Source organism: Pyxidicoccus caerfyrddinensis, from assembly GCF_010894405.1.
GTDB classification, from domain to species: Bacteria; Myxococcota; Myxococcia; order Myxococcales; family Myxococcaceae; genus Myxococcus; species Myxococcus caerfyrddinensis.
The window spans coordinates 56,757-166,436 of record NZ_JAAIYA010000019.1 but is presented as its reverse complement, the minus strand read 5'-3'; the positions used below and the strand labels follow the sequence as shown (position 1 = coordinate 166,436).

The 109,680-nt window shown below is 69.2% G+C and carries 114 protein-coding genes and 1 pseudogene (2 of these 115 running past the window's edge); 25 read left to right on the top strand and 90 right to left on the bottom strand.

Annotated features, from left to right (window positions below; genetic code table 11):
- From G4D86_RS36325 to G4D86_RS36310, 4 genes are all read right to left on the bottom strand, one after another.
- A protein-coding gene (locus G4D86_RS36325; protein WP_163998717.1) for a hypothetical protein crosses the window boundary here: on the bottom strand, positions 1-108 show its start. 423 nt of this gene lie to the left of the window's left edge; 108 of the gene's 531 nt are visible here — the first part of the coding sequence; it begins with the start codon at positions 106-108; the stop codon falls past the left edge of the window.
- Between the two features lie 193 nt (positions 109-301).
- Positions 302-1,234, bottom strand: a complete 933-nt coding sequence (locus tag G4D86_RS36320) for a tetratricopeptide repeat protein (protein ID WP_163998716.1) — start codon at positions 1,232-1,234, stop codon at positions 302-304.
- 11 nt (positions 1,235-1,245) lie between these two features.
- Entirely contained in the window at positions 1,246-2,118 is an 873-nt protein-coding gene (locus G4D86_RS36315; RefSeq protein ID WP_163998715.1) for a C39 family peptidase, read from the bottom strand.
- 232 nt (positions 2,119-2,350) lie between these two features.
- The gene (locus G4D86_RS36310; RefSeq protein ID WP_163998714.1) at positions 2,351-2,962 is read right to left on the bottom strand and encodes a hypothetical protein; all 612 of its coding nucleotides are present in this window, start codon (positions 2,960-2,962) and stop codon (positions 2,351-2,353) included.
- A 786-nt stretch (positions 2,963-3,748) separates the two neighbouring features.
- On the opposite strand from G4D86_RS36310, the gene G4D86_RS36305 reads away from it, so the two are divergent.
- Both G4D86_RS36305 and G4D86_RS36300 read left to right on the top strand, forming a co-directional pair.
- On the top strand, positions 3,749-4,900 hold the full coding sequence (locus G4D86_RS36305) for a hypothetical protein (RefSeq protein ID WP_163998713.1): 1,152 nt from the start codon (positions 3,749-3,751) through the stop codon (positions 4,898-4,900).
- Positions 4,901-5,345: 445 nt separating this feature from the next.
- The gene (locus G4D86_RS36300; protein ID WP_163998712.1) at positions 5,346-5,900 is read left to right on the top strand and encodes a hypothetical protein; all 555 of its coding nucleotides are present in this window, start codon (positions 5,346-5,348) and stop codon (positions 5,898-5,900) included.
- Positions 5,901-5,933: 33 nt separating this feature from the next.
- Here G4D86_RS36300 and G4D86_RS36295 read toward each other — a convergent pair whose 3' ends face one another.
- Entirely contained in the window at positions 5,934-6,581 is a 648-nt protein-coding gene (locus G4D86_RS36295; RefSeq protein WP_163998711.1) for a nuclease-related domain-containing protein, read from the bottom strand.
- A gap of 290 nt (positions 6,582-6,871) precedes the next feature.
- The gene (locus G4D86_RS36290) at positions 6,872-7,093 is read right to left on the bottom strand and encodes a heme oxygenase-like domain-containing protein (RefSeq protein ID WP_163998710.1); all 222 of its coding nucleotides are present in this window, start codon (positions 7,091-7,093) and stop codon (positions 6,872-6,874) included.
- A 124-nt stretch (positions 7,094-7,217) separates the two neighbouring features.
- Here G4D86_RS36290 and G4D86_RS36285 point away from each other — a divergent pair, with 124 nt between their 5' ends.
- The 4 genes and pseudogenes from G4D86_RS36285 (at position 7,218) to G4D86_RS36275 (ending at position 9,565) form a co-directional block, all read left to right on the top strand.
- Complete coding sequence (locus tag G4D86_RS36285) at positions 7,218-7,706, top strand: hypothetical protein (protein ID WP_163998709.1); 489 nt, start codon at positions 7,218-7,220, stop codon at positions 7,704-7,706.
- Positions 7,707-7,897: 191 nt separating this feature from the next.
- A pseudogene (locus tag G4D86_RS54335) lies at positions 7,898-8,047 on the top strand (helix-turn-helix transcriptional regulator); the annotation flags it as partial.
- 63 nt (positions 8,048-8,110) lie between these two features.
- Positions 8,111-8,887, top strand: coding sequence for a hypothetical protein (locus G4D86_RS36280; protein WP_240360652.1), 777 nt, complete (start codon positions 8,111-8,113; stop codon positions 8,885-8,887).
- Between the two features lie 225 nt (positions 8,888-9,112).
- The gene (locus tag G4D86_RS36275) at positions 9,113-9,565 is read left to right on the top strand and encodes a hypothetical protein (protein WP_240360651.1); all 453 of its coding nucleotides are present in this window, start codon (positions 9,113-9,115) and stop codon (positions 9,563-9,565) included.
- 46 nt (positions 9,566-9,611) lie between these two features.
- On the opposite strand, the gene G4D86_RS36270 is transcribed toward G4D86_RS36275, so the two are convergent.
- The 3 genes from G4D86_RS36270 to G4D86_RS36260 all read right to left on the bottom strand — a co-directional run bounded on the left by G4D86_RS36270 (position 9,612) and on the right by G4D86_RS36260 (position 11,349).
- Positions 9,612-10,193 carry an imm11 family protein gene (locus G4D86_RS36270; protein WP_163998707.1) on the bottom strand — a complete coding sequence of 194 codons (582 nt, stop codon included), beginning with the start codon at positions 10,191-10,193 and terminating at the stop codon, positions 9,612-9,614.
- A 3-nt stretch (positions 10,194-10,196) separates the two neighbouring features.
- The gene (locus G4D86_RS36265; RefSeq protein WP_240360650.1) at positions 10,197-10,784 is read right to left on the bottom strand and encodes an AHH domain-containing protein; all 588 of its coding nucleotides are present in this window, start codon (positions 10,782-10,784) and stop codon (positions 10,197-10,199) included.
- A 310-nt stretch (positions 10,785-11,094) separates the two neighbouring features.
- Entirely contained in the window at positions 11,095-11,349 is a 255-nt protein-coding gene (locus tag G4D86_RS36260; RefSeq protein WP_240360649.1) for a DNA methyltransferase, read from the bottom strand.
- A 96-nt stretch (positions 11,350-11,445) separates the two neighbouring features.
- Here G4D86_RS36260 and G4D86_RS36255 point away from each other — a divergent pair, with 96 nt between their 5' ends.
- Complete coding sequence (locus G4D86_RS36255; RefSeq protein ID WP_163998704.1) at positions 11,446-13,338, top strand: UvrD-helicase domain-containing protein; 1,893 nt, start codon at positions 11,446-11,448, stop codon at positions 13,336-13,338.
- A 78-nt stretch (positions 13,339-13,416) separates the two neighbouring features.
- Here the strand turns inward: G4D86_RS36255 and G4D86_RS36250 are convergent, their stop codons facing one another.
- From G4D86_RS36250 to G4D86_RS36220, 7 genes are all read right to left on the bottom strand, one after another.
- Positions 13,417-13,776 carry a transposase gene (locus G4D86_RS36250; RefSeq protein ID WP_240360648.1) on the bottom strand — a complete coding sequence of 120 codons (360 nt, stop codon included), beginning with the start codon at positions 13,774-13,776 and terminating at the stop codon, positions 13,417-13,419.
- Complete coding sequence (locus G4D86_RS36245) at positions 13,773-13,976, bottom strand: hypothetical protein (RefSeq protein WP_163998703.1); 204 nt, start codon at positions 13,974-13,976, stop codon at positions 13,773-13,775. The genes G4D86_RS36250 and G4D86_RS36245 overlap by 4 nt, the downstream gene beginning before the upstream one ends.
- A 266-nt stretch (positions 13,977-14,242) precedes the next feature.
- A complete protein-coding gene (locus G4D86_RS36240) occupies positions 14,243-14,434 on the bottom strand; it encodes a hypothetical protein (protein WP_163998702.1) in 192 nt (63 codons plus the stop codon).
- 23 nt (positions 14,435-14,457) lie between these two features.
- Entirely contained in the window at positions 14,458-15,075 is a 618-nt protein-coding gene (locus tag G4D86_RS36235; protein WP_163998701.1) for a hypothetical protein, read from the bottom strand.
- Positions 15,076-15,106: 31 nt separating this feature from the next.
- Positions 15,107-15,562, bottom strand: coding sequence for an NlpC/P60 family protein (locus G4D86_RS36230; RefSeq protein WP_163998700.1), 456 nt, complete (start codon positions 15,560-15,562; stop codon positions 15,107-15,109).
- 40 nt (positions 15,563-15,602) lie between these two features.
- Positions 15,603-16,259, bottom strand: coding sequence for a hypothetical protein (locus tag G4D86_RS36225; protein WP_163998699.1), 657 nt, complete (start codon positions 16,257-16,259; stop codon positions 15,603-15,605).
- 56 nt (positions 16,260-16,315) lie between these two features.
- A complete protein-coding gene (locus G4D86_RS36220; protein WP_163998698.1) occupies positions 16,316-16,702 on the bottom strand; it encodes a hypothetical protein in 387 nt (128 codons plus the stop codon).
- 655 nt (positions 16,703-17,357) lie between these two features.
- Here G4D86_RS36220 and G4D86_RS36215 point away from each other — a divergent pair.
- Together G4D86_RS36215 and G4D86_RS36210 are read left to right on the top strand one after the other, a co-directional pair.
- A complete protein-coding gene (locus tag G4D86_RS36215; RefSeq protein WP_163998697.1) occupies positions 17,358-17,702 on the top strand; it encodes a hypothetical protein in 345 nt (114 codons plus the stop codon).
- Between the two features lie 88 nt (positions 17,703-17,790).
- A complete protein-coding gene (locus G4D86_RS36210) occupies positions 17,791-18,000 on the top strand; it encodes a hypothetical protein (RefSeq protein WP_163998696.1) in 210 nt (69 codons plus the stop codon).
- Positions 18,001-18,077: 77 nt separating this feature from the next.
- Here G4D86_RS36210 and G4D86_RS36205 read toward each other — a convergent pair whose 3' ends face one another.
- The 3 genes from G4D86_RS36205 to G4D86_RS36195 all read right to left on the bottom strand — a co-directional run bounded on the left by G4D86_RS36205 (position 18,078) and on the right by G4D86_RS36195 (position 19,088).
- Positions 18,078-18,482, bottom strand: a complete 405-nt coding sequence (locus G4D86_RS36205) for a hypothetical protein (protein WP_163998695.1) — start codon at positions 18,480-18,482, stop codon at positions 18,078-18,080.
- A 72-nt stretch (positions 18,483-18,554) separates the two neighbouring features.
- Positions 18,555-18,872 (bottom strand): PadR family transcriptional regulator, encoded by a 318-nt coding sequence (locus G4D86_RS36200; RefSeq protein ID WP_163998694.1) that lies wholly within the window; start codon positions 18,870-18,872, stop codon positions 18,555-18,557.
- Positions 18,873-18,950: 78 nt separating this feature from the next.
- Entirely contained in the window at positions 18,951-19,088 is a 138-nt protein-coding gene (locus G4D86_RS36195; RefSeq protein WP_163998693.1) for a hypothetical protein, read from the bottom strand.
- Positions 19,089-19,528: 440 nt separating this feature from the next.
- Between G4D86_RS36195 and G4D86_RS36190 the strand changes: the two genes are divergently transcribed.
- Positions 19,529-21,043: a hypothetical protein gene (locus G4D86_RS36190; protein ID WP_163998692.1), complete on the top strand. Its 1,515-nt coding sequence runs from the start codon at positions 19,529-19,531 to the stop codon at positions 21,041-21,043.
- Between the two features lie 295 nt (positions 21,044-21,338).
- On the opposite strand, the gene G4D86_RS36185 is transcribed toward G4D86_RS36190, so the two are convergent.
- Genes G4D86_RS36185 through G4D86_RS36165 form a run of 5 tightly spaced genes read right to left on the bottom strand, consistent with a single transcriptional unit; the run spans position 21,339 to position 28,313 of the window.
- Positions 21,339-21,872, bottom strand: coding sequence for a hypothetical protein (locus tag G4D86_RS36185; RefSeq protein ID WP_163998691.1), 534 nt, complete (start codon positions 21,870-21,872; stop codon positions 21,339-21,341).
- A 20-nt stretch (positions 21,873-21,892) separates the two neighbouring features.
- Entirely contained in the window at positions 21,893-24,007 is a 2,115-nt protein-coding gene (locus G4D86_RS36180) for a Hint domain-containing protein (RefSeq protein WP_163998690.1), read from the bottom strand.
- 13 nt (positions 24,008-24,020) lie between these two features.
- Positions 24,021-26,528 carry a TipJ family phage tail tip protein gene (locus G4D86_RS36175; RefSeq protein WP_163998689.1) on the bottom strand — a complete coding sequence of 836 codons (2,508 nt, stop codon included), beginning with the start codon at positions 26,526-26,528 and terminating at the stop codon, positions 24,021-24,023.
- Positions 26,521-27,588: a tail assembly protein gene (locus G4D86_RS36170; protein ID WP_163998688.1), complete on the bottom strand. Its 1,068-nt coding sequence runs from the start codon at positions 27,586-27,588 to the stop codon at positions 26,521-26,523. The genes G4D86_RS36175 and G4D86_RS36170 overlap by 8 nt, the downstream gene beginning before the upstream one ends.
- Entirely contained in the window at positions 27,582-28,313 is a 732-nt protein-coding gene (locus G4D86_RS36165; protein ID WP_163998687.1) for a C40 family peptidase, read from the bottom strand. Before G4D86_RS36165 ends, G4D86_RS36170 begins: the two co-directional genes overlap by 7 nt.
- Positions 28,314-28,625: 312 nt before the next feature.
- Here G4D86_RS36165 and G4D86_RS36160 point away from each other — a divergent pair, with 312 nt between their 5' ends.
- Positions 28,626-30,323 carry a P-loop NTPase fold protein gene (locus G4D86_RS36160; RefSeq protein WP_163998686.1) on the top strand — a complete coding sequence of 566 codons (1,698 nt, stop codon included), beginning with the start codon at positions 28,626-28,628 and terminating at the stop codon, positions 30,321-30,323.
- Between the two features lie 30 nt (positions 30,324-30,353).
- Here G4D86_RS36160 and G4D86_RS36155 read toward each other — a convergent pair whose 3' ends face one another.
- The 4 genes from G4D86_RS36155 to G4D86_RS36140 form a co-directional block, all read right to left on the bottom strand.
- Positions 30,354-31,049, bottom strand: a complete 696-nt coding sequence (locus tag G4D86_RS36155) for a phage minor tail protein L (protein ID WP_163998685.1) — start codon at positions 31,047-31,049, stop codon at positions 30,354-30,356.
- Positions 31,050-31,631, bottom strand: coding sequence for a phage tail protein (locus G4D86_RS36150; RefSeq protein ID WP_163998684.1), 582 nt, complete (start codon positions 31,629-31,631; stop codon positions 31,050-31,052). It lies immediately after the preceding gene.
- A 181-nt stretch (positions 31,632-31,812) separates the two neighbouring features.
- Positions 31,813-32,967 (bottom strand): hypothetical protein, encoded by a 1,155-nt coding sequence (locus tag G4D86_RS36145; protein WP_163998683.1) that lies wholly within the window; start codon positions 32,965-32,967, stop codon positions 31,813-31,815.
- A gap of 402 nt (positions 32,968-33,369) precedes the next feature.
- On the bottom strand, positions 33,370-37,089 hold the full coding sequence (locus G4D86_RS36140) for a phage tail tape measure protein (protein ID WP_163998682.1): 3,720 nt from the start codon (positions 37,087-37,089) through the stop codon (positions 33,370-33,372).
- A gap of 106 nt (positions 37,090-37,195) precedes the next feature.
- Here G4D86_RS36140 and G4D86_RS36135 point away from each other — a divergent pair, with 106 nt between their 5' ends.
- Positions 37,196-37,606: a hypothetical protein gene (locus tag G4D86_RS36135; protein WP_163998681.1), complete on the top strand. Its 411-nt coding sequence runs from the start codon at positions 37,196-37,198 to the stop codon at positions 37,604-37,606.
- 18 nt (positions 37,607-37,624) lie between these two features.
- Here the strand turns inward: G4D86_RS36135 and G4D86_RS54330 are convergent, their stop codons facing one another.
- The 19 genes from G4D86_RS54330 to G4D86_RS36040 form a co-directional block, all read right to left on the bottom strand.
- On the bottom strand, positions 37,625-38,029 hold the full coding sequence (locus tag G4D86_RS54330; RefSeq protein WP_420821878.1) for a phage tail assembly chaperone: 405 nt from the start codon (positions 38,027-38,029) through the stop codon (positions 37,625-37,627).
- Positions 37,927-38,367 (bottom strand): hypothetical protein, encoded by a 441-nt coding sequence (locus G4D86_RS36125; protein WP_163998679.1) that lies wholly within the window; start codon positions 38,365-38,367, stop codon positions 37,927-37,929. Before G4D86_RS36125 ends, G4D86_RS54330 begins: the two co-directional genes overlap by 103 nt.
- A gap of 51 nt (positions 38,368-38,418) precedes the next feature.
- Positions 38,419-39,567: a phage tail tube protein gene (locus tag G4D86_RS36120; protein WP_163998678.1), complete on the bottom strand. Its 1,149-nt coding sequence runs from the start codon at positions 39,565-39,567 to the stop codon at positions 38,419-38,421.
- 31 nt (positions 39,568-39,598) lie between these two features.
- Positions 39,599-40,021: a phage tail terminator-like protein gene (locus G4D86_RS36115; RefSeq protein WP_163998677.1), complete on the bottom strand. Its 423-nt coding sequence runs from the start codon at positions 40,019-40,021 to the stop codon at positions 39,599-39,601.
- Positions 40,018-40,467, bottom strand: a complete 450-nt coding sequence (locus G4D86_RS36110) for an HK97 gp10 family phage protein (protein ID WP_163998676.1) — start codon at positions 40,465-40,467, stop codon at positions 40,018-40,020. The genes G4D86_RS36115 and G4D86_RS36110 overlap by 4 nt, the downstream gene beginning before the upstream one ends.
- Complete coding sequence (locus G4D86_RS36105) at positions 40,464-40,844, bottom strand: hypothetical protein (protein ID WP_163998675.1); 381 nt, start codon at positions 40,842-40,844, stop codon at positions 40,464-40,466. The genes G4D86_RS36110 and G4D86_RS36105 overlap by 4 nt, the downstream gene beginning before the upstream one ends.
- Entirely contained in the window at positions 40,841-41,332 is a 492-nt protein-coding gene (locus tag G4D86_RS36100; RefSeq protein WP_163998674.1) for a DnaT-like ssDNA-binding protein, read from the bottom strand. Before G4D86_RS36100 ends, G4D86_RS36105 begins: the two co-directional genes overlap by 4 nt.
- 28 nt (positions 41,333-41,360) lie before the next feature.
- Positions 41,361-41,876: a hypothetical protein gene (locus G4D86_RS36095; RefSeq protein ID WP_163998673.1), complete on the bottom strand. Its 516-nt coding sequence runs from the start codon at positions 41,874-41,876 to the stop codon at positions 41,361-41,363.
- A 120-nt stretch (positions 41,877-41,996) separates the two neighbouring features.
- The gene (locus G4D86_RS36090; RefSeq protein ID WP_163998672.1) at positions 41,997-42,914 is read right to left on the bottom strand and encodes a major capsid protein; all 918 of its coding nucleotides are present in this window, start codon (positions 42,912-42,914) and stop codon (positions 41,997-41,999) included.
- Between the two features lie 164 nt (positions 42,915-43,078).
- Positions 43,079-43,831 (bottom strand): hypothetical protein, encoded by a 753-nt coding sequence (locus G4D86_RS36085; protein WP_163998671.1) that lies wholly within the window; start codon positions 43,829-43,831, stop codon positions 43,079-43,081.
- Positions 43,832-43,868: 37 nt separating this feature from the next.
- The gene (locus tag G4D86_RS36080) at positions 43,869-45,086 is read right to left on the bottom strand and encodes a minor capsid protein (protein WP_163998670.1); all 1,218 of its coding nucleotides are present in this window, start codon (positions 45,084-45,086) and stop codon (positions 43,869-43,871) included.
- A complete protein-coding gene (locus G4D86_RS36075) occupies positions 45,087-45,500 on the bottom strand; it encodes a hypothetical protein (RefSeq protein ID WP_163998669.1) in 414 nt (137 codons plus the stop codon).
- Positions 45,497-46,960 carry a DUF4055 domain-containing protein gene (locus tag G4D86_RS36070; RefSeq protein ID WP_163998668.1) on the bottom strand — a complete coding sequence of 488 codons (1,464 nt, stop codon included), beginning with the start codon at positions 46,958-46,960 and terminating at the stop codon, positions 45,497-45,499. Before G4D86_RS36070 ends, G4D86_RS36075 begins: the two co-directional genes overlap by 4 nt.
- Positions 46,957-48,450 (bottom strand): phage terminase large subunit family protein, encoded by a 1,494-nt coding sequence (locus tag G4D86_RS36065; protein ID WP_163998667.1) that lies wholly within the window; start codon positions 48,448-48,450, stop codon positions 46,957-46,959. The genes G4D86_RS36070 and G4D86_RS36065 overlap by 4 nt, the downstream gene beginning before the upstream one ends.
- An 80-nt stretch (positions 48,451-48,530) precedes the next feature.
- Entirely contained in the window at positions 48,531-49,112 is a 582-nt protein-coding gene (locus G4D86_RS36060; protein ID WP_163998666.1) for a terminase small subunit, read from the bottom strand.
- Positions 49,113-49,201: 89 nt separating this feature from the next.
- Positions 49,202-49,981: a hypothetical protein gene (locus tag G4D86_RS36055; RefSeq protein WP_163998665.1), complete on the bottom strand. Its 780-nt coding sequence runs from the start codon at positions 49,979-49,981 to the stop codon at positions 49,202-49,204.
- 572 nt (positions 49,982-50,553) lie between these two features.
- The gene (locus G4D86_RS36050; protein ID WP_163998664.1) at positions 50,554-51,084 is read right to left on the bottom strand and encodes a hypothetical protein; all 531 of its coding nucleotides are present in this window, start codon (positions 51,082-51,084) and stop codon (positions 50,554-50,556) included.
- The gene (locus G4D86_RS36045) at positions 51,081-51,638 is read right to left on the bottom strand and encodes a sce7726 family protein (protein ID WP_163998663.1); all 558 of its coding nucleotides are present in this window, start codon (positions 51,636-51,638) and stop codon (positions 51,081-51,083) included. Before G4D86_RS36045 ends, G4D86_RS36050 begins: the two co-directional genes overlap by 4 nt.
- A complete protein-coding gene (locus G4D86_RS36040; protein ID WP_163998662.1) occupies positions 51,635-51,982 on the bottom strand; it encodes a hypothetical protein in 348 nt (115 codons plus the stop codon). The genes G4D86_RS36045 and G4D86_RS36040 overlap by 4 nt, the downstream gene beginning before the upstream one ends.
- A 530-nt stretch (positions 51,983-52,512) precedes the next feature.
- Here G4D86_RS36040 and G4D86_RS36035 point away from each other — a divergent pair.
- Complete coding sequence (locus tag G4D86_RS36035; RefSeq protein ID WP_163998661.1) at positions 52,513-53,826, top strand: hypothetical protein; 1,314 nt, start codon at positions 52,513-52,515, stop codon at positions 53,824-53,826.
- Here G4D86_RS36035 and G4D86_RS36030 read toward each other — a convergent pair.
- The 18 genes from G4D86_RS36030 to G4D86_RS35945 form a co-directional block, all read right to left on the bottom strand.
- Positions 53,813-55,084: a hypothetical protein gene (locus G4D86_RS36030; protein WP_163998660.1), complete on the bottom strand. Its 1,272-nt coding sequence runs from the start codon at positions 55,082-55,084 to the stop codon at positions 53,813-53,815. The genes G4D86_RS36035 and G4D86_RS36030 overlap by 14 nt on opposite strands.
- Positions 55,081-55,317, bottom strand: coding sequence for a hypothetical protein (locus G4D86_RS36025; protein ID WP_163998659.1), 237 nt, complete (start codon positions 55,315-55,317; stop codon positions 55,081-55,083). The genes G4D86_RS36030 and G4D86_RS36025 overlap by 4 nt, the downstream gene beginning before the upstream one ends.
- Positions 55,314-55,979 (bottom strand): hypothetical protein, encoded by a 666-nt coding sequence (locus G4D86_RS36020; protein WP_163998658.1) that lies wholly within the window; start codon positions 55,977-55,979, stop codon positions 55,314-55,316. The genes G4D86_RS36025 and G4D86_RS36020 overlap by 4 nt, the downstream gene beginning before the upstream one ends.
- Positions 55,976-58,087 carry a DNA cytosine methyltransferase gene (locus tag G4D86_RS36015; RefSeq protein WP_163998657.1) on the bottom strand — a complete coding sequence of 704 codons (2,112 nt, stop codon included), beginning with the start codon at positions 58,085-58,087 and terminating at the stop codon, positions 55,976-55,978. Before G4D86_RS36015 ends, G4D86_RS36020 begins: the two co-directional genes overlap by 4 nt.
- Positions 58,084-58,269: a hypothetical protein gene (locus tag G4D86_RS36010; protein ID WP_163998656.1), complete on the bottom strand. Its 186-nt coding sequence runs from the start codon at positions 58,267-58,269 to the stop codon at positions 58,084-58,086. The genes G4D86_RS36015 and G4D86_RS36010 overlap by 4 nt, the downstream gene beginning before the upstream one ends.
- Positions 58,266-58,817, bottom strand: a complete 552-nt coding sequence (locus G4D86_RS36005; RefSeq protein WP_163998655.1) for a DUF1643 domain-containing protein — start codon at positions 58,815-58,817, stop codon at positions 58,266-58,268. The genes G4D86_RS36010 and G4D86_RS36005 overlap by 4 nt, the downstream gene beginning before the upstream one ends.
- Positions 58,814-59,500, bottom strand: a complete 687-nt coding sequence (locus G4D86_RS36000; protein ID WP_205520003.1) for an ASCH domain-containing protein — start codon at positions 59,498-59,500, stop codon at positions 58,814-58,816. The genes G4D86_RS36005 and G4D86_RS36000 overlap by 4 nt, the downstream gene beginning before the upstream one ends.
- A complete protein-coding gene (locus G4D86_RS35995; protein ID WP_163998654.1) occupies positions 59,493-60,482 on the bottom strand; it encodes a DUF5131 family protein in 990 nt (329 codons plus the stop codon). Before G4D86_RS35995 ends, G4D86_RS36000 begins: the two co-directional genes overlap by 8 nt.
- The gene (locus G4D86_RS35990; RefSeq protein WP_163998653.1) at positions 60,475-60,648 is read right to left on the bottom strand and encodes a hypothetical protein; all 174 of its coding nucleotides are present in this window, start codon (positions 60,646-60,648) and stop codon (positions 60,475-60,477) included. The genes G4D86_RS35995 and G4D86_RS35990 overlap by 8 nt, the downstream gene beginning before the upstream one ends.
- Positions 60,638-60,967 (bottom strand): hypothetical protein, encoded by a 330-nt coding sequence (locus G4D86_RS35985; protein ID WP_163998652.1) that lies wholly within the window; start codon positions 60,965-60,967, stop codon positions 60,638-60,640. The genes G4D86_RS35990 and G4D86_RS35985 overlap by 11 nt, the downstream gene beginning before the upstream one ends.
- The gene (locus tag G4D86_RS35980; protein WP_163998651.1) at positions 60,964-61,284 is read right to left on the bottom strand and encodes a LexA family protein; all 321 of its coding nucleotides are present in this window, start codon (positions 61,282-61,284) and stop codon (positions 60,964-60,966) included. Before G4D86_RS35980 ends, G4D86_RS35985 begins: the two co-directional genes overlap by 4 nt.
- Positions 61,281-61,895 (bottom strand): hypothetical protein, encoded by a 615-nt coding sequence (locus G4D86_RS35975; protein WP_163998650.1) that lies wholly within the window; start codon positions 61,893-61,895, stop codon positions 61,281-61,283. The genes G4D86_RS35980 and G4D86_RS35975 overlap by 4 nt, the downstream gene beginning before the upstream one ends.
- Positions 61,892-62,116 (bottom strand): hypothetical protein, encoded by a 225-nt coding sequence (locus tag G4D86_RS35970; RefSeq protein WP_240360647.1) that lies wholly within the window; start codon positions 62,114-62,116, stop codon positions 61,892-61,894. The genes G4D86_RS35975 and G4D86_RS35970 overlap by 4 nt, the downstream gene beginning before the upstream one ends.
- Entirely contained in the window at positions 62,113-62,712 is a 600-nt protein-coding gene (locus G4D86_RS35965) for a phiTE_072 family protein (protein WP_163998649.1), read from the bottom strand. Before G4D86_RS35965 ends, G4D86_RS35970 begins: the two co-directional genes overlap by 4 nt.
- On the bottom strand, positions 62,709-63,413 hold the full coding sequence (locus G4D86_RS35960) for a PP2C family protein-serine/threonine phosphatase (protein WP_163998648.1): 705 nt from the start codon (positions 63,411-63,413) through the stop codon (positions 62,709-62,711). Before G4D86_RS35960 ends, G4D86_RS35965 begins: the two co-directional genes overlap by 4 nt.
- Positions 63,410-63,787, bottom strand: coding sequence for a hypothetical protein (locus G4D86_RS35955; RefSeq protein WP_163998647.1), 378 nt, complete (start codon positions 63,785-63,787; stop codon positions 63,410-63,412). Before G4D86_RS35955 ends, G4D86_RS35960 begins: the two co-directional genes overlap by 4 nt.
- A gap of 415 nt (positions 63,788-64,202) precedes the next feature.
- Positions 64,203-64,511, bottom strand: a complete 309-nt coding sequence (locus tag G4D86_RS35950) for an AzlD domain-containing protein (protein WP_163998646.1) — start codon at positions 64,509-64,511, stop codon at positions 64,203-64,205.
- On the bottom strand, positions 64,508-65,191 hold the full coding sequence (locus G4D86_RS35945; protein ID WP_163998645.1) for an AzlC family ABC transporter permease: 684 nt from the start codon (positions 65,189-65,191) through the stop codon (positions 64,508-64,510). The genes G4D86_RS35950 and G4D86_RS35945 overlap by 4 nt, the downstream gene beginning before the upstream one ends.
- A 126-nt stretch (positions 65,192-65,317) precedes the next feature.
- Between G4D86_RS35945 and G4D86_RS35940 the strand changes: the two genes are divergently transcribed.
- The 3 genes from G4D86_RS35940 (at position 65,318) to G4D86_RS35930 (ending at position 68,673) form a co-directional block, all read left to right on the top strand.
- Positions 65,318-65,650, top strand: coding sequence for a hypothetical protein (locus tag G4D86_RS35940; RefSeq protein ID WP_163998644.1), 333 nt, complete (start codon positions 65,318-65,320; stop codon positions 65,648-65,650).
- 132 nt (positions 65,651-65,782) lie between these two features.
- Positions 65,783-67,300, top strand: a complete 1,518-nt coding sequence (locus G4D86_RS35935; RefSeq protein WP_163998643.1) for an Hsp70 family protein — start codon at positions 65,783-65,785, stop codon at positions 67,298-67,300.
- Positions 67,301-67,434: 134 nt separating this feature from the next.
- Entirely contained in the window at positions 67,435-68,673 is a 1,239-nt protein-coding gene (locus G4D86_RS35930; RefSeq protein ID WP_163998642.1) for an extracellular solute-binding protein, read from the top strand.
- Positions 68,674-68,690: 17 nt separating this feature from the next.
- Here G4D86_RS35930 and G4D86_RS35925 read toward each other — a convergent pair whose 3' ends face one another.
- Entirely contained in the window at positions 68,691-70,079 is a 1,389-nt protein-coding gene (locus tag G4D86_RS35925; RefSeq protein WP_163998641.1) for a cytochrome P450, read from the bottom strand.
- 133 nt (positions 70,080-70,212) lie between these two features.
- On the opposite strand from G4D86_RS35925, the gene G4D86_RS35920 reads away from it, so the two are divergent.
- Positions 70,213-71,247, top strand: a complete 1,035-nt coding sequence (locus G4D86_RS35920) for an AraC family transcriptional regulator (RefSeq protein WP_163998640.1) — start codon at positions 70,213-70,215, stop codon at positions 71,245-71,247.
- A gap of 10 nt (positions 71,248-71,257) precedes the next feature.
- Here G4D86_RS35920 and G4D86_RS35915 read toward each other — a convergent pair whose 3' ends face one another.
- The 4 genes from G4D86_RS35915 to G4D86_RS35900 all read right to left on the bottom strand — a co-directional run bounded on the left by G4D86_RS35915 (position 71,258) and on the right by G4D86_RS35900 (position 75,738).
- Entirely contained in the window at positions 71,258-72,133 is an 876-nt protein-coding gene (locus G4D86_RS35915) for a nucleoside hydrolase (protein WP_163998639.1), read from the bottom strand.
- Positions 72,134-72,361: 228 nt separating this feature from the next.
- On the bottom strand, positions 72,362-73,291 hold the full coding sequence (locus G4D86_RS35910; RefSeq protein WP_163998638.1) for a zinc metalloprotease: 930 nt from the start codon (positions 73,289-73,291) through the stop codon (positions 72,362-72,364).
- A 222-nt stretch (positions 73,292-73,513) separates the two neighbouring features.
- Entirely contained in the window at positions 73,514-74,926 is a 1,413-nt protein-coding gene (locus G4D86_RS35905; protein WP_163998637.1) for a neprosin family prolyl endopeptidase, read from the bottom strand.
- A 137-nt stretch (positions 74,927-75,063) separates the two neighbouring features.
- Positions 75,064-75,738 carry an SOS response-associated peptidase gene (locus G4D86_RS35900; protein WP_163998636.1) on the bottom strand — a complete coding sequence of 225 codons (675 nt, stop codon included), beginning with the start codon at positions 75,736-75,738 and terminating at the stop codon, positions 75,064-75,066.
- Positions 75,739-75,835: 97 nt separating this feature from the next.
- On the opposite strand from G4D86_RS35900, the gene G4D86_RS35895 reads away from it, so the two are divergent.
- The 4 genes from G4D86_RS35895 to G4D86_RS35880 all read left to right on the top strand — a co-directional run bounded on the left by G4D86_RS35895 (position 75,836) and on the right by G4D86_RS35880 (position 79,356).
- Positions 75,836-76,051: a hypothetical protein gene (locus G4D86_RS35895; RefSeq protein ID WP_163998635.1), complete on the top strand. Its 216-nt coding sequence runs from the start codon at positions 75,836-75,838 to the stop codon at positions 76,049-76,051.
- Positions 76,052-76,101: 50 nt separating this feature from the next.
- On the top strand, positions 76,102-76,776 hold the full coding sequence (locus G4D86_RS53235; protein WP_240360646.1) for a hypothetical protein: 675 nt from the start codon (positions 76,102-76,104) through the stop codon (positions 76,774-76,776).
- A gap of 202 nt (positions 76,777-76,978) precedes the next feature.
- Positions 76,979-77,830 (top strand): sulfotransferase domain-containing protein, encoded by an 852-nt coding sequence (locus tag G4D86_RS35885; protein WP_163998634.1) that lies wholly within the window; start codon positions 76,979-76,981, stop codon positions 77,828-77,830.
- Positions 77,831-77,952: 122 nt separating this feature from the next.
- Positions 77,953-79,356 (top strand): APC family permease, encoded by a 1,404-nt coding sequence (locus G4D86_RS35880; protein WP_163998633.1) that lies wholly within the window; start codon positions 77,953-77,955, stop codon positions 79,354-79,356.
- A 19-nt stretch (positions 79,357-79,375) separates the two neighbouring features.
- Here G4D86_RS35880 and G4D86_RS35875 read toward each other — a convergent pair whose 3' ends face one another.
- From G4D86_RS35875 to G4D86_RS35865, 3 genes are all read right to left on the bottom strand, one after another.
- Positions 79,376-80,587, bottom strand: a complete 1,212-nt coding sequence (locus G4D86_RS35875; protein ID WP_163998632.1) for an alpha/beta hydrolase family protein — start codon at positions 80,585-80,587, stop codon at positions 79,376-79,378.
- Between the two features lie 40 nt (positions 80,588-80,627).
- Positions 80,628-81,668, bottom strand: coding sequence for a hypothetical protein (locus tag G4D86_RS35870; RefSeq protein WP_163998631.1), 1,041 nt, complete (start codon positions 81,666-81,668; stop codon positions 80,628-80,630).
- A gap of 165 nt (positions 81,669-81,833) precedes the next feature.
- A complete protein-coding gene (locus G4D86_RS35865; RefSeq protein WP_163998630.1) occupies positions 81,834-82,394 on the bottom strand; it encodes a hypothetical protein in 561 nt (186 codons plus the stop codon).
- A 449-nt stretch (positions 82,395-82,843) separates the two neighbouring features.
- Here G4D86_RS35865 and G4D86_RS35860 point away from each other — a divergent pair, with 449 nt between their 5' ends.
- On the top strand, positions 82,844-84,379 hold the full coding sequence (locus G4D86_RS35860; RefSeq protein ID WP_163998629.1) for an MBL fold metallo-hydrolase: 1,536 nt from the start codon (positions 82,844-82,846) through the stop codon (positions 84,377-84,379).
- 9 nt (positions 84,380-84,388) lie between these two features.
- Here G4D86_RS35860 and G4D86_RS35855 read toward each other — a convergent pair whose 3' ends face one another.
- Genes G4D86_RS35855 through G4D86_RS35845 form a run of 3 tightly spaced genes read right to left on the bottom strand, consistent with a single transcriptional unit; the run spans position 84,389 to position 86,906 of the window.
- The gene (locus tag G4D86_RS35855) at positions 84,389-85,201 is read right to left on the bottom strand and encodes a LytR/AlgR family response regulator transcription factor (RefSeq protein WP_163998628.1); all 813 of its coding nucleotides are present in this window, start codon (positions 85,199-85,201) and stop codon (positions 84,389-84,391) included.
- Positions 85,194-86,324, bottom strand: coding sequence for a sensor histidine kinase (locus G4D86_RS35850; protein ID WP_163998627.1), 1,131 nt, complete (start codon positions 86,322-86,324; stop codon positions 85,194-85,196). Before G4D86_RS35850 ends, G4D86_RS35855 begins: the two co-directional genes overlap by 8 nt.
- Positions 86,325-86,351: 27 nt before the next feature.
- Positions 86,352-86,906 (bottom strand): YkgJ family cysteine cluster protein, encoded by a 555-nt coding sequence (locus G4D86_RS35845; RefSeq protein ID WP_163998626.1) that lies wholly within the window; start codon positions 86,904-86,906, stop codon positions 86,352-86,354.
- Positions 86,907-87,067: 161 nt separating this feature from the next.
- Between G4D86_RS35845 and G4D86_RS35840 the strand changes: the two genes are divergently transcribed.
- Complete coding sequence (locus G4D86_RS35840; RefSeq protein ID WP_163998625.1) at positions 87,068-88,003, top strand: bestrophin family protein; 936 nt, start codon at positions 87,068-87,070, stop codon at positions 88,001-88,003.
- Positions 88,004-88,020: 17 nt separating this feature from the next.
- On the opposite strand, the gene G4D86_RS35835 is transcribed toward G4D86_RS35840, so the two are convergent.
- From G4D86_RS35835 to dgt, 3 genes are all read right to left on the bottom strand, one after another.
- The gene (locus G4D86_RS35835) at positions 88,021-90,066 is read right to left on the bottom strand and encodes a spermidine synthase (RefSeq protein WP_240360664.1); all 2,046 of its coding nucleotides are present in this window, start codon (positions 90,064-90,066) and stop codon (positions 88,021-88,023) included.
- A gap of 166 nt (positions 90,067-90,232) precedes the next feature.
- Positions 90,233-91,057 (bottom strand): spermidine synthase, encoded by an 825-nt coding sequence (locus tag G4D86_RS35830; RefSeq protein ID WP_240360645.1) that lies wholly within the window; start codon positions 91,055-91,057, stop codon positions 90,233-90,235.
- A 161-nt stretch (positions 91,058-91,218) separates the two neighbouring features.
- A complete protein-coding gene (gene dgt, locus G4D86_RS35825) occupies positions 91,219-92,613 on the bottom strand; it encodes a dGTP triphosphohydrolase (RefSeq protein WP_163998623.1) in 1,395 nt (464 codons plus the stop codon).
- 287 nt (positions 92,614-92,900) lie between these two features.
- Between dgt and G4D86_RS35820 the strand changes: the two genes are divergently transcribed.
- On the top strand, positions 92,901-93,416 hold the full coding sequence (locus tag G4D86_RS35820; protein WP_163998622.1) for an OmpA family protein: 516 nt from the start codon (positions 92,901-92,903) through the stop codon (positions 93,414-93,416).
- A gap of 3 nt (positions 93,417-93,419) precedes the next feature.
- On the opposite strand, the gene G4D86_RS35815 is transcribed toward G4D86_RS35820, so the two are convergent.
- The 3 genes from G4D86_RS35815 to G4D86_RS35805 all read right to left on the bottom strand — a co-directional run bounded on the left by G4D86_RS35815 (position 93,420) and on the right by G4D86_RS35805 (position 98,796).
- Complete coding sequence (locus G4D86_RS35815) at positions 93,420-95,069, bottom strand: GMC family oxidoreductase (RefSeq protein WP_163998621.1); 1,650 nt, start codon at positions 95,067-95,069, stop codon at positions 93,420-93,422.
- 134 nt (positions 95,070-95,203) lie between these two features.
- Entirely contained in the window at positions 95,204-96,097 is an 894-nt protein-coding gene (locus G4D86_RS35810; protein ID WP_163998620.1) for a PilZ domain-containing protein, read from the bottom strand.
- Positions 96,098-96,240: 143 nt separating this feature from the next.
- A complete protein-coding gene (locus tag G4D86_RS35805) occupies positions 96,241-98,796 on the bottom strand; it encodes a PAS domain S-box protein (protein ID WP_163998619.1) in 2,556 nt (851 codons plus the stop codon).
- Positions 98,797-99,152: 356 nt separating this feature from the next.
- Here G4D86_RS35805 and G4D86_RS35800 point away from each other — a divergent pair, with 356 nt between their 5' ends.
- Positions 99,153-100,370, top strand: coding sequence for a M20/M25/M40 family metallo-hydrolase (locus G4D86_RS35800; RefSeq protein ID WP_163998618.1), 1,218 nt, complete (start codon positions 99,153-99,155; stop codon positions 100,368-100,370).
- Between the two features lie 54 nt (positions 100,371-100,424).
- On the opposite strand, the gene G4D86_RS35795 is transcribed toward G4D86_RS35800, so the two are convergent.
- From G4D86_RS35795 to G4D86_RS35760, 8 genes are all read right to left on the bottom strand, one after another.
- Entirely contained in the window at positions 100,425-102,134 is a 1,710-nt protein-coding gene (locus G4D86_RS35795) for a DUF3616 domain-containing protein (RefSeq protein WP_163998617.1), read from the bottom strand.
- Positions 102,135-102,253: 119 nt separating this feature from the next.
- The gene (locus tag G4D86_RS35790; RefSeq protein ID WP_163998616.1) at positions 102,254-102,721 is read right to left on the bottom strand and encodes a hypothetical protein; all 468 of its coding nucleotides are present in this window, start codon (positions 102,719-102,721) and stop codon (positions 102,254-102,256) included.
- A gap of 5 nt (positions 102,722-102,726) precedes the next feature.
- Positions 102,727-103,785 carry a hypothetical protein gene (locus tag G4D86_RS35785; RefSeq protein ID WP_205519994.1) on the bottom strand — a complete coding sequence of 353 codons (1,059 nt, stop codon included), beginning with the start codon at positions 103,783-103,785 and terminating at the stop codon, positions 102,727-102,729.
- A gap of 77 nt (positions 103,786-103,862) precedes the next feature.
- On the bottom strand, positions 103,863-104,414 hold the full coding sequence (locus G4D86_RS35780; protein WP_163998614.1) for a response regulator transcription factor: 552 nt from the start codon (positions 104,412-104,414) through the stop codon (positions 103,863-103,865).
- On the bottom strand, positions 104,401-105,774 hold the full coding sequence (locus tag G4D86_RS35775) for an ATP-binding protein (RefSeq protein ID WP_240360644.1): 1,374 nt from the start codon (positions 105,772-105,774) through the stop codon (positions 104,401-104,403). The genes G4D86_RS35780 and G4D86_RS35775 overlap by 14 nt, the downstream gene beginning before the upstream one ends.
- 66 nt (positions 105,775-105,840) lie before the next feature.
- Positions 105,841-107,382, bottom strand: coding sequence for a DUF1501 domain-containing protein (locus tag G4D86_RS35770; RefSeq protein ID WP_163998613.1), 1,542 nt, complete (start codon positions 107,380-107,382; stop codon positions 105,841-105,843).
- Between the two features lie 8 nt (positions 107,383-107,390).
- A complete protein-coding gene (locus G4D86_RS35765) occupies positions 107,391-109,061 on the bottom strand; it encodes a DUF1800 domain-containing protein (protein ID WP_163998612.1) in 1,671 nt (556 codons plus the stop codon).
- A gap of 144 nt (positions 109,062-109,205) precedes the next feature.
- Positions 109,206-109,680: the 3' end of an endo alpha-1,4 polygalactosaminidase gene (locus tag G4D86_RS35760; RefSeq protein ID WP_163998611.1), read on the bottom strand. 1,031 nt of this gene lie beyond the right edge of the window; 475 of the gene's 1,506 nt are visible here — the last part of the coding sequence; its start codon lies off the right edge, out of view; its stop codon occupies positions 109,206-109,208.

Sequence of the window (109,680 nt, the reverse complement as noted above, 5' to 3'; positions counted from 1 at the left end):
AAAGTCAGGTCGCCGAGGCTCATCCCCTCGCGAAATCCTCGGAAAGAAGAGCACCATCAGCGCGACAGCGATGTGCGTTCCGCAAATACCCTGCTTCGACACTGCCATAATTGACATCCCCCGCGTTATCCCAGAAGCGTACGCGGAGGTGCGTGGCGCCGCCAGAGGGCCCGGCGTTGATGGATGCTCGGCACGCCTCCTGCCCTGCGCCGGTCGCATGACCAACACGGAGCGGGTGGCGCTGGGTGGGCCCGGGCGTCACGCAACTGGTGGTGCCGAAGCGATAGCCGTAGTCGGGGCATCACGGCTCCGCATACGCGGGCAGTCCCAGCACGGGCGAGGTGCCCGGTGACTTGATGAGCGCTTTCAGTCGACGGGCGAGCGCCCCACCACCATCCTCGCTCCCCAGCTTCGTCACCCAGGCGCGTGCACCCTTCGCGTCCCCCTGCTTCACCCGGCACACGCCCTGGCTGTACCAGCCGAGGAGGTACTCGACGGCGGCCACCTTCTCGAAGGCCGCCTCGGCTTCCTTCCACCGGCCCAGCCGCGCGAGCAGCGCGCCCAAGGCGAGAGGCGCGGTGTCGATGCCCTCGTCGAGCGCGGTGGCGCGCGAGTACGCGGCAATCGCCTCCTCCGTCTGACCGAGGGCCTCCAGGCGAAGTCCGAGCCCGAGGTGCGCCTCCCAGTCGTTCGGCTGCGCGGCCACCCACTCGCGCGCGGCAGCGAGGGCCTCTTCCAACTTCCCGGCCTTCACCAGCAGCCGCACGCGCGCGCCGCGGGCGAAGGGGTGCTTCGGCCGCGCCCATGCCAGCGCGTTGTAGGTGCCCGCACCCTCCAGGTAGAGCCCGAGTTCCTCCTCGACCTCCGCCTTGAGCTCCCACGCGCGCACGTCGCCCGGGTCCTTCTCGATGGCCAGCTCGAGCTGGGTGAGCGCGAAGCGGAGGAGGCCTCGCTGGGCGCCTTCCGGCAGCCTTCCCACGTGCGCTCGCCACTTGAGCGCGAATCCCAGGAGTCGGTGGCATTCGGCGGACTCATCGTCACCCACAGCCTTGTCGAGCACGGCCAGGGCCTTGTCCAACTCGGCGGCGACGTCCTTCTGCGGCGCGCCATTAGCGCGTGCGAGAGCCTGGTCCACCTCGGCATTGCACCGCACCGGCTGCGCGCCGGCACGCGTGGCCGCAAGCAGGCACACCGCCGCCGCGAGCACCGCCCACCGTCGCGCCGGGAGCAGCATGGACGCGGGTCTCACGCCGCACCCACTGGCTGGAAGGTGGTGAACTCGCCCGAGGACTTGTAGCCCTGAATGGACTCCGTCGACTTCGGCACCTGCTTGAGGGCGCCGCCCTCCACCTTGAAGCGAACCTCGTCCCCCGTGGCCGGGTCGTTCGCGAAGAAGAGGTTGCCCTCCTTCCTCGTCAGGCAGACCCAGTGGTCCGTCCCGAGTGTGCCGCCGCTGCCGCCCTCCTTGTAGTCGACGCCCAGGACTACGGGCCGGCCCGACTCCAGCTCCTTCGTCACCTTGTCGAGGCTCCAGGTCGTCGTCTTCTCCACGGCGACGGGTTTCTCGGTGGCAGTCCCTGCGGTGCCCCACACGAGAGCGCTGCCCACGTACCCTGCGCTCGCATCCAGGTGCGCATCCAGCGCTCCCGGGGTGAGCGTCTCCCCGGACAGCTTCGACAGCGCCATGGCCATGGAGGTGACGGCACACCCGCGGCTGGCCAGGGTGGGCGCCGTGGCGGAGGCGCCCAGGCGGGACTCTCCCCACTCCGCGTCCGACTGCTTGTACATGGGCGTCCCGTCCATGGACGTCGGGAAGGGCGTGCCGTCCGCGCGGGCAAAGCTCCCGGCCGGAGCGGCCGCTGGCGGAGTGCCGCCCAGCAGGGCCAGCGTCGCTGCGGAGAAGCTCGGCCCGGAGGAAGCGGCCGGGGGCGGCGGGGCGTACGACACCGGGAAGCGGCAAACGTACTCCTCCACCTGGTTACCGCCGCCCGTCTCCGGACGGCTGGTGGTGGCGGAGCTGGCGGGCATCACCGACGACGTGGCCGTCGAGCCCTCCAGGGAGGTGGTGCCTTCAGGGAAACAGGCCGGCGTCTGCGTGGTGCTGCGAATGGGGTCCACGGGGTGCTCCCGGTTGAGGTTTCCGGGAGGCGCTGCAGGCGGACCGCCAACGCCTGGACGTTTCTGATCAGTAGGTTACACCAGCGCCATCGTCCGAAGATTGAACCCCCGTCTCGCCTGCCGGACGGCCCGGACGTCAGAGTCATTCCCAAGAAGGAGGTATCGGCCGTGACCGGTAACACCGGATTCACATGCCGCAAGAGCACGGGGTTCTGTATTATGCATCGCCGCGCTAGCCCTGCTGGAAAAACGTCTTGATGTCTGTGATCAGAGACTTAAAAACCGCACCTTGACGGCCCTCTTCCGCTCTAAGCACGAACACCGCATCCAACAATCCGTCTTGCCGCGCCTCCTCAGCCAAGTCGAGGATCTTCTGCTCATTCACGCTGTACATGTGATGAAAGAGGCCCACAAATCGGTATGGGCCACGCTGCCAACGGAGTCCCCTCTTTATGCACCACCCCTCAAATGCCACCTCCCCAAGGGAGTTGAAGTTAAGAATTGTCTTTTGCTCGATCAGATAGAGCCTGCCGTTGCTTTCGATCGCAATATCTATCTCCTTCTTTCCCAAGGAGAGCTGGGGAAGCTCAAGGGAATACGACTTTCTTACCACCCAGCTCCTTCCAATGGCCTTGAGTCCATCGACAACCGCCGTCGATATTGATTGCTCAATCACACGCCTGTCGCCTGGGGCAATCGCATTCTTCAGCCGCTCACCAAGGCTCGCATCAAGCGACATGCAGAATATTCGCTCAGACTCCGAAGATGCATTCTCGCCAGCCTTCTTTGCGCCGTCTCGTATCCACTTCAGGTAGTTGCGGCCCTTCAAATAGTCCTGAGGCATGGCGTCCCCTGCGGATCAATATTGTGGGTTGCTGCCCATTCCGAAAGCCCTTTGGGCTTTTGAGTGCAGTCAGACTAGGGAATGCACCCGTGCCCCTGCGGGCATTTCCCGCCAGAGGCGCATCTTGAACCACAGGTTTCGCAGAAGCGACGGGTCGGTCCTTCACGACCTGGGCAGTAGTGCGGACCGCAGCTACGGCGGCCGCAAAACGAGCACGGGTTGCCTTCACCACGGTCGCAATAGGCGATGGATTCATCCTTAAACTTCTCACCACAGCATCGGCAATATGCGCCTTTGTACGAAAGCGCCCCCGTCGGTTCAGCGCAACATATGACCATGTCGGAACGATACCCTCTCCGTGAAGGAGTTGTCCGCTAGGTCAAACGCAACCCGGAATTGCAGTGGGTGACGCTCTCCGCAGTCTCGCGCGCGGTACCACGATCGCGGCCGTGGCACCGCGCGCAACAGCGATGAGACCGCGTGGACTCTGGCGAGCGGCCTCAGCAAGCTCGTCACTGGCTGCGTCGGCGAGGGGCTAACACAGCTCGGCTACGGGTCGCCATAGGCACGAGTCATCGGCGTGCTTTGCTGCGCACCCGCCCCTCCTGCTTCCAGAGCGGCATCTCGGGCCAGGACGCCCGTCCCGGGTGGTGGACGGGCTCGGCCGCCATGGCAGGGCCGCCATCCTCTGGCGACATGTCCAGCGCCCACGGCCTCCTGCTTGCTACGGGCGGCGTCCGATATCTCCCCGCCCGGCCGCGCCTGCGGCCCTGAAAGGACACGCCCATGCCGCCCCGCCCTCGTAGCGCCCGCCTCCGCTTCTTCCTATTGACGCTGCTCGCCGCCTCGGCCGTGGTGGGGTGCGGCCCGACGGACGGCGAAGTCGACGAGGAGGAGCAGCGGCCCGCGGTGGCCCGGGACGGGGGCACCTCCACCGTGGACGGAGGCAGCCCTGGGGACGCCGGCACTCGCGCGGATGCCGGCACCGGGCCGGGCGACGCCAGCACCTGTACGCCCAACTGCGCGGGCCGGCAGTGCGGTGCGGACGGCTGCGGGGGCACCTGCGGCTCCTGCTCCGGTGGCAGCGTGTGCACGTCTACGGGGCAGTGCATGGCCACGTGCACGCCCTCCTGCACCGGCAAGACGTGCGGAGATGACGGGTGCGGCGGTTCGTGCGGCACCTGCGGCTCGGGGCAGGCCTGCCAGTCCGGGCGGTGCGTGTGCGTGCCTCGCTGCGACGGCCGCCAGTGCGGCTTGGACGGGTGCGGTGGCACCTGTGGCACGTGCCGCTCGGGCACCACTTGCAACGCCGCCGGCGCGTGCGTCTGTGTCCCTCAGTGCCAGGGCAAGGTGTGCGGCCCGGACAGCTGCGGTGGCACCTGTGGCACGTGCCCGTCCAACTCCACGTGCACCGCCAAGGCTGACACCTGCGGCTGCAACCCGGGCTACGTGCCGGACCAAGCCGGCGAGACGTGCATCAAAATCGGTGGCGCCTGCCAAGGGGTGAGCCAGTACGGCTACTGCGCCAGTGACACCTGGGTGAGGTGCGACGCGCAGCAGGGCATCGTCGCCATGGCCTGTGGCGCGGGGAAGTGCCGCACCATCGACTCCGCGGGCAACGGTGCCTGCACCTGCGGGAGCATCGACGCCAACGGCGTGTGTGCGTCCGCCGACGGCGCGAGCGTCCCCACGCCCAAAGTGCACTTCGCGTGCGCTGAAAGCCTGGGCATCCTGCTGGCCAACAACTGCGTCGCCAGCACCGGCTCGTCGGCGGGCCTCTGCTCTACCTTTGTCACCTCGTTCGGCCACCAGACGGGGTGCTTCTGCAACACCTGCTCCCTGCCTGCCGGCAGCAACAACCAGTGCTCGCCGCTCTGCGCGAGGCCGAGCGACTGCCGGTACTACGCGGCTTCCAACACGCACACCTGCGGGTTCTGAGGAGTTTGCGGCGGGGCTGCGCCTGCGCGGCGCCGTCCACTCCCGAGACTCGCATCCTTCATCCAGGGGCACGCAGGCCGCCGGTCTACCCACCCGCCTCTGGCCTCTCTCTGCCCCTCACGGGCATCTCTTGCACGGAGTCACCATGTCCCGCCCTGCCATCCTTCTCGCCCTTCTCCTCTCCTCCCTCCCAGCCTTCGCCAATCCACCCCAGTGCAGCAACAGCTCCGGGCCGTGCTCCACCAACGCAGACTGCTGCTCATCGGCGAATGCCTGTTCTCAGGGCGTGTGCCGCTCCGCACCTGGCACTGGCCTCTTCTGCAGCCGTGGAGGTGGACGTTGCGACACCTCCGCCACCTGCTGTCCGGGCTTCACCTGCGCGGGTGGAAACCCCAACTCCCCTTTCCCCACGGGGGTCTGCACTGCCTCCTCCTCGTGCGTCCCCATGGACTCGCCATGCGGTGCCGGCGCGTCCTGCTGCGAGGGACTCGTGTGCCGTGAAGGCGCGTGCGTCCATCCTTCCGCCGCCGGTGCTCGCACGTGCGGCTCTGCCGGCGCCGCGTGCGGAGGCTCGGAGGCATGCTGCCTCGGCCTCACCTGCACCGCGGGCCGGTGCGCGGCTCCCGTCACCCACTACCGCGACGTGGGCGAGGCGTGCGGCCCGCAGGCGCCCTGCTACATCGGCAACACCTGCGTGAGCGGCGTCTGCATCGACAACGTCACCCTCCACGAGGCGGCCTCGCGGCAGCGCGCAGCTTCCGCGGAGGACACCAGCGAGTCCCCCGCCTCGCCGCCCTCCCCGACGAAGGAGCGCGGCGAAGCTGCCATCTGGCGTGAAGTCAATTGGGGCAAGGAGGCACAGCGCCAGGAAGAGGCCCGTCGCCAGCAGCGCGAGGACGCGCGACGCGAGGAGGCTCGCCAGGAGGAGCGGCGCCGGCAGCAGCGCGAGGACGCCCGTCGCGACGAAGCCCGACGGGAGGCGATGCGCAATAGCTGGTAGTTTCCGCTGAGCCGGGGCGCCCCTTCCCCTGCGTCACTCGGCCCACGTCGCTTCGCGCCGCGTAGCCTCGACGAGCTCGGCCACCTCCTCCAGGCCGAGCTTCACCGGCTGCTGCAGAAGGCCGGGCACCACCTCGCAGTGGTGGAGGACGGCCACGTGGCGGGGTTGCTGCTTCACGACGGGCTGTCGGTGGGCGAGGACGAGCAGCCCCTGCACCCACAACGTCCGTCGACGCGTGGCCCCCAGGAGGCATTCGCGGACGCGCTGGGCCTCCGCCTCCAGCTTCTCCACGTAGTCTCTGCGGCGCCCGTCCACCATGACGTTGTCCCCGCCCACCCACACCTTCCCGGTCAACGCCTTCGTGTTGACGACGAAGACGCCGGGCGGGCCGATGACCAGGTGGTCCAAGTTCGCGCCACGGCGCCCAACTCGGACGTCATGCTCGACGTGCCAGCCGTGGGGCCGGAGCTGCTCAAGCAGCCCCCCCACGCGCTCCTCACCGTCCGCGCCGAGCCGCCACGCCCGCTCGTCGGTGTGGATGTCGAAGAGGCGCGTGAAGAACGTCTTGATGGGCGCAGCGTCCGCCAGCTCCTGCTGCTTCTCCCGTGCGCTCTGGCCCGGACGGCGCCCGGTACGCGTGGCCACAGGCTCAGGCTGCTGCTCACGCTTCCTGAAGAACATGGGACTCCCCCTCCACGTGCCGCTTCCGGCACGGCACCACCTGATGGTAGCGCGTGAGGCCACGTGTCGGGCAGCGGGTCCGGCCTGCCCCGCCGCTCATCACTCCGGTCCGCTGGACCTGATGGTCCTCCAGCCGGACTTCGCCGAGCCACTCAGCGCCGGCGGCTGCTACGTCTGCCGCTGCGCCACCTGTGGAGGCCGGGCTGGGAATTCCGCCAGCGCAATGGCCTACCAGGACGCCCACCCCGAGCACGAGGTGCAGGGCTTCGCGGTCTCACCGTGCTAACGCATCACTCCTGTTCAAGAGAAACAAGTCTCTCCCACGGACCAAGTGTCGTTGCGTCCGCGATGATTCGTCGGAAGCGGCGTCGCTTGCTCAGGTCGAACTCCAGCCACTCGAAGGTGGACGGGTTCAACCAACGTTCGACGCCTCGGATGAAGCCGTCGCCCGTGTCCGTTGAAACGGTGTGCTGCAATGTAAATCCAATCGTAATTTCTTCTTTGGTGTTCATGGCTTGTATCCCTCTGGAGAGCATCATTGGCCCCCTCTCTTTCTTGTTTCTGAGTGTGGCGGCCGCTCGTCCCCGGCGCGTCCCAGCAAAATCACCGCCCCTTCTCCTGCGTGGAGGTGTCCACGTGCGGAGAGCCCGTCCCCCAGCCCAGACGCCGGAGCAACTGCGCCGTCGACGCGTCCGCGAGGACTTCGCCCGCGACCTGCGCATGCTGCGCAGTGAGCCCGAGGAGCAGCTCGCGCCTCCGCGCAAGCTCGCGCCCGATGAGCGCTGCAGATGCGGCGTCGCGCTGCTGCTCTTGGGCGGACGGCGAATCTGCGCGGACGGGCTGGACCACGCGTCCGTGCTTGCGACCCTCTCGCTCCAGTCCCCCGGAGCCCTGCGCCTGGCGAAGAAGTCGGTGGAGGTTCTCCGCGCGTGGAAGACCTTCGGGAAGGAGGACAGCCGCGGACGCACGCGCGCGTGGGCGTTCGCCGAGACGAACACGGGCCGCAGCATGGTGAAGCCCACCATCTGCGGCGTCGCGAAGGTGAAGGTGAAGACGAAGCCCGCACGCCAGTCAAAGGGCGAGCGCGCTGCCCCGGTATCAGCCCTCGCGGACGCCTTCGCCTAGCCCATCTACAAGTACGTGGTCAAGAAGCGGCAGAACGCCGACGCGGCCTAGCGAGCGGAGGCTGCGGCAGATAGCGACAACGAGGACTGACAGGCTGTCACGCGCGTGTGGGGCATGATCGACTGGCTTTTGAACTATGGAAATTTGATCTAGGGTGACTTGAATCGGTCGAGGTTAACTGGGGGATCTTGATGAAGAACACACCAACGCGGCAGCCTGGTGACCCGCTCCCGGGCTCACTCATTCGCGACCTGCGGCAGAAACACCACCTCACGCAGGGCCAACTCGCACACCGAATTGGAGTTCGTGGCGGGGAAGCGACCATTTCAGCCTGGGAGAATGGTAGTTCCAAATGCGAAGGACCTGCCGCTGAGCTCGTTCTCCGGCTGTTGGGGGATGACTCAGTGAGCATGGACATAGCAGCGCTCACGAGAGATATTGATCTAATCTGGGAGCGGGCTGGGCAGAAATACACCATGTGGCGACAAGTCACTGCCGTCGCTGAGAGGCCCCTTCAGTTGGAGCGTACCAAGTTTGCCAACGCGTTCCCTTCGCTCTCGATACCTGCACGCCAGGTCACGCACGGGTTCCCGATTGTCGACGTGAGTGGCCCCGTCCACAGCATCGGCCCATCGGGATGGACCGGCATGGTTCCAACGTCGCTGGACCACCCACCAGGGTACATCTGGACACTGCGATGGAGCGGCGAATTCCTCTCCCGCGAGAAATGCTGGGAGGCAGACCCTACCGGGGCTACGGGAGGGAACCTTCATATTTCCTCTTTGCTCACCATCGCACTCGCCACAACGCACTTCTTGGTCAGGATGGCTCAGTATTTCGCCATCGATCTATCAACAAGATATACATTGGGGCTTGATCTCCATGGCATGAAAGGCCGCGGGTTGGTTGCCCATAACTCGGCGTACGCCGCATTGGTGGGCAGTCCGGGCCAAAGGAGTGCCGAGGATCACCTGCATGCATCCATAACCGTATCGCTAGGGGAGATTGTCGCCGACCCAGTCACCCATGGGTTGAGGCTTGTTGGCGAAGCTGCCATTCCTCTTCGCCCAGATCTGGTGTCGAATAATGCGCTCCAGCGAGAGCTGGAGGCTGCATGCGAGTACGAAAAGACCACGTATGGTTCGTCTATTCGCGCGCTAGGGTTTCTCGATCAGAAATGAACTGATGGTGCGGTAATCGCTTTGCTGGCGACGGAGCGCCTCGATGTACAGGCGCCCCTTCTCCGGGGCATGGCCTCTCTCGTCCGCCGTACCCTGAAAGCCCTGGGCCTATTGCCCACCATCCGGGGCCCTCTCGTCCATGCCATGCCCGTCGCGTCCTTCTCCCCGCGTCGAGGCACGCGCGAGGTTCTCGCTGCATATCGGAAGCATGGCTGGCTCCGCGCCGTGGTGGACACGGTTGCGGACGCCGTGGCTACGCCCCGGTGGACGGCCTACAAGCGCGTGAGCGGCGGCGCGAAGCTGTGGATGGACCCGCGCTGGAAGTCCCTCGATAGGCTCGAGCGGCGCAAGGCGCTGGAGGACGCCACCCAGGCCGGCGAACTGGTGGAGTTGCCGGCGCACGAGGTGCTGTGCCTCTTGGAGTCCTCGCACCCCGAGTTCCCCGGGCGCGAGGTGCGCAAGCTGGCGCAACTGCACCTGGACCTCGCGGGCGAGACGTTCCTCTGGCTGCGCATGGACCAGGACGTCGGCGGCGCTGTGGTGCGGCCGCAGTCCGGGCGGCTCCGCGTGGTGTATCAGGCCCCCCAGCCTCCCGGTTGGAGGTCTTCGACGGGCCTGGCGGTGAGGCGCCCACGTGGTACGCGCCAGCGCTCCCCTGGACGTCCGAACCCGCAGTGAGCGCCCGCGTGCAGAAGCTCGTCGCCGAACTGACGCCGCGGTCGGCTCAGCGGAAGCCGGACGAGTCGCTCCAGTCCGGCACGGGGATGAAGCGCAGTCCCTCTGGCGAAGGGGTGAGGCCCATCACCCGGTCCACCACGATGCGGTGGAAGAGGTGCACCGTGTCCTCCTCAAGCAGGAAGGCGAGTCGCTCCTGGAGGGGTATCGCGTCCAACACCGCCTCGTCGAGTACGAGGCGGTCGAGGCTCAACAGGAACAGCCCGCTCGGCGGGGCCGTGAAGTCGGAGCGCTCCCTGTCCATGCAGCGAATCTGCCGCCACATGTGCATGAGCCAGTATCGACGCACGTCCCCGTCACTCACACGGACGTCTGCCGGAACCCACTGCACGCCGTGAAGCTCCAGTGGTGCGAGCGCATCCTTCAGCCGAGGCGAGACGACCGGTGCAGGCAGGCTGTGGTGGTCCACCATGACGGGCCTGGGGGGCACCGGCTCCCCGAGTTTCAGCTTCACCGGCTCGCACGTGTCCACGGGCATGGGCTTCAGGAACGAAAGGTAGTCCTGGTCCCATGCCAGCAGCGGATGCTGCTGGGAGCGCGCGCGCATGAGGACGAAGTAGTCGCGTTGCATGGCCTACGTCCCCACCTGGGGCGCTCGACGATGAAGCGCCGCCCCGGTGCGCGCGTGCCGGGCTCCGTGACGCCGGCCTTGCGGGCAGGGATGGCGCGGCTTGCCCTCAAGGCTCCTCGCGCCGGCGCAGCCGACGCCCCCCGGCAAGTAGTCCAGCCCATCAGCGGTAAGCGTCCAGCGGCCGGCCACGATGCGCCCCAGAATCTCTGCGCTGAGTCTGTCCAGCTCGTCCGTCAGCGCTGATGGGTTGGAGCAATAACCGCCCGCTCCGACTGCGCGAGCCACCTTCACAAGGCGGGCCTTCACCGCCTCCGGGTACGACAGGTCCATGTCGAATGCCCAGCCCCCGGCGTGGGGCCCGACGTGGACGGGTACGTGCAGCTCGCATGCGACGGCCAGCACCATGGGGAGGATAACGCCATTCCGCGCCCGGTTGATGTCGTAGCCGAACTTGCGACAGAACCGCGCCCAGACCTCATCGTCCGCCATTGCCTCGGAGCAGATGAGATGGTGCGCGGCGATGGACCAGCGCCCGGTGTACCAGGGGTGAGCGTCCGCCTCGGCTCCATTGAGAATGTTGTCGCGCAGCACCGAAGAGCTGCCGATGTGGCTGCCCCACTCTGCCGCAAAGGGGTGCTCGGGCCTCCCGCAGTACTCGCACGGTGGCCTCTTCGGAGGCTTCGGCCCGTCTCCAGGCCCCGACTTCTCGAATCGGACTCGCCCACCTGCGCGGATGATGACCGGCATAGTCCCGGACATTGCGCCAAGACGATCAAACCGCCCTATAGACGGAAGTGCAGAGCTGGGTTGCACAGAAGACAAAGGACGCTGGCAGCGATGCCAGCGCCAGGAGGGGCGGCTTGGCGCGAGCAGCGGCACTGCACCACGTGCCGCCCTGGCATCACGCCGCAGACTGCGAGCCCTCGCGCAGCGCCTGCTGCAGCCGATGGGCCGCCACCTCGCAGTAGCGCTCTTCGAGATCGACGCCCACCGCGCGGCGGCCGAGCTGCTGCGCCGCCACCAGCGTGGCGCCCGTGCCCGCGAAGGGGTCCAGCACGAGCCCGCTCACGGGGCAGGACTTCTCCACCAGGTGCGCGAGCAGCGGCACCGGCTTCTCGGTGGGGTGCGTGCGCTGTTGGGCCGGCCCCGTGCTCAAGACAGGCGGCCTCACTCGCCCCGCGCTGCGCCGATGCGGGCGCCTGCGGTGCTACCCTCCCCGCACCCACGTTGGCGGGCGAAACGGGAGTGACCGATGGCGGTGCTCGGGTACCAGTTGGCGATCGTGGTCACGTTGGTCCTGGTTCGCCTCATCTCACCAAGGCACTTGCAAGGGGCCGCGCTGGTCTGGACGGCGTTGACGGTCATCAACCTGTTCTGGCCGCCGCTCATCGCCGTGCAGCTGCTCGTCATCTGGGTCACTTACGGCGGGCTCAAGCGCTCCAACCCTCCGCCAGAGCCCCCCAAGGCGGCCGTCCCCATCAAGCGCAAGCCCCAAACTATCGACCTCGGTATCGGCGCCGCCGGCGTCCACGGTGTGACTCCCCAGGGTCCCGCCCAGGGACAGCGCGACAAGAGCCCCGTGAAGGCAGCCCCCACCGCCGCCCCCGTACCTCCTCTGGCTCCTCCGCCAGCCGTAGTGCCAGGGGTGCCTGCGTCCCCGGCGGGCGAACAGCAGCCAGGACAGGCCCCCCTCTCGGGAGCTCCGGCGGGGACACGATGGTCGGTTCAGCAGAACGCCATCTTCGACTTCTTTGCCACGGGGAAGGGCAACGCGGTCGTTCGCGCGAGGGCGGGCACGGGCAAGACCACCACCATCCTGGAGGGCATCACCTACGCACCCGAGAAGGACATCGTGCTTGCGGCGTTCAACAAGCGAATCGCGGACGAGTTAGTGACGAAGCTGAAGAACCCCGCCGCCACGGCGAAGACCCTGCATGCGCTCGGCTTCGCTGCGGTGAAGACGTACTGGAAGGGCACTGCGCTCGATAAGGACCGGGGGTTGACTCTCGCCCGCCGGGCAGCCGGGCACGAGAGTCCCGACCCGATGGTCAAGCTCGTCAGGAAGCTCGCTGCGTTCGGCAAGAACGTCGCTCCGTTCGGCTCCGTAGCCGACCTGGTCGAGTTGGCGATCCAGTTCGAAGTCGAACCCGACGCGGAATGGAGCGAGAGCGGTTGGGACACCGAGACGGTCGCCCGGTGCGCCCACGAAGCCATGAGGCTTGCCACGCAGCGCGACGGCACCGTGGATTTCGACGACATGATTTTCGTCCCCGTGGCGATGAAGATGGTCCACCCGAGGTACGACCTCGTGGTGATCGACGAGGCGCAGGACATGAACCTGACCCAGCTCCTGCTTGCCCAGAAGCTGGTCCGCAAGGGTGGGCGCACGGTGGTCGTGGGCGATGACCGACAGGCCATCTACGGGTTCCGCGGCGCCGACTCGAAGAGCCTTGACCGGCTCAAGAGCGAGTTGAGCGCGGTCGAGTTTCCCCTCACGACGACCTACCGCTGCCCGAAGAAAGTAGTGGCCCTCGCCCAGCAGCTTGTGCCCGATTACAAGGCAGCAGACACCGCCCCCGCGGGCATCATTCGCGACGTGTCGGAATCTAAGCTGGTCGAGGTAGCCACGCCCGGCTGCTTCATCCTCAGCCGCAAGAACGCGCCGCTTGTCTCGACGTGCATCAAGCTCCTCAAGCGGGGCAAGAGGGCGAAGGTCGAGGGGAAGGACATCGGGCGCAGCCTCCTGACCATCGTCAAGAAGCTCGGCGGGACGACCATCGAGAGCTTCCTCTCCAAGCTCGCAGCCTGGGAAGGGCGCGAGACGCAGCGCGCTCGCCTGGTGGCGAAGGACCCAGAGCCGGTCATCGAGCGCATCGCAGACCAGGCCGGAATGCTCGTGGCACTCTGCGAGGACCTCCTCACGACGAAGGAGCTGGAGGCCCGCATCGAGAACCTCTTCGACGATGCCGCCGAAAGCGCCCAGCCTCTCATCATTTGCAGTTCCGTCCACAAGGCCAAGGGGTTGGAGCGCGAGAGGGTGTTCCTCCTCAAGGCCACGTTCAGCCGAACCGGAACGGAAGAATGCAATATCGAGTATGTTGCGATTACGCGCGCAAAGCAGGAGCTGGTCTGGGTGGTCAACTAGGAGCCTGGCGTGGTAACGGGCTCAGGAGCAGGTACCGGACGGCATGATTGCCGCCCCCTGCTTTGCTGCGGCAGACCGCTATGCGGCCGCCACGTGGAAGAGCTTGCGCGGGTTATGGGTGAGGCAGGTGAGCGCCCACTCCCCCTTCGCCTTCTGCAGCCCGCGCAGCAGCAGTTGCCGGAAGCCTCGCGCCTGTTTGATTTGGCCGAAGGGCGGCTCGGCTGCCACCTTGCGTCGGGCGTACACCTCGCGTCCCTTCTTCGTTTTGAGCCTGCGCGCCATCCACTCCTTGAGGCTCAAGTCTCGTGGCATCCGCCCTCGCACCGGTGGCGGCTGCTCCCCATGCTTGAGTCTGCCGGTGGCGATGTACGCGTGGATGCCAATGCTCGCTGCACGTGCCACGTTCTGTTCCGAGAAGTAGCCGCTGTCGGCTGTCACCGCCCCGGGCACCCCGCCGCAGTTCTCCACCACCTGCTCCAGTAGCGGCAGGCATCGCGGGCCAGCAGCGGCCTGAGGTCCAGCTCCGCCACCGCGTCCAGGATGAAGTACGCCAGGTGCCCGGCCGGCAGCCAGTCTCGGGGCGAGGGCGGCAGCAACTCCGACTGTTCAGGGGCGTAGGGGCGGAAGACCTTGCTCATAGATAGGCAAAGCGCATCATGTCCTTGCCTACGCTTTGAGTAGGTTCTTGCGGTTACCCCCAACACGCTCCTAGCTGGCATTGCCCTGCCGCCCAATGGGCGCTCATCCTAGACGCGTCCCCAGCGGTCCTGGCATTCGATGCAATGAGTCCCAGGACTGCGTCAGCGCCAGCGCCTGCACGTTCCTGCCTGAAGACTCGTCCCACGCAGAGGAAGCAGCCCGCCCTGAAGATCTCCGGGGCGGGCCGCCCGTCACCGCTGGCGTGTCACCAGCCGAACGTCCACCGCATGCCGGCGCCGGCCATGCGCTCGCGCTGGTTGGCCTCGGCGAAGGCGAAGAGCCCCAGGTTGCTGCGCAGCCGCGCCCCCGCCTCCAGGCGCGCGTAGGCGCCCGTGAGGGAGGACACGCCGGCCTGGGCCTCCACGTAGCCGGTCCGCACCGGTACGTCAGACAGCACTCGGGAGAGCCCCGCGGCGACAGCTAACCGCGGGGCATCTGAGGGGAGGCCGTCACCGGGGCGAGCGCCGCCTGGCTGCCGAGGGCGCCCAGCGACAGCGCCGCCGACACCACCTCGTCCGCCAGCGCGGGCGCACGGCTCGCCTTCATGCGGTCCAGGGCCGCCTCGATGAGCCCGGAGAGGAAGGTGCCCACGCTGCCGGCGGTGAGCTGGAGCACCTGCTGCAACTCGGCCAGGCCGCGCTGGCCCAGGCTCGCCTTGAGCTGCTCCAGCGCGGCGGCCTTGATGCTCTGCAGCTCCGCGTCGGAGAGGGTGCCGTCGGCAGACGCTGCCTCGAGCTTCGGCTTCAGCGTCACCTCAATGTCCCGGACGACGCCCTCGGCCAGCATGCTGGCGCGCGTGGCCACCTGCGCGAGCTTCGACTCTCCGGCCTGGGCATGGAGCTTCTTCGTGAGGGCGACGAGCGCGGCCGCCACAAGGCCGGCGAGCGCGGTGGCCAGCACGGGCGTGGCCGTGACGGCGGCGGACAGGATGATGGACTTCAGCGTGGGCTCCGGCGGCGAGGTGCCGTCCTGGGCCAGAGCCACCGGCGCGGTGAGGACGGCCGCGAGCACGGCGGCGAGGGCGAAGCGCTTCTTCATGGAGTACTCCTGGGGGACTGCGAGGGGACAGCTACGAGGCGAAGGGCAGCCGGCGGAAGCCCATGAGGTCCGGCCGGTAGCCGAGGTGAGGGAGGGCCTTCACGCGGGCGTCATGGGCTGCGGCGTCGGCGAGCGTGAGGGTGGCCCGGCCGCCACCTGACGCGCCCACCACGACGCCCCCGCCCACGTGCACCATGACGTGCTCGGCGTCGGCGGGCGCGCCCGCGCGGTGGTACAGCACCAGGTCCCCGGGCAGCAGCGCGGCGAAGTCCACCGGGGCGCACGCCGCCCAGAGTCGGTCCGTGTTGTGGGTGGCGCGCCAGTCCGGCCCGCCCACCTGGTGCAGCGTCCACGTCACCAGCCCGGAGCAGTCGAAGACGCGCTGCCCGGTGGTGGCGTCCCGGGTGCCCTTCGCATTCCACCGGTAGGGGGAGTGCATCTGCTGGAGGACGAGGGCGAGGAAGGCGGCGCGCTGCGAGCTGGGCATGGGGACTCCGGACTGACGGTTGTCGTGGAGAGCGGCCGACTCAGCCGATGACGGCGCCAGGGGGCAGCGGGTCCGGCGGGGAGATGCTGGTCGACTGGTGCCGGAGGATGGCCACCTGCACCCGGTTGAGCGTCTCCTCGTCGGTGATGCCGGCCATCTCCAGCGCCTGCACCGCGGCGTGCCCGGCGATGCTGAAGGCCACGTCCCGCTCGGCCTCGCCGGCCGCCACCCAGCGCGCCTGCGTCAGCGGCCCCACCGCGTCCCAGCCGGGCACGTCCCGCCCGTCGAACGTCTTCCAGGGGCCATGCGGCCCGGGCACGTCGTTGTATTTCGTGAAGCCGAGGAAGCCTGCGCGCTTCGGGTCCCGAGGTCCGCTCATCGGGTTCTCCTGGTGCTTCGAGGTGACAGCGCCCGGGAGAAGGGGCGCGGACGCCTGCTGGCGGAGCTGCAACGCCTTGGGCAGCCACAGCTCGCTGCGGGCGCCGTACTCCCAGACGCCGTCCGGCGTCAGCACGTCGCCCGTCTCTTCCGCGCAGATGCGCATGAGGTCGAAGGCGAGGTCGTACCCGCTGGGGTGGACGTAATGGCGCAGGGCAATGGCGACGTTGGCCTTGTGCGTATGGCCGTGGGCCATCTCCTCTCGGACCTGAACACGGAACTTCGCCAGCAACTCGTCTCGGGACATCGTCTTCGGCACGGGTGCCTCGTAGGGTGCTGCGGGTGGAGCCGGCGCCGAGCGCACGGCGGTGAAGCTCAGGTGCCGTCGCGGCCGGTGTCGCGCGCGGCCACTACGTTGGCGGCGTGCTGCATCTGCCGGGCGCTGCGCTCGCCCATCAGCAGATGTGCATCGCTCGCGGCCCGGGCGAGCTGAGGACGGGCCTCCATCTGCCACGACTCCAAGGCCTTCAGGCGCAGGTCCACCTCGCGCAGCAGCAGTTCGTGCTCGGCTACGCGCCGCAGGTCCGCCTTGATGTCCTTCACGTCCGCCGCGACGGTCCCGATGCGCTCCACCAGCAGGGGCACCTGGTCCACCGCGCTCTCGTGCTTCGTCGCTCGGCGGGCCAGGAGCCCGTTCAGCAGCGGCACGATGAGCTGGCTCACCGCCAAGAAGAGGATGGCGACTTCGGGGGTGGGCGTCACGGGACGCACCGCGCATGGATGGGGGCGCTCATGCCGCCGCATCGTCACGGCAGGCGAGGACGGCGTCCGGGCCCGCTTTACGGGGCCTCCAGTGCCATTGTCACCGCTGGGACGGCCCCGCCTTGACTCATTTCAGCGCACTCCAACACCGTCCTGAGCATGGAGCGGTGCCGGCCCGTGGCCGCTCCTTCTCTTCTGAAACCGCAGCCCAATCTGGGCAAGGAGACGACGATGAGCCGAGCTGGCCGATGTCCGGAGGATGGATTCCCGTTGGAGGAGACGCGCTACCTGGGCGGAGGCAGCCACATCCGCTGCCTCAACCCATGGCACCCGCACACGCCAGGGCCCTGCCCGCACTGCGGCAGCCGGGTGACGCCTGAGCGCTACCTCGGCACGCGAGGGCGGTGCCGCAGTTGCCTGGCAGACCGGGAGCCCCTGGAAGAATAGGCAGGTGGGGCTGTGGGACGGGTGGGGTACGAGTCCCGTACGGCCGTCACTGGCGGGCCCGCTGAAAATTGTCCACGGACTCCACGGGGGAAACCGACGTCCTTCCACATGGTTGCGTTGGATTCCGGCGCTCCACTGAACAATGTCCACGGCACGCCGGAGGATGGCCGCAGTCGCGCCCATGGTGGGCGCCTCAAAGGAGAACGAGATGACGTGTCCTGTGACTGTGCCCATGGACGGGCTGACCTACGACTGCTTCCCCCTTGACCATGTGGCCTGCCGGGACGAGGCGTGCGTGTACCTGGTGCTAGATGGAGAGCCGCGCCTGTTCCAATTCGCCATGCCGCCCGTGCTGGACGTTGGCGAGTCAGGGCAGGCCAGGACTCGGCACGCTCACCATGACAGGCGGCAGGATTGGGAGCGGGTATCCGTCACCGGCAACCTATGGGTGGCCATCCACTACACCCCGACGTCGGCCCTGCCGCAAACGCTGCGGCTGCGTCTCGAACGTGCGCTGCGCCTCCGGTACCGCCCGCCCTGTGGCGACCGCTGAGCGCGGTGGACAAGTCCGGGCTGATGGACCTCGACGCGGCGGGTGAGGACTGAAGCCTGCGGCACGCCTCCTGCTCTACGCCGCAGGCATGGACATCCAGCAGAGGTTGGCGCTCGCGAAGCGCCTGGAAGAGGTGGAGGAGGATATGCAGCAGGCCGTGCAGAACCTGGACGGCAGCCCGGCCGCGCGGACCAGGTACCAGCAGGCCCGCGCCGCGCACCTCGAGATGGACGAACTCGTCCTCAAGGTGCTGGGCGCCCGGGACGCGCCTGCGGAGGCCCAGCAGGCTGCGGCGTGACGGGACGCCCTGAAACGCAGCGGCCCGCCACCGGAGTTGGTAGCGGGCCGCAGGAGTTGCTCACGGCGCGGGGCTACTCAGTCGCCCTTGCCGCCCGTCGCCTTGCCGATGATGCCGGCGATGCGCTCGGCGTAGTGGAGCCCCGTGTGAACGAGGACATATGCGTACGTCGTGGCAACCTTCGCGTAGATGAGGCTCTTCGGTCGCTTTGCCTTCTTCATGCGGAGCATGAATTCCAGAGCATCTCCGATTTCTTCGTTGGCGATGCGGCTGGGGACAATCGCCGCCAGCGCGTCGAGAGCATTCGTTGCCAGCTTGATGGTCTGTGGGCCTGCTGCTCGGGTAGAAATGGAGCGAGCCCGCCCGATGAACTTCCACAATTGCACCACGGAGAAGACCGCCCCACAAAGGAGCACGAGCCCCGCGAGGATGGACCGCACGAGGTCCTGGTCTTCCACCGTACTGGTGATGGCGTAGCTCAATACGGTCACCGCGACAAACACGGAGGGCGCAGCGAGGTTCCGAACCAACACTATTGACCTTTGCGTCATTGCCTAGCCCCCCTCCGCCGGCCGCAGCCCCCAGAGCCCCGACACGGCCCTCTGCTGCGCCGTCGCTGCGCGTCGCCCCTCGCCCGTCAGTTCGTAGTAGCGCCGCGGGCGCCCCCCCCGTTCTGGCATGGGCTCGCCGTCGAAGCTGCGCAGGAGTCCCTCTCGTTCCATCGCCTTGAGGGCCGGGTACACGCTGCCCTCGTTGAGCACGACGCTCCCGCCCGTGCGCTCCTTCACCTTGTCGATGATTTCCAGGCCGAAGCTCTTGCCGCTCATCAGCACGGACAAGATGGCCGCCTTCGCCGTCACTGGAGAGTCCATGCCGGAGATAGTAACCTCGAACTTTGAGGATGCAACCCCAAACCGTGAGGAAACCTCCGGTGGCCTCAGCCGGGGAGCCTACGCGACCGGCTTCTTTTCCAGCACCACCGAGCCCGCGTCCACGTTGATGCGCAGGGCGTGGTTGTCGCCCTGCACCACCAAGCCGTGGTGCAGGGCAAGCCAGTAGAGGCGCAGCAGGTCCGCCATGCCCTTCATGCCTGGGCCCCGCTCCTGGCATGCCAGCCCAACGCCTCCGCCTGCCGCACCGACTCTTCATGCGTCACTGCCGCAAGGACCCTGTTATCGCTCCACTTCTGAAGCTACTCCCGCCCCTCGTCCTGAGATCACATGTCGGAGCCGGATGCGCTCTCCCGCGTTCACCCGGCGGCGTTCCAGAGACTTACTGGGAAAATCAGTGCTGGGGTTCCCCGGCCGGCTCCTGGTCGGGCTGCACGGCGCGGAGGCGCCATGAGAACCGAGAGAGCGCCTCTATTCGCGGGCGGGGCGAGGACGAACGCGAGTTCAGATCTCTACCATCATGCGCTTGCTGGCTCGGAAACCACTGGCTGCTATTTGGGGGGCTTTACTTTTCGCTTCGAGTAGGGAAGCGTCTTACTGCAGTTCGCGGTCTTTTCGCTGCCCACGGAGGCGTATCCATGCCGACTTTAGTGGTGAGAAGTGGCGTTCTTCTTCCTCTGCTTATGGCTATGACTTTAACACTACTGCCTATAGTGGCCGAGGCAGAGGCTGATGACATAGAGGCATTTGGAAGAGCCTGCGCTCTAAGTTTGCTCCCGAATGAACTTCGTGCAACGAGCAATGAGAACGCAGACACTGCTTTTCGCAAGATCGCCTGCGAAAACTATTTTCACGACGAGACTAGTGCTGTTGAAGGCAATGGAGACTTGTCAGTATGGGTCATTGATGTCGCTGCAAACGGGAAATCCACAGCACGACAGGTGACTAATAAGGCGTATTGCAGCGATGTAGGCCTTTACGTCTCGTCGCGCAGTTCGCTCTCTATCTTCCAACGCTATACCACACCTGAGGCGCTTCAGGCATGGCAGGCGTGTATGAATCTCTATTCCACCACTCACAATTCCGCAGCCCCAGCGCCTGTCAAGGCCAACGTAAAGGCCAGTACGCTTGAGACAGTTACTGTGACATTTAGATGGGATAGGAACGTCAATCCAGATGCAGGTGCACCGAACTTCCAAAGCATTGATGCCACGGGACTTGCGTGCCCGAAGGCCCCAATTCCACAGAATTCGGCCATATCCTTCGAGGGAGAGGGCAATGCCGTCGTCTGCAGTTGGAATGCCGAATCAAGAGTTGGCACTGTGGCTATCAACCACAGTCGTGGGACTTCCGTCGTATCTGCGACCCGGCCGAACCCCAAGCCTGAGGGAACCGTTGTTCTCAATGTTGTCGCCACCACCACCGGTGTAACAAACCAGTACCGAGCATGCGGGCCAATAGTCGACTCACTCAATCTTCACAATGAGCGCTGCATAAAACAGGTGTCCACTGGAGGCAAGTTCACGTTTCCCGTCAACCGAGCAAAAGAACCAGGCTATGACTGCGTTGATAATAGGTGGTTGCGCTATAGAGTCTGTGCTGAGTTAAGAACCACCAACGCCAGCGAGACTATCACCAATCCCCAGTATACGTGCGCGCGGGACAACGATGGTTCATGCGGTTGGAACGCCGTGGGCGACCCCGGTCGCCTCACATGGGAGGTATCACAACCTCAACATGTCCGAGCTTGTCAGCAACTAGGTTCTCGCAGTGTTTCTGTTGCCTTGTGCGGGACCATCAACGTCACGGGAACAGTGCCAAAGCCACCCCAACAGGCCAGGATTTGGCCTGTCTCGCTCGGGAATACTTTCGAGTTCAATATTCCGCGAGATGTGAGCGGTGACCTCATCGTCGCAACTGATGGTAAATCAGAAACTATCAAGGTTGGTGAGAACCGAAAACCATTGCTTCTTTTGCGTTCTGATCCAGACCACCCACTGGGGCCTTATTATCAATATCAATACATCGGATGGGGCGCGAACGCTGCGGCATGGCCAAGGGGCATGTTCATGCCTGTTGAGTTGCGAAAGGCAGTTACCGACAAGACCAAGGGTTCGAACAAGGCTGGGGCACAGGGTATGTCCACAAAGTAATTCTTTCCCCGTAGCGAGAGTCCCCTGCTTCCGTGACTCTCCCGCACTTTGTGGTTTTTCCTCTGGAAAAGTGGGCAGACGCGGCAGATAGCCAGCAGGCTAATACACCCTGGAACGAAAACACCCTATGCCCTTCCTGGTTGCCGCGTGGATCGAGTGACGCGCGGCATCTCAGCGGATGTTGTCCTGGTGGTACCCATGGAGGGTGCTGGGCCAATGGCCCTCCTGTCGGCCCCAGCAACTCGGTGCATTGATCTGCCCCCGTTCATCGGGCCCCAATTCAGCCTATGGAGCCTCACAGCGCGCGGCCGAGCGCCGCGTCCTTGCCGATGACGAGGAGCCAGTCCCGGAAGACGGCCCAGTCGTCCTCTGGGATGAGCCCGCGCGCGAAGGCGTTGGCCTGCCACTCACGCACGAGGCCCTCGCCACGCAAGAGCAGCCAGGGCCGGCCCGCCGCACTGCGGGCCTCCAGCATGAGGCGCTCCAGCTCCGCGGCGGCCTCCGCCAGCGTGGCCATGGGGTGCGCCACCAGCCAGTCGTAGCACCCCGCCTTCGCGGCGTAGCGATCCTCCTGGGCGGCCAGCTCGAGGGCGGAGTACTTCCCCCAGTCGTCGGTGAGGCCCGCGGTGCCGCCGGCGTCCAGCTCGCGCAACTGCCGCTCCAGCTCGTCGCGCTGCACCTGGGTGTCCTGGTTGATGCGCGCGAAGTACTTCGACGACGCGGCCGAGGCGTCGAGGTAACCGCGAACTCGGGCCAACTGCGTCATCAGCTCGCGCCTCCGGGCCTCCATGGCGTTGCGCTGGTACACCTCTTCAGCGGTGAGAGGCATGCGGCGACTCCTGGCGCGGGCTACTCGCGCTGCTTGGCGTTGTGGGAAAGGAGGCCCTTCACCTGGTAGGTGCGGGCCCCGTGGACGGAGAGCTTCACGACGTCGCCCTCCCCTTCCGGCTCCACCCGCCGGACGCGGCCCGGGCGCGTGCCCAGGAGGACGTCGCCGGGCCGCAAGTCAGCGAGTGCCGTCCAGCCACGGCCTTCCGCGTACAGCGGGTGCGGCCGCGAGGCCACCACCGTGCGTCCGTCCTCCAGCACGAGCCGGTAGCGCTGCGCCCGCGCACTGGAGACACCGGCCACCTCGTACACGTCCGGCTTCAGGGAGGCCTCGTGCCACGTGAGGACGCGCATGCCGGGGCGCACCAGGTCCGCCGGCACCTCGCCGCCTTCCGCGAGGAGAATCGGCTCCCACGGCGCCGGGCAGTACCCGTCCCCGTCGCTTCCTCCACCTCCACCTCCACCGGCCGTTGCCCCGGAGAAAGGCGCCGCGTACTGCGAGGCGAAGGCCGTGTTGCGGCTGGCACTCGGGAGGAACCACTTGCTGGCGCTCGCCCCATACACGTTGACGACGGACACCAGCAGGTACCAGTTGTACACGTTGGAGGCGGCCAGCCCGGAGATGTTGCCGGCGTACATGTACTCGAAGGAAGTGGCCCCGGCGTTGTTGGCCGTGGCGTCGACGGCGTCCCGGTACACCCTGTCCGCCAGCGGGGCGTAGAGCACCTGGTGGCGAAAGCCCAGGTTGGCCGTCTGCCGCACCCACAACTCCACGCGCGCGTGGCGCATGCCGTCGAAGTTGTCGTCCAGCGACTGCGGCTCCAGGAAGAGCTGCCACTTCGCCCAGGACAGCGACGCGCCGGAGATGTTGTCCGCGCACTCCACGCGCACCCTGTCGATATTGGGCGCCCCACCCCGCACCGCCCCGTTGTTGTTGCCCCGGTAGAAGCAGCGGTTGCCGGGGCCCGGGCCATCGAGCGTGACGAGGCTCTTGTAGAACATGGCCTCCAGCGGGTAGCGGCCCACCTGGAGGTTGCCCGACGCCACCTTCAGCGCCGTGCCCACGTTGTCCAGCTTCGCACCCGCCGTCGGGATGCCGTTGCCGTCCTCCGCGTAGTTGCTCGTCTTGAGGGTGTTGGCCGACAGCAAGTCGAACGTCACCATTTTCCGCATGGAGACGGCGTCGATGAAGAGGGACTTCCCTCCGTCCGCCGCCGGCACCGAATTCGGGGTGCCTGAGGTGTCGAGGATGAGCGAGACGGACACCGCACCCGCCGGAGCAGTGCCCGTCACCTTAAAGCGTTGGTAGGTGGCGGTGACGGTACTCAGCGTCGTCAGCGGCAACCCGACAAGGGCGCCCGTCCTGTCCAAGAAGCGCAGGTACAGGTTCCACGGAGGCGGCGCGGAGGGCGCCGCGGAAAGCTTCACCCACGCCTCGGCGTAGAACTGGTCCCCGCTGGCGCACGGAATTTCTCCAGCGAAGGCGATGGCCGAGTATGCCCCCGCGACGAGGGGGAGCTTTCGACACCAATTGCCCTCGCGCGCGTTGGCCGGGTCATTGACGAGGTAGCTACCCTCTGGCGACTTACCCAGCGCCGCCGTCCCCGCCTCGCTGTAGCCATTGGGCACGAGGTTGTCCGACGGCGGCAGCAGCAGGTGCTGGGTGGCGATGGCGCTGGCAGCCACCTTGTCACTGGTGACGGCCGCGGCGGCCAGGTGCGCCGGCTTCACCGCGCCGGCCGTGACGTTGGACAAGTCTTGCACCGCCATGGTGACGGTGTCCGGGTCCGTCGCCACCGCCCCGCCAAGGACGCGCCAGCTACTCTGGTTGCCGTTGGAGTAGAGGGCCTGGACGGCACAGCGGACATTCTGCGTGGTGGCCACCCGCAGCGACACCACCGCGCGCCTCTCGGAAGGCCCCACCCGCACCGGCTCCACGAGGTAGGCGTCGGTGTTGTTCGGGTCATTGCCGGTGAAGACGGCCACCTGGAAGCCCACCAGCAGGTGGGCCGGCAGCACCTCGGTGTGCGCCCAGCGGATGTCGAGGTACTTCGGCTTGAGGATGCGGGGCGTCCGGTTGGTGGGGGTGCCGTCCTCGATGACGCCGCCGACGCCTTCTCTCTCGCGAGCTCGCATGACGTCTTCTTCCTCAGGCTGGCGGGGTGGAGGACACCGTCATGGTGACGGAGGCCGGCGTGGTGGGCGCGGCCAGCACGGTGACGGACGCCGCGTTGGCGCTGGGGTTGCCCGAGGTGTCCACGGCCTTCAGCCACACCGTGTAGTTGGCGGGCGACGGCAGCGGCCACTCGTGCGCGGTGGCGCGCACCTTGGCGATGAAGGTGGCGCTCTCCCAGGCGAGTCCGCCGTAGCGCAGCTCGTACATGTCCCTGTCCAAGTCGGCGATTTCCGCCCAGCGCAGCGTGGCCGTGTTGCCGTTGAGGCTGTAGGCGAAACCGGTGACGTCCGACGGAGGCGCGGCCTTGCCCAGCACCGTGTACGAGGCCTCGGAGAAGGCGGTGACGAGGCCGTTGAGGACGGCGGCCACCTGCACGCTGTACGGGCCGGGGGCAATGTCCCGCAGCTCCCAGAAGTGCACCTGCACGCCCCTCTCCGTGGCCCAGTTGCCCCCGGCCTGCCGCCAGCGCACCACGTACTCAGTGGCGCCCGGGTGCTGCGTCCACCGCGCGTTGAGGGACACCTTCAGCCCTCCGTTGGTCGTCTTGTAGAGGCTCTCCCCCAGCACCAGCCCCGCGGGCGGCGCGGAGGATGGAAGCACCGAGGTGGGCACCGGCTGCACCTTCACCCCGTACTCCACTTCCGCGTACTTGCCGGGGTGGTGGCGCAGCGCGGTGACTTCATACAGGTGCGGCTCCACCTCGCTGACGCTGAGAATGCGCCACGTGGTGGGCGCCAAGTCGGACGCGGCGAGCACCCAGACGGCCTGAGGCGTCGGCGCCGCGGAGAAGGGCGTGGCGACGGTAAGGGCCCGGTACGGCGCCGGGGGCAGCGTCGCCAGGGGCCGCTCCTCCACCTTCCCGTCCGGCAGCACCACGAAGAGGGTGTACGCCTTGCCCACCTCCACGGTGACGTCCGAGTCGAGCTCGACGAGGGAGGCGGTGGCGGCCACCACGCGCCCGCCCCAGCGGCGGCCGGCCCGGTGCGAGTCCAGCACCTTCACCACGGCGCCGGGGTTGCGCAGCGCCCCCTCGAGGCCAGTGCGGAATACCACCGTCTCCGTCTCCAGCCTCTCGGTGTACAGCAACCACCGGCCCACCCGCTGCGCCTGGCTGCGCGAGGTACAGCCCAGGGCCACCACCTCGGTGGGGTTGTAGCCGTAGGTGGCGAGGCCCTCCTCGTCGGCCACGTACTCCTTCGCGGACTGGTAGTGGTTGGCCGGGTCGTTCCACGTCACCAGCGCCACGGTGTGGCGCGCGCGCCGGCCGCTACTGGAGTAGGTGAAGAGGCCGTCCACCACGTTGGCCGGGGTGAAGAGGTACTCGGCGTCCCGGGGCGCGTCCTGGGCGACGTACACCGCGCCGCTCGCCCAGTACGTCATGCCGCGGAAGACGGAGGCGAGGTTGTTGACGACCTGGTACGCGTCCGCCTGCGTCTGGAGGTAGAGGTTGCAGCGGAAGCGCGGCTCCATGCCGCCCTTCCCGTCCGGCACCAACTCGTCGCAGTAGCGGGCAATGGTGTACAGCCCCCACTTGTCCACGTGGGCCGGGTTGAGGAAGCGGCCCAGGCCGTAGCGCTTCGTCGTCAGCAAGTCGTAGAAGCACCAGGCCGGGTTGTCCGTCCACGCCACCTGAAAGGTGCCGTCCCACGTGCCGGTGTACGCCCGCGTGGTGGGGTTGTAGTTGGAGGGCACCCGCACCTTCAGCCCGCGAATGCGGTAGCTGCGCGTGGGAATGGACTGGAATTGGTGCGCGGACACCTGCAGCGCACACAGCGCGCTGTTGGGGAAGCTGAGCTTCTCGTCCACCAGCGTGGCGTAGGACTTCCAGTACGTCTTGTTCTGCCGCGTGGCGGAGCTGCTGTCCGCGGTGAGGCGCCGCACGCGGATGTCCCACGGCGGGCTGCCGGTGAGCTCCACGCGGTACGTCCTCTCGTAGGGGCTGGTGCACTTGCCAGAAATGGTGCCCGCCCCCTTCAAGTCCTGGGCAACGTAGCCGCCGCCGTTGCTCTGCACGTCAATGGCGATGGCGACGAGGTCAGGGCCGAGGTCCCCCGTGACGGGCTGCTGCTGGGACAGCTGCGGCACCTGCACGGTGACGCGCACCGCGTCCACACTGGCGTCGGTGACGGTGCGCACCACCGGCGTGTCCTTCTTCACCTCGGTGTTGACGACGTACTCAGCCTCCGCCGAAGGAAACCCGGGGATGTACTCCTGCGACTGCGTGCCCTTCACGTCGTAGAGGGTGACGTCGCGGAAGTTGAAGCTGCCGTCCGGGTTCTGCACCGGCACGCCGTCGAGGTAGACGGACTTCAGCCCGTCCACGAGTCCTTCGATTTCGCCCTCGCACAGCAAGTCGAGGACACGCGCGTGCGCGGACGACTTCAGCGTGTCTGGGCGCTCCACCGGCGAGCGCTGGGCCTCGCTGCCGCCCTTGCCGCCGCTGTTGCCGCCGTAGCCGATGAGGGGGCCCTTCTCAGACATCCGGCGCCTCCGGGTCCGCCTGCTTCACGTTGTGCGAGAGGAAGCCGGCCGTCTGGTACGTGTGCGCGTCCTCCACTGTGACGCGCACCACAGGCCCGCGGCCGCACGGCGCCACCTGCCGCACCACGCCCGCGCATGCACCGACGAGGCGCGCGCCGGGCACCAGGTGCCGCACCTCCACCCAGGCCTCTTCCGTGCGCACGCGGTGGTTGTACGTGCCCACGAAGGCCCTCCCGTCGTCCAGCTCGACGCGCCAGCAGTCGGCCTCGAGGTGGGCCACGCCGGTGACGGGGAAGTCGCCCCACGCCAGCGTCGCATCGTGCTGGGTGCGCACCCAGTCGCCCACCTGCAGCTCGCCCGCGGGCACCTCGCGGCCGTCTGCCAGGAGGACGGGCACCCACGGCGCGGGGCAGCCGCCACCACCCGCCGGCTCGCCCCTCGGTCCGCTCTGTCCGCTGCCGCCAGCGCCGCCGAAGCCGCCCCCGGCATTCCACTCGGTGACGATGCCGGCGGAGATGACGCAGCTGCCCACCTCCAGCTCCCCGTAGCAGAGGGGCACCGGGTGGCCCTGGCCCAGCGTGTTGACGGGCCCGTTGAAGGTGTACGAGGGCTGATTCTCCGGCCGCTCCACGGGTGCCAGGGGCGTGGGCGGAGCGAAGAGCAGCTGCGAGACGCCACCCACCACGAGGGAGGCGCCCATGGTGATGAGCGGCGTGCCGGCACCGAAGCCGTAGACGGAGAGCACCGCGCCACCGGCAATGAGCACCGCGCCCAGCACCACCTGGAACCAGCCCGACTTGGCCCCGGCCAAGGCCGGCATGACGGTGATGACGCGCGAGCCGCTGGCCGGCGTCGCCAGCTCCTCAGCCCCGACGTCCTGCTTGCCGATGAAAACGTGGAAGCCCGGCTCGCTGTTGTCCACCAGGTACCGGGCGAAGCCCTCGCACACCGCGGACAGGGCGCGCACCGCCTCCGCCGGGGAAGGCACGCCCAAGTCCAGCCGCCACACCCGCCCGAAGCGCCGGCCCAGCGGGCCGCCCAGTACCACCGTCGTCAGCATAGGCTGCGGTGCCGCACAACCTTCCGGGTGATTCGCTCCCAGAAGCCGCTGTACGTCTCCCTTCCGGAGAGCCGATTCTGGAGGTGGTGGAGGACAACGTCCGCGCCCAGGTACACGCCCGCGTGGTTGGGCACCGGCGAGCGCAGCTGCATGAGGAGGACGTCGTGCTCGCGCAGCGCGCTGCCGGTGACGTCGACGAAGCCGGCCTCGGCGTACCCCTCCAGGTAGAGGTTGCCGCCCTTCTCCCACCACGCGTCAGGGCGGTGGAAGTCCGGCAACTCCAGGCCCAGCCGCTCCGCGTAGTAGTCGCGGACCAGCGAGAAGCAGTCCAGCACGCCGTGACTGAAGGGCCGTCCGATGAGCGGGGGCCGGTACCCGGTGGGGTACCAGAGACGCCAGTGCCCCACGGGGACGTTGATGATGAGCCAGGGCAGGCCCCAGCGCTCCATCATGACGCGGTCCGCCTCGCTCGGCTCCGGCGCGGCGTTGGGGTGCGAGTGAACGACGGCGAGCACCTCGCCCTCCGCCTCAGCCTGGGCGTAGTCCTCCGGATGCAGGACGAAGTGGGACTGCCCCTCCGCCTGGTTCCGGCACGACACGTACCGCTGAGCGCCAGCCACCAGCACGACGAGACCGCACGCCTCGCGCGGGTACTCGTCCTGCGCGTGCTCGAGCGACGCGGAAATGACATCTTGAGAGAACGCCGCCACGTCGCCTGGGGCCATCACTACCTCCCAAGAGGTATCATGCAGTTCCATGCCATCTGCACGAATGCCTGCAAGAGTGGACGCCGTCCGACCTCTACATGAGTAGGTCGACGGAGCCAGCGACACGACCTATCGAAGCTCGATGTTCTCACGCGCAAACGGCTTTAGACCGAACAAGTCACGCACCGGAACTCAAACTCTAGGATTCGCAATCGGGACCCCAAATGATGCTCCATGGCGCTCAGTTCACAAGCGCGGCGCCGAAGTAAATTTACACTCTCCTGCAAGCCTTCGATGGCCTTCCGACAGCATCTCAAGAAAGAGGACCACATGAGTTTCGCCCAGGCCAGAACCGCCCTCCTTGACGCCCTTCGCTTACCCGAAACCCCGGTAATTGCCCTTCACGGCGACTGGGGAACAGGGAAGACGCATCTTTGGAACGACATCCTGCCCGACTTGAAGCCACTAGGCTTTTCTCCGATCTACATCTCATGCCTGAATCACAGCTCAATTGATGCGCTAAAGTCAGCCACATTCGGCGCACTACTAATTGGGCAATCAACGAAGTCAAAAATCGCAGCAAAAGCTACCCGGGCAGTGGTTGCCGTCGCCAACAGCCAACTCCCAGATGAACTGAAGATTACCGCAACTCTCGCTGATCTTCAGTCGTTCCTTCCCGCCTTACGGGACGTGCTCCCTAAAAAATCAGTGATCGCGTTCGACGATATCGAGCGTGCCGCCGATAAGATTGACGCAACGGAAATACTAGGATTCATCACCCACCTCGCGACACTCTCCGAAACACGAATACTCTTAATTGCAAACAAAGAAAGATTGGAGAAAGACCCCAAATGGAACGAACTGAGAGAGAAAACGATAAGCATGGAGATTTCTCTGGCAATAACGACGGACGAATCCATCTCAATCGGCCTAGGCAAAATGCCCGAGAAGCACTTCGAGACGTTCAAATCATGCATCAACAAACTCAAGATCACTAACATCAGAACAATACAACGAATGCGCCGCACATATAAGGCCCTTGATGACGCAGGAGTCATTCTGCCGCACCATTGGCCTTATCTCATTCCAAGCATCGTGCTGTTTGTTGCGATTCATCAAGGAACACACAAGAATCCGCTCACGCTCGAGCAAGCGCTTAACCCATTCTTGATCAAATTTGAGAATCCCGAGAAACTAACCGACGACCAGAAGGCGGCCAAGCAACTGCTGGACGAGTACAAACTCGGCCATCCTGACGAGTTTGAGACCCAAGTGCTAGTACCATACCTTGAGCGTGGCTTCCTCGACCGAACCGCCCTAGCAAACTACCGCGAACTCCTCGACAGCAGGCAGCGCAACTTCGAGATGGAAGAACTTCTTCGACTGGCCCACCAGAGAATTCGATGGGAAGCAAATCATCCGCACGCGACTGTGAACAATGTACTGTCATCTATTCTTGAAAATGCAGAAATCATCCACAGCGGGACTGCCAATGCAGCAATCAAACTCGCCGACGAATACGCATCGAAGGCGATGGGGGCCTCCATTGCAAGCAAATGGATCTCCAGTCACGCGAGAGAAATATCAGCATTCGCACGCCTGGACAGCTTCCACTATCGACACAACATCGATGGATTTCACGAGCTAATCCTGTCCGCCATCGAGACCGAGAGACACGCGGCGTTTCCCATCCCGACTCTCGATCAATCATTTGACTTTCTCGAAACGAATAAGGGCATGGAGTACGGGCACATCACGCGACTCGGTGGAGCGTCCGTCGAAGAGATTGAAGGCTTCATTCGCACATGCAGCTCGGAGGCTCGCCAAGCCGCTTTTGACGTACTCTCGCGGCATCTCTGGAATGACGATCCATCGCATTCGCTTCATGCAATTTCGAGAACATTCAGAGAGGCGTGCCAGCGGATTGTAGCGAAGGAGCCGAAGTCTCGCCTTGCAGGCATTGTCGTGCGTGAGTTTGCCCGTGCAGGGAAGCCACTCACTCCAACTGCCGATGCGGAGCCGCGATGACGTCCTGCGACGCACACGGAGAAGTCGCGGTTACATCAACAGCCCCACTCCCGGGAATCCCCCGTAGGGAAGCACTGCGGTGGCCCCGAAGCGCAGCTTGCAGCTCGCGAGGCGCTTCCCACACCGGTCCTCGGCCGGGGTGGCCGTCGGGGTGTCGTCCACCTTCGCGACGGGCGGGCCCGCGTAGCCGCAGCCCTCGCCCCGGTACTCCCAGCCGCACATCTGGGTGATGACGCGCAAGGGGATGCGGACGCCGTCCAGGTCGCACCGTGCCGCAAGGGTGAACTCGATGAGGTGCTTGTTCTCCGTCGTCTTCTGGTCGACGACGAACTCGTCGTCCGGGAAGGCGTCCACCGGGCTCGCGGAGGGGTTGGTGCCGCCGGGGAAGTTCACCGCGTCGAGGTAGCGGACGAAGGTGCGCTTGCGGATGACGCGCGCGCCGAGCAAGTCATTGAAGTCCCGCGCGAGGGCGCCCACGGTGCCCAGCACGTTGGCCAGGGTGAGGGTGGGCCGTGGCAGCCGCCCGGTGCCGGACTTGTCGAAGCCCCGGGCCTGCACGGGCCACGGCTGGTACTCCGCGCCCTGCCACACCACCGGCCCTCCAAGCCCGTTGGTGCCCGCGTGGAAGTAGTTGATGCCGCCTCCCGGCAGCGCGCTAGCGTCGAGGACAAACAACTCCACGAGCGCACCCGGCTCCAGCTTCTGGATGTCCTCTGCAATGCTCACCTACGCCACCTCCTCAAACTCGACGGACACGTCGTACGCGTTGAAGCCCTTCACCACGGACGTCCACCTCTCGCAGACGACGCGCAGCACCTGCGCGCCCGACGCGGTGAAGGTGAGGATGGCGCCGGCGCCAGGCGCGGCGGTGAAGGTGATGAGCCCGGAGCTGGAGAGCGCGTAGCCTGTCCCCGCCACCAGGACGCCGTCGCGGTACACCAGCGGGGCCGCGCCCCACCCCGTCGCGGGCACCAGCTCCCCGGGGACGTCGGGGGACAATGGCCGCTGCAGGAGGTACTGCGTGCGCGCGCCGTCCCCCGTGCCGAAGCGGAAGCCGGTGACGGCCCACGCGCTGTCCGGCACGACGAACTCGAAGGCGGCCACCCCACGGTGCGTGCGCAGGAAGGCGTCCAGCGCGTCCGCCTCCGTCTTCTTCCTCGCGGTGAACTGCACGGACCAGCGCTGCAGGAGCCCGCGCGCGCCATCCTCCGAGCGCTGCGAGTACCCGTCGCCGAACTGGGCCTTGCGCACGCGGAGCTGGCTCTCCAGCTGCGCGCCGTAGTCGGGGGTGAAGGGGAAGCGCTCCATGTTCGACATCGTCTACGGAGCCGTGGACGCCGTCCGACTCTGTCGCCCACGCCCCACCACTACGTTGTGGCATTGCTTTCTGTGCGGGGTCGCTCTCCCGCACCGTGGACGCCGATTAGCCGAACAGTCAGCTCCGCGCGGGCTATCTACCCTCCCACGCTCGGCCACGCTGGGCGCGCCCTTACTGCTGAACGGATGCGGTCGGACCCGAGGTCTGCTCGAGGAGCTTCGAAATCCATCCGAGCCGCTCCCTTACATAGCGGCCGGCGACGGCGAGTTCTGCCTCGACGGGCTCACCGGCGCGCCAAGCGAACTGCCTAGCCGTTTCCGGATCAGCGAGGAACTCATCGAGTCCCTTACCGAGCGATTCCGCAGTGATAGCCCCACTGTAGGTGGCAAGGATGAGCCTGCAGTAGCAAGCCTGGACCAGGAGAATGCGTGCGAGGACAGGCTGGGTCTCCGACGAGAAGGCGATGAGGAGATCGAGGAGCGGCTCGAGCGACGCACGATGCTTTCCACTGGGGATTGCAGCCGACTCGAACTCACCCAGAGTCATCGGGCGTAGCCCCGCTTCGTCGTCCTTGACGAGCATCGCATCGAGCATTTTGTCGACCTCTCCCACCATAAGGCCCTGGTGCTTGTAGACGGCGATCTCTTCCTCTCGCCGACTGGAGGGGTCATTGGCATTGGGGTCGTACCGCAGACCCGGCTCGGCACGTGCGAGAACAAAGTCATCCGTGAAGGAGTAGGCGTAATACTTGAGCAGGTAATACCGGACACGAATCGACGCATCGAGCGTGAGGTCGACGAAGGTCATGCGCCGCTGCAAGAGGCGGTACATAACCACCGGCTGAGTTAGCCGGTGGCACGTAGAGTAGAGGTAGTAGTCTTCGGTGTTGATCCAACTCTGCGCGCCGACGCCAAGGTTCCCCGAGCGCGAGCTTCGGGCAAGGCTGATTACCCGGTAGTAGGCTTCCTCCACCGCGTCATGTAGCTGGAAGACCAAGGGCTCGATTTCCGCATAGAGCCGCTTACGCGCTTCATACTCGTAGTCTCGGCGGGCAGCGCGGTCGCTGTTGCGATCCACCAAGTCGGCCTTGCGAGCCTCGACTTCCTGCTGCAAAACCCCACGCACCTGCTCGACTTCCCTCTGCAGTTTCCCCCGCACCTGCTCGATATGGCGGCTGGTGAAATATCCGATGATGCCGCTGACGATGGCCGAGACGACTACCGGCCCTAGCAACAGCGCAATCCACCACGGCGTAGTGAGCGGAGTGGGATTGTTGCTGCCAGAAGCCTGCGCTGCTGCTTCTGTTCCCCAGAGGCAGCCAGCCATGAGCCACAGCACTCTACTGATTACGTGAGACTGGGACAGGCGCGTCCGGTTTGACACATGGAGCGGCATTGGCATCCTCCAGGGGCGGGTACACGCGTCTTCCCCTGGAATGCTCGCCCCGTGAGCAGGCATGGGTCAACCGGCGGAGCCGCTACACGCCCATCAGATCATCGTAAAGGGCGTCCTGCTCCGTCCCGGCCTTGGGTTGGCCCGCTCCAGCCGCACGGATGAAGCAGACGTCAGTCCTGTCTCTTCGAGAGCGTGGCGGTTCCCGAATTCTCGATGATGGCGCGCGCAGCGCGCCGCAGGAAGCGCCTGAGGCCCTCACCGCGCAAGCGCGCCTCGTTGGCCTTGGCCCGGTTCTGTCGTCAGGACTTGGACGTGACAACACGCTGCCAGCCCCTATCGCCGCCTCCACGTAAAGTTGTAGATGCTGCCGCCGGGCTGCAGCTCCTCGCCCACCACCTTGCGGATGGTGTCCGCCAGGTGCCGGCCCATGCGCTGTGCGTCCTCGCGGCCGCCCTGCGACTGGACGTCGACGGACGAGGAGCCGTCCGCGTTGACTACCACCTGCACGGACATGTGGACGTCGCCACCGCCCAGCGCCTTGTTGGGGACGATGGTGCCGGAGCTGCTGGGGACGAACAGCTCCGGCCCCAGCTCGCCCACCACGTGGGCATGGCCGGCCCGCACCGGCCCGCCGGCTGCACGCGCACCGCCCACCATGGCGCCGAACATGCCGGACAGGTCCGCGCCGCCCACCACCGCACCGCCTCCACTACCCCACGCACCCGCCAGCGCTGACGTCGCCGAGTCCAGGAGCGCGACGAAGGCGCGCTGGGCCATGAGCCGGGCGATGTCCTTCAGGATGCCGTCCACCATGGTGCCGAACTCCAGCTTGCCGGTGGTGGCGAAGGTGACGAAGGCGTCCTCCATGTGCTGGGTGGCCGCCACCATGGAGTCCTTCGCCAGCGCGAAGCCGGTGGAGAGCTGCTCCTGGAGGCGCTCCACCTCCTTCCGGTAGGCCACGGCCCCCAGCCTGCCCTCGTTGAAAAGGCGGTTGACCATGTCCATGCGCTTCTGGGCTTCGAGGAGCGGGTTGAGCTGGCGCTCGAGCTGCTCCAGTTCCTTCGCCAGCTGGGCCTCCGCCTTCCCCTCCTCCGTCCAGAGGCTGCGCGCCTTGGCCATCTGCGCCTGGTAGGCCGAGAGGGACACGCGCCCCTGGTCCAGCTCCTCACGGAGGATGCGCTGGGCCTGCGCGTACTTCTCCGCCCCGGGGTTGCCCAGCTCGCGGTTCAACTCCTGGAGGATGCGCGTGCGCTCCTCTTCGGCCTTGGCTGCCGCCTTCTCCGCGGCCTTGGCTTCCTCCGCTGCCTTGATTTTGGCGATGGCCACGTCCGCCTGCCGCTTCTGCTCGGCGGTGAGGGCCGCGTACTCGTCGCTCAACTCCAACGCCTCGCCCTTCGTCTTCCCGAGCGCGCGCGCCTCTTCCTCCAGCCGAGCCAGCCACGCCGTGGCCTTCTTCTCCGCCGCCTCCTTCGCCTTCACGTCGTCCAGGAGGGACTGGGCGGACTGCGACGTGGCGGCATTCACCTTCGTCGTGGCGGCCGCGCGCTTCTCCTCCTCCGCCGTCAGCGTGTTGGACGCCTTCGCCGCGTCGTCGAGTCGCTGCTGCGCCTTGAGAAGCTGCACCTCCCGCTCGCGCTGAGCCCGGAGTTCCTCCTCGATAGGCTTCAGGTCCTTCTCGGAGCGCATCTTGTACTTCTTGGTGCCAACAATTTCCTCCCGGGTTTGGTGGAGCGTGTCACCCTTGGCATCAACGGAAATCGCCTTCTCCATGTTGGCCCAGTACTTCTTGAGGCGCTCCTGCTCCAAGCGCGCGTCCACGAGGTCGGCCTTCACCATGCGCTCGAAGTCGGCGCGCAGGCCCTCCATGGTGCCCGTCCCAGCGCTGAGGGCCTTCTCGTACTTCGGGCCCAGGTTGATGAACTCCAGCCGGGCGAGGTTGTAGGCCTCCTGCTGCTTCGTCAGGTCCTTCTCCACCTTCAGCCGGGCCTGGAGGTCAGTGATGATTTGGCTGGCCCGGTCTGCAGCGGCCCCGCTCTCTCGGATGGCCTGCTTCGCCTTCTCGCTGGCCTCTTCCGCCGCCCGGCCGAACTCGAAGTAGGCCGACGCCGCCAGCCCCAGGGCCGTGGTGATGATGCCGATGGGGCCTCCCAGCGCGCTGAGCGCGGCGGAGCCCGCCCGCGCCGCGAAGGACGCCCCCTCGATGGCCAGCGCCTCCTTCACCTTCGCCTGCGCCAGCGCGTTGGAGGCGATGGCCGCGCGCGTGTGCGCCACCGTGAAGGGGCCCTCCAGCGCGGCTGCCGTTTCGAGGGCGGCCTGGCGCTGCTGGAGCATGGCCAGCGCATTGCGCAGTGCCGCCGCCCGGCTCTCCGTCACCCGGCGGGAGTACGCCGCATCCGCGAGCGCAGCATTCGTCATGGCGTCGCGCGCTTGGCGCGCGGCACCCGCCTTGTCTGCCAGGGCCTTCGTCCAGTCCTGGGCCCACCCCGCCGCGCGCACGGTGGCCAGCACCGCGAGCCCCTCGCCGAGGTAGCGCGCGGCCGTCGTCACCTCGTTGAAGTGGCGCAGGAGGCCGTCCATGGAGGGGCCCATGGCGGACAGCAAGCCGTCCCCCACGTCCACCTGGAGAGAGGCAAAGCGCGCGCGGAGCTGGTCCAACTTGAACTGCGGCGTCTCGGCCATCTTGTTGAAGGCCACTTCGGTGCGGCCCGCGGAGTCCTTCATGTGCTCCAGCGACGCGGCGAAGTCCGCCGCAGCGGTGCCGGTGAGGGCCATGGCGGGGAGCAGCGCCTCGACGCCTCCCACGAGGACGGCGAGCTGCTCCGTGTTGCCATGCGTCCGCTCCCGGACGTGCTCCATGAAGCCAGCGAAGCCACGGGCACGCAGCCCGGCCGTGGTGAAGTCGACGCCGAGGGCACGTGCCAGCTTCGCCGCGTCCTCCGAGGGTTTGGCCACCTGTGCGAGGATGCTGCGCACGCCCTCCATGGCCGTCTCCGTCTTGATGCCGGACTTCGTCAGCGCCGCGTTGGCCGCCAACAACTCCTGCAGCGAGACGCCCGTCTGGGACGCGATGGGAGCCACCTTTCCGATGTGGCGGGCGATGGCCTCGATGGACGTCTTCCCGTCCGCCGCCGAGACGAACATGGCATCCGCCGCCTCGGTGGCACTTCGGAGGCTGCTGCCGTACGTGGCCATGATGCTCGTCAGGCCGTCCGCCGCGGTGCCCACGTCGGTGACGCCACCGATGGCGAGCTGGTTGGCGACGCGGAGCATCTCGGTGGCCTGCGCGGCGTCCGACGCGCCGGCGCTCATGATGTCGTAGAGGGCCTTCGCTTGGTCCGTGGGCATGCGGCCGAACTCGGCGCCCAGGGCCTTCGCGCGCTCGGCCAGGGTGCCCATCATCTTCAGCTGCTCCCCGTCCAGCAGCGTGCTCACCTGCGCCATGGCCGTCCCGAAGCCGAGGGCCTCGGTGGTGGCACTGCGAAGGGCCGCGCCGGCAGCGGCCACGCCCACGAATTGGCTCACCAGCCCGCCGAGGCCGCGCGCGAGGCGCGTGACGGGCGGCTCGGCGGCCTCGGTGACTTGCTGGACGTCCCGGACGGCGGCGGCCGCCTTCTCCTGCGCCGCGTGCATGTCCCTCAGCTTCAGGGACGCCCGCTCCAAATCCCCCATGAAGCGGCCCACGGCAGCCGTGTCCATGAGGGACTTCTGGAAGCGCTCCATGGCGACGTCGCTGGCGCCGAGCTGCGTGTTGAAGCGCTGGAGCCCCGCCGTGTCGCCGAGCGCGGCCTGAAGCCCTCCAGCCGCAGCCGTCACCAGCTCCAGGTCCTTGCTGACGGTGCGCATACGCTCCAGGGCTCGGTTGGTCTCCTCGACCTCCCGCACCATCCGCTCCAGCCCCTTCAGGTATTGCTCGGTGGCCGTCTCCACCTTCTTCGTCGCCGTCTCCGTCTTCTCCGCGGCGCCGCTGAGCTTCGTGAGGGACTCCACGCCCGCCTTCGCGTCAGACGAGTCGATGCGGATGGACAGCGTGGCGAGGTCAACGCCTTCGGACATGGACGAGTCCCTTCACGAGATGCGGCGCGGCGAAAGCAGACAGCCGGCCAAGCACTGAAAGCATGAGTAGTGGCACGAGGCGCCGGGCATGTGGTGGCTTCGCCCCATGCGTGCGCTATGTGTGTCCTCGCTCCTGCTCGTCGCCGTGGCTGGGTGTGACCTGCGTTCCGACGAGGAGAAGGCGAAGGAGAAGATGCGGGTGGAGGAGGTCCGCGAGAACAACAAGACGTCCGCAGGCCCCGACTTCCGCATGGAGACGGCCGGCCGGTACAACACCACCTTCGTCCGGGTCGTGCGCCTCCCGCACGGTGATGTTGCGGCACACGCGGCGGAGCTGAAGATGCAGTTCTCCCTCTTCGACTGCGCGATCCAGACGCGCATCGACGATGGCTACACGCATATCGCCGTGCGCGACATCGACACGGGGGAAGAAGTCGTCAAGCCGGTGACGGAGTTTCGACGCCGCGAGCAGTGCAGCGAAGCTGAGCTGGATGCTCTCGTCCCCGCCGCCCCCTGACGTCGCCACCTCCACCCGTCACTCTTTTCGCAGGGACGCAATGAATGCGGCGTCCAACTCCCGCAGCAACGCCACCTCCGCCGCGGTGGGCCGGTGGCCGGTGAGCCGGGCCCACGCCTCCATGTCCTGGTAGGAGATGGAGGCCACCGCGAAGGCACCCGGAGTCCGGGCGTTGCTCAGCTCGCAGAACCACGCCCAGACGTGGGCCAGCGGCTCCGGCAGGGAGTGCTCACCCACCAGCGCGGGCGGCACCTGCCCCGTCGACTTCGCGAGCTGCTGCAGGTGCGCGCGTAGCGAGACGCCAGACGCGTCCTCCCGGCTCAGGCGGAAGTGGTGGCGTGCGAAGCCGAGGAGCTCGTCGGCGAGCTCTCGAAAAAACGGGCGCGGTCCGCCATGGCCTCGTCCACCTGGCGGCGCAGCCACGGGTAGGCCGTGTACACCCGGCGGACATTCTCCGGCGTGAAGGGCACCGCCACCCCGCCCTCGCGCACGCCGCTCCAGGACACCGTGCAGCGCACCAGCATCTCCAGCGCGTCCGACTCCGACTCCTCGGCGGTGAGGGCCACGCGTCGGTTGCCGAGCTGCAGCTGCTGGAGGCGGCGGTTGCGCTGCTCGCGCTCCGCCACACGGTAGGTGGTGGAGTCGGTGCTCGCCACCTCGACGCGCGTGCCGGTGGCCTCGCCCGTCAGCGGGTGGAGGATGTCGAGGGTGACGGTGTCGCGCTGCTGGAGGCTGCTCAAGTCGAAACCGGGGGTGTCCATGGTGCTCCTTCAGGGGCTGCGAGGGGTGCGCGGCTGCCCGCGCGGGAGGGGTTACGGGTTGCTGCGCTGGTACACGAGGGCGGCGCCCGAGGCCGCGTCGAGGAGCGCGGTGAAGGGCAGCGTCTGGACGACGGGGCCCTCCTTCGGGTTGTCCAAGTCGCCGCCCGTGTACTTCAGGCGGGGCACGCGCAGCCGGTGGAAGTCGGTGCCATTCGAGTCCAGGAGGAGCAGCTCGAGGCTGGACTCCTCCTCGTCGAGGAAGCGGTTGAGGAGCGTCGCGTCGCTGAAGTACGCGGAGAGGCTGCCGGACACCTCGAAGCCGCCCTCGTGAATCTCCTGGGGGCTGTTGTGGCCGATGACGCCCTTCACGCTGCGGCCGTTGGAGACGTCCAGCTCCAGGCTGGTGACGTTGGCCACCACGGCCCCGCCCTCCATGAGGCTGCCGGTGAAGGCGTCGAAGGGGCTGTGCGTGCCGGGCGGGGTGACGCTGGCCGCGTGCGAGGCGCCCGCCTGCACCATGTCCTTGCCGAGGAAGGTGAAGGTGCCGGTGACGATTTCCTCCGGCTTTACCGACAGCTTGAAGTCGTCCACCGCGCACCCGCGGTAGAGGAGGTACTGGTTGACGTCCGTGAAAGCGCGCTCCACGGCGAAGGTGCGCAGGACGGTGCCGGACTTCAGCCGCTTGCCCACCAGGGCCACCGTGCGGCCGGCACCGGCGGCCTCGTCGGTGAGGGCCTTATCCACGGTGAGGGCCAGGGCGGTGACGGCCACCACCCGGGCCCGGCCGTTGTTGCCCGCCTGCGTGAAGCCGCTCGCCGCCACCTCGTCGCCCGGCAGGAAGCCGTCCGTGAGGAAGCTGCCCGCCGTCCGAAGGTAGGTGTCCCCGTCCGCGTCGGCCTCCAGCGACAGCGCGCCGGAGGTGACGGACTGCCAGGTGCCGCCCAGCGCGGCCTCCAGGAAGTCGTCGAAGGTGGCGACGGAGAGCTCGAAGCCCAAGTCTCCTCCCACGCTGCGCATGCCGTGGCGCAAGTCGACGCGGTGCCTGTCCGCGCGAATCTCGTTGGACTGGTACGTCGCCTTCGCGAGGTTGAGGCCCACGTCCGTGAAGCGGAGCGCCTTGAAGGTGGTACCCGCCGCCACGCCGAAGGCGGACTCGGCCACGTACCGCACCGCCGTGCGCTGCCCTGAAGCTGAAGCCATGACTTCTCCTTCCGTCCGCCACGCGGGCGGCTCAATCCTGTGAGTGCACCAACCACCACACCGAGACGGGCACGGCCCACCACGTGTCCTCGCGCCCGCCGGGCCCCGGGGAGACGGACTGCACGCGGACGGTGGTGGCGCCGCGAGTCAGCGAGGTGCCGCGCTTGAAGCCGTCGCACACGGCCTGGGCCGCGTCCGTGCACGCCTTCGTCCCCTGCCCGTAGGGGAAGTAGAGGGACACCTGGAAGACGCCGGGGCGGCGCGTCTGCGAGTCCACCCCGGCGCCGGCCGGCGCGGTGCGCGCGGGCAGGTGGTCCACCTTCGCCCAGGGCGTGCCCTCGGCCGGGGTGAAGGGGACGTTGGGGTAAGCCACCGCCTGTCCCACCACGGGCGCCAGCACCGCCTGGGCGTGCAGCTCCAGCGCCTGCTGAATGTCGAGGAGGACGGTGCTCACGTGCCCTCCCCTCCCTTCGCGTCCTTCACCGCCTCCTCGAGGATTTCGCGCAGGTTGGCGAGGGTGGTGCGCACCATGCCGCGCGGGGCCTGCTGGCTGTGGCCGAATTCCAGCCGCCGGGCGTAGGGCAGGTTGTTGGTGAGGTACACGGTGTCGCCCACCTCGGCGCCGTCCAGCACGCTTTTCGCCGCGGCCAGCGTGGCAGCGCCGTCCTTGTCCGCGCCCTCCACCTCGCCGGAGGGACGGCCGCCCACGCCCACCTGCCAGTTGCCCCGGAAGCGGCCGGTGTCCACCGGGGACGCGGTGACGACGTTGGCCAGCACGCCGAGGGCGGCCTTGCGCACCACCTGGCCCGCCTTCCCCGCCGCCGCCGTGACGAAGGACTCCACCTGCCGGCTGAAGCTGGCCCCGCGCCGCACGCGGGAGTCCGTCTGCTTGAGAGTCATGAGGCCACCCGAAGCACGTAGAGGACGGGCGTGCCCTGCAGTTGCACCGGCGGCTCCGTCCTCAGCACCCGCCAGGTGCGCCCCTCCAGCGGCCCCACCTCGTCGCCCGGGGCCGGCACCACCGCCAGCCCGCTGGCGGCCACCAGCAGCTTGCGCAGGCCCACCTGCACCGCCGCGCCCTTGGCCAGGGCGTCCCCGTCCTGCCCGCTGTCGGCCTGCACCAGCACCTGCACCGAGTGCGAGGTGGTGCTCGCCGAGGGCGCGGACTCGGCGGGGTTGTAGGTGCCCACCACGTGGCGCGTGAGGGAGGCCTCCTCGCCGTAGCGCTTCAGCAGCTCGAGGGCCTTGCGGGCCAGTCTGTCCGCCTGGGCGCTCATCCGCGCTGTACCTCTACGCTGCCGAGGCCGGCCGTGCCGCCCTGCACCAGCCGGCGCACCAGCGTCGCCACCTGGGCCGGAATGGGCACGTGCCTCTCCGGAGACGTCCGCAGCGGCCCCACCTGGACGCCCTCGTCCACCACGGGGCCGAGGCCCGCCGTCCAGTCCTCCTGGAGGAGGCGGAAGGCGAACTCGGCCGCCGCGCCCTTCAGCTGCAGGGGCACGCTGGCGGAGGAGACGGGGCAGCCGTCCAGCACCACGCCACGCCGGGGCCAGGCCAGCGCCTGCTCCGCGCTCGCCCGGGCCCCCACGTAGGTGAAGTGGGCGTCGAGGAGACGCGTCGCCCACTTCAGGTGCTGCTCCTTCGCGGCGACGTCGGTGGTGCGCCACGCGGTGTTGTGCCCGCGCGACGAGTGGTAGGCGTCGGCCTCCGCCACGGTGCAGTACGAGTCCGCGGCCGGGCCGCCCGGGGTTGCGTCGAGAGGCATGAGGGTGTCCTCCGGTGGAGTGCGCGTGCTACTCGCCGTGCGCCTTGGCCTTGGCCCTACCGCCCTTCTCCCCCTTCGGCGCCTCCTCCTGGGGCGCGGGCGGCGTCCCGGCCGGCTTCCCCTCCTGCGCCTTGGCGGACTCGGCGAGCTTCGCCTCCGCCGTGCGCTGCGCCTCCCGGGCAGCGCGCAGCTCGGCCCGGAGGCGTGCCATCTCCGCCTCGGCGGCCGCTCGCTCTTCCTCCACGGCCTGGGCCTTCGCCCCGTCCGCGCTGGTGGCCGGCGCAGAGGGGGCGGCACCCGTCATCCCGGAGGCGCCCACGGCCCGGGTGCGCGCCCAGCGTGCCTGGGCCTCCTCGTACTCCCGCGAGTCCCGCGGGTACGCCGAGTGGTACTTACCGAGGACGTGAATGGCTGAGGCCGCATTCGTCGGCACCTGTGCCACTCCGTCCTTGAAGTCGAAGCCCGCGAGAGTGCACGTCTGCCCCTCTCGGGGGCCCACCAGCACCACGTCCACGGCGCGTCGGTTTCCAGTCGTTGAAGTCACGTCATGCTCCACATGGAAGGCGCCCAGCACCCGCTGGGCGCGTGGTTGGACTGCGCGGGGGACTCGCCAGGGCGGACTCGTCCCGCACCTGGCTGCCGCCCCGGCGTGGTTGCGGCCGGGCTAGTTCTTCACGCCCTGGGCCACCGCGAGGGCGAGGTCGCTGTACACCGCGAGGCCGCAGTAGAACTTCACGCGCGTAATCGACTCGTCCTTCGTCTCCGACTCGCCGATGTCCTTCACCTGAATCCCCATCGCCTTCTTCGCGTGCAGCCCGGCAATGCCCACCCGCTGGCTCCCGTCGTCCAGGCACCCGGCGATGATGCTGGTGCAGTTGGTGGACGTGCCCTGCGTCTGGTTCGTCGGCATCCAGTCGTTGCGGAAGACGGGCACGCCCTCGTACTCCAGCACCTCCTCGCCGCTCGGCAGCTCCAGCGTCTCGACGATGCCGGCGCCACCCTGCGCCCGCAGGAGCGCCTTCAGCGAGCGGATGGTGCGCCCGTGCATCATCAGGAAGTCCACCTTCCCGTCCTTCGCCGTCACCCTGTCGAGCAACTCGTCCAGCAGCTCGAAGGAGAGCGTCGCCCCGTTGGCCCCGGCGATGAGCGTCTGGCCGGCACTGGCCAGCGTCAGCAGTCCCTCGAACTCCTCATTGGCGCCCGTCCCGTTGAGGAGGAGGTTGGCGTACTTGCGGCCCACCGCCTTGGCCTTGCCGGCCACCTGGACGGCGAGCTGGTCCGTCGTGTCCGAGTGCGTCGCCTCGACGAAGTTGTCCACCTCGGCGTCGCCGACGATGCGCTTCAGCGCGCTCGTCACCTGGGTGAAGGTGGTGGGCGCCTTCGCGGTGATGGTGCCGCCGACGCCGAGCATCTGCACGTCGCCGAGGACATTCTCGCGATTGTAGACGGCAGCAGGCCCCTCCACCGGCTCAAAGGGGAGGAGGCCGTAGAACCTGTCGACGGTGACGATATTGGCGATGATGCCGGAGACCAGGTCGTCCTGGCTCAGCTTGGCCGCTTCGATGAGCGGATTGGAAGGCATGGAAAGGCTTTCCTCCTCGGCGAGAGGGAAATGACGGCGTGCGGACGCGCCACGGGCAAAGGCTGCCTGAAGCCCGAGAGACACGTCTGATATTGGGAGAGAGTGGCTGCCTCCGGGCGTCACGCCCGGTGTGCCTCAGGCCGCGTCACGCGAACCTGGGACGGCTACTTCCTGTCCGCCAGCCCCCGGGCGATGCGCTGCAAGGGGGAAAGCGTGTCACTGCCGGGCGTCCCGCCCGTTTTGCCCCCCGGTCGCATCCCGCTTCCGGAGGAACCCGTGCCCTCGAAGGCCCGAGCGAAGTCGGGGTTTTTCTTGAGCTCCGCGACGAACTCTCGCGTCGTCACGTAGCCGCCCGTCTTGTGCTCGCGAGGCTCACCCTTCGCGTCGACAATACGGACCAAGAAGTCGCCGTCTTCCTCCACCACTTTCACATAACGCTCGACGTAAGGCAACAGAAGCGACGCGCTGCCCTTGGCGTCTGTGATTGCGGCCAGCGCCTCCGAGTGCACCAGTCGCTTGTGGAGGGCGGTGCGCATGGACTCCAGCGCGGCCTCCTTTTCCCCCAGCGCCTTCGCATGTCCGGACTCGAGCTCCGTGCGCTGCTTCTCCCACGTGGCCGCGCCATCCTTCCCCTTCTGGGCTTCGGCCACCTGCGTGCGCAAGTCGCCCACCAGCTTCTCCGCCTCCTCCGGCGTCTTCGCCAGCTTCTGGTAGGCGGACACCAGCGCCTTCAACTCCTTCGAGGAGTCGCGCTCCTTCTTCAGCGCGGTGGTGAGGCTGCTGTTGTCCAGCCGCTTCACCATGTCCGCGTCGAGGGTGTACTTCGCGCCCTCGCCCTCCCCCTTCGCGTACAGCCCCCGGAACTTCTCGGGGACGATGTCCAGCGCGTCCACTTCCGGCTGCCACTCGAACTCCATGTGCCACGTCTCCTTCGGCCCGGGAGGGCCGGTAGCCCTACAACTCCGCGCGCGTGAAGGCGGCGGACTCCGCCTTGCGCAGTTGCTCCAACGTCAGCGTCTTCCCGCTGGCGTCCGTAAACCTCTCCAGGCGCAGGCCGCCCTCGCGGAAGAGCCGCCCGCGCGTGGGCCCCAGCACCTCGTCCTGGAAGCCCGAGGACTGACGGCGCAGCCAGTCCTCGTAGGACAGCCCCTTGGGCGCCTGGCCGATGTGCTGCTGCGCCCACGTCTCCCGCTGCCGGGCAATGGCCGCGCGCCTCTCCTTCTCGGACATGCGCCCCCACGCGTCGCCCGCCTGGGCCTTCGCCTCCGCCCGGAAGTCCACCTCGCGCTGGCGCCGGGTGCGCACGTCGGTGACGGCGGGCCTGTCCCCCACCAGCTTCACCCCGTCGATGACGGGCACCGTGGAGGAGCGGCACCCGGGGTGCGCGGGCGGGCGCGGGCCCTCGCGCACCGGGAATGTCTTCCCGTCCCGCGCCATGCACACGGGCGTGGTGCGTCCGTCCAGCGTCGATACCCACCGCACCGCCTCGATGATGTCCGCGTTGGCCCGGCACACCTCCTCCCGGGCCTGGGTGGCCACGTGGTTGAGGCCGGTGCGCACCAGCGTCTCCGCGCTGCGCCGGCTCACCTCGGCGACACCGTCGGCGTAGGAGGCGGCCCGCGTGCCCACCACGCGCCGGACGATTTGCTGCGTCGTCTGTCCCTCGGCCATGCCCACCTGGACGGCGCGGGAGATGCGCTCCACGTCAGCCGCGGGCATGGACTCCACCCACGACTCGAAGACGGCGCCGGCGAAGGGCCTCTCGAAGACGGCCGCGTGCAGCACCTCCGCGGTGGGGGCGGCCACGGACAGCTCCACGATGAGCGTCTCGCGCAGGACGGCCGTCTGCCACTGGGCCTCGTACGCGGCGAAGACGGACAGCTCCTCGCGCAGGTAGCCGGCGGCGGCCGCGTACGCCTCTGCGCGCAGGCCACCCACCACCTGCAGCATGTCCTCCAGCCGCGCGGTGGTGACGGGCCCGGCGTCGAAGCCGCCCGCGTCCAGAATCCGCTCCAGCCGGGCGGTGAGCTGCTCGGCGAGGCTGTCCTCGGTGGCGTTGAGCAACTCCACCACCCGGTGCACCACGCCGGCCTTGTAGCGCTCCACCTGGACGGAATGCGCCAGGGTGCGCTCGAGGAGCTCCTCGTTGGCGGTGAGGGGCGCGCCGGCCACCTACGCACCTCCCGGGGGCGAGTCGTCCGGCCCACGCGGGCGGACGGGGATGACGGCCGCCGGCCCGGGCGCCGGGGGCAGGAACTCGATGCCGTTGCCGTGGAGCTGCACGCGCTTGCCCGCGGCTTCGACGTCCAGCGTCTCGCCCGTGGGCTTGAGGATGACGTGCGTCCAGGCGCCGTTGGCGTGGCGGACACCGACGAAGTGCTCGAACTCCACCACCTGCCAGGGCTCCAGGGCGCTCACCTGCTCGGGCAGCGCCAGCTCGCCGGCAGCCGGTGCGGTGTCTTCCGGCACCACCGTGCCCTGCCTGTCCGGGCGCTCCGGCGACGCCTTCCAGCGCCTGTGCGCCCGCCACCACCCGGCAGCACACACCAGGGCCGCGAGCACGGCCACCACGAGGGCCCCCGTCATGACGCACCTCCTGGAGACGGCTGCTGTCCGGCGGACGTGCCCGGGGCAGGTGCCGGGCGCAGGGTGCCCAGCGCGGGCCCCTCGGCCTGGAGAAGGTCCGCGTCCACCTCGGCGTTGAAGTCCGGCGCGAGGACGCCGCGGCGCTTCAACTCGGTGAGGAAGGCCTGCCGCGAAATCTCCCGGGCCGCGCGCGCCTTGAAGAGGACGTCCAGCCCCTGCGCGTCGCCCTCGGACAGGCCGAAGTCGGTGTGCACCTCCACCTTCAGCGCCCCGTCCTCCACCTCCAGCCCCAGCCACCGGGCCGCGAAGTGGAAGGCCAGCTCCAGGGCGTCGCCGAAGGACTCGGCCAGGGCCTGCAGCTCGGAGTGGCTCTGCGCGGTGTTGATGGACTTCTCGGTAGCGGTGGAGCTGCCCGACTTGCGGACGAGCAGCTCCACGCCGAGCGCGGCCATCTCCTCCTTCAAGTCCTCCAAGTCCTTCCGGCCCGCTTCAATGGCCGCCCCGGAGTGCTCCACGTAGTAGAACTTCCCCTGCGGCGACTCGGTGGTGAGCAGCGAGTGCGGGCCCACCTTGAGGCCGCCGCCCTGCCCTCCGTCCTCCCCGCTCCCCGGCGGAGGGGCCACGCCCGAGGCGGCCAGCATGGGGAAGCGCGCCACCGTGAGGACGTTGCGCTGGTCGCTGGACGACTGCCAGTGCTCGACATTCTTGTGCGCCAAGTCGAGCAGCGGGGGCTTGGCGAGCTGGAAGCCCTCGCGGTGCGCGTACCAGGTGACGAGGGGGATGAAGCCCAGCTTGTTGGGCCCGCCGCCCACCTGCGCCCACTCGCTGGTGCCGGAGCGCTCGTACACGGCCCAGGAGTCGGGCTCGAGGACGCGGACGCGCTCCACCTTCACCTCCTCGAAGCCCTCGCGCCGCACCTCGGACTCCCGAATGCGCGCGTGGGTGAGGCGCTCCTCGCCGTCCACCACCTCGACGTAGGCGGCAATGAGGGCCTCGGCGGGCACGTGGACGAAGTACGGGCGCAGGCCCGCGCGCTTCTCGTCCTCCAGCGTCCGGACGGCCTCCGGGTCCACCGCGGGGAAATCCACCAGGACGTGGGTGAGTCCCTTGGCCAGGCCGTCCTTGAAGACGGCGCGCGCCCAGGAGGTGACGTCACTGCCCAGCCTGTCCACGTCTTCCGCCAGCGCCTTCAGCTCCTCCGGCGCGGACTCGCCCAGGCGCACCGGCTTTGAGAAGGGCCGCGTCGCCAGGAAGGAGAGCACCTTGGCGAAGTAGTTGAAGAGGACGGTGCGGTTGAGGCGCTCCCGGTAGGCCGCGTCCTCCTCGCGGGCGTACTGCGGCAGGTACTTGCGGCCGGCCGCGCGCATGGCGCGGGTGCCGCCCAGGAGGGCCAGCACCAACTCCCAGTCGGGAAGCATGTCCCGGTAGGTGCTGCTGGGCGTGTTGACGTCGGCACTCACCGGTAGCTCCCCACCTGGAAGGTGTCTGGGCCGCCCAGCATCAGCTCCGTCAGCGCCCACACCGCGGCGTCCATGCGGTTGGGGCTCCAGGTGGACTCGCCCGGTACCCACGTTGTCTGCTCGTCCTCCAGGGCAATGAGGCGGCCCACGTGGTGCGCCTGCCCGCGCTCGTAGAGGGCGGCCACCGGCTCCGCGCGCTTCGCCTTGCCGCGCGAGGCCGTCACCACCTTCACGCGCACGTGCTTCTTCGCCTCGCGCGCCTTGCTTCGCAGGGTGGTTTCCACCATGTCGCCGCCGAAGTTCTTCTCCCCCACCACCGCGTCCGCGCTCTCCTTCTCGTAGACGGCCAGTACCTTCGTGGCCCACCCCTCCGCGGAGTACTTCCCGGAGTCGTCGCGCCACACGTACGCGTGGCCGTTGGTGGCCTTCCCCGCGCAGACGAGGCCCACCTCGTCGTTGCTAGGGCCGTCCCCGCCAGCCGGGTCCACCGCCACCACCACGCGCACCATGGGCAGCGGGCGCCCTTCCGCGTCCTTCGGCAGCTCGGGCACCCGGGCGTTGTCCAGCAACTCCTGCGTCCAGAGGGCGCCCACCGCTGCGGCTTTGAAGGCCTCCTCCACCGTCGCCGGGTACTCGCGCCGGAAGTCGTGGACGCCCTTCTCGAAGGCCGCAATCTTCGAGCGGCGCCAGGCCAGTTGCTCGTCCTCCAGCGCGTAGCCGTGCGCCTCACGGCAGAGGGTGGCGTACCTGTCCTCCTCCGAGGTGCGCTGGAAGCCCTCCGACACCGGCAGCCGGTACTCGGGCTGCCAGAACCAGGGGACGAAAATCAGCTCGTACTCGCTGGCGCCCTCCTGCGCCGCCTTGCACAGGCGGTGGAAGAGGCCCTGGGGCCCGTCGCTGGTGGACTCCAGAATGACTTCCGTCCCCGGCGCATTCGGCACCGCCTCCAGCACGCCGCGCATGTGGGTGGAGGCGTTGGGCCAGAAGGCCACCTCGCTGCCGTGGAAGTACTGAATCGTCGAGGAGCGCCCCGTCCCCTTGCTGCCCGCGGTGCCCACCTTGTACCCGGAGGACAGCCTGTCGAAGACGAGCTCCTTCGCGTTGGACGCGCCAATGGAGGGCCGCACCAGCTCCGGGCAGTTGTCGTGGTACCGCTTCGCCATCTCGAAGAGGTTGGCGGTGGCCGGGTCCTCGTGCGTGAGGATGAAGGCACGCACGCCCTTGCGGTGGGACACCTTCCAGTAGAAGCGCGCCTCCACGTACGTGCTGCACCCCTGCTGCCGTCCCTTGAGGACGATGGCGCGCACCCGCCCGGTGCGCTTCAGCTGCGCCTCCAGCCGCTCGTGGATGAAGGCCTGGGCGCGGTTGAGCTGCAGGTGCGGCAGCTCCCCGCCCGTCACCTCCTTCGGGCGGATGCGCAGGCAGCGCGAGGCGTAGTGCGGGAAGTCGTCCTTCAGCCGCTGGCGGATGGCCTTCTCGCGCGGGCTCAAGGCTTTCGCGACACGGGCACCCGCAGGGCGCGGGGCCAGGCGTGCACGCACTCCACCTGGACGGGACTGACGGGCGGCGCTCATTCCAGGGCCCCTAGCGCGTCCTCATGGGTGAGCTTCAGCTCGCCGCCCAGCTCCACCTTGTCGGTGAAGAGCTTCAGGTACTTGCCGAGCAGTTCCAGAGACTTCGGCTTGTCCCAGAACTTCACCTTGGTGAGGGTGCCCACCTGGACGCGCTCCTCGCCCTTGCCCGCGAAGAGATCCTCCACCTCCACCGAGGCGATGGCCCGGCGGATGTCCTCCGGCATCTTGTGGAGCGGCAGGAGGGCGCCGTCCGCGTCGAGCACCCGGCCCGGGTCCGAGAAGCCGATGCGCTTCAGCTCGCGGAGCACCTCCACGGCCTCGACTTCGGCCCGCTCCGCAACCACCGCCTTTCCAGCCTCGACGGACTCTCGGACCTTGGGATTCCTTAGCAACTTCGAGGCCGTCACCTCGGCGGAGAGCTCCGTGTAGCCCGCGCGGATGGCGGCCTGCTTCCCGTTGGAGTCGACCAGGTACTCGCGGACGAAGGCCGCCTGCTTCGGCGTCAGCCCACGCGCCGGCTCAGCCGGTTCCGTCCGGTCAGAGCTGGGGCTGGGCTTCCTAGTGCGCTCGCGTGCCACGGCGCCCAGTCTCCCGGGCAGCGTGGACAGCGTCCGGAGGGGCTGGCCCCTCCCAGTCGCTTTGGACTTTTACCGGCGCCCCTAGAGACTCAATCCAGCGCCTCATTGGCGTCGTCGTCTTCGGGCTCAGAGGGACGCTTGAATGGGGGTTCCCACTCCCATTCCTCAACGACCGAGAGGTAAACCGGGTGGTGCTTCAGGCGCGACGACGTACCCAACGCAACGAAGGAATGATGGAGCTGGCGGAGCGCCTGTCCCATCATGTTCTCCGCGCTCGCGGCCTGTCCTTGGCGGGCGTACTTGACGACCCCGTTCACGAGCATGGTGATGACCTGAGAGAGGTCATCGGCAATGTTCTCCCCATCCCGCTCCGTGCCACCGGGCGTCGGACCGGTCCGACCGCAGATGGTGCACGTTACAGGAGCCCCTCTGTTCGGAATCCGTGATGCGAAAAACTGTGCGCCACGCCGTTCGACTTGGCATCCGAAGGCGCTGATGTCACGCCATGCAATCGTGGCGGCACGCATCATCCACGGTTCGCATCCAGCAGCATCACCGTGCCATGCGTGGTTAACGGTCCCGTGAATGAGCGACTCCGCAATCTCTTCGAAGTCGCCAACCAGGTCCTGAAGCCTCGCTGGAGCCCCATCCTTTCGGCGGGAGAGAACGCCCCCGCATCCACGACAGACCCTCTCATCGTGTGGCTCTGCCTTGAATTCGCCTGAAAGACCCGACTGCTGGCCCAGAGCCTTCTTCTCGGGCGAGGGGAGCCCCGCGGCCAGAACATCCGCTCTTGCAGCGGCATACAACTTGCCGGTCTTCGCCATGTGGGCGCGAATCCGGTCCTTGAGGTCCTTCTTCTTGGTCATGGTCGCCGTCCTTGACGCTGTGCGCGACGGACCCATGCTCCTCGCTCACAGCGCAGGAGGCACCGCAATACCCAGCCCGAGAAGAAGACTCCCCTTTGCCCCGCAAGCAATGGCCACGCATGGGATGGCCGTCTGGGGTTACGCGTGGGTGGACGCGCTGAAATAACCGTAGCGCCCGCTCTTCGCCCTCGCAAGTCGATGCTCTGCCTGACTTGTCGCCTATGGGCACACCTCTGGCCAGAACTCGAGCTGCGCTCCTGAGCGGTCTTTCCGGGCCCGGGGCGCGGGCGCCAACTCGGGGCGCAGGAGCAGCGCTCGCCCGTAGGCCACAGCTGCTTTGCGCAGCCTGTCCCTTGCCCGCGCGAAGGACTCATCATCCCCGTCATCCGCATCCGCGTACGCCAGGGCAGCAGCCGTCAGGCGTTCCCACGGGGAGGAGTACGCCTCGGCGAGGGGCGTCTCTAGGGATTGCTTACGCGTCACGCGTTTGAGGTGGCCCCAGCACCGCTTGTGCCGTGGTGCCGCGGGACGGCCGCAGCCCTCCGAGCACAGTGGCTGACCCGCACAGGAGGTCATGGCACACCGCCCTTCCGGAAGGCAGGCTTCACCAAGTCCGCGAGCGAGCGAGGAAGCCCGCCAGTCTGCGGGGCCTTCTTCGCAGCACGCGGCCGGGTCGGACGCGCGGCACGGGGCTCCAGCGGGGCGGGTGGCGGAGGCGGTGCCAGAGCATCCTGGGCTCGGACGGCCACGGCGAGTTCGTCGTCCCCCCAGGCCAGTTCCACCAGCACGCGGGGCTCGCCCTGCAGCTGCGCGTACACCCACCGGACGAGAGGCGAGGCGTCGTCCACGCGGAGCTGCCGGGCCACCTCGTCGCGGACGGACTTCAGCGCCGACGGGAGGTTGTCGTCCCGATCCAGCCGACGGGGCGCGACGCGGGTGAGGCGGACCACCAGGAGGGCCGGCCCCATCCACCCGGGCCAGAGCAGCCCCGTGGTGTCGCGCTGCCCCTGCGCGCGGCGGTGCCGGGCCATGGGGTGCTCGCGCTGGTTGGTGGGGTTCTTCGTCACCACCGGTACCTCGAAGGTGATGCGGGAGCACGTCATGGCTGCCTCCAGTCGCCCCGGGCCACCACCAGCCGGCGCACGTGGGCGCGCAGTTCGGCGGCGGGCACCACTTCCACCAGCCGCCTGTAGAGCGTGTTCTTCGCCTTGCCGCGAACTCCCCGCGCGGCGCCAACCTCGTCCAGCAACGCCAGCGACTCCTCGCGCCAGAGCAGGCGACAGGTGTTGTGGGCGCAGGGGTCTGGGTTGGGGAGAGCGGGCCGGGCTGCATGGAAGCCGTCCCGGCTGGCGATGACGATGCCCCACCAGGCGGGCAGCAGCGGCAGCGCCGCGTCCAGGTGCCGCAGGCCCACGACCAGCGTGCACCGGTCCATCACCTCACCGTAGCGCCACACCTGGACAGGCAGGCGCTTCAGCGTGTCCGCGTCCGCCTTCACCTCGTACCCGTGCAGGCAGTCCGCCGAGATGACGGCCACGTCCACGCGCACATGCCCGTGATGGAGTCCCATCTCCTCTAGCACCTGCGACCCAGGGTGAGCAGCGCGCAGGCGGGCCACCAGCCCAGGGCGGACGTCTGCGTCTCGTCGGCAGCTCATCGAGCACCTCCCGAGGACACCTGTGCGCAGAACTCGAGGACGCGGGCCCGGAAGCCGTCGAGCTGGACGGCCAGGCGGGCGGTGCTCGCGCGCAGCTCCGCTACCAGCTCAGCCTCGACGACGGTCGCGCGGCTGTCCTCGTGCCACCCGACCACGCCGTGGCCCTCAGTCTCACGCCGGTAGTCCGCTCCGTACGCAGCACGGCACTCCTTCTTCCCGCACACGAAGCGCTGGCGCGGGCTGAGCGGGCCCTTGCAGTACACACACCGCCCCGCCGCCACCGATTCGCGCAGGCGGCGGATGAAGCGGGGCTGGCCGTAGGTCCGGGTGGCACAGGCTGTCACGATGCACCTCCATGCAGCTCAAGCGTGAGCCGAGCGCGCCACTGCACCGACGCGCCAGCGCAGCATGCGCTGATGGCATGAAGCACGGTGACGTTCCACTCTTCGGCGGGGAGCCACTCCGACTGCCCTTCAAGTTGATGTGGAGGGCATGTCGCCCCCGGTCTCACAGACGGACGCTCAGCGCGCTCCGTCGCTGGCCGGGTACGTCAGGACGAGGCGCACCTCGGCCGGTGGAGCACTGGAGAATAGAGGTTGAGGGCGTATGCAGGGCATCGAGGCTCCGTATCCCTGCGCGCGGACGCAGGGGCGCCATACTGGCGGCCCCAGCGGCGCTTTCCCGGTGTCCCTGGCCTGTGCGGGATCGGCCGTCTTTCCCGGCCGGGCTCGTCTATTTGTGGAGAAGAGGCGGCGAGGACTCGGCGCTTGACGTCAAGCATGGCTGCGGTCGCTCGCAGCACAGAAACCAACATCGCCTTAACATGCACCATCGCAGTAGGCTGTGCGCCAGTACACTTCCGACCGAGCGGGCCATGTCCAATCTTCCGAATATCACGATACAAATATCAAAACACACCGATCAGGAATTAATCAACAGACTACTGAGCGCCCTGCGGGCTTGCGATCTGCCATTTCGCGAGGCAAGCATGCAAACCGAGCTTGGCAGTTCACTACGCATGCCTGGAGACGGGAGCCCACCCGCTGGCGAGCTGGCAGAAACGCTCGCGCTAAATGCATTCTCCATTTCAAGTTTTCAATTCTCATTTGCCCAGAACCTGTACGCCACAATAAGCAGACAGGCAGGCAGCCCGACTGACGCTCTTACCTTGAACCTGGGCAACTATGGTTCCAATCCGGCGCAGGCAACAAAAATCCAGATTACAAACCTAGTGCATCGCCTACGCGAGAACCTACGCTCCACGGACTTTCTGTCCGCACAAGGGCTTAGGTCAATAATCACTCCTGAACTTCAGCGCCACTATGAACTCCGCGAGGCCGCAATTTCACAGCTTGAATCAACCATCAACCGCATAGCGAGCCAATTAACCCAGGACGCGCGAAATGTACGCAGTCAACTCGAAAGCGAGTACCAGTCTCGTGCGACTCAACTACAGGAAGAGCACGCTCAGCGCAGGCGGCTGCTCGATGAAGAAATTGCCAAAGAGAGGGCAAGCATCGCAGAGAAAGAGACGGCTATTAGTGAGAAACTAAAAGAGGTCGACGACAGCAAGAGTACGCATGCTCGAAGGCAACTTAGGCAGGATCTAAAGAAGGAGCTTGCCAAAAGAAGTGAAAAATTTGAGTTAACGCAGGGCACCCGCGGGCTTCGCCTTCCAGTTCTTATTTTTACGTCTGCGTTGCTTCTGATTTCTCTTGGAGGGGTTGTCGCCTATTCATATATTAGTTTCCGACAACTTACCGGGGGGAGTCCGACCTCTTCACTTGATCTTATTACCACTACTGCAAAACAACTGGCATTTGCGGTCGCCTTTGCGAGCACCTCCGTATTCTTTCTTCGCTGGAATAACCGCTGGTTCCAATCTCACGCCGATGAGGAGTTTCGTCAGAAGCGATTCGATCTAGACCTCGACAGGGCAAGTTGGGTTGTGGAGATGGCGCTGGAGTGGAAGGAGGAGAAAGGGACGGAGATCCCGAATGAGCTGCTCAATCGGCTTTCGGATGGCCTGTTTGTTGCCGTTGACGTCAAGAGAGACGAGCCACTCCATCCTGCAGATCAGCTCGCCTCTGCCATATTTGGCGCCTCTGCTGGTGCGACTATTGAACTCCCAGGTGGAACAAAAGTGGAACTTGATCGCAAGGCCATAAACCAACTCAAGAAGCGGTGAGCATGGTTTCTGGCTGGATAGCCGGCGGTGCCTGTTGCGACGTCACCCACGCATTGACGTTCTCCCCAGTCCAGGTGCGGACCTCCGCCTCCACCCGCGCGCAGCATCGCGGGCAGAGGGCGTGGCCCCACGCCTCGGTGCAGCTGATGCCGCCGCACCCGGTGGCGCACGCGATGCGCGGCGGCTCCTCGCCCCGCCCCACCGCGAGGGCGGCCCGGCGGCGGGCGTCAGCGGCGCTGACGGGCACGGACGGTAGGCTCCCGTCAGCGGGAACATCCTGCCCGGGCACGTGCCGGCGCCATACCTCCGGTGCGATGAAGGCCCGCGCCGGGCACACAGGGCGACGGCCCTGGCCCCACGCGTCCTCCAGCCATGCCAGCCACGCCCCCCGAAGACGCTCCTCGTCGCCGCCCACTGCGGCGAGCGCCTCCGCGTACCAGGTGCCCCAGCCGGAAGGCGCCGCCTCGTGGACGGCCCCCGGGAAGCGGGCGACGCGCGCCTCCTGGCACCACGCGAAGAAGGCCTTCTCCGGACCCAGCGGCGAGTCGTCCATCCACGCGCGCTTCCGGCGGACAGCGGGCGGTACCGGCGCGCGGGCCGGAGGGGACATGTCCCCCGGGGGGACGGAGGGGGACGCGTCCCCGGGGGACGGGGGATGGGGGACGGGAGACGCCTCGCGCGCGTCTTCAGCAGCAGCTTCTTTCTCTGCTTTCAGTCTTGCTCTCTTCTTCTGCTTCTTGCGCCTGTCTCTCTCTCGCAACCGCTCCGACTTCGTCGTCGCTGTTGCTGCTTCCCCCCTACCCCCCTTCATGTCCCCTCGTCCCCGGGGGACATGCCCCCCTGCGTCCCCAGGGGACGGGGGGACGGCGAAGGGGACAGGAGGGGACGCGGCAGGAGGGGACACCGGCACCTGCGCCGGGACGCCAGCGGGCCGGGACTCCAGCGCCTGGGCGAGCATCTCCAACGTCTGCTGGAGCAACTGCTCCATGCGCACCCGGGACGCGCGCTCCTCGGCCAGGGCCGCGAGCACCTCCTCCACGTGGGCACACGCGCATGAGCGCACCGCGACGTCCTCAGGCTCGCCGGAGCGCTCCTCGCGGACGCGCTGGGAGGCCTTGCCACCCCGGGGGGCGGGCAGCACCTGCGCGGCCAGCTCCGCGGTGACGACCTGGCCGGAGCGCAGCCGCACGTGGCCGGGCGGCACGTCGTCGGAGTCCTCGGTGAGAGCCGCGTCCTCGCGGCTGGAGCACGACGTCATGGGACTTCCCCTCGGGTGTCGGACTCGGTGGTGTCGGGCTCGCGCTCGTAGAGGCCCCCGGGGATGCGGCGCCACGTGGCCCGGTACCCGGGGATGGACACCTCCACGCGCTGCGGCCGGCTGCCGGTGCCGTCGAGCACGCGGTAGCCGAACTGGCACGTCAGGTGGCGCAGCTCGCAGGTGGCGCGGCCCTGGGTGCCTCTCCCCTGCTGCTTGTCCTCGGGGCAGCTCATGGGCGGCGTGCCTCCTGCGCGCACGCGTGGGGCGGGCACGCCGGGTTGCCGCACCGGAAGGCGCGGCACACCGGGCACGGCGTCATCGCCCGGCGACAGGAGCACAGGCGCAGCACCCGCGCCTTCAGCCCCGGCGCGGGCGGCGCGCGGAGAGCGGCGGCCGCCTGCTCCTCGTACGCGCGCCACCGGGCGTCGTCGGCCTGCCGCACCGTGGAGTAGGCCGCGCGCACCTGGGCGCGCACCTCGTCCGGCAGCGTCCAGTAGAGGGCCGTCACGTCCGGCTCGCAGGCCACCGGCTCCGGCAGGGGCACCACATCGGCGAGCCATAGACCCACCGGGCCGGCGTACCAGGGCGACTCGCGCGGCGCGTCCGGGTACCGGGAGACGGCCTCCAGCCGCGCCACCGCCACCACCGCGCACGCGGGCAACTCGGCGGCCGGCGGCGCCCCCACTGCGCACCAGGTCGACATCCACGAGGCGAGCGCGGGCTCATACTCGGCAGCCGCGCAGACGGCCACGTAGCCGCCCAGGAAGGCGTCGGGCGGCGGCGCCGTCATGTTGAGCACGGGCGCGTTGCGGACCATGGCCGCCCACGCGAGGGGCTGGGGCACGGTGACGGCGAGGAGGGGCGCGCGCCCTGGGTGGCTGGCGCAGGCGCTCACGCCGCGTACCCCTCCAACTCCGGGTGGAACCAGAGGTCCGGCACGAGGCTCCAGCCGTACCCGAGCTTCGACTTCAGCGCGGCCTTCAGCTGCTCCTCCGTCCACACCAGCGCGCCGCCAGCGGGAATGCCGTCGCCCACCATGGAGCGCACGCGCGCGTCCGACGTGGAGACGAACTCCAGCGGCGCGCCGTCCACCACCGGAGGCAGGCCCTGGAGAACGGCCAGCTCCAACGTGGTGAGGGGCCGGTGCCAGCAGCCGGACAGCGGGGAGATGACGGCGGGAGCCAGCGCGCCCTTCGGCACCTCCCAGCCCTCGGCGAGCAGCGCCAGGGCCAGGCGGATGTCGATGACGAGACGGGGCGGCGGGCGCGGGTCGGCCACCGTCGCCGGGCCGTTGTCCACCTGGAGGCTGCCGGTGACGGTGCGCGCGGCGGCATCCCATTCCAGCACGCCATAGAAGCCGTTGCGGCAGGTGAGGCCCACGCCGAGCGCCTCCAGCGCGGTTCGCGCCCGGGAGTCAGCGAGCGCGGCCGGCGTGTTGCTACTGCTCACCGCTGCGGAGCCCGACACCGTGGAAGCCGGCTCCTCCTCGCGCAGCACGCCGAAGAGACCCGGCCGGCCCGCGTAGGTGCCGGAGCCCTTCGCCGTCTGCCCGAGCCCTAGCAGCTCGAGGACACGCTGGTCCGCGACGGAGGGGGCACCGGAGCCCGGCCGGGTGGCGGCCGTCACTGTGCCCGCGGCGCGGTCCCACCCCGCCACCGCGTACTTGTTCCGGTGCCGCAAGGGGTTGTCCGTGCCCATGGCGATGCCATCGAGGGCGCGCGGGTCCGCCACGGAGACAGGCGTACTGCCACCGGAGACGTACGGCATGCCGATGACGGTGCCGGCCGGGCCATCCCACCGGATGACGCCGCAGGTGCCCTTCCGCCCGTCCGCGCGTAGGGGCAACGCGTCCAGTGCCTGAGGGTCCGCGATGACTGGGCCGCCCGCCTGCACGTCCTTCGTGCCTGTCACCGTCTTTCCCGGCACGTCCCAGTCCTGCACGCGGTACTGGTCGGAGAAGCGTTCGACGCGCGCATGCGTGAGTGCGACATCCTCCAGCCCGCGCGGGTCCTGCACGGCCTTGAGTCCCATGCCGCCCGGGCCGGAAACGGTGGGCGCCGGCTCCGCCCAGGCCTGGACGGGCTCGCGGCGGAACACCTCGCGGCGCTGCTGGCCCGGCTGCACCGGGTTGCCGAGCTGCTCCTCGATGAGCTCGCGGAAGGGGCCCGTCTCCACGCCGGCGGGCCACAGCCCGCGCTGCTCCAGCCACGCAACCACACCACCGCGCGGAGGCAAGTCGCGCCAGTCCCCACCGGGGGGCACCAGCGCCAGGCGCACGGCGTTGAGCCACTCGATGCGCGGCAGGCGGTGGTGCTTCCCCGCGCGCGGGTCGTCCGGGAAGGGAAGCGGTCCGAGCACCTCCCCCACGCCGCGCAGGCGCTTCTTGCTGGGCATGCTCACCGGCACCGGGCAGCGCTTCACGTCCTTCCAGGTGATGGTGAGGCGCTGGCGGACCTGCGCGAGCCCCGCCTCCTCGCCCAGGTCGTGCTCCACCACCGACACCTCGTAGCCGGCACGCCGGCCGAGTCGGAGCACCTCCTTCAGGTTCTCCGGGCAACGGTGCCGGTACGCGGGCACGTTCTCGATGACCACCATGACGGGCCGCTCGTCGCCCTTCCACGCGGCGAGCACCTTGCGCGCGGCCTTCACGGCGAGCCGGTTCATGTCCTGGTACTTCTTCGTCGCGGCCCGGGCCTTCGAGGTGAGCCGCGAGGCGCCCTTGCACGGGGGCGACCACTTCATGAAGTACGGCGCGCGGGGCCCGAAGAAGGCGCGCAGCTCGCGCGGGCGCATGCGACCGATGTCGGCGCACAGAGCACGGGCGCCGGTGAGCTTGGTGAAGGTGTCGCAGCGCTCTTGCTCGAAGTCGATGCCGCCGACGTTGCGGACGATGGCACGGTGGCCGTCCACCTCTACCTGGGCGCAATCGGCACCGAAGGCGCCGACGCCCGCCCCGGAGAAGAGATAGCCGATGGTGAACTCGTGCTGACGGATGCAGCTCATGGACGGCTCCGGGTGAGGTGGGCCACGGCGCGCAGCACTGCGGCGAGGGTGGCGACGACGGCGCCAGCCGCGAGCGCGGCGGCATGGGAGGCGTGAGGCTCGACGCGGGCGAAGCAGACGCCCGTGCAGGTGCAGCACAGCGCCAGGGCGACGAGCCCGAGGGTGCGGGAGCGGCGGCTCATGGCGCCTCCTCGCCCAGCCCCCGAAAGAGGACGGGCTGCCGCGTGTACGGGACAAACGACTTCCCACGGGCGAGCGGGTGAAGCGGGCTGCCGTCCGAGGTACGGCCGAGGCAGTGGAGCTGGCGCTCCGCGGCGCGCGCGAACTCGAGGAGGTGCGGCACGCTGAGAGCATTGTTCTCGTGCGCGCCCCACGCGGCGATGACGAGCGCCGTTTCCGGGGCGGCCAGCAGCGCGGCCAGTACGGCGGTGTTGGCAGGGCCGACCGTGTCCACGCCTGAAGCGGCGGCAACAGCGAGCGCGGCGGGGTACGGGGTCCGGTATGCCTGGAGGTTGCCCACCACCAGCCCCGTGCACCCCCACGCCTGGGAGAAGCGCACGCACCTAGTCAGCGTCGGGTCGTCGCGGGTGCCGTCCGCGTCCGACGGGTTCGTCATGAGCCACAGCGCGACGCGCGGAACGGCCACGGCATCCCACGCGCGCCAGAGGCTGTAGCGGTAGGTCCCGCATGCGCTGAGGAGCGCCCCGGAGTCGAGGTAGTGCGCGCTCACCGGGCAACCTCCACGCGCTTGAACTCCACGCGCCACACCCACGGGCTCGCGTCCCAGGACTCAGCGCCGTTGAGGAACCGCCACAGCGATGCGAACGACTCGCGCGCGGTGGTGTGGTACGCGACGCCTTCGAAGTGCGGTTCCGGCTCGTAGTTCCGCCAGCCGTTCTCCGTCGGATGCCGCTCAACCCCCTCCGCTCGCGCGTCCTCCTCGGTGATGTCGTGGAGGCGCTCGACGCGCACGCTCACCACCTCCAGCGTCAGGCGGGAAGCCCAGCGCGGCATGAAGAGCGGGGTGACGTTCCCGCGCTTTGCCGCAGCCGGGCAGCGCCACGCCGCATCGACGCGCGCAAGGTCGGAGAAGAGCACGGCGCCATCAGCGGCGTAGGTGATTCTCCACCCTATGCGCTGTCCCAGCGACGAGGCCGCGGGCCGCCACGTTTCCTTCACCCATAGCCGGTCCCCGGGCTGGCCGTAGGGACAGACCACCGTGAGCGGCTCCACGTTGTCCCCCTTCAGCAGCGCGGCGTCGTTGGTCATCGAAGCGCGCTCGTAGGCAGGCCCCGGGACGCGTTTGCCGACCGGCGGGAAGCTCGCGGTGAGTACTCGCCGCGTCACCGTCTTCCGTCCGGCGAGGATGGCCAGCACCATGGGCGCCAAGAACAGCAGCGGCCGCTCACGCACGGGACACCTCCACCGGGAACTCGTCCCAGGTGCGCCCGTCCAGCTCGCGGCCGGCTGCCTTCTTTCCGACACGCCGCACGGTGCTGCCGTCCGGGAAGCTGTGGTGCGCGCCGGGGCCCGCCACCTCGCTCACCGAGACCCACTCGCCCCACTGCTTGAAGAAGAACGGCACGCCTACGGAGACGCACTCATCGCGCAGCGCACGCGCCCAGGCAGGGTGCATCGGCCGCGCTCCGTCCTGGGACTCGCCACCGCAGATGACCCAGTGGATGCGATCGGCCACCGGTGCGTAGCGGGGGCTGACCGTCTTCGGCATCGTCCCGTGCAGGCCAATGCGGACGGGGCCGAGGAGCGGCTCACACGACAGGAAACGCACAGCGAGGCGCGTGGCGATGAGCGCGGACACCCGCTCATCCGCGCGCTGCTGGTCCTCCACGGACACCCCTCCCCAGAGATTCGGGAGCGGGAGCTGAATGGGCGCGGTGGCGCGTTTCCGGAGCAGGCGCGGCTTGTCGGCCAGCATCTTCGCCATGACCACGCCCAGGCGGTGAGCGAAGTCCGGCGCGTTGAAGTAGTCCCGCATCCGCGCGGCGCGCTTCGTCAGCACCTGGAACGTGTGCTGCGGCGACATCGCCATCACCGCCACGATGCGGTCGACGTCGGAGAGCGCCAGGTTCTCATGGAACAGGTCGCTCATGCTGTTCACGAAGATGCGGCGCGGGCGCGACCACGCGAGCGGTTGGAACAACATCGCCTCCACCACCCGCACGGCGCCCGTCCACCGCGCGCCCGCAGGCGTGAACGTCGCCAGCCCCTCATAGGCCTGCCCCGGCCCGGAGAAGCGCGCCGCCATGCGCTCGGCATAGCAGCCGCCCTTGAGCGGGCCCGGTGTCCCGCCACCACACCCGGGAGACACCCGGGAGCAGCCGCGCACCGGGTTCCACGTCGCGTCCGTCCACTCGATAGCGCTCTTGTCAGCCACGGCGACCTCCAGACACCACGCGCAGCGTGGGTGTACGGCGAGGGTTGGACTTCCTGGGCGGGTACTCGCGGCGCAGCCGGCGGCGCTCCGCCCAGAGGGAGGCGGCCAGCGCCAGATGCAGCAGCGAGGCCAGGACGTCGAGGAGGCTGGAGGCGTCACGCAGCACGGGCGCCCTCCTCCACCGCAGCGACGAAGCCGGCCTTCGCGCGCTCGTGGAGCCCCGACTGCTTGTCGCGGAGCTGGCGCACCAGCCGGACGCAGCGGACGTGCCCACACGTCATGGCGGGCCGCTCGCGCGACTCCTTCAGCTGCTGGACGAGCGGCCTCGCCTTCCAGCACACGAGGCAGCCCCCGGGCTGCATGAGCTGCGCGTCGCGGTGAAGGCGCAGGAGCAGCAGGCCGGCGCGGGTGACGGGCGTGGTAGCGACGAGGTACGCCACGGCCAGGCGGCGCGTGGCGGGCGTGGTGAGGAGGCCGCAGCTCACGGCGCCACCTCCAGCAACTCGGGGTGCTGGCGCAGGTAGCCCTCGGCCACGGCCTTCCCGGACTCTGTGAGGCGCCACGAGCGCGCGACGCCAGGGAGCCACGTCAACAGGTGCCGCCTCTGGAGACGGAGGAGGAAGTCCTGAGCCCCGTTGGTGGACGCCCATCCGAAGCGCTCGCACATGTCGCGGATGCTCGGCGCGACCTCGTGCTCCGCCTTGAAGGCGTGGATGAAGGCGAGCACCTCCTGCTGGCGCTGAGTGGGGGCTCCACCTGCGGGGCCGTGCTCAGGCGGTGGACGGCGGTTGCAGGACGTCATGCCGCGCTCCTCTCCCAGTGGGGCTTCATGGACGCGGCCCAGCGCAGCGCGGCCTGCTCGGCTAGGGTCAGCACCTGGTGCGCGCGCTGGCGCGTAGCGCCGAACTCCGCGCCGATGGCTTCCAGGGTCTCGCCCTGGAGGTGCAGCAGGTAGGCGCGCACGGCCTTCTCGCGGACGGGTTGCGTCGTGCCGGGCCGCATATGCGCGCACAGCCGCTCGCCGATGGAGGCGCCGAGCCGACGCGCTTCCGCCGCCCGCTCCTGCGTGGGTGGGACAACGACGTTGAGCACGTCGTCGAGCGGCACCTCCTGGCGCTCGACATACGCCCCGTGCTCGTCGCGGACGACGCCGACCAGGGCCAGCCAGCCCCTGGCCACGAAGCGCTTCACGGGCCGCTGAGTGAACGTCCTGAAGGACGCTCCCCCATCCGGGCTCCAGCGCTGCGCCGCGTAGATGGCGCCCAACCACCCGTAGCTGGCGAGGTCGTCCTCGTAGCCGCGAGCCACGGGGTGGTGCCGGATGAAGCGATGGACAGCCCACCAGACGACTCGGCGGGCCCCGGGCACGAGCTGCTGCTCCGCGGCGGTGAGCGGGCGCTGAGTGGTTCTCATGACGGCCTCCGCGTGCTGAGCGTTTGTTGCTGGGCGCGCGGGTAGCGGGCGGCGAGCTCCCGCCGGCGCAGCTCCTGGGTGAGCACCAGGGCCGCGCTCTCCTCCGCGTCCTGGCGAGTGCGGGCATGCACCTCCACCTCAAGGCCGGGAGCGCGCAGGGTGCAGATGTGGCCGATGGGCCCACGCTGGCTGATGCTGCTGAAGTGGCCGGTGATGCTCACGGCGCCACCGCCTTCCCGGCCAGCGCGGGGTCGACGCTGCACTCCGTGCGCTCGCCGTTGGGGACCGCGGCAGCCAGCTCGGCGCGGAGGAGCGTGGCGAGCCGGGGCATCACCTCGCGACAGAAGCCGCGCAAGTCGGGGTGGTACCCGTAGACGCCAAACTCGCTGGCGTCACCCAGCCCGGTCCGGTCGTGCCACTGGAAGTACTGGTAGAGGTCCAACTCCCCCGCGTCGCGAGCCTCGGCCTTGACGCCTCCGCCGACGATGTCGGTGAGGATGTCCCACTCCTTGGCCGCCTCCGCCTTCGACATGTTGCCGTCGCGCCGGTATTCGAGAATGTGCTGCCGGATGCTCTTGAGCGTGGCCTCACCGTCGAACCAGTCGCGCCGGTCCAACTTGCTGCACACGTAGGAGTCCTGGCCCTCGAGCTGAGCCACGAAGGCGCGGAAGGGCATGCCCGGGTGCGTCCATCTGAAGGCGTAGCTGCCCCAGCCAGAGACAGCCGCGAAGAAGCCATCCGAGCGAAGGACGACGTCCGCCAGCCACTGGCCCTTCTCTCCGCGCACGCGGTGCTGCCACACGGTGGGGGCGCTCACAGGGCGCCTCCCGGGAGCCGCACCACCAGCGCGGTGCAGTTGTCGGTGCTGCCCTGGGCGAGAGCCCGGGCCACCAGCTCCTCGGCGGCCCAGCGCGCGCCGAGCACCGAATCCATCTCCCGGAGCACGCCGCGGACGCCCTCGGTGCCGAGCGTGTCGTGCACACCGTCCGTGGTAAGGGCGTAGACGTCCCCGGGCTGCACCTCCAGCTCGCGGACATCGGGTACCGGCGCGTTGTCCTCGTACCGCTGGCTGCCCAGGCAGCGCATGAGGACGTGCCGGGACTCCGGGTGCCGGTGGTCCTGGGTGAGCTGCTCCAGGACGCCACAGCGCAGGCGGTACACTCGGGAGTCGCCCACGTGCGCCACCACGGCCCGGGCGCCACGCACCAGCAGTAGCACCAGCGTGGTGCGGCAGTCGGTGCCCGTGCGGCGCTGCTCATCGAGGACGAGCTCGTGCGCGAGGCCCACCGCAGCGCGGGCGATGCCGGCCAGGTCCCCGGGCCCCGGCACGAAGTCCAGGACGGCCTGCACCGCGCGCTGGGCGGCGACATCACCGCCGGAGTGCCCGCCCAGCCCGTCCGCAACCGCGTACACCGCCGTCTCCGGACCGGGACGGTGCCCCACCGCGTCCTCGTGATAGGCGCGCCGCCCACGCTCGGTGCACGGCCAGACGTCGAACGTCGAGGTGCAAGCCGTCACCGGAGCACCCCGCGCACCAGCGCCTGCACCTGCAGCGCGAGCCCCAGGAGCGTGGCCCCCGGGATGGACTCCATCTCGCCCAGGGCGTCCGCGTTGCCCTGGACCAGGTCCAGCACCGCGCGCAGCGCCTGCCCCAGCCCCGGGACGCGCTCTCCCTCCACGGCCTGCGGCACCGCCTCCCGGAAGGCGCCGGTCATCACGTCGGAGATGGTGAGGGCCGACCGGAGGGCGTGCTCCAGGCAGGCCCCGCCCCGGAGCTGCACCGCGCACACAGTGCACCCCTCGACGGGAGGCACCGTGGCCCTGAAGGACTCGACGGAGTCGAGCTTCGTCGGCTGCTGAGCGGGCGAGGAGGACTTGCGCCGGCTAGCCATGGCCCACCCCCAGGAGGAGCAGGCACGTGGGACATGAGTCCCACGGCGGTCCATCCTGGGAGGGGGCATGCTGCTGGTGGTACAGGGGCATCAGCACCGGGAGGGCCCGGCTCACGGCAGCCGAGGAGAGGCGCAGCGCCGTGGCCACCCGTGTGCCCATGGTGTGCTCACCGGCATCCGACGCCTTCCGCGACGCGACAACTCCATCAACCCGGCGTGGCGCGGAAGTGCGCGAATTCACAGCCCTATCAACCCCGACCAACTCCGTCAGCCCGTCGGCCTTCTTCAAGAAGATGAAGGCGCTGGGCCTGCGGCGCGGGCAGTCGGAGTCGTAGGCCTCCCCATCCCCGCCGCATGCAGTACAGCGTGAGCCCGCCTTCGTCCGTCTTGCACGCCTCCCCCGAGGGCGCGCGGGTTACGGAACGCCGAGCATGCGCAGCACCGCCGCCGTCCCCGCTGCGGCGACCACTACCACCACGAAGGGCAGCCGGAACCAGGCCAGCACCGCCCCCACGGCCACACCGGTCGGGCGGGCCGCGCCTCCGAAGCCGCCGCTCGACGTGAGCGTCGCCGTGGCCACCAGCGCGGAGAGCAGCGCAATCGCCGACAGCGTCAGCAGCCGCTGCACGCGCGCGGACACCTGGATGCGCTGGCTGAGCAGCGGGCCGGCGAGCCGGAAGGCGTACGTGCCGGCGGCGAGGAGCAGGACGGGAAGCAGCGTCATCGCAAGGCCACCGACAAACCCAGGAGCGCCAGCAGCACCGGCAGGCCAGCGGGTAGGAACGGCGTGGTGACGAGCGCGATGGCGGCCCCCAGCAGCGCCACCTTTCGCGCCACCGCCGCCGCGCGCTTCGACTCCGCCGTGTCGGCCGAGGCTCGCAGCGACGGCAGCAGCAACGCGAACATCGCGGCGGGGAATGCGGCATCCAGGCCCAGCGCATCCGGGTTCCCCAGGGCCCGGCCCGCAAGCGCGCCCACGAGCACGCCGATGTTCCACGACACGAACAGCGTCCCACCACAGAGCCAGTACGCGGCGCGCCGCTTCGCGGGGTCCTGCTGCGCGAGCGCGAAGGCCACCGACTCGTCCACCATCAGGTGCGTGCCAATCAGCCGCATCGGCCAGCTCCGACCCAACACGTCGGAGACCACCATGCCGAAAGGCAGGTGCCTCGCATTCAGCAACAGCCCGGCGAGCACCGCGGCCACGGGGCTTCCGCCACCGGCCACCACGCCCACCACCATGAACTGTGAGCCTCCCGCGAAGACCAGCATGGACATGGCCGAGGCGAGCCAGACGGACACGCCCGCCGCCACGGCGATGGCGCCAAAGGACACCCCCACCACGCCCGCCGCCGCGGCGATGGCGGCGACATCACGGACCAGTGCGCGGTCGACGGTCGACATGGCGGCGCATGCTACACGCCGCCTCTCGGAGGCAGGGGCCGAGACTTCACCACCCGGCGCCCGCGCCAGTAAGCATGATAATCTAGCATTACCTGTTTGCCTCATCTCCACAGGTAGGAGCCCATCATGTTGACGAAGCACGTCGTCATCGCCGGTGTCGCCGCCCTGTTCCTCGGTGGTTGTGGTGCAGGTCCCTCCGAAGAAGCGGCGCCGGAGGCGCTCGACAGCACCGAGCAGCCGCTGCTCTATAAATGCCCCGCGAGCTTCGGCTGGACTCGCACCTGGTACTCGACGAACTCGACTGGCCTGGTGGCCGGCTCCGAGACCTGCACGTGCCTGGGCATCCTCAAGCAGACTGGGACACCGCAAGGCGACTTCTACACGCAGGTGCAGTTCGAATGCGCGAGCGCGCCCGGCGGCCCGGAGCAGGCAGGCAGCGGAGCCCACGAGGCGCGCTGACAAGCCCGGAGCAGCGGCCAGAGACACGGAGTCGCAGCGGCGGGCGGCCGGACACACAGGGTCCATCATTCATATCGGCGCACCACTTCGGGGGCTGAAGCGGGCCCCCGGACGTGGGAGACTTCCGCGCGTATGAGCTCGGCCTCCATCCTCGGCATCGACTTCGGGACCACCAACACCTCGGCGGCCTTCTTCGACAAGACGGGCAAGCTTCGCGTCGTGCCCGTGACGGACAAGAGCTTCACCCTGCCCTCGGTGGTGTGGTTCCACGCGGCGGACAAGTCCATCGTCGGCCACGCGGCGCGGCGGCAGATCATCGACGACCCGAGCCACACCGTCTTCGGCGCGAAGCGCTTCCTCGGGCGCCGCTTCCAGTCCGAGTACGTCACCCAGCACAAGGACAAGTACGCCTTCGAGCTGATGGAGGCCCCGGACGGCTACACCGCCGTGAAGATGTACGGGAAGATGACCTCGCTCACCGAGGTCGCCTACCTCATCATCCGGCAGATGCTCACCCTGGCGAACCACACCGCCGGAGAGCCCTTCCGCGAGTGCGTGCTCACCGTGCCCGCCCACGCCAGCATCCGCCAGCGCGAGGCGGTGCGACAGGCCGCCCAGCAGGCCGGCCTCCAGGTGCGCGCCATCATCAACGAGCCCACCGCCGCCGCGCTCTACTACGCCAACCTGCGCAACCCCGAGCAGACCGTCATGGTGTTCGACCTGGGCGGCGGCACCTTCGACGCCACCCTGCTCGCCGTGCAGAACAAGGTCGTGAAGGTGCTCGCCACCGGCGGTGACGCCTTCCTCGGCGGCGCCAACTTCGACGAGCGCATCGTCGAGATGCTGGTGCAGGACTTCCAGCAGAAGCACGGCATCAACCTGCGCGGCAACAAGGTCGTCATGCAGCGGCTCGTCTTCGCCGCCGAGTCCGCGAAGATGTCCCTCAGCCAGCGCGACGCCACGGTGCTGCGCGTGCCCTGCATCGCCCAGAAGGACGGCGGCTTCATCGACTTCGACTACACCCTCACCCGCAAGCAGCTCGAGGAGATGGTGTTCCAGCTCGTCGAGCGCACCGCGTCCGCATGCGACGACGTGCTGGAGCGCGCGAAGCTGAAGCCGGACCAGATTGACGAGCTGGTCATGGTGGGCGGCCAGACGCGCATGCCCGTCATCCGCCAGCGCTTCGGTCACTTCAAGCGGCTGTCGTCGGAGAAGGAGGTCCACCCGGAGCTGGGCGTGGCGGTGGGCGCGGCCATCCTCGGGCGCAACCTGGCGCGCGGCATCTCCGGCCTGGCGGACGTGGTGCCCATGCCCATCGGCATCATGGTGCCCGGCGGCGCCCAGCACGAGGTCATCCCCGCCAACACCCCCGTGCCCGCCACGAAGTCCATCTCCCTGGAGCTGCCCATGATTCCGGGCCCCATCTCCGTGGCCCTCTTCGAGTCGCTCGACACCACCACCGTCGACCGTGAGCTGCTGGGCACCGTCCGCATCGACCTGGACTGGCGCACCACCCACAAGGGGCCCACCACCCTGGAGCTGCGCATGGGCCAGGACTTCGTCCTCAACGCCGCGCTCGTCTCACCCCAGGGCGCCCGACACCCGCTGCCCATCACCGACCTGCGGGCGCCCAAGCGCGCCGACACCTAGCGCCCCCGGGCTCTCACGAGCCTGGAACGTGCGCCACACGACACTGGCGCGCGACTTCCGCGCGCCCGGCGGACTGCTTCGTACGGGGCCTTGCCAGTCTCCCAGCCTCCCACTCCCTTCAAGGAGGCTGCGTCATGAGGCACAGAGCCCTGGGCTGCATCGTCCTGCTCGCCGTATGCGCGTGTGCCGGCCAGCAGAAACCTCCGCCAGCGCAAACACGGCAGCTCAAGGCCGTTCTCTTCCCCTACATCCCGGACTCAGCGGGGGACGAGTTCTCCGCACTCAAGCAGGCCCTCGAGAAGGGCTTCGAGCAGAAGCATCCGGACATCGACCTGACCGTCGTCATCGACGACGACGTCGACCTGTATGACCTGAACGACGGCGGCGCCCTGAATCGACTCCTCGGAGACAGCGCCGAGGCCGCCCAGGTCGTCGAGGTCGACATGCTGCTGCTCGGCGACCTGGTGTCCAGGGGATGGATTCAACCCGTGCAACTCACCAGCGCGGATGTCCTTCCCAGCGCACGACAAGCAACGGCCATCCAAGGCACCAGCTACGCCGTGCCCACGTATCTCTGCTCCCATGTCGTCTACACCGGGAACCCGGACTTCGGGTCGGCCACGGATGGTCAATCACTCATCCGAATCCTCTCCAGCAGCCAGCCTGGCCGGACGCCACTGGTGAGCAACTACAAGGGGAGCTGGACCCTCCCCGCCATCTACATGGATGCCTGGGCGGACACCCACTCGGCGGATGGCCTCGAGAAGGCCCTCGAGCTTCCGCTCGACGCCAAGACGATGACCAGGCTCGATGAAGTCGTCGACAGCTGCGCTCCGGGCGGGGCCACGAACCCCTGTCTGGATGGCAGCTACGAAGACAATACCCGGGCCGAAGAGACCTTTGCCCAGGGGAAGGCCAACGGCTTCGTGGGCTTCACCGAGCGGCTGTTCTTCATCCGGAAGAGCAACCCCGCGATGCCCCTGCCTCACGCCATCTCAGTCCCTCTTGGCGGAGGGACGCATCCAACCCTGTTCGTGGATGGGCTGGTCTTCAACGCGAAGTGCTCCGGGGCATGTCTCCAGGCGGCTCAGGCCTTCGCGACGTACATGAGCACGCCAGAAGTGCGCGCGCTCATCGCCTTCAGTCAGGATGCCCCGCCGGGTGCATCGCCGCGCTACCTGCTCCAGGCAAGTCAGCCCTTCTACAAGAAGACAGCGGCCGCCTCCGACCCGATGTATCAACAATTCATTCTGTTCCTGGATACCGCCAGGCCCTATCCCAACCAGGGCTTCCCGGCGGTGAGGAAGGCGCTACAGCAGGCCCTGCTCAAGGAATTGCAGCCGGGGCCCACGCCGCCTCCCAGCGCCCCGTGAGCCGATGGCGCCGGCGCTCAGGCCGTGCGCGACTCCAGATTCATGGGCAGGCCGCCCTTGGGCCGCAGGGTGATGAGCGGCTCGGGCGCCAGCACGTGGCCGGGGACGCACCTCGGCCGGTAGCGCTGGGCCACGGTGGCGAGAATGAGCTGGGCCTCCATCATCGCGAAGCCGTTGCCGATGCACTGGCGCGGCCCGCCGCTGAAGGGGAAGTACGCGTAGCGCGGGCGCTGCGCGGCGGCCTCGGGCGAGAAGCGCTCCGGGAGGAACTCGTCGGGGCGCTCCCAGAAGTCCGGGTGGCGATGCGTGACGTAGGGGCTGACATCCACCATGGTGCCACCCGGAATCCGGAAGCCGCCGATGACGTCATCCTCCTTCACGGCCCGGCTGTAGACGTAGGCGGGCGGGTAGAGCCGCATCGCCTCCTCCACCACCATGCGCGTGTAGCCCAGCTGGGGCACGTCCCCGGCCGTGGGCAGGCGCCCGCCCAGCACCGCGTCCAGCTCGGCGTGCAGCTTCGCCTCCACGTGCGGGTGCTGCTCGAGCAGCGCCCAGACCCAGCTCATCGTCGTGGCCGTCGTCTCGTGGCCGGCCACCAGCATCGTGAGCACCTCGTCGCGGAGCTGCTCGTCGGTCATCGCCTCGCCAGTCTCCTCGTCCCGCGCCAGCATGAGCATGGAGAGCAGGTCGCCCCGGTCCCCGTCGCCCTGGCGCCGCTCGGTGATGAGGTCCATCACGGTGCTCCGCAACGCCCGGCTCGCGGCTCGGAACTCGCGGTCATAGCGGGTGGGCAACACCGGCGGCAGCAGGCGCAACGTGCGGAAGCGCGTCGTGGTCTGCTCGCTCAGCACGTTGAACGCGCCCCCCACCACCGCCACCTTGTCCCCCACCGAGGCCCCGAACAGCGCCTCCCCAACGATGGTCAGCGTCAGCCGCATCATCTCCTCCACCATCGTCACCGGCTCGCCGCGCGCGGCGGGCGCGGCCCAGCGCTCCAGCATGGCGGCCGTCGCCCGCGTCATGCCCTCGGCCATGGCGGAGATGCGCTGCCGGTGGAAGGCGGGCTGGGCCAGCCGCCGCTGCCGCAGCCAGAAGGAGCCCTGGCTCGTCAGCAGCCCGTTGCCGGCGACGCGGCTCACCAGCCGGTATGAGATGTGGTCCTTCGTGTAGTTCTCCACGTGGTCCTGCAGCACGCGCCGCACCCCGTCCGGGTGACTGATGAGGTGCGACGTCATGGGGCCCACCCGGTAGCGGGCCACGTCCCCGTACTGCCGCGCCGTCCCCAGCAGCAGGCCGAGCACGTCGCGGCGCGCCTCGAGGAGCACGCCCCACAGCAGGTGCCCCCGGGGGCCCGGGGCAATACGGGAAGAGGTGGTGTCCGGCGAGCGCACGGCGGTGGTCGTCATGTCGGGTCTCCTTGCGCTCCAAGACATGTCGCGAACGGGGAGCCGGTGCATTGTCCCGCGCCGCCAACCCGTTGTCCCCCAGCGCCAGGGCACATTGCGGCCCCTCGCCCGCTGGTCCATGCTCCCCCACCCGATGCGTCCGCAGACGCTCCAGTCCTCCATCTTCCGCACCCTGTTTCGCGTCGGGGAGTCGCTCGACATCCCGCGCTCGCGCCTGCTCGAGGCCACCGGCGAGACGGAGGAGCGACTGGCGGCTCCGGACACCCGCGTCTCCTACGAGGCCCTGCGCCGCGTCTGGGAGCTGCTCGTCTCAGTAGGGGGTGCCTGGCCGCTCGGCGTGCGGCTGGCGGAGTCCCTGGAGCCCACCCACTTCGGCCTCGTGGGCTACGTGCTCGTCAACAGCCCGGACCTGCGCACGGCCATGGTGCGCTACTGCCGCGTCAACACCCTGCTGGACCCGCGCACCGGGTGGACCACCACCGCGACGCCCTCGGGCATGCGCGCGGAGCTGCGGCTGCACCCCGACGACGCCTGGGCGGTGAAGCTGCGGCACCCGCCCGAGGGGCTGCTGCTGAGCCTGGTGGCCACCGGCCGCACCCTCACGGGAACGCACTGGAGCCCCCGCCGGGTCCGCTTCGCGCATCCGCGCCATGGGGCCTCCGCGGCGGTGGAGGACTTCCTCGGTACCCCCATCGAGTACGGCGCGAGCGCCTACGTCATGGAGGCGGATGAGCCCATCCCCTCGCTCCCCATCCGGCATGCCGACATCGACCTGGGCAACCTCCTCCATGCTCGCGCCGAGGCCGCGCTGGCCGACCTGCACGCCTCCGAGCGCCGCACGTGGACCGAGCGCGTCAGCGAGGTGCTGGCCGCCCAGCCCCGCACGGGAGAGCTGGGCCCTGCGGAGGTGGCCACCCGCCTCGCGGTGAGCGAGCGCACCCTCCAGCGCCGCCTGCGGGAAGAGGGCGCGTCCTTCGCCGGCCTCGAGGACGCCGTGCGAAAAGAGCGCGCCTTCCAGCTCCTGCGCGACGGACAGCTGGCCCAGTTCGAGATTGCCTTCCTGCTCGGCTTCAGCGACCCCAGCGCCTTCACACGCGCGTTCCGCCGCTGGAGCGGTGAGACGCCGCTGGCCTGGCAGAAGGCGCACGCATCCCGGCCGGAGACCTGAAGGCCCGGCCTCAGGCGCGCACGAAGGTCTGGAAGAAGCGCTCCCGGTCCACCGCCACCGAGATGGACGTCTTCGAGCCAGGTGCGGGCTCCGAGCCCCACTCGCCGCGCTCGCGCACCACCTCCACCGGGGCCCAGGTGACGATGTCCCGGTCGATGGCCGCGCACGCCGCGATGGGGTCATGCAGCAGCTTCCCCTCTGGCCGCTCGCGCAGGTAGTGCTCCATCGCCTCGAACACGAGCGCCAGGCCCGCCGTCGCGTCCCGGTGGGGGCGCATCCGTTCGTGGAAGGCGACGTCGTACGCCACGCCGTGGGTGACGTTCTTCGACACGAGGTCCCTCGAGCCGATGCGCTCCGAGGACAGCGCGAGCAGCGCCCCCTTCGGGTCCCCGTTGAAGTTGAAGGTGGGACAGGTGCGCAGGCCGGCGAACTTCGGGAGCCGGTGCTCCGGCGGCACCACGTTGTCCCCCGCGAAGCCGCCCTGGGCCACCCAGCGCACCAGCCGCGCCTCGGGGTGCTCGTTGAGCAGCAGCCGCAGGTTCTGCAGCGGTGCCCCCGTGAGCAGCGCCGCGTCCGGGTACTTCGCCAGCGTGCGGGCCAGCACCTCGTGCGCCAGCGCATCCGGCTCCGCGGGGGCCACCTGCCCGAGCCACGCCCCGTGGAAGCCGGAGACGCTGTCGCGCTCCGCGCCCGGGTTGCGCGCGCCCACCGGCACGTCGCCCCGCCCCGCACGGGAGAGCAGGTGGCGCACCAGTCCCACCTGGGCCCGCGAGCCGGGCGTCACCGTCACCGCGCGCAGCGCCACCTGGGGGTGCGTTGCCAGCAGGCAGAGCGTGAGCGCGTCGTCCGGGTCGCTCGTCTCCATGTCGAAGAGAAGGTCCAGCATCGATTCTTCCGTCACCAGGCAGGGCCCGGGGCGAGCAGTCCCCTCGCGAGAGCGCCGGCGTGGCGCCTCCCCGAGAGCCCCGCCAGGGCGTTCGAGCGTCCCAGACGCTCGGGCCCCCTCCTCCTGACGGGGCCCGAGCCCGCCCACGTGTGCCCGCCCCGCGAAAAGACAGACGCCACCGGGACTCGAGGGCCCCGGTGGCGTCAGGTGTGGCGCAACTCGCGACGACTACTTGTTGAGACGGTACGCGCTGAACATCTGGTCCATGCGCGTGTCCTGGCCCGTGGTGAAGCGGTCCATGCAGGAGTCGTCCGTGTAGTCCATGAAGTTGTTGATGGGGTCCACGCCCGTGCCGTTGCACGTGTCGCGGCCGGCGGGGCAGCCGTACGCGGCGCTGCGCTCGGCCGGCGTGTCGGAGACCTCGTCGCCCGTCTTGGCGCAGCCGCCCTGGAACGTGTGCCACAGGCCCATCCAGTGGCCAATCTCGTGCGTGGCAGTGTCGCCCAGGTTGTAGGGCGCCGCCGAGCCGCCCGGCACCGACGAGTACAGCATCACCACGCCGTCATCCTTCGGCGCGCCGGCGTACCAGTTGGGGAAGGTCGCCCAGCCCAGCAGGCCGCCGCCCGGGTTGCAGGTGTAGAGGTTCAGGTCGTCCGCCGTGCCCTGGCGGAGCGCCGTCTTCATCGCCGTCTCCACCGAGACGACGTCGCAGGTGTTGAACCAGGTGGCGTTGGTGGTGCGCGTCGTCGCCACCAGGTTGAACTGCCAGCCCCAGGCGCCGTACGCGTTGTTGAGCACCGTCATCTGGTCGTTGATCATCTGCGCCGTCAGGTCACCGTTGCTGACGCCGGTGCCCTTGTTGATGACGTGCCAGTAGACGTTGATGGTGCCACCCGTCACCGTGGTGCCGCCGCCGCTGCCGCCCGGCTTCTTCTCCGAGGCCCCGGTGAACTTCGCCAGATGCTGCTTGACCTGCTGCTCCTCCGCGTCCGTCAGCGGACGCGTGCCGCAACGGGAACCATCCGCCTTGGAGTGCGACAGGCCCTGCTGCTCGGAAGACTCCGCGCCCTCGGGTGCCGGCGTCGGCTCCTCCTTGGAAACACAAGCCGTCGCGAGGAAACACGCACTCAGCACACCGAATCGGGAGAGACCCTTCATTGATACGCCTCCAAGAGGAAAAAAACGGCGCGCCAACCGTGGCCCGCCGCTGGAGGAGATTATCGTTTATTGGGGCTCCGAGGTTTCCGCCCGGGCGTCTATTTTCCTGACTTACTGAACACTGCTCCGTGATTCCGGGCGCTTCTGCACACCCCGTCTCCGCCGTGCGGGTGAAGCGGGTGGGCACGAAGCGCCCACCCGCCTCCCGCCGCGAGGGTGCGGCTACATGCAGTTGGCGTTGTAGCCGGTGCCGCCGAAGAAGAAGTAGCGGCCCCAGTTCCCCGGGTCATTGCCCAGCGAGATGTCGTAGCAGTACGCGTCGTCGCGGTACGCGGTGAGCCCGGACGGGTCCGAGTAGACGTTGCTCGTGTTCACGTAGAGCAGGTTCTTCTGGTAGGCCGCATACTGGAACCACGAGGCGGGATACGCGCCGCTGCCCATGTCCGTGGACGTGTGCAGGTTGAGGTTCCGGTTGTCGATGATTTCGCCACCGAAGTCGATGGACCAGGCGTTGTTCGCCAGGCCGTTGGTGTCGAAGCGGGTGCGCGGGTAGTAGCCCACCCAGATGTCACCGTACTTCAGCCACCACGCGCCCGCGGTGCCGTCCTTGTACCACATCAGCTTGAACTCGTACTGCGTGCCGCCGGAGGTGCTGTAGTTGCTGAAGGCCCCGCCGATGGGGACGGTGTTGTTGACCTGGACGAACGCGCCGCAGCTCAGGTTGTAGCAACCGCCGCTGCCGTAGTTGTCCGGCGTGAAGTAGATGAACAGGCGCGAGTTGTCGTCGCCGTACAAGTCCCGGTACTTCTGCCAGCCGGCCTCCACCGTCTCCAGCGAAGCGCCCGAGCCGCGGACGACCCACATCTGGGACAGGCTGAACTCGCTGGTCAGCTCGGTGTACGGGTTCCAGACGTTGAAGATGCTCTCGGCGCCCATGTTGTCCACCCACTGGTGCGCGTGGGCGTACTGGTGCTGGGCCGTGGGGCCGTTGCGCGGCGGCTCGATGCCCTCGAAGCCGCGGGGCTTGCCGGTGTCCACGGGGAGCCGGCCGGCGAGGTGGTTGGGCACCTTGCGGCGGAACTCGTCCAGCGTCTCGAAGCGCTTGAGCGTCTCCAGCTTGAGCTTGACGATGGGCACCGTGCCCTCGGGGCAGCGGCGCATGTTGCCCGCCGCGTCCACGTCACCCGGGCCGGAGAGGCCCGCCTCGAGCGTCGTGGGCCGCGTGTCGCGCCTGGGCGACGCCGGGTCCGCGGCGATGGCCGTCGGGTCCGGCGACGGCAGGGTGCTCGGCGCCAGCTGGATGCGGTGGCTCTCCATGCCCGGCTGCCGCAGCGCGGGCTGCAGGTGCAGCGGGACGCAGTCGATGTCGTCTCCCCCGCGGCTCCTGAAGTGGTGCACCACGTCCTTCGCGTCGTAGAGCGACTCGAGGTACTTCTCCATCCGCGCCAGCTCCTTGCCGTCGCGCACGCGCTCCACCAGCCCGAGGCTCGCGGAGGAGGACTCCGGAGCCTGCGCCGCCGCGGCCTCCGCCTCTTCCCCGGCGCAGCCCACGAGGCCCAGCCCCACCACCGAGACGAATCCGAGCCGCACCAGCCAGCGCTGCTCGGGACGACGGGTCTGCTTCGCCTTCTTCATGGAATGCCTCTCGACAGACAACGGGTTAAATCTGCTATCGACGCGATAGCTGAATATCGCGCCAAAGCCGACTTAGCCTGAAGGTCTGACAAGGACTTCCGAGAGCGTTCAGGAGGCGACAGCGCCTGAGGTGCGACTCAGGCGGCGATGCGCGCCACACATGCGGGCGTGTCGTTGGCGGGCGAGTTGACCACGCGGTCCACCTCGTACACGTCCAGCGTGTCCTCGGAGAAGGGCACCAGCAGGGGCAGCAGCACGGCGGCGTCCTGCGGCTCCGGGCGCAGCCACACCTCCTGCGACTGCGGTGAGAGGATGACGGGCATCCGGTCATGGATGGGCGCCATCAGCGCGTTGGGGCCGGTGGTGATGATGGTGCAGGTGTTGAGCACCTCACCGGTGTCGGGCGCCGTCCACTCCTCCCACAGGCCGGCCAGGGCCAGGGGCTTGCCGTCCTTGCGGTGGAAGTGGAACGGCGTCTTCGGCTTCGTGGACTGCTTCCACTCGTACCAGCCGTCCACCAGCACCAGGCAGCGGCGCTTCTTGAGGGCGGAGCGGAAGCTGGGCTTCTCCGCCACCGTCTCGCCGCGGGCGTTGATGAGCTTGCTGCCGATGCTGGCGTCCTTCGCCCACGAGGGGATGAGGCCCCAGCGGAAGGTGTCCAGCATGCGCGCGCCGTCATTGGGCACCACCGGCATCAGCTGGGTGGGGCACAGGTTGTAGCGCGGCCGGTCCACCGAGGCGCGGATGCCGGCAAGTCCCAGCTCGGCCACGAGCTGGTCGGGAGAAGTCCTGACGGTGACACGTCCACACATGGCCGGGGATTATCGCCCCGTCTGGCCCGGTCCCCAAGCAAGTCGCGGCGGGGGTGCCAGGAAGCAGGCGGACGGCCGTCGCGGTAGACTGGCGGGCATGAGCAACGACAGCGGTTCGAACTTTGGGAAGCCGTCGGAGCCGAAGAAGAACCCGAAGGTGTTCGGCGTGCCGGTGAAGATAGACCCGTACGCTTCCGTGCGGCCGGACCACCCCACCGGGGAGTACGGCATGCCCGACAAGAAGAAGAAGCGGGACGACGCGCCGTTCGATCCGTTCGCCGTCGTCATCGAGTCACCGAAGGACGGGGGCTGAGCCTCGAAGCCGGTGCCCGCCGCGCGCGCCCTGGTCTACAACGCCGCGCCATGAACCGGTCCGCGCTGCTGTCCGCCTGTCTCGCCGTCTCCGTCCTCGCCTGCTCCGAGCGTCCGTCGGGCGCCACCGTCGACGCCGGGGCGCCCCCCGTGCAGGCCGCTCCCGAGGTGCCCGACTCCGGGGCCCCGGAGCCCGAGGCCGTCGACGCGGGGCTGGAGGATGCGGGAGCCCAGGCCGGTGCGCCCGCCTCGCCGGACGCGGGGAGCGCGGCGTGCTCGGCGGGCACGCTGAGCGCGAAGACGCTGATTCCGATTCCGCCCCCGCCGCCCCTCGTGGAGGGCATGCGCCGCCGCATCATCGCCGCCGCCGTCGCGTGCGACTACGCGGCGCTCGCGAAGCTGGCCGATGCGAATGGCAAGGGGCTGCGCTTCTCCTTCGGTGACGGCAAGGACCCGGCGGCGGCCTGGCGCAAGGCGGAGCAGGAGGGAGAGCCCGTGCTGGCGCGGATGGTCCAGGTCCTCAACCTCTCCCCCGCGAAGCAGGGCGACCTCTACTTCTGGCCCGCCGTGCACGTCACCGGCGCGGAGAAGGACTGGCAGGCCGTGGTGGGCGTCTACCCGGAGAAGCAGCTGCGGGCCATGAAGGAGGGCGGGACGGGCTACCTCGGCCTGCGCGTGGGCATCAGCGCGAAGGGCGACTGGCAGCTCGCGGTGTCCGGGGACTGACGCCCGGGGGAATCGCTTTCAAACCAGGCAGCTTTGCCTTTCGGGGCCCCAAGCATCCCAGCCACCAACGCACCGTGAAGTCCGCCCGCATTCCCCGAGCGCGGCGGCGGGAGTCCTGGCCCCTCCGGAAGCAGTGTGTATACGCTATTGCCCCCCCCTCTTCCGAGATGACTGGCCCGAGGTCCTGCCCATGCGGTGGCCGATGAAACTCCTCTTGAACGTGCTCACTCCGCCGGTCGCGCTCGCCGGCCGGTTCTACAACTGGGGGCAGCGGTACCGGGAGCTGCTCCGCTACCGGCTGGAGTTCCGGCCCCGGCCCGAGGACATCTTCATCGCGACCTACCCGAAGTCCGGGACCACGTGGATGCAGATGTTGCTGGTGCAGTTGTTCAGCGGGGGGCTCGCGGAGTTCGACCACATCTCCCAGAAGTCGCCCTACTTCGAGTCTGTCCTCCGCCAGGGTCGCTTCGACTTCCTGGAGAAGCTGCCGTCACCTCGGCTGTTCAAGACGCACATGACCTACGGGGCGCTACGGCCCTCGAAGGACTCGCGCATCATCTTCGTCACCCGCGACGCCCACGACACCTTCATCTCCTGCTACCACCACCTGGAGATGGCGCAGCGGTTCCGCTCGTCGTTCGACCCGTTCATCGGCGGCATGGTGAAAGGGAAGTGCTCCTTCGGAAGCTGGTACGACTACATGCGCTCGTGGATGCCCCACCGGACTGACGCCAACGTCCTGTGGGTGCGCTACGAGGACATGCGGCAGGACCTGGGAGCCCAGGCGAGGCGCGTCGCCGCCTTCCTCGGCATTCCCGTGCCGGAGGAGCGCATGGCGGACATCCTGGAGAAGTGCAGCTTCGCGTACATGAAGCGGCATGACCCGAAGTTCGACTTCCGCCTGACGATGCACGAGGACTCCCCCGGCAACTTCATCCGCCAGGGCGGCTCGGGGGAGCGGCGCCAGTTCCGCGAGGAACACACCGCCGAGCTGGAGCGGAACCTGGCGAAGCTCCGGGGTGACCTCGGGCTTGGCGAGGCGGAGCGCTTCTAGCGCTCGCCACGCTCGCCGCGCCGTGCCGCTCCACGGCGCAGGTTGCAGACGGCGTAGAACCTCGCCGTCTCCTTCGACGGGAGGCCGAACCTCCTGGCGTCGGCGGACTATGCTCGCCGGCCATGAGCCCCTCCCTTCCTCCTGATGAAGCCGGAGCCCGCTCCGGCGAGCCGCGTGACGGGTATGCGCGTCGCGTCGGCCTCTTCTCGGGAGTGATGCTCGTCATCGGAGGCATCATCGGCTCCGGCATCTTCCTCAACCCCGCCATCGTCGCGCAGCGCGTGCACACGCCGGGGCTCACCCTGGGCGCATGGCTGCTCGGCGGCGGGGTGGCGCTCATCGGGGCCTTCGTCTACGGGGAGTTGGGGCAGCGCATTCCGAAGGCGGGCGGCAGCTACGTCTACCTGCGCGATGCCTTCGGCCCGCTGCCGGCATTCCTCAACGCCTGGGGAATGATGCTGATGATTGCCACCGGCGCCATTGCCGCGGTGGCGGTGACCTTCGCCAACTACACCCTCGCGCTGACCGGCCTCGGGCCCGACTTCCGCTTCCCGCTCGCCGTCGGCGCCATCGTCCTGCTCTCCGGGGTGAACTACTTCGGGGTGCGACCCGGCGCGCTCACACAGAACGTCTTCACCGTGCTCAAGCTGCTGGCGCTCGCCGTGCTCATCGGCGCCGGCCTGCTGCTCGCCGGCCCCTCGCCCGCGGTGGAGGCCGCCGCCGCGCCGCAAGCGCCGGACTCCATCGTGCTCGCCCTGGGCGCGGCGCTGGTCCCGGTGCTCTTCAGCTACGGCGGCTGGCAGCAGACGAACTTCGTGGCCGAGGAGATGGTGGACCCCGAGCGCAACCTGCCACGCGCCCTCCTGCTCGGCGTCATTGGCGTGGTGACGGTGTACCTGCTCGCGAACCTCACCTACCTGCGCACGCTCGGCGCGGGCGGGCTCGCGGCGAGCAGCGCCCCGGCGGCGGACGCCCTCGGCCAGCTGCTCGGCCCCGCGGGCCGCACGTTCATCACCGCGGGCGTGGCCCTCTCCACCTTCGGGTTCCTCAACCTCGTCATCCTCGTGTCGCCCCGCGTCTACCAGGCCATGGCCGCGGATGGACTGTTCTTCCCCCAGCTGGCCCGCCTGCACCCGCGCTACCGCACGCCCGCCACGGCCATCCTCTTCCAGGCCGTCTGGGCCATCCTCCTCACGGGCACGGGGACCTACGGCGAGCTGCTCGACTATGTCGTCTTCGCCGACTGGCTCGTCTTCGGAGCCACGGCCGCCACGCTCTTCGTCTACCGCGCCCGCGAACGCCAGGGACGCATCCCCCGCGTCGCATACCGAGTGCCCGGCTACCCCGTCACCCCGCTCCTCTTCATTGCCGCCGCGCTGTACGTCGTGCTGGGCTCCACGGCTTCCAACCCGCTCAACGCCCTCAAGGGCACGCTGCTGCTCGGCGCGGGCGTGCCCGTGTTCCTGTACTGGCGGCGGCGCACGGCCGGGAGGGCAGCGGCCCCGGCGGCCGTGGGCGAGCCGTAGTCCGCACCGAGAGGTCCGCTCAGCGGCAGGCGGGAGCGCCGGTGTCGGACCAGCTGCAGTGCTCCTGCGCGGAGTACGTGAAGACGTAGTCCTGCGCGGGCGCGTCCCCGCCACCTCCACACGCGGAGAGGAGCGGCGTCGTCGCGCTGGCCTCCAGGGGGACCACCGCGCGCCCGCCGCAGCTCTTCCAGTTGCCCAGGCCGAGCGCGTCCTGCGTCGTGGGGAACGCGATGGCCCGCGCCACGGCCCCGCCGCTCTTGAGCGAATAGCCCGCCAGCGCATGGATGCGCCGGGCCACCGCCCAGAGGTCGTGCCCGTTGTCCCACGAGCCCGGAGGCGCACCGCTGTACCCCGCGGGCAGGGAGTGGCCCGCGTTGAGCCACTGCCCATCGCAGCCGTCGCTCTTCACGAGCTGCCAGCTCTTCTCCTGCAGGTTCGCCGGCAGCTTGTTCCAGATGTCGTTCACCGCGATGAGGGGGTCGTTGGTGTCGTCATCCGCGTACACCTGGAGCACCGTCTTCACGTCGACGGGTAGATCCCGGTAGTGGTCATTGGTCGCCGTCGGGTTCTCGAGATTCGGGTACGAGAACCAGGGCGCCATGATGAACATGAAGCGCCCCGCGCTCCCCCATGCGGCGGTCAACCCGTTGTGCGTCGGGTCCGCGAAGGCGCGGCGCGCCAGCTCCGGCGTGGCGCCGCCGCCGAAGGAGTGGCCGATGAAGCCGACCCGGGTGACATCGAACCGCGTGCCGTACTGCCTCGCGGCCGCCACGAAGCCCTCCCACAGGGTGTCGTACTGCGAGCGGCGCGGGCCCGTGTTCATGTACGGCACGAACACCACGTTGTAGCCGTTGCTCGCCAGGCGCCGCAGCAGCGGCCCCACGTGGGTGTGGTCCGAGCCACCATACGCGTGGGAGTAGAACAGCACCGGGTACGTGCTCCGGTCGTCGGGCCGGTAGACGGTGATGGGCATCTCCGGCCAGAGCGCGTTGGGCACGTCGGACTGCACGCGTACGGCGAGCGGCCCCTGGGTGCCGTACAGCGTCGGCTCCGTCGTCGCGGCCGTCGTCGCCACCTCGGGCCCGTACGGCCGCGGCGCACAGAGCGCCACCGCGGTGCCCACCTCCTGCGCCGTGACAGCGACGGGAGCCTCGTCGCCAGCTCCTTCAAACGCCGTCCCACAGCCCGTGACAGCAAGCACCCCGGCCAGCATCCACCATGATTGGGTCATGGGGCGCTACAACACGGGAGCGGCGGAAAGGTTTCGCGCGTCACCAGCCCGGCGCCACGGGGTTCGGCACGGCCTGGACGCGGAAGCGGCTGCGCACCAGCTCCACGTAGCTCTTCTCTTCGATGAAGATGGAGCAGATCTGCCCCAGTCCGTGGGCGGCCCCGTCCTGGACCATGGGCGCGTAGACGAGCCAGAAGTTGAGCGTGTCGGCGGAGATGGAGGCGTCCGACATCGTCGTGCCCAGGCTGACCCGCGTCACGCCGGCCAGGGCCCCGGGCACCTGGAACTTCTCGGCGTAGGACTGGCCGCCCGTACCGGTGAAGCGGCTGACGTTGACGACGTTGGCCACCGAGGGCGCCTCCCGGCTGCACCTGTCGTACGCCGCCCCGTCCCTCCCGGTGTTGCAGTAGCACTTGTTCATCGGGCCCGTGTTGAGCTCGATTTCGTAGGGCTCGAGACGGACCCGCCCGTCCTCCAGCTCCTCCTTCTCGCGGTCGACCCCTTCCGGCACCAACCGGACGACCCGGTAGCCGATGAAGAGCCCGCTGCCATCCAGCACCAGCGTGTTCTCCGCGTTGCCGCCGACGGAGGCGGTGACGGGGAGGTTCTGCTCCGAGGCCGCCGCCCGGACGCTGGCCTCCAGCGTGGACTTGTAGGTGAGCGTGATGCGCCCCGCGCGGAGCCCCTCGTACAGGAGGCCCTGGCCCGAGCCGAGCTCGACATTGGCGAGCGACTTGACCCGCTCGATGGTCAGCGACGTGAGGCTGATCTTCACCCGCTCGGAGCCCGAGCCCGTCAGCTTGAGGTAGCGCGCGATGGCGCCCTCGACTCCGGCGGAGAGTGACTGGTCGGACTCGAGCGACGCCACGCTCTGCGTGCGGACTCGGTTCTCCTCGGGTTGTCCCGCGCCGTCAGGACCGACGCCCTCCATCCAGATGGCCCCGATGGGGATGTCGGCGCGAGGAACCGTCAGCGCTTGAAACCCCTTGGGTACGGCGCCGCCACCCTGTCCGAATCCGCTGCCACCTTCCGACGTCTTGCAACCCGCGGCGAGCAGCACCGCGAGGGAGAGCCACGACATGCGTCCCAATACCGCCTCCGAGAAATAGGGGCGGTGAGTCATAGTGCCTTTCAGAACCAGAGCACCAGGGCCGGGGACGGCACCCTGTGCCGCGGCCGAGCTGAAAAGGCGTAGCGGGCACTGCCAGCGGCCTCACGAAAGGCCGCTGGCGGTGCGTGGCTCAGCTCACTGAATGTTGGTGACGATCTGCGTCTGGCACGTGACCGGGTCGATGAAGGACCGGGCCGCGTCGACGGTGCAGACGGCGCCGCCGTAGGTGCCGAAGAAGACCGTCGCCGCGCAGCTACCGGCGTTGTCGCTGACCTCCACCCGCCAGACGCACGTCTTCGAGGTGGCCGGAGCCGACGGGTTGACCGTCCAGTAGTACTGCTGGACCACCGGGTTCGGCGCGACGGGGGCGGGGGCGCTGACCTGGTACCCGCAGAGCGACCCCGGCGGACACGGGTAGGGAGTGAACACGCCGTTGAACGTACCCGTCACGGTCTGGAGGCCCAGGGAGAGGGTGGAGGTGGTCTGGTTCTGCACGAAGAGGTTCTCCAGGGCGGGGCCGATGGACTGCCCGGGAGCTCCCCGCAGCACGGGAAGCTCAACCCCCTCCTCGCGGAGGCTGACGTATTCGCCACGCTGGGAGAACAGGTCGGGGAACTCCACCTGCCCGGCGAACGCGATCGACGGCGTGAGGGACAGCAGCGAGACAGCCAGGAAACGCTTCACGTTCCTCGTCATGGACTTCTCCTGTGGTGTTTGTGCTGGGTTGGCCGAAGCCAATGCCTTACTAACATCGCCCTCAATTCAATTGCAAACGCAACCGGGCAATTCCTGCATTTCCAACACGCATGAACGATTGCGACCCTGGCGTGTTACCCGGCTGTTTGAATGTCAGACTAAGGGGTTTCCACGTCCTGAACAACGACACACACCGCGTCACTTGACGAAGGAGCAAGGCTGCCTCTGTCAAAGCCAGACACATCTTCTCTGGAAGAAGTCCATGACGAGGAACGTGACGCGTTTGCTGGCCGCCCCTGTCGGACGTCCCACGGGCCAGCTCCCTCGGGAGCTGGCCCCACGCCACGCGCGTCTCCATTCGCCGCCCCGGGCCTACCGTTCGCCGCACCCCGCCCGCCGTTCACAGCATGGGGCGGAAGCGCGCCTTCACGCCGCGCCATCCTGGCGCCATGCGAAGAACCGTCCTGCTTCCCCTCCTCTCCCTGCTGCTGCTCACCCTCCCCGCCTCCGCCGCCGACGACGCCCGGGCCCGTGTCCAGGCCGCCGCCGAGGCCATGGGCGGTGAGGCCCAACTCCGTGCCTTGTCCAGCCTGCGCATCCAGGGCATCGGCCACTGGAACCTGCTGGAGCAGTCCGAGCGCCCTGCTCCGCCGTGGCTCGTCATGTACGAGCAGGTCGACGAATTGCGCGTCCCGTCCCGCCAGCGCCTGCGCCAGAAGACCGAGAGCCGGGGCGCGGCGGGGCTCGGCACGTGGCAGTCATTGACGGTGCTCATGGATGGCGACGTCGTCGCCATGGAGCGCGACGGGCAGGTCCGCCCCACCGGTGGCGCCCAGCTCCAGGACATGCGCGAGCGGCTCGACTTCGCGCCCGAGCGCGTGCTGCTCACCGCCCTGGACGCCGCCGACCTGCGCTCCGCGCCGGACACGGTGCTGCAGGACGTGCCGCACCACGTGGTGACGTTCCACCACGGGCGCGCGGCGGTGCGCCTGTTCCTCAATGCCAACACGGGCCTGCCGACGCTGGTGGAGACCGAGGACGCGCACCCGGCCGACATGTTCTGGAGCGTCTGGGGCGACGTGCGCACCCGGCTGTTCTTCCAGTCCTGGTCGCTGGAGGCCGGAGGGCTGCGCTACCCGCGCAACTGGGAATGGCAGCGCAATGACACCACCTACCACGCGTTCACCGTGACAGCGCTGGAGGTGGGCGCGAAGGCGTCCGACGCGGACTTCGCCCTCTCCGACGACGTGCGCAAGGCCTTCGCTTCCCGCCGGGACATGACGGTGGATGACACTCCGCTGGGCCATCCGAGCCGCCCCGCCGTCGAGCTGGCGCCGGGCGTGGTGCACCTGCCCGGCCGCTGGGACGTGGCCCTGGTGAAGCAGGATGACGGGCTGGTAGTGATTGAGGCACCCATCGCCTCCGGTTACTCGGCGCGCGTGCTGGAGGAGGCCGCGAAGCGCTTCCCTGGCGTGAAGGTGAAGGCGGTGGTGTCCACCAGCGACGCGTGGCCCCACATCGGCGGCCTGCGTGAGTACGCCGCGCGCGCAATCCCTGCCCACGTGTTGGACGTCAACCGTCCGCTGGTGGAGCGGCTGCTGAAGGCGCCCCGGACGCGGGTGCCGGATGCGCTGGCGAAGACGCCCCGCGCGGCGAAGCTCCAGGGCGTGGGCCGCCGCACGACGCTGGGCACGGGGACGAACCGGCTCGAGCTGATTCCGGTGCGCACGGAGACGGGCGAGCGGATGCTCTTCGTGTGGCTGCCGGAGCACCGCCTCCTCTACACCAGCGACCTGGTGCAGCCGGGCCAGGGCGGCGGGTTCTTCAACCCTCAACAGCTCTCGGAGACGGTGGACGTGGCGGCGCGCGAGAAGCTCGACGTGGCGCGCGCCTTCGGCATGCACCTGGGCGCGACGGAGTGGAAGGCCCTCACCGACGCGGTGGAGAAGGCCCGCGCTCCCGCGACGGCCTCGACGGCGCCCTGAGCCCCAGCGCTATCGGGCCCGGCCCAGCCGGCGCTCCAGGTGCTCGCGGCGGTTGCGGCTCACCCGCAGCCGCTGCCCCGTTTCCAGCACCACCAGCAGCTCCGTGGGCGAGGCATGGTGCAGCTCGCGGATGCGCTCCACGTTGACGATGGCCGAGCGGTGGATGCGCACGAAGCGCTCCGCGTCCAGGCGCGCTTCCAGCGCCGCGAGGCTCTCGCGCAGGACGTGCTCCTGAGGACCCACGTGCAACGTGACGCAGTAGTCGTCGGCCTCTATCCAGTCGATGTCCGCGATGGAGACGAGCACGGAGCGGGTGCCCACCTTCACCAGGAGGCGGCCCGCGGAGTCGGCCGGACGCTCGGGCCTGGGCTCCGGCGGTGGCGCGGGGACGGGGGGCGCGGGCGTGTCCGCGAGCAGGCCCGCGAGCCGGCGGCCCAGCTCCACCGCCTCGCCCTGGCGCAGCCGCTGCCGGGCGCGCTGCAGGGCCTCGTCGAAGCGCTCGTCCGCGAAGGGCTTCACCAGGTAGTCCACCGCGTGCACGTCGAAGGCGCGCACGGCGAAGGCGTCATACGCGGTGATGAAGATGACCGCGGGCATCTGCCCCACACCCACCTCGCGGATGACGCCGAAGCCGTCCAGCTCCGGCATCTGCACGTCGAGCAGCACCAGGTGCGGACGCAGCTCGCGGATGGCTGTCACGGCCTCGCGCCCATCGCGGCACTCTCCGCACACCGTCACCTCGGCGTGCCGGGCCAGCGCGTGACGCAGACCCCTGCGGGCCAGCGGCTCGTCGTCCACCAGCAGGACCCGCAGCTCAGCCATGGGCGCGCTTCTCCAGGGATGCAGCGCTGTCCTCTCGCAGCGGCAGCAGGACGGTGGCCACGGTGCCCGGGCCCCCGGCCACACTGGCCACGCTGACGCGCCCCGCGTCTCCGTAGAGCTGGGCCAGCCGGGCGCGCGTGTTGGACAGGCCGATGCCCGGGCTGCGCTCCAGGTCGAAGCCCACCGGCAGCCCCGGCCCGTCATCCACCACCGCCAGCTCCAGCACGTCACCCTCGCGCCGGGCACGGATGCGCAGCACGCCCGCCGCCGAGCGCATGGACACGCCGTGGCGGATGGCGTTCTCCACCAGCGGCTGGAGCACCAGGTTCGGCACGCGCGCGTCCAGCACGCCCGCGTCCACATCCCAGTCCACGCGCAGCCGGTCCTGGAAGCGGAGCTGCTGAATCTCCAGGTAGCGCGACAGCACGGCCACCTCGTCGCGCAGGGGCACCTCCTGGGTGGCCCCCTGCTGCAGCAGCCGGCGGAGGATGTCGCTGAGCAGCACCAGCATCCTTGCCGCCGTGTCCGTCTCCTGCTCGCGCACCAGCACGACGATGGCGTTGAGGGTGTTGAAGAGGAAGTGCGGGTGGAGCTGTGACTGCAAGGCCTGCAGCCGGGCCTCGGCGAGCTGCACGGAGAGCGCCGCGGCCTGCCGCTCGTTCTCCCGGGCGCGCCGCTGCGAGTCCACCGCGTACGCCACGCCGAGCACCGCCGCGTACGTCATGGCCATCATGGGCATCCAGCCCAGCCAGTAGCGCAGCACCAGCACGGGCAGCGGCGGCGGGTTGCCCATGGCGGGCATGAACGCCACGTGGCACAGCGTGTACACCAGCGAGAAGAGGCCGCCGACGCCGAGGCACGCGGCCAGGTGCCCGCCCACGGCGCGGGCCTCCAGCGGGAGCCCCAGGCGCAGGCGGCGCGACAGGTGGACGAGCGCGGGCGTGGCGGGCACCCACACGTACCAGGCCGGAAGCTGCGAGGCGAAGGCCCGCCACAGGGGCAGCGGCTGCGGCCCGAGGCGGCTGAAGAAGTACGTCTCCACGGCGGCGAGCGTCGCCGGCACGGTCCACACCGCGGCCAGCCACGCCCACCGTCGCCACGCGTGGGGCGATGCGTTCTCCATGGGGGGCAAGATGCCCGGGAGTCTACCTCACGTCGACGGCGCGGTGCGGGCGGGCGGCGACTGGGGATGGGCCGCGAACCACTCGAACAGCGTCGAGGTGGAGCCGCCGAGGGCGGCCAGCGTCTCCTCCAATGCGTCCTGGTTGGCCCAGACGATGTCGCCCTCTCCGTGCTGCTCCAGCAGGCCGGTGATGAAGTGACACCAGCGCCCACCATCCCGCGCGGCGGCGAAGCCATAAGAGCGGCAGGACAGCGGCCGGTGCGAGTACACACGGCAGGCGCCCGACTCGCGGTCCAGGAATGGGCAGGTGTACGGCCGCGAGGCCCCGGTGCGCTCCAGCTCCGCCACGCGCTCGCGCACCTCCGCCCGGGCCTCGGCGGGCAGCCGCTGGAAGCCCTCCCACAGGTAGCGCCACTCCAGTCCGGTGAGCGGCAATGGTGCGGCCAGGTGACGGCAGCAGTGGTCGCATCCCCGCCGGCAGGGCCACCAGGCGTGCGAGCCGGAGATGTCCGCCGCCCTCGACTCGAGACGCCGGTACAGCGCCTCCAGCGCCTCACGCTGTGCTTCGGAGATGGGTTCCATGGCGACCCGTGGCGGTAGCTTGATACCGGACGTGCGCGGGGACAACTTCACCGTGAAGCCGTCCGGGACTCACGCCGGGTTTGCGCAGCCGCGTCTTCAACAGACTGGGGGCGGCGGCACGCTTGCGACCGCCGGTGCTTTGGTGCAGGAGGGCTCCGCTCGTGATTGTCCGTCCCCGTCCCAGTCCCCTGCGGCTCCTCTTCGTCGTGCGCGGCACCATCCTGCCGCGCGTCCTTCCTCACGTGCTGGGCATCGCGACGCTGTCGTGCCTCGTCGTGTGGGCATCCAGGCAGAGCGGCCTTCGACTGCCGATTGCCTCACCCGCGCCGCTGTCCCTGCTCGGCATCGCGCTCTCCATCTTCCTCGGGTTCCGGAACAACGCCTCCTATGACCGCTGGTGGGAGGCTCGCAAGGTCTGGGGCTCGCTCCTCATCGAGCTGCGCGCCTTCTCACACGAGGCCATCACCCTGCTGGACGACGGCCGCGCCGAGCTGCCCCTCGAGGGGCGGCGGACGGCGCGGCGGCTCGTGCACCGGAACATCGCCTTCGCGCACGCGCTCGCCGCGCACCTGCGCGGGCACGATGCCGCGGAGGACATCTCCCGCTACGTCCCGGAGCCGGAGCGCTCACGCGTACTGACCAGCCGGAATCGACCGAACGCCCTGCTTCGCGAGCACGCCGGGGAGCTGGCCGCGCTGCGGCGGAACGGCCGGCTCGCGGACATCCCCTGGGGCTCGCTCAACGAGCGGGTGCACGCGTTGATGAGCGTGCTCACCGCCTCGGAGCGCATCCGCTCCACCCCCGTGCCCTTCACCTACACGGTGCTGCTCCACCGCACCGCGTACCTCTTCTGCCTGCTGCTTCCCTTCGGCATCGCCGAGGCCCTGGGCTGGTTCACGCCGGTGCTCGCGGCGATGGTGGCCTACACCTTCTTCGGCCTGGACCGGTTGAGCGACGAGCTGGAGGAGCCCTTCGGGAATGCCCCCAATGACCTGCCCCTGCTCGCGCTCGCCCGCACGGCGGAGATGAACCTGCTCGAAGCCCTGGGCGAGCCGCAGCCCGAGCCGTTGCAGCCACGGGACTTCATCCTCCCGTAGCCGTCAACGGGAGCCCGCTACCAGCGCAGCGCCTGGAGCAGGTTGACGTAGTCGTCCGTCCACACCCTGCGTGACAGCAGGTCGTCGGACGCACGCACCTCACTCCACCCCAGGTGCTCGTTCAGCCAGCGGGCCTGCGACGGGCTCGCGGTGAGGGCGAACCAGCGGCTCGGGGACAGCCCCCGTTCCAACTCCGCCGTGCTCAGTGACTCGGCGCCGCTGAGCGCGCATTGCAGCCCGAGCGACGCACCCAGGCGGGTGAGCACCGGCGCCAGGTCGAACAGCCGGCTGGAGATGTGGAACAGCAGGAGCCCTCCGGGCCGCAGCTTGTGCAGGTACAGGCCGAGCGCTTCCCGCGTGAGCAGGTGCGTGGGGACGAAGTCGCTGGAGAAGGCGTCCAGGATGATGACGTCGTACGCCTGCGCCTCCGCCTCCTGCAGGCGCAGCCGCGCGTCACCGGTGACGACGCGCACCGCAGCGGCGCTGCTCCCGAGCAGCGTGAAGTGGCTGCGGGCGAGCCGCTCCACCTCCGGGTCCAGCTCGTAGAAGTCCCACTGCTCGCCCCCGCGCCCGTAGGCGGCGAGGCTCCCGATGCCCAGCCCCACCACCGCCACGCGCGCTCGCGGCGCGGACTCCGCGAGCACGCGGCCCACGGGCGAGCCCCGGTGGTAGTACAGGAGGGGCTCGCCCCGGGCCTCCGCCGCGATTCGCTCCACTCCGTGCACCGTGCTGCCGTGCTGGAACATGCGCAGCCCGTTCTCGTCCTTCACGGTGTAGAGGCCGTAGAACGTCCGCGAGCCGTCGACGCGGCTGTGCAGCAACTTCACCGCCGCGAGCGCCAGGATGCCCGCCATGGCCACCGCCGCGCCCGCCGCCAGCAATGGCGCGCGTCGGTGCTGGGCCTCTCCCCGCTCCTTCAGCGCGACGTCCCGCGCGAAGAGCGCCGCCAGCACGAGCAGTCCCGCCACGCCGTAGTCCACGTAGGCCATGGCCAGCGAGCCCAGCAGCAGCGGCACCCCCAGCACGATGAGCGCCGTGCCCAGCCAGCCGCCCACGGAGATGTGCAGGTAGTACGAGCCCAGCAGGCCCGGCTCCTCGGGCCGGCACCGCGCCAGGCTCGCGTGCAGCAGCAGGCAGCCCACCCAGAGCACCGCGCCGTGGAGCGCGAGGGACGGGAGCACCGAGGGGACTCGCAGCAGCGCCGCGACGGCCGCTCCCGCCGCCACCAGCAGCCCCACCATGCACAGGCGGTGGAGGCGCTCGGGCGTCAGCGGGCTCCGCGCGAAGCTGAGGATGAGGGTGAGCAGGTAGAGCGTCAGCGGGACAATCCACAGCAGGGGCATGGACGCGTCCAGCGTGAGGACGTTCGTCACCGCCATCAGCAACGCATTGGCGCTCGCCGCGAGCATCAGCCAGGCGAGCCTCGCGGTGAGGCGCGTCCCTGGCGCCGGCCCGGTGACGGGGGCTGGGACGGGAGCGCCTCCAGGAGCTCCGTCCGCGGGCCGCACCGTCCGGATGCACAGCGCAGTGAGCAGCACGAAGACGCCGTAGGCCGCGTACCAGACGCCGAGCTGCGCGCGCGTGTCGAGCGCAGGCTCCACCAGGAAGGGGAAGGTCAACAGCGCCAGCAGCGCGCCCGCGTTGGACGTGCCGTAGAGGAAGGTCGGGTCGTTCCGGGCCGGGTGCCCGGTGCGAGTGAGCCAGCCCTGGGCCACGATGCTCGTGGTGGACAGCGCTAGGAAGGGCCAGCCGAGCGACAGCACCAGCGTGACGATGATGGCCACGATGGGCGGCAGCGCCACGCTCCTCAAGTGGAAGGGGAACGTCACCACCGGGAACAGCACGAAGGCCAGGTGCGCCCAGCGGTAGCGCCCCGACAGCACGAGGGACGACAGCCGGCCCGCGTACAGGTAACCGAGTAGCAGGACGCCCTGGTAGAACATCATGCACGTCGTCCACACCGCCGCGCTGCTCCCATACGCGGGCAGCAGCAGGCGCGCGACGATGAGCTCCACCTGGAACAGCAGGAACGAACCCAGGAAGACGAACCCCTGGAAGCGCATGCTCACGGGCGGAGTCGGGAGGCGGAGGGGCGCTTTCATTGCGTGCGCGGGAAGATGACAGAGGCCCGCCTCCCACCGCCAGCGGCCCTCCGTCACGCAGGGACCTCGGCACCGGCACGGGCTGGGGAATGCGCTGCGACTCCGAGGCCCCGTTCCTCCAGGAGGCTCACTCCGATTCGGGCTTCTTCCCGGCCAGGCGAGCGCTCCTCTGGTAGCGGCGGGCCAGCCGGGTCCGCAGGTTGAAGGGCGTGCCCCACTCCCGCGTGAGCCTGTCGGCGCGAGCGTTCAGCTCCGCACGGGAGCGCTTCGTCGCGTCCGGAAGCCCGACCAGGACCTGGTTGGCGGACGACTCCACGGTGAAGGCGTAGAGCTGGGTGAAGCACTCCTTCCAGGTGGGTGCCATGGAGGAGTTCTGCCGTCCCTGGGCCCTCAAGACATTGCCGACCACGACGCCACCCGGTGACAGGCGCGCACGGGCCGCGAGGAGGAAGTCCCGCGTGGCCAGGGGGGCGGGGATGCCACGCGCGCCATAGGCGTCCAGGAGGATGGCGTCATAGGGCGGACCGGGTGTTTCCATGAAGCGGCGCGCATCCGCCACGTGGGCACGGAGCTCCGCGTCCTCGTGGAAGCCGAAGTAGCGCCGGGCCACGTCCAGCACCTCCGGGTGGAGCTCCACCGCGTCGACGTGGACCTGGGGGAGGACTTCGCGAAGGAACATCGGAATGGCGCCGCCTCCGACTCCCACCACCAGGATGCGCCGGGGCTCCGCCACGAAGGCCAGGGCCGCCACCATGGCGCGCGTGTAGTCGGACTCCAGCCGCAGCGGGAACCCCGGCCACACCACGCTCTGCGCCGAGCCCAGCCAGCCGAACTGGAGGTGCCGCCGGCCCTCGTCGTCCTCGCTGACGACGAGGAGTCCGTCCCGCGACTTCGCCACGTGCAGCAGCTTGCGGGGGTGTTCGAGCGCACGAGAGAGCCGTGCCTGGGCCATCACGGCTCTCTGGGCCCTGCCCTCCGGTTGAGGGTGGAGCCGCACCAGCCGATGCCAGCGGGTGAGCGGAGTCCTCCACGAGTCCGCGAGCCCTGCCTGGCCATCCTGGCGCATCCACATCACGGCTGGAGCATAGGGGGAATGCGCGAGGTCCACTGTCACTACGTCGGCAGCTTGATGCCGGACAGGCGCTGGAACAGCTCCACCGCGAAGCCGTCCGTCATCCCGGAAATGTAGTCCGTCACGCAGAGCAGGCGCTGGTACTTCGTCAGCCGCTCAATCGCGGCGTCGCGCTCGGGGGGCTTCTTCTGGTCCGCGTCCGCGAACTCCGGCCGCTGGAAGGACTCCATCGGCAGCAGCTGCCGCAGCTTGCGCTCCTCGCGGTTGGGCGAGTCCGTCACCACCGCCAGCGCGAACATGTCCAGCAGGCCGCCCAGCGTCTTGAAGCCCGCGCTCTCGATCTGCAGCACCCGCTCGCTCTCGTAGCCCTGGCGCCGGGTGATGCGCTTGATTTCATCCAGCTGCTCGCGCACGTCCTTGTCCGCCGACACCAGCGGCGTCTCCCACTCGCCCCGCTCCATCTCCTCCGCGTGCGCCAGGAACACCTTCACGCACGCCGGAATCAACAGGCCGATGGCCCGCGCCCGCGCCTGCGCCATCCGCGTCTCCAGGTGCGAGGGCGGCGGCCGCTGCGGCTTGTCCGACGGCGGCGGAGGCAGCACCTGCTCCAGCAGCCTGCACGCCTGCTCCATGGGAACCAGCCCCAGCTTCGCCGAGTCCTCCAGGTCGATGACCGCGTAGCAGATGTCGTCCGCCGCCTCGACGAGGAAGGCCAGCGGGTGGCGCGAGAACACGCCGGGCTCGCGCTCCTTCAACCCCAGCGCCCGGTAGGCCTCCACCGCCAGCGTGTGGTCGTCCTGGAAGTAACCGAACTTCTTCTCCGACACGCGCCCCTTCTCCGGCGAACGCCCGTCGGGCAGCACCGAGGGACGCGGGTACTTGCTCATCGCGCCCAGCGTTACCGCCGTGTAGCGCAGCCCGCCCCACCGCTCGCGCGACTGGAGTCGGGTGAGGATGCGCAGCCCCTGCGCGTTGCCCTCGAAGCTCTGCAGGTCCTTCCACTCCGCGCTCTTGCCAAAGGGGCTCGTGCGCTCCGGCCCCGGGGGCACCAGCCGCTGCTCCACCCAGTGCTGGATGGCCGCCTCCCCTGAGTGGCCGAAGGGCGGGTTGCCGATGTCATGCGCCAGGCACGCCGCAGCGACGATGGTGCCCAGATGCGAGGGCTCCACCTCCACGCTCTGCTCGCGCGAGAGGTGACGCCCCGCCAGCTGCCCCAGCGAGCGCCCCACACACGAGGCCTCGATGCTGTGGGTCAGCCGAGTGCGCGTGTAGTCGCTGGACGACAGCGGAAACACCTGCGTCTTGTCGTGCAGGCAGCGGAACTCGCTGGAGAAGACGATGCGGTCGTAGTCCCGGTCATAGTCGGTGCGCTCGTCCGGCAGGAGGCGCTCGTCCGGCGGGGGCGCGGCCTTCTCCGCCGCGCCCTCCTTCGCCACGGGGGAGCCCACCCGGTGCGGCGAGAGGAGCTGCCGCCATCTCTCCGTTCGACTGCTGCTGCCCACGGCTGCCTCGCTCTGCGAAGGGACCTGGCGCCCATGCTGCTCCGGCCCCGGCGTGAGGCAAGTTTCCCGGGCACACACCGGACACCTACCGCCCACCGGGCCGGCGAGCAGGCCCCGCGCTCCCCGCTCCGGGAACATCTCCGCGCTGGACGTGGCGGGTGCGCATGGGCAGCCTTGCGCGCCGTTCCACCCTCCACCCTTCCGAACCGAGGAGTCCTTCCATGAAGCTCAAGGCCCTATGCCTCTCCGTGTCGCTGCTGGCCCTCCCTGGAGTGGCCTCCGCGCAGAGCCCGCTGGATGCCATCAAGAAGACCGCGGGCGACGCCGGCAAGGGCGCCGTCGAGAAGCGCGTCAACACCAAGCTGATGGACGAGGGCCGCAAGAATCAGTGCGGCTTCAAGACGGGCACCGCCACCCTGGAGCCCGGCTGCGACGCGAAGCTGAAGAAGCTGGCCTCCGCCCTCATCGACGCCAAGAAGCAGCTCGATGGCGCCGGGGCGAAGAGCTACAAGTTCGAGGTCTCCGGCCACACGGACTCGTCCGGTGACGCGGCGAAGAACAAGAAGCTCAGCGAGGAGCGCGCGGAGACCATCGTCAAGGAGCTGGTGACGCGCGGCGTGCCCCGCAACGAAATCATCGCCGTGGGCTTCGGCTCCGAGAAGCCCCTGGTCAAGCCGGACGACACGGCGGCCAAGAAGGCGAAGAACCGCCGCTACGAGCTGCAGGTCCGCCTGTAGTCCTCAGCGCGCCCCCGCAGCTACGGAGCCCGCGGTCCTCGCCGCGGGCTCCACCACCGCGTCCGTCTCCCCGCGCGGCCGCTCCTGCGCCGCGGGGATGAACGTCATCGCCCGCTCCGCCAGCGCGGTGATGGTGAGCGACGGATTCACGCCCGGGTTGGCGGAGATGGCCGAGCCGTCCACCACGTAGAGCCCGTCGTAGCCGAAGACGCGGTGGCGGTGGTCGATGACGCCCGTCTCAGCGGAGTCCCCCATGCAGCTGCCACCGAGAATGTGCGCGGTGGTGGGGATGCCCAGCAGCGTCTCGCTCACCATCGTCATCGGGTAGCCGTCCAGCTTGTCGGACACGCGCTTCGCCAGGTCGAACGCCTCCGGCATGTTGGAGGTGGGCGCGGGCCCTTCCTGGAGCCCCGTCCTCACGCCCCGGCGCAGCGCTGTCGTCAGCCCGCGCCCGCGCCGCATGCGCAGGTGCCCCTCCAGCGTGCGCATGTAGAGGAGAATCATCGTCCGCCGCGCGAAGTCCGGGACGAACCACGCCTTGAGGAAGCGCACCGGGTGGCGCGCGAGGATGCCGAACAGCCGCGCCAGCCGCGCGAACATCGTGGCCCCGGGCACCTGGGGCGCCATCAGCAGCCGGAAGAAGCCCGAGCCCTCCGAGTAGCGCACCGGCTCCAGGTGCGAGCGCGCGTCGGTGTGCAGGATGGAGCCGATGGCGATGCCCTTGGACAAGTCCTGCTCCTTGCGCCCGCTGACGATTCCGATGAGCGCCTCGGAGTTGGTGCGCACGCCGTCGCCCAGCCGGTCCGACAGGCGCGGCAGCCCGTCCGCGTGCTCCTTCAGCTTCAGCAACAGGTCCATCGTCCCCAGCACGCCACCGGCGAAGATGACGTTGCGCGCGGTGAAGCGCACCTTCTCCCGGAAGAAGCTCCGGGCACCGCGCAGCGCCTCCACCTCGTAGCCACCCTCCGGCAGCGGGCGCACCCACGTGACTTCCGTGTCCGCGTGCAGCGTGAGGCCGCGCTTCTCCGCCAGGTACAGGTAGTTCTTGTCGAGCGTGTTCTTGGAGTCGTGCCGGCAGCCGAGCATGCAGCCACCGCACGAGATGCAGCCGGTGCGCTCCGGGCCCTCGCCGTTGAAGTACGGGTCCTTCACGGTGACGCCGGGCTCGCCGAAGTAGACGGCCACGGTGGTGGGCTGGAAGTCGGTGCGGCCCAGGTCCTCGCCCACCTCCTTGAGCACCTTGTCCGGGACGGTGGTCAGCGGGTTGACGGTGGCGCCCAGCATCCGCCGCGCGGTGGCGTAGTGCGGCGCCAGCTCCTCCTTCCACCCGGCGAGGTGGCCCCACGAGGGTGACTGGAAGAAGTCGTCCTTCGGGATGGGCAGCGTGTTGGCGTAGACGAGCGAACCGCCGCCCACGCCCACGCCGGACAGCACCGTGACGTGGCGGAAGAACGTCATCTTGAACAGACCGCGCCAGCCCATTTGGGGCATCCAGAGCCAGCGCTTCAGGTCCCAGTTCGTCTTGGGGAAGTCCGGTCCGCGCAGCCGCCGGCCCTTCTCCAGCATCACCACGCGGTAGCCCTTCTCGGTCAGCCGCAGCGCGCTGACGCTTCCGCCAAATCCCGAGCCGATGATGAGCCAGTCGCAGTCCATGAGCGTCCGCCTCCCAGTCCCATAACGGGGCCCCGCCGTGCGCGTCCGCACGGGCCGGCCCGGAAAGGGCCCACTCTATGCCAGAGCCGGAGCCTGTCCGGGGCGCGGAAGCGCGAGCGCTCGCCTGCTCGCAGTCAGTTACTGCCGAGCAGCCGGGTGACGGCCTGGAGCACCGAGGCCGCGGTGGCCGGGTGCTTCACGTACGCCGCGGGGTTGAGGTTCGTCAGCCGGCCCACCAGCGAGTCCGGGCCACTCACGTTGACCATGACGATGCGCGCCCCGGGGCGGCCGGCGGCCCGGAGCACGTCGAGCGCCGTGCCCGTGTCGACGACGATGATGGGGGCGGGCTTGTCCGGCGCCGGCTCCGAGATGACGCGCAGGGACTGCTGGGCGAACAGCTCCGTGACGAGCGTCATCAGCTTCGCGTCCAGCAGCCGCACCAGGACGACGGGCCGCGTGTCCACCTCCTGGGCCTGCGCGGCCTGGGGCGCGGGGCCCTTGCCCAGCTCGCGCACGTCCGTCTTCAGCAGCTCCATGACGTCCGACTTGAGCACGCTCCGCACGCGCTTGAGCAGCGACGCATCCGCCGCGAGCAACTCCTTCAGCCTCCGCTCCGTCTCCGCCGGGAGCTGGGTGAAGGCCACGCCCATCTCGTCCTCCCTGGCCCAGGCCACCTGGCCCTGCGCGAGCACCGGCTGGGACGCGTCGGGAAGGCGGATGCGCAGCTCCAGGGTGCTGCCCACCGGCAGCACGCGAGCCGTCTTGATGGCCAGGCCGCCGGCCCCGATATTCTTGGTGTACGCGCGCACCACGTCGGCCTGCGTCGCGAACGACAGCTCGAGCACCGCGTCCGCGCGCACCGGACGCGCCGGCATCGGACTCCCCTCGGGCGGCAGTGCCCCCAGCTCGAGGAGGACATCCCGCAGCAGCTCCAGTCGCTGCTCCTGCTCGGGGCTCAGCGGCTGTGACTTCTGCTTCGCGTGGAGGGCGTTGTACTCCTCCAACACATTCCCGTGCGCTCTTGCCATTCCCATTCGACGGCCCCCGTGCCAACGCGTGAACTCTACCGTTCTCCGCGCTGCCACGAAGGCGGGACGAAGCGAACCCATCACGGGTCAGACCTGCCCCGCTACGCCAGCGAGCAGGGGCGCGAGCGCCCGCGGCGCGCCGCTCATGCGGAGGCACCGTCCTGCTCCGCGGCGAAGGGCGCCACGTCCGTCCCGTCCCGCGCGGGGTGCAGCGGCAGGCGGATGACGACGGTGGTGCCCTCCCCCTCCCTGCTCTCCAGCGTGAGCTGGCCGCCGTGCTGCTGGACGATTTCCCGCGCGATGTAGAGCCCCACCCCCAGGCCGCCCCGGTCATGCACCGTCCCCGCATGGGGCCGGTAGAAGCGGTTGAACAGCCGCGCCTGCTTGTCCGCGGCAATGCCGATGCCCTCGTCCCGGATGGACACCCGCGCCGAGTCCCCTTCGTTGGCCACCGTCACCTCCACGGCCGCCGACGGCGGGGAGTAGCGCGCGGCGTTGTCGAGCAGCGCCACAAGCACCTGCTCCAGGCGGGCCGGGTCTCCCCACACGGCCACCTCCTCATCCGCGTGCACGTGGATGGGGTGGCGCGGATGCAGCTCGGCCATCCGCCGCGCCGTGTCCTCCACCAGGGACTTCAGCTCCAGGGACTCCTTCTCCAGCCGCATGCGCCGCAGGTGGAGCTGGGACACGTCCAGCAGCGTGCGCACCACCTGGTCGATGCGGTTGGCGCCCCGGTCGATGCCCTCCAGCAGCCGGCCCAGCGTGGTGTCGCGGCCCGCGTCCGTCTTGAGCGCCAGCTGCGCGAAGGACTTCATCACCGTCACCGGCGTCTTCAGCTCGTGCGCCGCCATCCGCACGAACTCGTCCTTGAGCCGGTCGAACTCCACCGTCTCGGTGATGTCGTGGAGGACGACCACCGCCGCTGCCGCCCGGCCCTGCTCGTCGGGAATGGGGGCCGCGTTCATGCGCAGCACCCGCTCACCGCCGGGCTTGACGGCCCGGATGTCGCAGTTGCGGACCACCTCGCCTCGCAGGGCCCGGAACAGGGGCAGCTCATCGCGCGCCAGGGGGACGCCGTCCAGGGTGCGCAGGGAAGCGCCGCACCCCGGCTCCCATTCCCGGGCCTCCGCCTGGGACACGTCCGCGTCGCACATCCGCTGGCCCGCCGGGTTCACGAAGGACTGGCGGCCATCCGGGTCGGCCACGAAGACGCCCTCCACCATGTGGTCGATGATGGCCCGCAGCTCGGCGGAGCGGCGCCGCAGCTGGGCCAGCAACTGCTGGCGCTCCTCCTCCGCACGGCGGCGCCCGGTGATGTCCGAGACGAAGGCGTAGACGCGGTGCGCGCCGTCGGTGGGCACCGCGGCGAGGCTCGTCTCCACCGGGAACACCGTGCCGTCCCGCCGCACCGCGTACGCCTCCAGGCGGCAGGCGGGGATGATGGAGCAGCCCCGGGTGATGATGCGCTGGAGCTGGCGGTTGCGCTCCTCGCGTTCCTCGGGCCTGCAGAGGAGGTCCACCGCCGGGCGGCCGAGGACGTCCTCGCGGCGCCAGCCGAACATGCGCTCCGCGCTGGTGTTCCACGTCACGAGCCGTCCCTGGGTGTCCACCGCGGCCACGCCGTCCATGGACGTCTCCAGCACCTCGCGCAGCATGCGCTCGCTGCGCTCCAGCGCCTCCCGCTCCTGCTCGCGCCGGGCGAGCGTCCGGGACAGCTCCCGGACGTGCAGGGTGCGCATGCCGGCCACCATGCCCGCGAGGAGCGCCACCCACACGGTGACGCCCACCGCCTGGAGCGTGACGTGCAGCCGGCGGGAGTGGGCGAAGAGCCAGTCTCTGTCCGTGGAGACGTGGACCGTCCACCCGGCGTCATCCACCTCCGCCTTCTGCGTGTGCAGGTCCTCCCCCAACCGGTGGGCCTGCTCGTAGGCGCGCAGGTCCGCGATTGTCAGCTCCGGCACGGCGGTGGTGCCCGAGCCGTTGCGCGCGCGCGTCCACGTCACGAGCGACGCTTCCCGGGGATGGGCGAGGAGCCGCCCGGCGCGCGTCACGACGTAGAAGGTCTCATGCGACGCGGTGTTCGCGCGGGCCACCAGGGCCACCAGTTGCGGGAGGACGACGTCCACCGTGACGACACCTCGCGGCGCCCCGTCCACGCCCCCGAAGGACATGGAGAGGGTGGAGTAGACGAGGTCCACGTCGAAGTAGGGCTCGGTGAGGTAGGGGCTGCCCTTCGCCTGGAGACCCTGCTGGTACCAGGGCCGCTGGTGGTAGTCGTAGGCCGGCGTGGACCACTCGTAGGTGAGGACGATGTGCTGCGTCTCGTCCAACTTCCGGTGGGCATACGTCCCCACCCAGCGATGGCCGGGCTCCAGCGCGTACGGGCTGAACCACACGCCGATGCCGTAGATGGACTCGGGAGAGGTGGACGCCAGCGTGCCCTGGACGAGGTTCTCCACGGCGGAGCGCTCCCGTAGCGGCGCGGCCAGGGTCGCCACGGTGCGCGTCACCTGCCCCGCCGTCTCCAGGCGGCTCTGGAGCTGGCCGGCGAGCTGTTCGGCACGGTCCTGCTGCTCGAGCAGGGCCTCGCGCTCCAGGCTGGCGCGGGCCAGCCTGTCGAAGGCCATCAACCCGGCCGTGATGGCGAGCCCCAGCCCGAGCGTCACCGCAATCAGCAGCCAGCGTGGCGAGCGCAACATGGCTCTCCTCCACGCGGCGGGCGTGGGGGAAGGCACGACGCTCGACCCCTCCATCCCCGGCCAGCTCCGCCCGCGTCCGCCGTCAGGCGGGAAGAGAGGTGTCTCGGGCCCATGCCCTGAACGTGGGAGACGCGCGAGGCAGCGGCAAGCAGCGCGCGTGACATGCCCCCGGGCGGCTGCCCAGGAGACGCCCCCCTTGCGCCCCGCGTCCCCCGCCTCCGGGTCCGAGGCTTCCGTTCACTTTACGACACTCCCTAGATTCCAGTTAATTCAGGTAATTCACGAAAAGCAGGATGCCGCCCCGCCGTGAGGGCCGCGTAGCGCGGACCCTGTCCCCCGCCAGAGGAGCAGTGCGTATGAAGAGCTTGATTCCCGTTTCCCTGTTGCTGCTGAGCACGTCGCAGGCCTTCGCCGAGCAGAACAAGGCAGCCCCCAAGGACCGCGAGCTGTGGATCACCCTGGGCACGGAGGCCGTCGCGCCCATGCGCGAGTCCTTCAAGAGCGCGGGCTGGGAGGAGCCCACCGCCGTCCTCGCGAAGGACCAGGTCTCCGTGTTCCGCGTGAAGGAGTCGCAGCTGTCGCGGCTCGCGACGCTCATGCACGAGCGCTTCAACCGCTGCGCGGGCTTCATCACCCACGAGACGCAGGACGAGGCCGTGGCGTCGCTGCAGCCCGCCCCCGCGCTGGCGCCGCAAAGCCTGGTCACCTACACGCTCGACAACGCCACCACGGTGAACGCGCTGATGGGCTCCGTGTTGGAGACCAACGTGCGCGGCACCATCACCTCGCTGTCGGGCTACTCGACGCGCTACTACACGTCGCAGGGCGGCGTGGACGCGGCCAACTGGCTGCTGGCGAAGTGGAAGAGCTACGTGCCCGCCTCGCGCACCGACGTCACCGTGGAGCTGTTCCGGCACGCGAGCTGGGCCCAGCCGTCCGTCATCCTCACCATTCGCGGCACCACGTTGCCCAACGAAGTCGTGGTGGTGGGCGGGCACCTGGACTCCATCAACAGCTCGGGCGGCAACGCGCCGGGAGCGGACGATGACGCGTCGGGCGTGGCGTCCTTCACGGAGGTCATCCGCGTGGCCATGTCCCGCAACTACCGGCCTCAGCGCACGGTGAAGTTCATGGCCTACGCCGCCGAGGAAGTGGGCCTGCGCGGCTCCAAGGAGATCGCCGCCTACCACAAGAGCAACGCCATCAACGTGGTGGGCGTGCTCCAGCTCGACATGACGAACTACAAGGGCTCGAGCTCCGTGGATGTCGTCGTCATCACCGACTACTCCAACTCCGCGCAGAACACGTTCCTGCGCAACCTCATCACCACGTACGTGAAGATTCCGCAGGGCAACTCGTCGTGCGGCTACGGCTGCTCGGACCACGCGTCCTGGTACAACCAGGGCTACGCCGCCTCCATCCCCTTCGAGGCGCCGCTGGGCTCGGACAACCCCTACATCCACACGGCGAGCGACACGCTGTCGCGCTCGGGCGGCACCGCCACCCACGCGCTGAAGTACTCCAAGATCACCGCCGCCTACGTGGCCGAGCTGGCCAAGGGCACCGCGCAGTAGTCGCACCCGCCCCGCGGGCCTCCGTGCACTTCGCGGAGGCCCGCCGGGCCCGCATCAGTCGACGCGGAGGACCATGTCCGTGAAGGACTGGCTGGAGGTCGACAGGTCCTTGCACTGCGTGCCGCCCACCAGGCGCGAGCCCATGTCGAACAGGACCTGCACGTCCTTCGTTCCAGGGTACGGAATCACTGTCTCCGGCGCGGAGTCCGTGGGCGCCGTCAAGTCCCGCACCTTCACCGGCGCGCTGCTCGCGTCGCCGCTCCACTTCCACAGAGAGAAGGGCCCCGGGCTCTCGTCGTGCGGCCCGCTCAGGATGAGCACCGCCTGGTGCGCCTCGGACCACGCCAGGCCCCGGATGCCGTTGCCTCCCAGGTCCATCCGGAGGGCCTGACCGAACTTCGCCCGCGTGCCCGTCAGCACCGCGTCGGGGTTGGTCAGGGTGACCAGCAGCGCGCTCGTTCCCACCTGCGGGTTGCGGAAGCCGATGACCAGGCCCCCACCCGGCAGCTCGGCCAGTCCCTCCACGTTCGTCCCATTCAGCTTCGGCGCCAGGTCCGGCACCGTGGGCTCCGACAGCCGGGAGCGAGCGTTCAGCAGCGAGATGACCGTGGCGTCCGGCTGGAGCCAGTTGGCCGCGTCCAGCATGTCCTTCAACAGATTGGAGGAGCTTCCCGCGACCTGGAGCGACACGGCGGGCACCGTGCCCGCGAGGTCGATGGCGAAGAACCGGTAGCGCGAGGACTGCAGCTCCCCGTCCTTGTTCCGCGCGTGCGACGTGGTGACGTAGACGCGGTTTCCCACGCGTGCGGCATCCTCGAAGTCCGCCTCGTCCGAAGACGACAGGCCCAGCGCGCTGCCCAGGTCCTTGCTCTGGAGCGCGGTGGCGCTCTGCCCCTGCGGGAAGATGCGCGCCGTCTGCGACTCGTCGTTGAAGTTCAGGAAGCGGGTGGAGTCGATCCACACGCCGCCCGAGCCATCGCAGGTGCCCTTGTACGTGCCCGGGTTCGGGTCGAGCCCGGTGCCCCCGTCCGGCGTGCCCACGTCCCAGGTCACCGTCAGCCTGGGGCGGGCGCTCTTCGTCGAGTACTCGCTCGAGCGCAGCTCCAGTCGGTTGTCGTTGTCCTTGTTGGCGAGGATGAGCCCCTGGTTGCTGGAGGGCGTCGTCACCCACCGCCGTACCGCGTCCAGGCCCGCCGCGTTCAGCGTCACGGTGTACGTCCCGGTCGCGGCGGCGCGGAGGGAGCCGACAGAGGTCGTGTTCCGGTCTCCACTGCCGTCGGCGCCGTTCGACGCCCAGTCCGTGCTGCTGTCCGCCCGCTTCCACGTGACCTGGCTCTCCGTCCAGGCGCGCGTCAACTCGTAGAAGTCGTAGGTCTGGTCCGCCTTGTCGGACACGGTGACGGTGAGCGTGGCGGAGCGGATGAGTGCGTTCGCCGGAATGGCCGACACGTCCCACTTCAGCAGGATGAAGTTCTCGTTGCCGCTGCCCGCGGGCGTGTCCCCGCTCGCGGAGAGGCTGGTGTCACCGCCGTGGTTGGTGTCGGGGTGCTCCTCTTCAATCATCGCATCGCGGGTGCCCGCGTAGCTCGACGTCGGAGCCACTCCATCCTGGAACGAGGCGCTCTGCGCGCCCACGAGCTCCGTCGTGGAGCGGGCGGGCCCGGCCTCGTCGCCAGTGCCTTCGGGCTCCTTCGGTCCACACCCTGGAGCGAGCAGGAGGCCTGCCGCCAGCACCGCGACGATGGGGAACTTCAGTCCAGACATGTCCACTCCCTTGGCGCCCATGGGCGCGAGGGGCGGACGGTCCCCCACTCCCATCCGGACGGACTGTCACGAGTGGGTGGAGAGTCCGTGGACCGGTTGTGACGCGCCGGGTGGCCGGGTCAGAAGCTCCGGAACAGGGGCCGGCCATGGGACAGCCAGGGCCACGGAATCCCGAGCGCGATGAGCAGCAGCGCCATGAGGAGGCCCACCGCCCATACGCGGTGCTTCCGCTGGGAGTCGTCCGCGCGGCGGCTCAGCGCGGACGCCACGTGCGCGGCGACGAGCGCCAGGAGCATCATCACCGGGTGCTCCAGGCTGAAGAACCGGAGGAAGGACACCGACAGGTTCGTCCGCAGCGCCTCCATGGACCTCGGCGTGAGCGGGCTGAGCGCGAAGTAGAGCGTCATCCCGAGCAGCAGCTGGAGGTCGAAGGCGGAGACGAAGAACACCTGGATGCGGCGGTCGGCGCGCGTCCACTCCCGGCCGCGCAGCCAGCCGAGCAGCGACCTGCCGAGCGTCAGCACGCCGAGCACCACCACGCCCCAGCGCAGCCACGAATGCAGGAAGAGCACCACCGCGTAGAGCATGTCGTTCACCTGTCGGCCCGCGTGGGCGGCATGGCTTCAATCCACCGCTGGAGGAGCGCGTGGCCCCGCTCGTCGACGACGTGCGTGGCCAGCGGGGGCATCTGCGCGGCGGACCCGCGCTGGGCCACCCGATGCAGCAGCGTGCTGTGCTTCACGTCGCCCGGCGCCACGCGGAAGAAGTCGCCGCCGAACAGGCCCGAGGTCCGGAACAGGGACTTCACGCCCACCGCCGTCCGCCAGGTGTCCGTCTCCGCGACGGAGCCGAGCTCCGCCACCTCCAGGCGCAGGTGCAGCCCGGACGTGCTTCCCAGCGCCCCGAGGTTGGCGTTGTGGCAGGACACGCCGCAGTTCATGTGCAGGTAGCCCAGCGCTTCCGCCTCAACGGGCGTACCGGGGATGCGCGGTGGCGTGCCCGGCGCATGGGTGAGGAGTCCCTCCTGGACGAGCCGCTCCAGCGTCAGCCCCCGGGCCCCCGCGTGCGCGAGCGCCACCGCTTCGAAGCCGAGCACTCCGTCCCCTCGCCCGCCATGGCAGGCCTGACAGTCCGCCTGACTGGGAATCTCGTAGTCATTCGTCCCGGGGACGTGTTGCTCGCCGTCGGTGAGCTCCAGCGCGGTGCGCTCGTCGTCGCTCCAGTGGTACGTGGTGCGCAGCCACGTGCCGTCGGGCCGCTTCCACAGGAAGCGCGTCTCGATGCGATGGCCCTTCCACGAGAACTCCTTCCAGAGCTTCGTGCCGAGTGGGAAGCGCCACTCGTCCATGCGCGTGCTGTCCACGCGCGTGCCCGGGGGCAGGAAGATGAAGCGCGACTTCTCCAGGCCGTCGCTCCAGAGCGTGAGGCCCGGCTCGAAGGGGCGCACGCTGGCGGGCACCGTCTTCGTCGCCCAGCCCGTGCCGCCCTCGCCGTACAGCCCCGTGCAGGCCAGGTGCTGGAGTCCCTCGCAGCGGATGCCGCCGTCCACCTCCGTCCAGCCCGGTGCCTCCTGGGCAGGCTTCCGGTTGCAGCCCCAGCCGGAGGACAGCATGAGCATGAGGACGAGCGCGCCCGTGCGCGGAGTGGACATCCAACCTCCCGACATGCGCCACCCTAACGGCGGGCTCGGAATGGCTCGTGCGTCTTGATGACGCACCCGTCGCGGGCTCACTTCGAAACGGGGTGCTTGGCCAGCTTGCGCTGCAGGCTGCGGCGTTGGATGCGCAGCAGCCGCGCGGCCTGGGAGATGTTGCCTCCGCAGTCCGCGAGCACGCGCTGGATGTGCTCCCACTCCGCGCGCGCCAGCGACGGCACCTGGTGCTCCCGCGCCGCCGCCTCGCCCTCGGGCAGCGTGGCCCCGGCGAAGGCGAGCAGGATGTCGTCCACGTCCGCTGGCTTCGTCAGGTAGTGCGTGGCCCCCCGCCGCACGGCCTCCACCGCCGTGGCGATGCTCCCGTAGCCTGTGAGCACCACGAGCGTGGCACACGCGTCCATCGCCCTCATTTCGCGCACCAGCTCCAATCCGGAGCCGTCCGGAAGGCGCAGGTCGATGACCGCGTACCCGGGGCGCAGCTCGCGCGCCCGTTCGAGCGCCTCGCTCGCGCTGGCCGCTCCGTGCGCCGCGAAGCCATGCCGGCCGAAGGCGCGCACCAGCCGCTCGCGGTAGGGCTCGTCATCGTCGACGACGAGCACCGTGGGAACCACCTCACCCTGCCCCATGGACGGCCTCCGTCCGGCAGGGCAGCTCCAGCGTCACGCGCGTTCCCCGTCCCTCCTCGGAGGTCAGCTCCAGCCGGCCTCCGCACAGCTCCGCGTACGTCTGGCTCAGGAAGAGGCCCAGCCCCATGCCCTGCCCGGGCGGCTTCGTCGTGAAGAAGGGCTCGCCCAGGCGCGGCAGCAGCGCGCGAGGAACGCCGACGCCCTGGTCCTCCACCGTGAAGAGCAGGCGCTCCGCGTCCCCTCGCGCCGACACGGTGACGGTGGCCTGGGTGGCGTCGCTCGCCTGGAGCCCGTTGCGCACGAGGTTCACCAGCACCTGCACCAGCCCGCGCACGGGGCACCAGAGCGGCAGCTCAGTGCCCGCATCGAAGTGGAGGCGCGCCAGCTCCGCCGCCCCCAATTGCTCCCTCAGTTGCGCGAGCACCGCGCCCGTCGTGGTGCGCTCGGGCACTTCACCGAGCGAGCGGCCGGCCCGCGCGCTCATGCGCTCCAGGATGTCCCGGCACCGCTCCACCTCGTCGCGGATGAGGCGCGCATCCTCCAGCGCCTCGTTCGGCTCCTCCAGGATGAGGGACTCCAACTCATTCGCCGCGATGGCGATGGTGCCCAGCGGCGTGCCCAGCTCGTGCGCCGCGCCCGCGGCCAGGGTGCTCAGGGACGCGAGCTTCTCCGCGCGGGCCGCGAACTGCTGGGCCCGGACCACCGCCTCCTGCCGGTCCTTCAGCGCCGCCGCCACCCGGGCCACCACGAAGGCGATGACCAGCGCCGTGAGGACGAACGCCACCCACATGCCGAGCTGGTGGAGCGAGCCCCAGTCCCCTCCACCCGTGACGTGCGGCAGCGGGACGTGGAAGGCGAAGAGGCTGGCCTGGCCCAGCACCGCCACCAGGGCGATGAGCACCGTCCAGCGCGGGCCCAGCACGAGCGCGGCCAGCGTCACGTGCACGAGGTACAGCATGCTGAACGGGTTGGCCGGCCCACCCGACAGGGCCAGCAGCCCCGTGAGCAGGAGCAGGTCGAACGCGAGCACCCCGCCCAGCAGCGCCGGCCGCACCGCGGGAGCGCGGCGCAGCCACAGCGCGAGGAGGAGGTTGGACACCGCCGTCGTCGCCACCAGGGCGAGCAGCGGCACCACCGGCAACTCCAGCCCGAAGCCCCGCGTGGCGACAGCCACCGTCAGCGCCTGCCCGACGGCCGCGTGCCAGCGCAGCCGCACCAGCCACTCCAGCGCTATGGCGCTGGACGACAGCCGCGCCACCATGTCCCGCGCCGTGCGGCGGAAGGCACGGCGCGGTGGCTCCTGCGTCAGCGCCGGGGCGCCGTGCAGGCCGGCCCGGGCATCGGTGGGCGCGCTGGACACGCCACCCTTCTACCCCCCGGGCCGTCACGGGGCGAGTGCGTCAAGTTGACGCACTCGCCCGCCTGCCTACGCGTCGGGCAGCAGGAAGCCGACCTTGTACGCCCGCGCCGCCGCGGGGAAGCCCTTGGCGATGGCCTCGGCGACGTAGCCCGCGATGTTCGGGAAGACGTAGTCACGCTCCGCGGCCGTGGAGAGTCCCAGCCACGAGGCGAGGCTGTACGCGTACTGGTCCACCGTCAGTGAGGGAATCCAGCGCCCCTTCGAGTCGACGGTGTCCAGGTTGTTCACCGCGCCGCCCGACAGGTCCAGGTTCGGGAAGGTGCCGTAGAGCCGGCGCCCCTGGACGCGGTCTCCAATCACGAAGGCGTGATTGCCCCACCCGTGGTCGCTCCCCTTGTCGGAGTTCTCCAGCAGCGTCCGGCCGAAGTCGCTCATGGTGAAGAGCGTGGCCTGCGGCGGGCTGACTCCGAAGGCGCCCTCCGTCTTGAGCAGCGTCATCGCCTGGTGGAAGGCGTTCAGCGAGAAGTCCAGCTGCGTGAGCAGGTCCTCCTGCGTCGCCCCCTGGCCCACGTGGGTGTCGAAGCCGCCGAGCCCCACCGAGAACACCTGCCGCCGCACGCCGAGCCCTCCGCCCGCCGTGGGCATGGCCCCGGCGATGAGGTCCCTCAGCGCCTGGTACAGCTGCGTGTGCAGCGACCAGCTCGCGCTGCCGGCAGGCGGGACGAACAACGCATCAATCGCGTCGCGCGTCGTCTGCGGGAGCGTGGCCCAGGCCGCGTCCCTCGCGGTGGTGCGCGAGGTGGCGAAGGTCTGCGCCGTGGTGAAGACGCCGCCGTAGGCCGCCTCCAGGATGACGTCGTTGTCGAAGCCCACCACCTGGGCGAGCGCGTCGTTCTGGAGGGTGTTGAAGTTGGTGTCGTTCGTCTGGCGGAACGCGAGCACGCCGCTGGAGGACACCATCATCGGCTGGCGCACCGCGCCCGCCGCGAAGAGCGCCTTGCCTCCGAACGAAGTGACTTCGGGGTACTCGCCCGGGTTGAGGCCGGCAATCTTGTCCGCCGTCCGGCCGCCCCACCCCGTGGCCTTGCCGACGAGCGACAGCGGCAGCGAGATGGTGGACGGGTTCGCGATGGCGCTCGCCCAGGCGTCCTGCTGGTCGCTGTGGGAGAAGAGGTTGTCCGGCCGCGCCACCGTCTCCGAGGTGTAGTCCGTCTTGCGCATCGGCAACACGAGCGGCCCCACGTTGCACAGCACGGCGGCGCGCTCCTGCTCGAAGAGCGCCTGGAGCTTCTCCAGCGCGGGGTGCAGCCCGTACGAGCCGGCGGCCTGCCCCACCGGGTTGATGGGCCGCAGCGAGGCCTGGTCGAGGCCCAGGTTCGGCCGCGCCGCGAGGTACTGCGCATGGGGGCCCGCCGTCAGCGGAACGATGACGTTGTTGCCGTCATTGCCGCCCAGCAGGAAGACACACACCGTCGCGCGGTAGCCAGCGTAGCCGCTCAGCGTCGCGGCCTCGGCGCTGCCCAGCCACTTCGGGAGGGTGGCCGCCGCGGCGAGCGCGCCCAGGGTGCTGGAGGCGCCTTGGAGGAACTTTCGTCGTGAGATGGTCATGGGCTCGCTCACCGCTGGATCTGGAACTCGGGGGAGAGGGACGTGAGAAAGAGGGCCAGCTTCTTCCTGCGCGTCAGGTCGCCCGCGCGCGGGTCGGTGACGGCGTTGTAGACGGCGAGCTGCAGGTCCGACGACATCGTGTCGTGCAGCAGGTAGCGGCCCAGCCAGAGCACCTGGTCATTCGGGTCCGTGGGCACCGCGCTCAGGTCGATGAGGACGCCCGCGGTGGCGGTCGACGTCGCATAGAGCAGCTCATGCACGAAGTTGGCGCGCGCCGTGACGGTGGCCGTGTCGAGGATGGCGAACTCGGGGCCGAGCAGTCCGTTGCCGCCGGGCGCGGGCGCGTGCGGCGGGTAGTAGCTGAAGACGGACGGCGGGCGGGGCACGTACTGGCCCAGCGAGCGACTCCAGCTGTTGAGCTTCGCACCCGGGTCCTTGCCAGCCGTCGTGTCGAGCTGCCCGTTCAGCCACCGGACCGCGGTGGTGATGAACAGCGCGGGCGGGCGCAGGTGCCCGAACGTCGCGTACTGCGCCAGTGGCGGCTGCGGGCCGCGCGCCTCATCGTCCTCCAGGATGGCGCGCACCACCGCGCGCAAGTCACCGCGCACGCCGCTGCCATTGTTCTTGAAGACGTTCACCACCCGCTGCACGTACGCCGTGCTGGGGTTGCTGGTGACGAGGTGCTGGATGAGCTGCTTGGAGATGAAGGGCGGGACGTTGGGGTCGTCGACGACGTTGTCGAGCGCCTCCTTGAGGTGCTTGGTGGCAGTGCCCCCGTCGGTCGTCGCGAAGCCGCGCAGGAGCACCTTCGACGTGGAGTCATGATTCACGTCGCAGCCAATCATGGGCTGCGCGTAGCTGGCCGGGTTGGACTTGCCGACGGTGGGGCACGCGGCGCCGCCATACGTCCAGCCGGAGAGCGCGTGGGCGAAGGCCTGGACCTGGGCCTCGGTGTACGCGGGCACCGGCGCGCCCGTGACGTTGTCCACCACCACCGTGCCGTCCTCGTTCAGCTTGTGCAGGCCGAGCGAGAAGAGCTGGAGCATCTCCCGCGCGTAGTTCTCGTTCGGTTCAATGGGCTGGCCGTTCGTCTTGAAGGCCTTGTTGTTCGCCATGTCGAGGAACGTCCCCATGGCGGGGTCCTTCGTCACGGCGTCCAGGAGCTGGCGGAAGGTGCCGAAGGAGCGCGCCGAGAGCAGGTTGAGGTAGCCCGCCATCGCCAGCTTCGGCTCCGACTCGGGAGTGGCCATCACCTCGGGAATGCCCGTCTGCGAGGCGACCAGCACCTGGCTCAGCGCGAAGGTCACCCGCTGCCGGAGCTGGTCCTGTCCCGTGACGGCGTTGACGAAGAACTGCGAGCCCAGGTCCGTGCTCGTGCTCGTGCCGTCGAGCAGCGAGCGCGGGGCGTTGAACTGCTCGGTGAGGGCCACGGAGATTCCGACGTCGACCACGTGCTCCACGGAGTCGATGGGCGCCGGGCTCGCACCGAGCGCCAGGCGCGGGCCGAAGGTGGCCTGCTCCAGGAAGCGGATGGCGTTCTCCTCGGAGGGAGTGTCGAGCGGTTCGACAGCCTGCCGAGCCTCCGCGAGGGGCGGGGCGGGTGGACCTCCAGGAGGGTCCTCCTCCGGCACGCAGCCAGCCGCGAGCACGGTGAGGGCGAGGGCGAGACGTCGGGTCATCCGGGGCTCCTTGTTCGAGCGACGCTGCCAGGCGCCCGGGGCTTGCCGCCCCGTGGCGCCCAAACAGGAATTTAGCTGACAGTCTGTATTTATCAGCTAAAGCCGCTTTTCAAGGATGCGCCGGGTTGGGCGCCCGTCCTTCGGCTACTGCGGATCCCACCCCGCGTTCACCGTCATCCGGTCCAACGCGCGCACGCTGACGTAGGGCACGAAGCCCGCGGCGCGGGAGCGCGTATAGGCATCCGCCACGTGCGCGGCCTGCACCGCGTAGTCGGTGGAGAGCACGAGCTTGCCGGCGGCGCGCACGCGCGCGGCGTTGGTGCGGTTCTCCGCGCACCAGGCCTGGCTGCACGCCACGTCGTCGGACCAGTACATGTCCTCCATGCCCAGCCCGTCGATGGCCGCGAGGTAGCCCGTGTAGTCGATGAGCTCGGGCGAGTTCTGGGGCATGACCTTGAAGTGGGGGTTCCGGGCCTTCGCATACGTGTTGATGCGGGCGATGAGGGCCACCATCTTCCGCGCGAGGTCGTCGCGGTTGGTGCCCGCGGCGTTGGCGGGAATCTCCTCGTACGTCACGACCATGTCGAGGTAGCAGCCGGTGAAGCCCGAGGCGAGCGCG

What these genes read in the sequence shown, in the direction of transcription:
- G4D86_RS36320 (WP_163998716.1), bottom strand. Translation starts at nt 1,234, where the DNA reads ATGCTGCTCCCGGCGCGACGGTGGGCGGTGCTCGCGGCGGCGGTGTGC.
- G4D86_RS36310 (WP_163998714.1), bottom strand. Translation starts at nt 2,962, where the DNA reads ATGCCTCAGGACTATTTGAAGGGCCGCAACTACCTGAAGTGGATACGA.
- G4D86_RS36305 (WP_163998713.1), top strand. Translation starts at nt 3,749, where the DNA reads ATGCCGCCCCGCCCTCGTAGCGCCCGCCTCCGCTTCTTCCTATTGACG.
- G4D86_RS36300 (WP_163998712.1), top strand. Translation starts at nt 5,346, where the DNA reads ATGGACTCGCCATGCGGTGCCGGCGCGTCCTGCTGCGAGGGACTCGTG.
- G4D86_RS36295 (WP_163998711.1), bottom strand. Translation starts at nt 6,581, where the DNA reads ATGTTCTTCAGGAAGCGTGAGCAGCAGCCTGAGCCTGTGGCCACGCGT.
- G4D86_RS36290 (WP_163998710.1), bottom strand. Translation starts at nt 7,093, where the DNA reads ATGAACACCAAAGAAGAAATTACGATTGGATTTACATTGCAGCACACC.
- G4D86_RS36270 (WP_163998707.1), bottom strand. Translation starts at nt 10,193, where the DNA reads ATGCAACGCGACTACTTCGTCCTCATGCGCGCGCGCTCCCAGCAGCAT.
- G4D86_RS36255 (WP_163998704.1), top strand. Translation starts at nt 11,446, where the DNA reads ATGGCGGTGCTCGGGTACCAGTTGGCGATCGTGGTCACGTTGGTCCTG.
- G4D86_RS36245 (WP_163998703.1), bottom strand. Translation starts at nt 13,976, where the DNA reads ATGAGCAAGGTCTTCCGCCCCTACGCCCCTGAACAGTCGGAGTTGCTG.
- G4D86_RS36235 (WP_163998701.1), bottom strand. Translation starts at nt 15,075, where the DNA reads ATGAAGAAGCGCTTCGCCCTCGCCGCCGTGCTCGCGGCCGTCCTCACC.
- G4D86_RS36230 (WP_163998700.1), bottom strand. Translation starts at nt 15,562, where the DNA reads ATGCCCAGCTCGCAGCGCGCCGCCTTCCTCGCCCTCGTCCTCCAGCAG.
- G4D86_RS36215 (WP_163998697.1), top strand. Translation starts at nt 17,358, where the DNA reads ATGACGTGTCCTGTGACTGTGCCCATGGACGGGCTGACCTACGACTGC.
- G4D86_RS36210 (WP_163998696.1), top strand. Translation starts at nt 17,791, where the DNA reads ATGGACATCCAGCAGAGGTTGGCGCTCGCGAAGCGCCTGGAAGAGGTG.
- G4D86_RS36200 (WP_163998694.1), bottom strand. Translation starts at nt 18,872, where the DNA reads ATGGACTCTCCAGTGACGGCGAAGGCGGCCATCTTGTCCGTGCTGATG.
- G4D86_RS36195 (WP_163998693.1), bottom strand. Translation starts at nt 19,088, where the DNA reads ATGAAGGGCATGGCGGACCTGCTGCGCCTCTACTGGCTTGCCCTGCAC.
- G4D86_RS36190 (WP_163998692.1), top strand. Translation starts at nt 19,529, where the DNA reads ATGCCGACTTTAGTGGTGAGAAGTGGCGTTCTTCTTCCTCTGCTTATG.
- G4D86_RS36185 (WP_163998691.1), bottom strand. Translation starts at nt 21,872, where the DNA reads ATGCCTCTCACCGCTGAAGAGGTGTACCAGCGCAACGCCATGGAGGCC.
- G4D86_RS36180 (WP_163998690.1), bottom strand. Translation starts at nt 24,007, where the DNA reads ATGCGAGCTCGCGAGAGAGAAGGCGTCGGCGGCGTCATCGAGGACGGC.
- G4D86_RS36175 (WP_163998689.1), bottom strand. Translation starts at nt 26,528, where the DNA reads ATGTCTGAGAAGGGCCCCCTCATCGGCTACGGCGGCAACAGCGGCGGC.
- G4D86_RS36170 (WP_163998688.1), bottom strand. Translation starts at nt 27,588, where the DNA reads ATGCTGACGACGGTGGTACTGGGCGGCCCGCTGGGCCGGCGCTTCGGG.
- G4D86_RS36165 (WP_163998687.1), bottom strand. Translation starts at nt 28,313, where the DNA reads ATGGCCCCAGGCGACGTGGCGGCGTTCTCTCAAGATGTCATTTCCGCG.
- G4D86_RS36160 (WP_163998686.1), top strand. Translation starts at nt 28,626, where the DNA reads ATGAGTTTCGCCCAGGCCAGAACCGCCCTCCTTGACGCCCTTCGCTTA.
- G4D86_RS36150 (WP_163998684.1), bottom strand. Translation starts at nt 31,631, where the DNA reads ATGGAGCGCTTCCCCTTCACCCCCGACTACGGCGCGCAGCTGGAGAGC.
- G4D86_RS36145 (WP_163998683.1), bottom strand. Translation starts at nt 32,967, where the DNA reads ATGGCTGGCTGCCTCTGGGGAACAGAAGCAGCAGCGCAGGCTTCTGGC.
- G4D86_RS36140 (WP_163998682.1), bottom strand. Translation starts at nt 37,089, where the DNA reads ATGTCCGAAGGCGTTGACCTCGCCACGCTGTCCATCCGCATCGACTCG.
- G4D86_RS36135 (WP_163998681.1), top strand. Translation starts at nt 37,196, where the DNA reads ATGCGTGCGCTATGTGTGTCCTCGCTCCTGCTCGTCGCCGTGGCTGGG.
- G4D86_RS36125 (WP_163998679.1), bottom strand. Translation starts at nt 38,367, where the DNA reads ATGGACACCCCCGGTTTCGACTTGAGCAGCCTCCAGCAGCGCGACACC.
- G4D86_RS36120 (WP_163998678.1), bottom strand. Translation starts at nt 39,567, where the DNA reads ATGGCTTCAGCTTCAGGGCAGCGCACGGCGGTGCGGTACGTGGCCGAG.
- G4D86_RS36110 (WP_163998676.1), bottom strand. Translation starts at nt 40,467, where the DNA reads ATGACTCTCAAGCAGACGGACTCCCGCGTGCGGCGCGGGGCCAGCTTC.
- G4D86_RS36105 (WP_163998675.1), bottom strand. Translation starts at nt 40,844, where the DNA reads ATGAGCGCCCAGGCGGACAGACTGGCCCGCAAGGCCCTCGAGCTGCTG.
- G4D86_RS36100 (WP_163998674.1), bottom strand. Translation starts at nt 41,332, where the DNA reads ATGCCTCTCGACGCAACCCCGGGCGGCCCGGCCGCGGACTCGTACTGC.
- G4D86_RS36090 (WP_163998672.1), bottom strand. Translation starts at nt 42,914, where the DNA reads ATGCCTTCCAATCCGCTCATCGAAGCGGCCAAGCTGAGCCAGGACGAC.
- G4D86_RS36085 (WP_163998671.1), bottom strand. Translation starts at nt 43,831, where the DNA reads ATGGAGTTCGAGTGGCAGCCGGAAGTGGACGCGCTGGACATCGTCCCC.
- G4D86_RS36075 (WP_163998669.1), bottom strand. Translation starts at nt 45,500, where the DNA reads ATGACGGGGGCCCTCGTGGTGGCCGTGCTCGCGGCCCTGGTGTGTGCT.
- G4D86_RS36055 (WP_163998665.1), bottom strand. Translation starts at nt 49,981, where the DNA reads ATGACCAAGAAGAAGGACCTCAAGGACCGGATTCGCGCCCACATGGCG.
- G4D86_RS36050 (WP_163998664.1), bottom strand. Translation starts at nt 51,084, where the DNA reads ATGACGTGCTCCCGCATCACCTTCGAGGTACCGGTGGTGACGAAGAAC.
- G4D86_RS36045 (WP_163998663.1), bottom strand. Translation starts at nt 51,638, where the DNA reads ATGAGCTGCCGACGAGACGCAGACGTCCGCCCTGGGCTGGTGGCCCGC.
- G4D86_RS36035 (WP_163998661.1), top strand. Translation starts at nt 52,513, where the DNA reads ATGTCCAATCTTCCGAATATCACGATACAAATATCAAAACACACCGAT.
- G4D86_RS36030 (WP_163998660.1), bottom strand. Translation starts at nt 55,084, where the DNA reads ATGACGTCGTGCTCCAGCCGCGAGGACGCGGCTCTCACCGAGGACTCC.
- G4D86_RS36025 (WP_163998659.1), bottom strand. Translation starts at nt 55,317, where the DNA reads ATGAGCTGCCCCGAGGACAAGCAGCAGGGGAGAGGCACCCAGGGCCGC.
- G4D86_RS36015 (WP_163998657.1), bottom strand. Translation starts at nt 58,087, where the DNA reads ATGAGCTGCATCCGTCAGCACGAGTTCACCATCGGCTATCTCTTCTCC.
- G4D86_RS36010 (WP_163998656.1), bottom strand. Translation starts at nt 58,269, where the DNA reads ATGAGCCGCCGCTCCCGCACCCTCGGGCTCGTCGCCCTGGCGCTGTGC.
- G4D86_RS35980 (WP_163998651.1), bottom strand. Translation starts at nt 61,284, where the DNA reads ATGACGTCCTGCAACCGCCGTCCACCGCCTGAGCACGGCCCCGCAGGT.
- G4D86_RS35975 (WP_163998650.1), bottom strand. Translation starts at nt 61,895, where the DNA reads ATGAGAACCACTCAGCGCCCGCTCACCGCCGCGGAGCAGCAGCTCGTG.
- G4D86_RS35955 (WP_163998647.1), bottom strand. Translation starts at nt 63,787, where the DNA reads ATGGCTAGCCGGCGCAAGTCCTCCTCGCCCGCTCAGCAGCCGACGAAG.
- G4D86_RS35950 (WP_163998646.1), bottom strand. Translation starts at nt 64,511, where the DNA reads ATGACGCTGCTTCCCGTCCTGCTCCTCGCCGCCGGCACGTACGCCTTC.
- G4D86_RS35945 (WP_163998645.1), bottom strand. Translation starts at nt 65,191, where the DNA reads ATGTCGACCGTCGACCGCGCACTGGTCCGTGATGTCGCCGCCATCGCC.
- G4D86_RS35940 (WP_163998644.1), top strand. Translation starts at nt 65,318, where the DNA reads ATGTTGACGAAGCACGTCGTCATCGCCGGTGTCGCCGCCCTGTTCCTC.
- G4D86_RS35935 (WP_163998643.1), top strand. Translation starts at nt 65,783, where the DNA reads ATGAGCTCGGCCTCCATCCTCGGCATCGACTTCGGGACCACCAACACC.
- G4D86_RS35930 (WP_163998642.1), top strand. Translation starts at nt 67,435, where the DNA reads ATGAGGCACAGAGCCCTGGGCTGCATCGTCCTGCTCGCCGTATGCGCG.
- G4D86_RS35925 (WP_163998641.1), bottom strand. Translation starts at nt 70,079, where the DNA reads ATGACGACCACCGCCGTGCGCTCGCCGGACACCACCTCTTCCCGTATT.
- G4D86_RS35920 (WP_163998640.1), top strand. Translation starts at nt 70,213, where the DNA reads ATGCGTCCGCAGACGCTCCAGTCCTCCATCTTCCGCACCCTGTTTCGC.
- G4D86_RS35915 (WP_163998639.1), bottom strand. Translation starts at nt 72,133, where the DNA reads ATGCTGGACCTTCTCTTCGACATGGAGACGAGCGACCCGGACGACGCG.
- G4D86_RS35910 (WP_163998638.1), bottom strand. Translation starts at nt 73,291, where the DNA reads ATGAAGGGTCTCTCCCGATTCGGTGTGCTGAGTGCGTGTTTCCTCGCG.
- G4D86_RS35905 (WP_163998637.1), bottom strand. Translation starts at nt 74,926, where the DNA reads ATGAAGAAGGCGAAGCAGACCCGTCGTCCCGAGCAGCGCTGGCTGGTG.
- G4D86_RS35900 (WP_163998636.1), bottom strand. Translation starts at nt 75,738, where the DNA reads ATGTGTGGACGTGTCACCGTCAGGACTTCTCCCGACCAGCTCGTGGCC.
- G4D86_RS35895 (WP_163998635.1), top strand. Translation starts at nt 75,836, where the DNA reads ATGAGCAACGACAGCGGTTCGAACTTTGGGAAGCCGTCGGAGCCGAAG.
- G4D86_RS53235 (WP_240360646.1), top strand. Translation starts at nt 76,102, where the DNA reads ATGAACCGGTCCGCGCTGCTGTCCGCCTGTCTCGCCGTCTCCGTCCTC.
- G4D86_RS35885 (WP_163998634.1), top strand. Translation starts at nt 76,979, where the DNA reads ATGAAACTCCTCTTGAACGTGCTCACTCCGCCGGTCGCGCTCGCCGGC.
- G4D86_RS35880 (WP_163998633.1), top strand. Translation starts at nt 77,953, where the DNA reads ATGAGCCCCTCCCTTCCTCCTGATGAAGCCGGAGCCCGCTCCGGCGAG.
- G4D86_RS35875 (WP_163998632.1), bottom strand. Translation starts at nt 80,587, where the DNA reads ATGACCCAATCATGGTGGATGCTGGCCGGGGTGCTTGCTGTCACGGGC.
- G4D86_RS35870 (WP_163998631.1), bottom strand. Translation starts at nt 81,668, where the DNA reads ATGTCGTGGCTCTCCCTCGCGGTGCTGCTCGCCGCGGGTTGCAAGACG.
- G4D86_RS35865 (WP_163998630.1), bottom strand. Translation starts at nt 82,394, where the DNA reads ATGACGAGGAACGTGAAGCGTTTCCTGGCTGTCTCGCTGCTGTCCCTC.
- G4D86_RS35860 (WP_163998629.1), top strand. Translation starts at nt 82,844, where the DNA reads ATGCGAAGAACCGTCCTGCTTCCCCTCCTCTCCCTGCTGCTGCTCACC.
- G4D86_RS35855 (WP_163998628.1), bottom strand. Translation starts at nt 85,201, where the DNA reads ATGGCTGAGCTGCGGGTCCTGCTGGTGGACGACGAGCCGCTGGCCCGC.
- G4D86_RS35850 (WP_163998627.1), bottom strand. Translation starts at nt 86,324, where the DNA reads ATGGAGAACGCATCGCCCCACGCGTGGCGACGGTGGGCGTGGCTGGCC.
- G4D86_RS35845 (WP_163998626.1), bottom strand. Translation starts at nt 86,906, where the DNA reads ATGGAACCCATCTCCGAAGCACAGCGTGAGGCGCTGGAGGCGCTGTAC.
- G4D86_RS35835 (WP_240360664.1), bottom strand. Translation starts at nt 90,066, where the DNA reads ATGCGCTTCCAGGGGTTCGTCTTCCTGGGTTCGTTCCTGCTGTTCCAG.
- G4D86_RS35830 (WP_240360645.1), bottom strand. Translation starts at nt 91,057, where the DNA reads ATGGCCCAGGCACGGCTCTCTCGTGCGCTCGAACACCCCCGCAAGCTG.
- G4D86_RS35820 (WP_163998622.1), top strand. Translation starts at nt 92,901, where the DNA reads ATGAAGCTCAAGGCCCTATGCCTCTCCGTGTCGCTGCTGGCCCTCCCT.
- G4D86_RS35815 (WP_163998621.1), bottom strand. Translation starts at nt 95,069, where the DNA reads ATGGACTGCGACTGGCTCATCATCGGCTCGGGATTTGGCGGAAGCGTC.
- G4D86_RS35810 (WP_163998620.1), bottom strand. Translation starts at nt 96,097, where the DNA reads ATGGCAAGAGCGCACGGGAATGTGTTGGAGGAGTACAACGCCCTCCAC.
- G4D86_RS35805 (WP_163998619.1), bottom strand. Translation starts at nt 98,796, where the DNA reads ATGTTGCGCTCGCCACGCTGGCTGCTGATTGCGGTGACGCTCGGGCTG.
- G4D86_RS35800 (WP_163998618.1), top strand. Translation starts at nt 99,153, where the DNA reads ATGAAGAGCTTGATTCCCGTTTCCCTGTTGCTGCTGAGCACGTCGCAG.
- G4D86_RS35795 (WP_163998617.1), bottom strand. Translation starts at nt 102,134, where the DNA reads ATGTCTGGACTGAAGTTCCCCATCGTCGCGGTGCTGGCGGCAGGCCTC.
- G4D86_RS35790 (WP_163998616.1), bottom strand. Translation starts at nt 102,721, where the DNA reads ATGCTCTACGCGGTGGTGCTCTTCCTGCATTCGTGGCTGCGCTGGGGC.
- G4D86_RS35785 (WP_205519994.1), bottom strand. Translation starts at nt 103,785, where the DNA reads ATGTCCACTCCGCGCACGGGCGCGCTCGTCCTCATGCTCATGCTGTCC.
- G4D86_RS35780 (WP_163998614.1), bottom strand. Translation starts at nt 104,414, where the DNA reads ATGGGGCAGGGTGAGGTGGTTCCCACGGTGCTCGTCGTCGACGATGAC.
- G4D86_RS35770 (WP_163998613.1), bottom strand. Translation starts at nt 107,382, where the DNA reads ATGACCATCTCACGACGAAAGTTCCTCCAAGGCGCCTCCAGCACCCTG.
- G4D86_RS35765 (WP_163998612.1), bottom strand. Translation starts at nt 109,061, where the DNA reads ATGACCCGACGTCTCGCCCTCGCCCTCACCGTGCTCGCGGCTGGCTGC.